Below are 115,343 nucleotides of genomic sequence, written 5' to 3' on the forward strand. Positions count from 1 at the left end.
TCGTGTTATCAGGGGACCGAGATTTGACACAATTAGCGACGGACACTGTCAAAGTAGATATCACTGTTAAAGGAGTTAGCGATATTGAATCATATACGCCTGAGCATATTGCTGAAAAATATGATGGGTTAACGCCTAAGCAAATTATTGATATGAAAGGGTTGGCTGGCGACACGTCGGATAACATTCCAGGTGTAACGAAAATCGGTGAGAAAACCGCGATTAAGCTGTTAAAACAATATGGCTCAGTTGAAGGGGTTTATGAGAATATTGATGAAATGAAAAAAAGCAAAATGAAAGAAAACTTGATTAATGATAAAGAGCAAGCCTTTCTTTCTAAACGTTTAGCGACAATTGAAGTCAATGCACCAGTCGAAGTCAATGTGGAAGAATTGGCATATGAAGGAAAAAACTTAGAAAAATTGGTTCCTTTTTATAAAGAAATGGACTTTAAACAATTTTTAGCTAAGTTGGACATTACAGAAGAACCTGTTGAAATGGAAGATATTTTATTTGAAGTAGTTGAAGATCAGTTAACCAATGAAATGTTTACAGACGATATGGCTCTTTATGTTGAGATGATGGAAGATAACTATCATACGTCACCGATTGTCGGCCTTGCTTGGGGCAATAACAAGAAGATTTATACCACGAATAATTTAGCTGTTTTTGAAAGTCAGCCATTTATCGACTGGTTGATGGATGAGACACGTAAAAAAAATGTCTATGATGCAAAACGGACGTACGTTGCGTTAAATCGCTATGTAGGAAAAATGACAGGCATTGCCTTTGATGTTTTATTGGCTGCTTATTTACTTGATACCAATGATAATAACGCGGATATTGAAGGCGTAGCACAACATTACGGATATGATGCGATTCAATCTGATGAAGCCATTTATGGAAAAGGGGCCAAAAAAGGCTTGCCAGAGGACGAAGAAGTTTTCTTTGGTCACTTAGCACGTAAGATTAAAGCAATTCAATTTTTAACAAGCAAATTAGATAGCGAATTAACAGAAAAGAATCAAGCTGATTTATTCTATAAAATGGAATTACCACTTTCTCGTATTTTAGGTGATATGGAAATAACTGGGATCCGTGTTGATGCCACGCGCTTAAAAGAAATGCAAGTAGAATTTTCAGAACGCTTGAAAGAAATCGAAGAAAAAATCTATGCAGAAGCTGGCGAAGAATTTAATTTAAACTCACCTAAACAATTAGGCGTTATTTTATTTGAAAAAATGGGCTTACCTGTGATCAAAAAGACGAAAACTGGTTATTCAACAGCGGTGGATGTTTTAGAACAACTAAAAGAACAAGCACCAATTGTGGCAGATATTTTAACTTATCGTCAAATTGCCAAAATTCAATCAACCTATGTTGAAGGACTCTTAAAAGTAATTCAGCCAGATAATAAAATTCATACTCGGTATGTACAAACACTGACCCAAACAGGACGGTTAAGCTCAGTAGATCCCAATTTACAAAACATTCCTATCCGTTTAGAAGAAGGCCGAAAAATTAGAGAAGCCTTCGTACCAAGAGAGGATAATTGGTTGATTTTCTCTTCTGATTACTCTCAAATTGAGTTACGTGTGCTCGCACATATTTCTAATGATGAGCATTTAAAAGAAGCGTTTGTGGAAGGACAAGATATCCATGCCAGCACTGCAATGCGAGTTTTCGGTGTTGAAAAAGCAGAAGATGTCACACCTAACATGCGTCGTCAAGCTAAAGCGGTGAATTTTGGAATTGTCTATGGTATCAGTGATTATGGCTTGTCCCAAAACTTAGGCATTACTAGAAAGCAAGCGCAACAATATATTGACACCTATTTTGAAAAATATCCAGGCGTGAAACAGTATATGGAAGAGATTGTCCGCGATGCCAAAGACAAAGGCTATGTGGAAACATTGTATCATCGCCGTCGTTATTTAAGTGATATTAATTCAAGAAACTTTAATCTACGTTCGTTCGCTGAACGTACAGCGATTAATACACCGATTCAGGGAAGTGCCGCAGATATTTTAAAAATTGCGATGATTGAAATGGCGCGTCGTTTAAAAGAAGAAAAATTACAAGCGACAATGTTATTACAAGTGCACGATGAATTAGTTTTTGAAGTACCAGAATCAGAATTAGAACAATTAAATCAACTCGTCAAAGAAGTGATGGAGCACGCAGTTTCCTTACATGTGCCACTTATCACCGATAGCAGTTGGGGAAAAACATGGTATGAAGCAAAATAATAGCTTACCCATTAAGAACGATGAATAAAATAAGGATAAGTAGGATCTGGACGTTGATATCTAAGCGTTCAGACCTCTTTATATAAAGGAGCAAAAATAATGCCAGAATTACCAGAAGTAGAAACAGTGCGAAAAGGACTTGAAAAACTTGTTGTAGGAAAAACCATTCAAGAAGTCATTGTTTTTTGGCCAAGAATTATTGAATCACCAGAAGTTGATGTATTTCAAGGTCAATTAGCTGGTCAAACGATTGAAGGGATTGAGCGAAGAGGAAAATTTCTGATTTTTAAATTGTCTGATAATGATATGATTTCTCACTTACGGATGGAAGGAAAATATGAGTTTCATCAGGCTGATGATGAAATTGCCAAACATACCCATGTAATGTTTACTTTTACAGATGGCACGCAATTACGTTATTTAGATGTACGGAAATTTGGGCGTATGACATTGGTTCCTAAGAATCAAGGTCATCAATATAAAGGGATTTTAGCTTTGGGGCCAGAGCCAACACCAGACGTTTTCCAATTAGCTACTTTTCAACAAGGCTTGAAAAAGCATCATAAAGCAATTAAGCCATTGCTGTTAGATCAAAAGCTAGTGACGGGTTTGGGGAATATTTATGTAGATGAAGCACTTTGGCAAGCGCAAATCCATCCAGAACAACCAGCAGATTCCTTAAAACCTGCGGAAGTTGCTACGTTGTATCAAGCAATCATTGACGTCTTGGCACGCGCTGTTGAAGCAGGTGGAACCACCATCCGAACCTATCTAAACGCGTTAGGAGAAGCAGGGACTTTTCAAGTAGCGTTGAATGTCTATGGGCAAACAGGCTTACCTTGCAATCGTTGTGGTACGCCAATTGTTAAAACAAAAGTGGCACAACGTGGTACGCATTATTGTCCACAATGCCAACAATTGAAAGGTCGTCGATTGAAATGACAAAAGTTTTAGGCATTACAGGAGGGATTGCGACAGGTAAAAGTACGGTTGTTGCTCTTTTTAAAAAAGCGGGTTATCCAATTGTTGACGGCGACATTATCGCCCGCGAAATTGTTGCAAAAGGGCAACCAGCCTTAGCCGCAATCGTTGAAACTTTCGGACCAGAAATAGTATTAACAACTGGTGAATTGGATCGGAAAAAATTAGGACAATTAATTTTCGCTAGTCCTCAAAAAAGAGAGCTGTTAAATGAAACGCTGAAACCTTTTTTAAGAAAAGAAATTTTACGTCAAATTGAAGAAGCTAAAAAGAAAGCCGCCCTGGTTATTGTTGATATTCCTCTGCTTTATGAAGCTCATTATGAGGCGATTATGGATCAAGTTGCTGTGGTATATGTACCAGAAAAGATTCAAAAAGAGCGTCTGATGGCCCGAAACCAATTAACAGAAGAAGAAGCGCAACAACGAATTGCTAGCCAATGGCCGATTGAAATGAAAAAAGAACGAGCAGATATCGTGTTTGATAATCAAGGAACTAGAGAAGAAACGGAACAACAAGTGAAGAAGTGGCTAGAGGAACAAACTGGAAAGAAGTGAATATTTTTTAAATGGCGTAAAATGTTTTGAAAATTTCAGAAAAAACAGTGAAAGTCTTTGTTTTTATTAAAGAATGGCAAAGATTCAACTAAGAACCAGTTCTAAAGACCTAGTAATAGCGCAATTTCATGTTATAATATAGGCAACAAAAATTATACAGAATAGAAGAGGTGAACGTTATGCGTTGTCCAAGATGTCATCATAATAATTCCCGTGTTATTGATAGCCGTCAAGCAGATGATGGACGTGCAATTCGCCGTCGTCGTGAATGTGAAAATTGCAGTTATCGGTTCACTACATTTGAAAGAATTGAAGCGGCGCCATTACTTGTAATCAAGAAAAATGGGGATCGTGAAGAATTTAATCGTGATAAAATTTTGCGTGGGCTCATTCGCTCTGCGGAAAAAAGACCCGTTGCTATGGAACAAATGGTTCAAATTGTCGATAATGTTGAAAATCGAGTGCGTAGTTTAGGGGAAAATGAAGTCTCTACAACGCTTATCGGTGAATATGTGATGGAAGATTTAGTCAATCTAGATGAAATTGCCTACATCCGCTTTGCGAGTGTTTATCGACAATTCAAAGATATGAGCGTGTTTTTGAAAGAGTTACAGGACATTGTCGACAAAGCAAAATCTTCTTCTCCTGACTCAGAAAATTAAAAAGGAGGTCTTTCTTTGAAAGGAAATCGGCAAAGAATCCAACCAAAAAATATTTTTCAAGCGGTTATTGATTCACCGCTTTCTGATCAAGAGAAAGAGGTTTTAACCTTTTTATATCAACCAATTGTCGGCGCCAATGCGTTTAGTTTATATTGGCTTTTGTTATCTGAAACAACAGACTCAGAGGAGAATGGCTCGCTGTTTCATGCAGATTTAATTAGTTTGCTGGACTTGAGTTGTCAACAATTAGAAGAAGCTTGCTACAAATTAGAAGGCATTGGGTTGCTAGAAACGTATAAAAAAACAGATCGGGAATTAGGAGATTGTTATTTATATTATTTAAAAGCACCTGAAACAGCCGCTCGTTTTTTTAAAGATGAAGTGTTAGCTTTAGTGTTATTTAATCGGGTTGGACAACGGAAATTTGATCAATTAGTGCAAAAGTTCCAACCGCATCCTACTAAAACAGAGGGCTATCAAAATGTTTCCGCTAGCTTTCAAGAGGTTTATGCCTTTAAAGAAGAACAAATTGTTTCCGAAGCGAACCGATTGACAACGATTCAAGAAACTTTTTCTCAAAAAGAAAAATCGAAGAAAATTTCTGTATCAACGGATTCTTTTGATTGGCACTATTTTGTGGAAGGTTTGCACCGTTTAGGTTTACAACTGCCTGAAGATGAGGCTAGTTTTCAAGAAGAAGTCTATGTTTTTCATCAATTATATGGCATCAATGAGTTAGATATGGTAGACTTTGCTTCGAAATCATTTGACTATTATACAAGTCGAATTTTGCCTAAGGAATTAGTGCGAACGATTCATCAAGCGTTTGATCCTGATAAAAAACCACAACCAACAAACGTAGTGACAAACAAGCAAGTACAATTGACGGTGGAAGAGCAACAAACGTATCGATATAACGCATTAAAAATGAATGGTTTTTCTGAACTGGATATTCAAATGATTATGGATAGTGAAAAGAATCCGCCTATTCAATATTTAGAAGCTTTAAAAAATAGTCGAGGCGGCTATACGACACCACAAGAACGTTCATTAGTGAAATATTTGGTTGCTAAATCAGGCTTACCGACTAGTGTGATTAATATTTTGATTAACTATGTTTACAACATTCAACAACAACCGACTTTAAAAGCGGAGTATGTGAATCGAATTGCGAATGAATGGGGACAAAGTGGCATTCATTCACCAGAAAAAGCAATTGAACATGTCAGAGAATTGGCAAAACAAAGCCAAACCAAACAAAAACAGCGACAACAAAATTATTCAGGGAAACGCCAAACTGTTCGACAAGAGCGATTGCCAGAATGGGCAGATCAGCCAAACGATGAAACAAAACTTTCCCCAGAAGAACAAGCCGAGTTAGATCGACAAATTCAAGAATTTTTAAACCAAGGAGGTGACCAATGATGGAAGACGTAGGAAAAGAAATGTCAAAAATTATCCAGAAGCGTGACATCAATGAACGATATGAAGAACTGGTTAACGAAGTATTGAAAGATCAAGATGTTCAAGCCTTTATACAAGCAAACCGAGAGCGTTTAACCGATGAAGATATTCGTAAAAGTTATGCTAAGCTGTATGAATTTGTTCAAGAAAAAAAGAAATTTCAATTAAACGATCCGGCAATGATTGCCCCAGGCTATGAGCCAAGATTAATGTTGAATTTTCATTACATTGATGTAACGTATGTCCCAACGGCTGATTTAATCGCCCGTCAGAAGGAAGAAGAAATTCGTAATCGAGTAAGGGCAATGGACATGCCAAAAGATGTCCGAGAAGCAAATTTACGAGATTTCGATCCATCTTCTCAAGGTCGAGCCAAAGCGTTAGCAGAAGCAATGCAATTTTTAAGAGAATATCCTGCGACACCAAAAGAATTTCATAAAGGGCTCTATTTACAAGGCCCCTTCGGTGTAGGAAAATCTTTTTTATTAGGTGCGATGGCTAATGCTTTAGCAGAACGTGGATTTACTACGACAATTGTTCATTTTCCAACATTTACAGTAGAAATGAAGCAAGCCATTGGTCGCGATCAAGTTGGTGAAAAGCTCGATGCAGTAAAAAAATCCCCTATATTAATGATTGATGACATTGGTGCGGAATCCATGACTAGTTGGATTCGTGACGACGTTTTAAGCGTAATCTTGCAATACCGAATGCAAGAACAATTAGTTACTTTTTTCTCTTCCAATCTAGATTTAAAAGCTTTAGAAGAGCATTTAACCGTGACGCAACGAGGAGAACAAGAGCCGCTAAAAGCCAGACGAATTATGGAACGTGTGCGTTATCTGTCAAAAGAGATTACGATGACAGGAAATGATCGACGAAACGGTTAAAGCAATCCTTTTATTTTTATGGATTGCTTTTTTTCTTGCGCTTGAAGAGGTAGCGTAAGTTTCGCAAAAACAAGTACTTTTGTGTACACTGACAATAAAGAAGTGAGGAAAAGAGGCGTAACAATGAAGAGAAAACTTTGGATTTTTATTGGGGTATTCGTGGTGCTTCTGGGAGGATATTTTCTTTTGTTTAGAGAAAAATCCTATAAAGTAGAGGTGGAAAAAGTGAATCCAAAAATTCAACGCTTAATGTCGACAGACAAACAACATTTTTTAACAAAACATGAATTTCACACAAAAGAAACCGCTGAACGCAAAGATTTGTTGAAATTTTTTATTGAAACCCGGCTCAAAACAGACGGCGGTTTTTTAACTAATTATTTACCAGATGCTGAACGCAAAGATGTCGCCACAGGACATGAGTTGCTAAGTGAGTCTTCGGGTCTATATTTGCGTAATTTAGCTTTTGATACGCAGGGACGTTTTGATAATTTTTACAAGCAGACGAAAGACACCTTTTACGACGGCGTCCAATTTAGTTACCGAATTGACGAGCAAGGCAATAAATACAATGTCAATGCCTCGATTGATGATTTACGGATCATTCGTTCATTAATTGAAGCAGGGGGGCATTTTAAAACAGATCAGTACGATCAAGAAATTAAAAAATTAGGCAAGAGTTTTATGGAAACCTCTATGAAAGATAATATTCTAATTGATTTTTACGATAGTAAATCAAAACAACAGTCTTCAGAAACTTCTTTGTTTTATATTGACTTAATTACGCTGGGTTATTTATACAAAGAATTTGGGATTTCAGCAGACTACTTGCAGTATCATTACCAATTAATAGACGATGGCTATATTTCTGATGATTTACCTCTTTATCAAACGAAGTTTAATCATCAAACAAATAAATACGAAAACAACGGAACACTTAATATTATTGAATCTTTATTAACGATTGTCCATTTAAGTGAAGTGGGTATGGCGAAGCAGACTAGTATTGATTTTGTGCGAAAACAAGTTCAGCAAGGAACGCTTTTTAACTCGTATGATTTAAATGGATCGCCCGTGGATAAAAATCAATCTGCAGCTAGTTATGCGATAGCGGCTTTAATTGGTGTTGCCGAAAATGACAAAGAGTTGTATCGTGCGGCAATTACAGTACTTAATAATTTTCAAATTATGGATTCAAGCAGTCCGATTTATGGAGGATTTGGTGATAAAGTTACGAAACAAGTCTATTCCTATAATAACTTAATGGCTCTTTTGGCCTATGATTTCTAGATGAGGTGAAAGCATGGAAAAGATCAAAAAATACATGAACTCGGCTTTTGAATGGTTGAGTCGTTATATTTCTCCAAGTCTTTTGGCCGTTTTAGGGATTGGGTTAGTGACAAGCATTTTGTTATTTGTTTATCCGATTAATGGCTTGGGAGATAATGGCGAGTATTTTCGTGTGTTAAATTCAAATAGTCTTTATCGTGTCAATGGTGATAGCTACGACAATGTGGCCTATTTTGTTAAGGACTTTTCAATTATGCGTTATTTTAATGAAACAACGACGCACTTTGTTTCCACTCAACAATTTTTCATCACCATTGCCATTTGGCTTAATAAACTTTTTTATAGTCAAACACTTTTCGATATTCGTTTCTTAGGTTTCGTTTATCTTAGTTGTTTTTTAGTGTCAATTTATATTCTGGTACGAGGCTTAACCGAAGGCGTGTCTTTGAAAAAAAGTTATCTTATCTCTTTGTTGGTTATTTTCATCTTGGGAGATACCTCCTATACGATTTATTTTAATTCCTTTTATACAGAAGCGACGAGTTTTTTACTTTCTGTGAGTGTCTTAGCATTTTCAGTCTATTTTTATCGGGTGACGAAACCACGAACTTGGCTCAGAAGAATAGTTTTGGTTATCTTGGCACAAGCAGTAGTACTTTTAATAGGGACAACACGCCAAGAATATTTGCTGATTATTGGCGTAATTATTGCTGGATTAGGATTTTTTGTCTACTTGTCACAACGTTACCAACGATTGTCAATGACGGCCTTTTTAATTGCGTTGATTGGTTTTACAACGTTAGCGGCTTTTATCGTTCCTAACGATATCTATGAACGTGATGTCTACCACAGTATGACGCGCGGTGTAATGAAGGATAGTAAGGTTCCAGATAAACGGATGTCAGAGGGCGGAATCAACCCGCAATATGGGTTGCAAAAGGGACGTTCCTACTTTGAAGAATACAGTCCTGTGTCACCAACTTCTGAACAAATGAAAAAAGATTTTTTTGATAAAACGAGTTTTGGATGGGTGTTATTGAATTATTTAAATTATCCATCTGAATTATGGCAAGGACTGAATTCAGCGGTACCAAATGTTTACTTAGTAAAGCCTAATAATGTGGGGAATTTTGAGAAAACGACAGGGCGTGCACCACTGGAACAATCTAAATTTTTTATGGTGTATAACCGTATTAAAGCCAGTTTTTTCCCTAAAAACTTTGCTTTCTATCTATTATTAGGCGTGATTCTGTTTGGTTTATATGGCGTTGGTTTATACAGAGGACTCAAGAGAAACGAACCCAGATTAGTTTTTCGCTTCTTTTTAATGACAGGGATTTATCTTAATTTATTAGTTGTTTTCATTTCAACAATTATTATTGATGGGGATAGTGACTTAGTACGTCATTTGTTTTTAGTCTCAGTATTTTTAGATTTTCTCTTGTTACAAATTGTTTCTGATGTTATTGGTAAACGAATGTGGCAAGATACAACACCACAAGTCATTGGGGAGGTAGAGGGAATTGAAAAATAAACAATATCTTATTGGCTGGGTGGGTTTCTTACTCTTTTTCGTTTTTTGTGGCTTTGCCAAACCGGCGCTGGCTGCACCAAGTAAACATGTCTTACTTGTCTATGACAGCTTGAATATTGCTGGAAAAAAAGAAAATGATGTGGATGCTTTACAACGAGTGTTGACGAGTTTTGGAGTAGAAGTTCAGAGTGTGGCGGTGTCAGATTATGTGCCTGGCGAATTGCTAAATGATGGCTATGACAGTTTGATTTCTATGGTGAATTGGCCTGAACAAGCCGACGTTATTGCCTCTGATTTTCTAGCAGATCGAGTTCATTTTAAAGGTAAACAATTACACATTGGTCGAAACATGCGTGACGATGAAAAACAATATTTTAGCGGTACATGGAAAGAATTAAGTCATCGTCAATATCGGTTAGAAGATGAAAAAAACCGCTTTTCTCAAGTATTGCCTTTTCAAGATCAATCAGTTGTGCTGGAAAATACGCAAGGTCAAACAGTTGGTCGATTAAAAACACAAGAATTAGCACCAGAAGAATATCCATTTGGTGTAATTGAGAATGGGCATGCTTTTCTACCAATGTTTGAACGCAAAGGCGCTGTTTTTTTAGAAAGCTTGGACGTAATTAGTCAATGGCTGGAAAGTGAAAAAATGTCACGGCCGTTTTTGACGATTTCTGATTTTAACCCGTTAAGAGATATGTCTGTGGCAACCTATTTGCAAGAAGAATTAGTTAAAACCACATATCCTTATATTTTATCCAGTACGAGCGTTTCACAAAACAATACGATTTTACCTTATAAACTATTTACGAATGCGTTACGTGCGTTTGCTTCGACGGGGGTTATTTTCTTAGAAACACCGGTCGTTAACAATGTTGATTTAAATGACCAACGTGCCTTGAAACAATTGATGGAGCAGCAGATTAGTTTATTGGTCGACAGACATGTCTATCCAGTAGGCATTTCTGCTCCAGGATACTGGAATCAAGACCTTCAATACCAAGAGGATGGTCTAGCAATTAGTGATACAGTGATTCTAAGAGAAAATCCGCCGATTGAACGCGTTTTTTATCGGAACCAAACGGGAGAATCAATCACTTATAAGAATGCTTTGTTTGATTTACCGTATGATTATTTATCGGGGATTGAATGGACGGATAAAGATAATCCGAATGACTATCGATTTCCAATGCCGACCACCATTAGTTTTTCATTTCCAAATTCTAAAAAAGAAGTGGATCATCTAATTCAAGAAGTCAAGGAAGCACCAATAGTGTTTAGTGTTTCAGAAGCGGATCAACATTTCACTGTTCAAACACAAACGCAGAAAATCGAATTTCGGAATAATCGGTTCTTCTTAAACAATCAAATTGTCAATGGTTTGGCTGATACAGGGGCCTCAACAGTTGAAAAACAACGATTTACAGGCTTATTTTCATTCTTTTTCAGTATTACAAACAATATTTTGATTGGCGTTGTCACGCTGACTTTAATCATCCTGATTATTTTGTTTATGATTGGACGAAAGAATTATCGGTCGAAATATATTAATAAGGAGGAAGACAAATGACCATTGCTGACATTGTAATGTTAACAGCAACTATCATTATTTGGAGTCTACTAATTGTAAATATTCTCTTAGTTATTTTTGGCTATGTTTATTATTTAAAAACAGATCCTGTCGCACCACCACCTGTAGAGGACGAAGACGCGCCGTTTGTTTCAATTATGGTGCCGGCCCATAATGAAGGAATTGTCATTGTACGAACAGTTGAAGCGTTATTGAATTTTAATTATCCGCAAGATCGCTATGAAATTATTGTGATTAATGACAACTCAAGTGATAATAGTGCTGAGCTTTTAGCGAACGTCCAAAAAAAGGCGGTTAATCGAAATTTGCAGATTATTAATACAGACAATATAACAGGTGGGAAAGGTAAGTCTAATGCCTTAAACATTGGTTTCAAGCAAGCCAAGGGGGACGTGATTGCCATTTATGATGCGGACAATACACCTGAACCGAATGCACTCCGTTATTTAGTTGGAGAGTTAATCGCTAGTGAGGAATACGGCGCGGTTATTGGTAAATTTAGAACGAGAAATCGCAATGCAAGCTTGTTGACACGCTTTATTAATATCGAAACACTGGCCTTTCAATGGATGGCACAAGCCGGTCGTTTTCAATTATTTAAGTTATGCACGATTCCTGGCACAAATTTCATTGTTCGTCGTAGTATTATTGAAGCCATTGGCGGCTGGGATGACAAAGCGTTAGCCGAAGATACAGAAATCAGTTTCCGCATCTATATGATGGGCTATAAAATTAAGTTTCAACCAAAAGCAGTGACGTGGGAGCAAGAGCCACAAACTTTGTCAGTTTGGTTCCGACAACGGACGCGATGGGTCAAAGGCAATATTTATGTCATTGTTAAAAATGCTAAATTATTGTTTAATCCTAAAGCGAGTCGGATCCGTTTTGATATTTTATATTTCTTGTCCATTTATTTTCTCTTAATGACATCGCTCGTTTTGTCAGACATCATGTTAGTTTTATCAATGTCTGGTTACTTAACAACGACCCTACAAGGATTTAGCAATTCCTTGTGGTTGTTAGCGATTTTGTTATTTATTTTCAGTACTTTTGTCAGTATTACAACCGAAAAAGGCGAAATGACTTTAGAGAATATCTTAATTATTGCCTTGATGTATATTACATACAGTCAGATGTGGCTAGTAGTCGCCGCTTATGGCATGGTGATGTATATTAAAGAAAATGTTTTTCATAAACAAACACAAACAAAATGGTACAAAACTGAACGATTTAAATAAGGAGGAAACGTGCAATGAAACAAAAAACAGTCACTTTAATAGGAGTGTTCTTTCTGGCAATTCTGATTGGTGTCGCAAGTCCGACCGTATACGCCGAAAATAAAGAACAAGACAACCATACCTTTACACAACCTTTTCAAAATAAAACAATCTCTTTAACAGGTACTTCTGTCCGTAGCACCATGTATTTTACAAAAATTGATTATTGGGACGTAAAAAAAGCATCATTCAATATGACCTACCAAATCACACAATTAAAAAATAATCAGACCTCAGATTTAACTGTGGCAGTGAATGGTGTGAAGTTTTATTCTTGGCGTCCTGAAAATACGACTGGTATTCAACAAAAGACGATTGAAATCCCTTTGGAACTGATTAAAGAGACAAATACATTGACTGTTGAGGGTCAAATTATTAATCAGGCAGGAAACGACATGTATAATTTAATTGAAACACCGGCAAATTGGTTAACGATGTATGAAGGATCTAACGTAAACTTCCAATACGATTTACAATTACCAGAGAATACAATTCATTCTTTTTATAATCATTTTGTGGGAGCAGACACGATTGCGAATAAACACAGTGTTATTTTGACACCAGAAAATGCATCGGAAAAAGAATTAGCTGCAGCGACCCATGCGTTAGCTGGTGCTGCTCGTTTGATTACTACCTCAGAAGAATTGTTGCCAATGGCTTCTTTGAACAAAGAACAGTCAGCACCCTATCAGTTGATTATTGCCAGCTATGATAAATTACCAGATCAGTATAAAAGTCAAATTGATAGCAAACGTGTGGAGGACCAGGCTGTCTTAAAATTTTTCAATCAACCAGATAAGCATGTTTTAGTAGCTACTTCTAAAGATGAGGACTTACTTGTTCGTGCAGGACGTTATTTAGCAAATTATGAATTAATGACCCAAACAGATAAAGAAGAGACAACAGTTGATGAGAATACCGATACGTTTAGTTCAACTTTAGAATTTGATGGAAATTATCCATTAACCTCAACGGGGGATAAACTAGAAGGGGCCTATCACCAAGAACAAACGTACTTTGTCAATTTACCAGTGGATCGAAACAATGCCAATGGAAGTCGCGTGCATTTACATTTTAAATATGCTGAAAACTTAGATTTTGATTCTTCTTTAGTGACGGTTTACGCCAATGATAAACCAATTGGCAGCAAGAAATTAACCGCTGCTCGTGCGAACGGTGATGAATTAAATCTCGAATTTCCAAAGAACTTAGAAATTGCTGATAGTTTTGTTTTAAAAGTTGCTTTTGATTTGAATGTTAAATCACCAGAAGTTTTGCGAAATGGTCAGACTCCATGGGCCTTTATTGAAAATAATTCGAATGCGTTTATTCAAACAGAAGAACTGAATGACATATTATTTAATAACTATCCGAACATTTTTATCAGAAGCCGTTCTTTTGCTGATTTAGCGATTTTATTACCAGAAAAAATGGACGATAACTATTTTAAAGTGTTGACCAATCTATTTAACTTAATTGGTAATTATGCCGAAAGTAATGTCGGTGAGATTACGTATTATAAAAAAGCGCCTAAAAATGCGGCATTAGAAAATCATAACTTGATTATTTTTGGTACGCCTAAGGATAATCCGATGATTCGTAAGTTAAACGATCAGTTATATTTCCATTATGATAAGGACTTCACACGTTTTGTTTCAAACGAGAAACTGAGCATTGAAAAAGATTATGGTAAACAAATCGGTACGGCGCAGTTAATGTTTTCTCCATATAATGCGAAAGCCGCGGCGTTAATCTTAACAGGAGCTAAATCACAAGGTGTCTTTTTAGCCTCTACACAAGTGAATACAGAGAAGAATACTTCTATGTACAAAGGAGATGCCATTGTGGTCGATCCGAACTATCGTCGCTATGATTATCGTTTCAAAAAACGTGTAAGCAACGTTAGCAACGAATCATTAGGTAAACGAATTGTCAATAATCATAAATTAATGATTTATCTATTTGTCTTCTTAATTGGTATGATCATTATTGGATTAAGTGCGTTCTTCATCGTGAAGAAGAATTTGAAAGGTGGGGAATAGAGTGAATCAAAAACGAGTGACCTTACTTTTGGATTTAACTTTGTTGGTAGGAATTGTTTTGGTTGTCGGCACAACCATCTTTATGGCCTTAGGAACGAATGATTTCTTTGTGGACTTAAGTTGTCTATTAATTTCAGTTATCTTAATTATCGTTACCTATTTTGTAGGAATTACAGCGGGGTTAACATTTTCGCTTATATTTATTTTTCTACAATTGACTTATGTTGTATATCAGTATGTCTATCATGATTTGTTTAGCTATGGCTCATTATTTTGGCTAATCATGCCGCCACTCTACTGTTTAACAATCTATGCAGTGACTTATCAAATTCGTATGATTCAAGAAGAAAATATTCGTTTACGTAAAGAAACTTCTCAGTTAAATGCGTTAGATGCAGTAACTAATTTAAGAACAGCAAAAATGTACGAAGAAGGATTTGATTTATTTTCTGATATTTCTACACGTTATGAAGCGCCGTTATATTTAGTCGTGATTCGAGTGGCCTATTGGGAAAGTATTCGTAACTTATTAAGTCCTGAACAAAAGAATGAATTGCTACAAATCGTGACAGCGGCGATTAAAGAGACAACGGATGATCGCTTCTTACCATACTTTATCGACGGCACACCGCCGACTTGGGCGTTATTAATTTTCCGCGATGGGGATGACGGATACACTACTAGAAAAGAATTCAAACAACAAGCTCAAGAGAAATTTGCCCATTCTGAAACCTTAAGGAATATTACTTTGACATTACAAGTTTCCTATACCAAATATGATCCTGCCGAATTTAACAACGCTTCAGAATTTTTAGGGGATGGAATTAATTCTCTTCAATATGATGTTTAAAAAGGAGGCAAACAAATGACTGAAAAACTTGCTGTTTTTACAGGGAAATTAGCAGAGGCTGGTGTGTTAAATGAGACACAGCCATTGTCAATGCGATTACATTTAGAAAATATTCAAGCAGAAAGTGATCCAGAATCTATTGTGCCCTTATTTTCTCATGGGGTAATTTTAAACATACTTGTTGAACAGTTAGAGGAAAGTATCCCACTGTCTCACTTGAAAAAAGGGACCAAAGTCCGTTTCACAGTCGTGGGCTTGCCACCGATGACTATGTCGATTCCACCGCATGTTGGTGGGCAAGCGATTGAATTGATAGAAGAAATCTAAAAAGCTTCTGCATTAGCTATGATTAGTAGCTAATGCAGAAGCTTTTTTATTCAAAGGTCATTCTTTCAATTCGATCGAACGCTTCCTTTAATAAATCTAAACTTTGTGTTGCGGCTAAACGAATGTACTCATCGCCCGTTGTTTCACCAAATGCTTTTCCAGGAATCACTAATACCTGTGTCTCTTTTAAAAGCTTTTCCACAAAAGGAACGGAAGTTAGTCCGGTTTTTTGAATGTTAATGAAGGCGTAAATACTTCCTTTGACTGGATGAAGCGAAAGGAAAGGGATCTTTGCTACTCGTTGGGCCACATACTCTAAACGTGTTTGGAACACTTCAACGATTGGGTCTACAAATTCGTCAAAATGTTGTAACGCATAGATTCCTGCTTGCTGTGACAACGTAGGCGCAGAATACGTAACGCCTTCATTAATTAATTTAGCTACTTCGTTAATATAGTCTGGGGCAATCATATAACCAATACGCCAACCAGTCATTGCAAAGGCTTTTGAAAAGCTACCAAAAGTGATAGTATTTTCTGGAGCAAACGTAGCCATGGGAGTAAACGTTTCTTGGAAACAAAAGGCTTCATAAACTTCATCTGAAAGAATGTATAAGTTGTGTTCAATCGCTACCTGTGCGATTTCTCTGAAAGTTTCTTCAGAGAAAACAGCGCCTGTCGGGTTATTCGGTGAATTTAGAATAATCGCTTTGGTTTTAGGCGTGATTTTTTCTTTCAAAAGAGCTACATCAATTTGGAAACCATCTTCTTCATAGGTTGGTAAAAAGACCGGAACGCCATCTGCTAAAAGGACTTGGTCTTTATAAGGAGAGAAATAAGGTTCATGAATAATCACTTCATCTCCAGGATTTAGAATCACTTGTAAGGCAAGGTACATCCCGTGTAGAGCGCCAACTGTGGCCCGGACTTGATTCGGTTGAAAAGATAATTGATAATGTGACTGATAAAACTGAATGACCGCCTCAATGAATGCCTCGCTACCATCAGAAGCGGTATATTTTGTATGCCCATTTTTGGCATCGTTAGCTGCTTGTTCGATAATCCGCTCATCGGTAATTAAGTCAGGGTCACCAATCGATAAATCGATTAAATTTGGGGTCTTTTTCGCCAATGTTGCAATATCCATGAGTAAATTTTCAGTAGGTTGTTGGTAACGTGTTGCGATATTCTTGCGATCCATACCAGGTGCTCCTTTTTATAAAACTTTTCTTAGAAAATCTTGTGTTCTTGGGTTTTGTGGCGCATCAAAAATTTCTTCAGGTGTGCCTTCTTCTTGAATAATTCCTGCATCCATAAAAATGACACGGTCCGCAACTTCTTTTGCGAAGCCCATTTCGTGGGTAACCACCACCATTGTCATCCCTTCAATAGCTAAATTTTTCATAACGGATAGCACTTCACCCACCATTTCAGGGTCTAAGGCAGAAGTTGGTTCATCGAACAGCATTACGTCAGGGCGCATGGCTAAAGCACGAGCAATCGCTACCCGTTGTTGTTGCCCACCAGAAAGTTGAGCGGGATAATTTTCTTTTTTATCTGATAAACCAACTTGTTCCAGTAAGGAAAGAGCATGTTCTGTGGCTTCGGCAGCGGCTTCTTTTTTTACTTTAACAGGACTAATCGTTAAGTTTTCCAAGACATTTTTATGCGGGAAAAGATTGAAATTTTGGAATACCATTCCCATTTTTTGACGAAGTTGATCAATGTTGGTATTTTTATCTAATAAATTTTTTCCTTCAAATTCAACGCTGCCACCAGTTGGTGTTTCTAATAAGTTCAAGCAACGTAAAAAAGTACTTTTACCACTGCCAGAAGGGCCAATAATTACGACAACTTCACCAGCTTCAATTTCTAAGTCAATTCCTTTAAGTACTTCATTTTTTCCGAATGTTTTCTGTAAGTTTTTAATGTTAATCACTAGTACTCATTCTCCTTTCAGCAACACCTAATAGACGTGAGATAGTAAAGGTTAGGACGAAATAAATTAACGATACAATTAAGTAAGGTAAGAAGGGTTTAAAACTTGCTCCTTGAACGTTGCCAGCTTGGAAAATTAGTTCTGAAACACCAATGACTGAAACAACGGAAGATTCTTTAATTACTGTAACAAATTCATTGCCTAACGCTGGTAAAATATTTTTAATAGCTTGTGGGAAAATGATGTATCGCATTGCTTGGTTTTGATTCATTCCCAAGGAACGAGCAGCTTCCAATTGTCCTTTATTAACTGCCTGAATACCAGCACGAATAATTTCTGCTACATATGCACCACTGTTTAGAGAAAGGGCAATACAACCAGCTGCTACTTTTGATAAGTCTAAACCAAGAACGCCTGTCCCGAAATAGACAATAAAAATTTGAACAAGCAAAGGAGTGCCACGAACATATTCAATATAAGCAATGGCAATGCCACGTAAAATTTTGGAATTGGCTAACTTCATTAAGGCAAGTAATGCCCCTAAAATGGCACCAAACAAAACACCAATGAAAGCTAGGAAAATGGTATAGCCTGCACCGTTAAGGTAGAACTTTCCATACTTTTGTAAAAAGCTTTGATCTTTTTGGAACATTAATTGATTGGCTTCTTTTTTATAACCGTCCATTAATTTTTGATCATTAATTTGTTTAATAGAGGCATTTACTTTCTCCGTCAAAACGGGCGCATCTTTAGGAAAAGCAACGGCAGTATCTTTTGAGCCTTTTTCAAAGGTAACATCAGCAAAAGCTAAATCCTCATTTTGAGAAACATAGGCTTCGCCAACCGGTTCTTCCATAACGACTGCATCTAATTTATTATTTTTTAGATTCATAATTAAATCTGGAATTTTTTGAAGAGAAGTAGGGACAGCACCGGTTAATTCGGTTTTAATTAATTCTTCTTGTGTCGTTTGCTTTTGGGCACCTGCACGAACGCCTTCGAAATCTTTAGTGGAATGAAATTTATCTTTGTCTTCTTTCCGAACAATGACTCTTTGTTGAACGTTCATATATGGTTGAGAAAAAGCTACTTCTTTTAATCGTTCAGGCGTTGGCGACATGCCAGAGATGACCATGTCAATCTTGCCAGTTTTTAAGGCCCCTAACAGAGCATCAAAGCCTAGTTCTTCGATTTTTAATTTAACGCCTAAATCGTCGGCAATTTTTTGAGCAATAGAAATATCAAAACCGACAATTTTATCTTCACCATCTACTTTTGCATGAAATTCATAAGGGGCATAGTCTGCGGATAAGCCGACAACTAGTTCTCCCTTTTGGATGATTTTGTCATAGACTGGATCGTTTTCGGCTGCAAAAGTTTCTTTAATAGGTAATAATGAGAGCAACAAGAATAAAATTGGTAAAATCGTCTGTAGCCATTTTTTACATTTGGTCATTTGCGTAAACTCCTTTTTGTATTATTTTTATAAATATTCAAAAAAAGCGAATAAATGTATAAAAATTTATTGTGTTATGATGTGGTTTATCATATCATAGAATATGTAAAAGGAAAAGTAGTAGAGTTGAAAAAATACAACTTTTTCAAAAAAATTTTCAAAAGTCAAAAATGAAGGGGATTTTCAAGATGGAACAATCATTAATTGTGAGAGGGACACCACAAGAGTATCTTTGCGAAATTGGTTCGTGGGAATTATTAGAAGGACAACTATTATGCAGAAATATTCATCGTGTATTCATTTTACACGGGACTGAGTCATGGCAAGCGGCAAAACCGTATTTTCCGACGTTTCAAAAAGTAACAGCTGTTTTTGAAAACTATGGAGGTGTTTGTACAGATCAACGTGTGCAAGAGTTAGAAGCGCAAGTGCTGGACAATCATTTAGAGGCCATCGTTGCTGTCGGTGGAGGAAAAGTGGCCGACTTGGGCAAAGCCTTAGCACACAAAATGGCGTTACCGGTCATTATTTTACCCACTTTAGCAGCTACTTGTGCGCCGTGCACGCCATTGAGTGTAATGTATCGAGAAGATGGAGCAATGGAACGGTATGACGTTTTTCCGCAAGCAAACGCTTTGGTGTTGGTAGAACCAAGAGTGTTATTGCATTCGCCTCGGTCCTTAATGGTGGCAGGTATTGGGGATACATTAGCTAAATGGTATGAAGCAGATGCGATTATTTCGCAGTTAGACGTCCAAGTGTTACCTATTCAAGTTTCTCATTTTGCCGCGGAAAAATGTCGCGATATTTTGTTAAATGAAAGTATCAATGCTTTAAAAGCGATGGAAGAGCAACAATTAAATCAATCGTTTATTGATGTCATCGAAACAAATTTAATTATTGGTGGAATGGTGGGTGGCTTTGGCGATGATTATGGTCGGACAGCAGGTGCCCATTCCATTCATGATGCACTAACTTTGCTGCCAGCTAGCCATCGACAATTGCATGGAAACAAAGTGGCGTATGGTGTGTTTGTTCAATTATCCATTGAAGAAAAATGGCAAGAAATCGATGAATTGATTCCTTTCTATCACCAACTAGGTTTGCCTATTTCTTTAAAAGAAATGGACATGGACTTAACTGAAGCCGAGTATCAAGAAGTAGCAGAACGTGCTTGTATAGAAGGCGAAACGATTCATTATATGAAACAAAAAATTACCCCTGAAATTGTGAAAACAGCGATGCAAGATTTAGAAAAATATACAGCGACAAAATAAGTGCCAAACAGCAACTAGTTCATTTGAATTATTTGAATTAGTTGCTGTTTTTTAAGGATCCTTTTTTGAAAAAAGAAACCTTGAGAAATCCTTGCAAATTCAATAAAAAAAAAGTATGATGATGGGAGGACAAATTATAGTAGAAAGTAGGGAAATGAATGACGGAACCAGCCATTCGTTATCGTTTAATCAAAAAAGATAAACACACAGGTGCGCGTTTAGGTGAATTAATTACTCCTCACGGCACATTTCCAACACCAATGTTTATGCCGGTAGGTACACTTGCGACAGTTAAAACAATGTCACCAGAAGAATTAAAAGAAATGGGTGCCGGTGTTATTTTAAGTAATACTTACCATTTATGGTTACGCCCAGGTGAAGATTTAGTCGAAGAAGCAGGCGGTTTACACAAATTTATGAACTGGGATCAACCTATTTTAACTGATTCAGGTGGCTTCCAAGTCTTCTCATTAAGTGATATGCGGAAAATCGAAGAAGAAGGTGTGCATTTTAGAAATCATTTAAATGGTTCAAAAATGTTCCTTTCTCCAGAAAAAGCGATCAATATTCAAAATAAATTAGGATCAGATATTATGATGAGCTTTGATGAATGTCCACCATTTGATGAAAGCTATGAGTATGTCAAACGCTCGATTGAACGGACTTCTCGTTGGGCTGAGCGTGGCTTAAAAGCCCATGCGAATCCTGATAGACAGGGATTATTCGGTATTGTTCAAGGTGCAGGATTTGAAGATTTACGTCGTCAAAGTGCCAAAGATTTAGTGAGTATGGATTTTCCTGGCTATTCGATTGGTGGCTTATCTGTTGGTGAGTCTAAGGAAGAAATGAACCGAGTCTTAGACTTTACGACACCGTTAATTCCTGAAAATAAACCACGTTACTTAATGGGTGTGGGTGCCCCTGATTCATTAATTGATGGAGTGATTCGTGGGATTGACATGTTTGATTGTGTGTTACCAACACGTATTGCGCGCAATGGTACTTGTATGACTTCACAAGGTCGCTTGGTTGTTAAAAATGCCCAATATGCAAGAGATTTTCGTCCGCTTGATGAGAAATGTGATTGTTATGTTTGTCGTAATTATACGCGGGCCTATATTCGTCATTTGATTAAATGTGATGAAACATTCGGAATCCGTTTAACATCGTATCATAATTTATACTTCTTGTTAGACTTAATGAAAAATGTCCGTCAAGCAATTATGGACGACAATTTATTAGAATTCCGACAAGCGTTTTTTGAAGAATATGGCTTTAATAAAGCGAATGCAAAAAGTTTCTAAAAATTAGAGGAAAAAACTAGTTCTTCAAGCATTTTTTTGATACAGTTAGTAGTGTGAATAATGCAGAGTGAGGTGAAACAAATGGGTGGCGGATTTACAATGATTTTTACATTAGTCCTTTTAGGAGGAATGATGTTTTTCATGACACGTTCTCAAAAGAAACAACAACAAGAACGTCAAAAACAACTAAACGCAATGAAAACTGGCGATAGTGTTGTCACAATTGGTGGTTTACATGGTGTTTTAAGTGAAATCAACGAAAAAACAGTTTTAATCGATTGCGAAGGTATTGTCTTAGAATTTGACCGTGCAGCAATTCGAACTGTAACATCTGGAACTGCCGTTACAAATGATTCAGCAGTAACTAGTGTACCAGTCACAGAAGTTGAAGAGACAGTCACAGAAGAAGTAACTGAAGTTCCTGAAACATCAGATCCTTCAAAAGAAAAGAAAGACTAAACGAATCAACTGATTTATTTAATGGTTAAAGAGAGCGGAACAGGCTTTTCAAAGGCGAAACTGTGACCAGTAGTCACACGAGAAAGCCAATAAGAAGAGATAATTCCTATTCCGCTCGTGTCGTTTATCTTAAAATGTAGGACTAGGAAGGTAGGTCATTTGGACTTACGTCCTAAGTCCTTTTTAACTATTAAGTTTACAAAAAAGGTTCCTTTTTATAGTGTTGGAAGATAGTTAAAAAGTGAGCAATCTTTCGCTTGGTTGGAAGGAGAAGAGCCCATGACAAAGGAAAAATTAAGTTGGTTACAACAAAAAATGCTCAATAAAAGTATTAAAAAGAAGTGCCAAAATTTTCGTGAACTAGGTTATTCTTCCATCAACGAAGAAGATTTATTGACTTATTTACTCACCTATCGTTGGAAAAAGCAAGCCCGTTTATCTGTCAAAGACTGTCGCAAAGACATTCAGAAGGTTAAGCCGAATGAATTTTTTGACTATCAACAATTATTGGCACAGACATCAAAAAATCCTTTAAGGAACTGGCATGATATTGAAGACTTATTCTAGAAAAAAGAATAGGTCTTTTTTTTTGAGATAAAAAAATTATAAATAGTTGTGAAAAATATCACAAAAACTGTTTACAAGATTCATTTTATGTTGTATGATGTGAATGTGAAATAGTTAACAAAGTTTTTTTTAAAATGAAACTCTTAGGAGGATGAACATGGTTAAAACAGTAAAAAAAGAAAAGACAGAAACAGTTGATGTTTCATCAATGATTGATGAATTAGCAACAAAAGCGAATGTCGCTTTAAAAGCAATGGAAGATTTTACACAAGAACAAGTAGATCACATTGTCCATCAAATGGCGATGGCGGCGTTAGACCAACATATGCCTTTAGCAAAAATGGCTGTCGAAGAAACTGGCCGTGGAATCTATGAAGATAAAGCAATCAAAAATATGTATGCATCTGAATACATTTGGAATAATATTAAACATGATAAAACTGTGGGTGTAATTAAAAAAGACGAACAAACCGGCTTAATGGAAATTGCTGAGCCAGTTGGCGTGGTATGTGGGGTCACACCAACAACGAACCCAACGTCAACAACTATTTTTAAATCACTAATTGCCTTAAAAACAAGAAATCCAATTGTTTTTGCTTTCCATCCTAGCGCACAAAAATGTTCGGCAGAAGCGGCACGTATTGTACGGGATGCGGCGATTGCAGCAGGTGCACCAGAAAATTGTATTCAATGGATTGAACAACCATCGATTGATGCAACTTCTGCTTTGATGAATCATCCAGGGATTGCCATTGTTTTAGCAACTGGTGGCGCAGGCATGGTAAAATCTGCGTACTCAACAGGTAAACCAGCACTAGGCGTTGGTCCTGGGAACGTACCAGCTTATATTGAAAAAACGGCTAAAGTGAAACGTGCGGTTAATGATTTAATTGTTTCAAAATCATTTGATAATGGAATGATTTGTGCTTCTGAGCAAGCGGTCATTGTGGATAAAGAAATTTATGCTTCTGTCAAAGCTGAGTTTGAAGCACACAATGTTTACTTCGTGAAACCGAATGAATTACAAAAACTAGAAGATGCAGTGATGAATGAAGGCAAATACGCAGTAAATCCAGCGATTGTCGGTAACTCTGCAGAAAAAATTGCTGAATTAGCAGGAATTAGCGTACCAAAAGGCACAAAAATTTTAGTCGCTGAATTAGAAGGTGCAGGTCCAGAATATCCATTATCAAGAGAAAAATTATCGCCAGTTTTAGCAATGATGAAATCAAACAATGCAGAGCATGCTTTTGAACTATGTGAAGCGATGTTAAACTTAGGTGGTTTAGGACATACAGCAGTAATTCATACAGAAGATGAAGAGTTACAAGTTGCTTTTGGTTTACGTATGAAAGCTTGTCGTATTTTAGTGAATACTCCATCAGCAGAAGGCGGTATCGGTAACATTTATAACGAAATGATTCCATCCTTAACACTTGGTTGTGGTTCATACGGGAAAAACTCTGTTTCTAAAAACGTATCAGCCATTAACTTAATTAATATTAAAACGGTAGCGAAACGGAGAAATAATATGCAATGGTTTAAATTACCTCCAAAAATTTTCTTTGAAAAAAATTCTTTACAATATCTACAAAAAATGGAAAATGTTGAACGTGTCATGTTAGTTTGTGACCCAGGTATGGTTCAATTTGGCTATGCAGATATCGTACGTAAAGAGCTACAAAAACGTAAAAATGATGTGAAAATCGAAGTATTTTCTGATGTTGAACCAAACCCATCAACAAATACTGTTTATGCAGGTACCAAAATGATGGTTGATTTCCAACCAGATACCGTGATTGCCTTGGGTGGCGGTTCTGCAATGGACGCGGCGAAAGGCATGTGGATGTTCTATGAACACCCAGATACAGAGTTCTTTGGTGCAAAACAAAAATTCTTAGATATCCGCAAACGGACATATAAAATTGCCAAACCAGAAAAAACACAATTTGTTTGTATTCCAACTACTTCAGGAACTGGTTCAGAAGTTACACCATTTGCTGTTATCACTGATAGTGAAACACACGTGAAATATCCGTTAGCAGACTATGCGTTAACACCAGATGTAGCGATTGTTGATCCACAGTTCGTAATGTCTGTGCCAGCTTCAGTCACTGCAGATACAGGTATGGATGTTTTAACACATGCTATTGAATCTTATGTTTCCGTGATGGCTTCAGATTACACACGTGGTTTAAGTTTACAAGCAATCAAGTTAGTTTTCGATCATTTAGAAAATTCAGTGAAACGTCCAGATATGGAATCTCGCGAAAAAATGCATAATGCATCAACCATGGCAGGGATGGCATTTGCCAATGCATTCTTAGGTATTTGTCACTCTATTGCTCATAAAATTGGTGGGGAATATGGCATTCCACATGGTCGTACAAATGCGATTTTATTACCACATATTATTCGTTACAATGCGAAAGATCCATCAAAACACGCAATGTTCCCTAAATATGATTACTTCCGCGCCGATACTGATTATGCAGACATTGCAAAATTCTTAGGCTTAAAAGGAAATACTACCGCAGAATTAGTAGAAGCTTTAGCAACAGCAGTAGCAGACTTAGGTAAATCAGTCGGAATTGACATGAACTTGAAAGCCCAAGGTGTCTCACAAGAAACATTAGACACAACGGTTGATCGTATGGCAGAACTTGCATATGAAGACCAATGTACAACTGCAAATCCGAAAGAACCATTAATTAGTGAACTAAAACAAATTATCTTAGATGCTTATGTAGGATAAAAGAACTCAAATAAAGAGACCAGAACATTAATGTTCTGGTCTCTTTAACGTTTTGCGAAAACAGTGCTGTCGATACCACGGTTATGACACCAATTAACTAAAACTGGATCGAGGACAAGTGCAGTACTCGTCAATTCTTCTGTCGTCTTTTTTCCTAAAAGAGTATAAAGCATTTTCACTTCTTCTTGCCATTGCTGTACAAGGGCTAGGGTATTTTCTAAACCATTTTTACTCATAAGGGAAGCTAAGATAGTCCCAGCAACTCCCATGCTTTTGGCACCTAAAGCGAGTCCTTTGACAATATCAAGAGAGTTACGCACACCGCCAGAACCGAGAATAGTTAGTTTCTTTTGCCAATTTTGTGATTCCAGAAGAGAGATGACCGTTGATTGCCCCCAATCATCTAAGAAAGAAAGTTCTCGTTTCTTCCGCCGGGCATTTTCAATTTGTGTAAAACTCGTTCCGCCTTGGCCGCTCACATCCGCTGCTTGAACGCCGATAGAGGTAAGTTTTTCTAAGGTTTCTTGGCTCATGCCAAAGCCAACCTCTTTGACAATGACAGGCACTTCTACGGCCTGTACGATAGCTTCAATCTTGGTTAGCCAATTAGTGAAATCACGATCTCCTTCAGGCATGACCAATTCTTGGGGCACATTTACATGGATTTGTAAGGCATTCGCTTGAAATAAATCAAGCGCTCGCTTTGCTTCTTCCACACCCAAACCTGCACCAATATTGGCAAAAATGAGTCCATCTGGGTTTTCTTTTCGCATAATTTGATACGTATCCGCTAAACTAGCATCTTTTAACGCTGCCGAGACAGATCCTGTCGCAACTAAAAGGCCAGTTTCTTTGGCAATAATGCCTAATTGCTGATTAATTTCTTTTGCACGCTGACTACCACCTGTCATTGCATTGACATAAAAAGGTTGGGGAAGCTGAAAAGAAAGAAACGAAGTGGAAATATCCACTTCGTTAACAGCGGATTCAGCAAACGATTGGTGAACAAAACGCACACGATCAAAGTCATTACTTTTTTCTTTGTGGAACGCTTTAGCTAATGATAGATGTTCATCTTTTCGATTCATGCTTCTCCTTACACTCCTTTTGACCATAGGTATAGACGTGAAGTGGCAGTGGGGTAATTCCGTCTTTTTCCCAAGCAGTCATTAATGGTAAAATCCCAGATTTTTGGCGGAAAATTACAATCCCACAATCGCCCCCGCCAGCGCCAGAAGATTTCGCAGCTCCTGTATAAGATTCAGCCAAATCACAAAGATTTTTCAAGGCTTCTGTTTCGATTACCACACCAGTCAGTGAAGATAATTCGGCGAGCAATTGGCGATTTTTAGTAATTTGTTTTTGAATAACAGAAATTTTTCCTGTGTTAAAGCCATTAATCATTGTTTCGACACAAAGCCGACTTTTCATTAAGAACTGCTCATAAGCCGCTTGTTTTTCTTCTTTTGATTGATGGACTCGATCAACTAAGTCTGAAGTGGACGCAGGGCTACCTGTCCAACCAATTAGTAAACGTAGTTGTTTCGGTACTTTTAACGGAAAAATCATTAATTCAGGCCAGTCCATTGCTAACAAATCAGTTAATGTTTCAGTGGCTACTTTTTGATTGACCCAATCATGATCGAAGGTTGAAAAGGCAATCCAGCCCCCGTAACAGCTGGCGGCGATATCTCCGCAAGAACCATTTCCTTGAACGGCTAAGTGAGCTAATGCTGATAATTTGAAAATTTCCTCATTTTCCAAACCTAAGTCATAAAAAATATTCAAGGCTTTGACAGTTCCAACGGTTACCGCACCGCTTGAACCAAGACCATATTTTCGTCCATTTGAACTATCTAATTCACTCGTCACTTTTAAATGATAAAATGACAATTCTTTGTTTTGCTCTTGCGCATATTTTTCAGTTAGATGAATCGCCGCTAAAACATAATGAAAAGGATTTTCGCGAATATCTAATACAAGCTCACCATTTCGGCGTGTCCAGCGAATAGGTAAAGAGCTGTATTGTGCAGATTGAATACTGCCTTCATCTGTTGTTTCTTCGACAGTCACAGTTACGAATTGATCCACAGCAACGATAATGGCAGGGTGGCCAGGTTCAACAACGGCATATTCTCCTGCAATAAATAACTTTCCTGGCGTAGTAACTTCAATCATGCTTATTTATCCATTCCTTTCGTTTCAAACAATTCAATTCCGGGACCAGCAAAAGCTGGGACTAACTGCTCTTTTGAAAAATGTTCACTTAAAAATGTTTTTAATGCTTCTAAGTTTTTCTTTTCGACTAAGACCTTGACATTCGGACCTGCATCCATTGTAAAGTAACAAGGAATTCCTTTGGCCCGTGCTTGGCGAACTAAAGCCATCGCTTGTAAACTGCCTGGGGACCAGTAAGTAAATGGAGGGACAGCGCCTAAGGTTGTTCCATGCATCCTTAACCCATTGGCTTCAATGATTTCTCCTAAACGAGGGAAGTCTTTTGTTTTAATTGCTTCATGAACTTGTGATAAATCTTTTTCCACATTGTCCAACCAACCTTGATAAAAGCTAGAAGTTTCTACTGTTCGTTTCATTCCATCACGGCTGGAAACATCTTTTTCGCCATCATTAATTAAGATAAAGAGCATGGCCAATTCGTTTTCCCAATTATTGGCTGGAATATTTTCAGCAAACGACGTTTCATCAGAGTGGCCTTTGTTCCATTGAGCAAAACCACCAAAAATGCTGCGACAAGCAGAACCTGAACCACGTCGCGCTAAACGTGATAAGTCTTTTGCTGAAAGATTTAATCCTAAGGCTACGTTACAGGCCCCTGCTAAAGCAGCTAGACCACTCGCTGAAGAAGCCAAACCAGCTGCAGTAGGCACAAAATTTTGACTTTCTACTTTTGCAAACCAAGTACAATCGGCTTGTTGACGAACAAGGTTCAAAAATTCTTTGACTTTTTTTGTTTGTTTTTCGTTTTGCAAGATACCATCTAAAATAAATACATCTTCTGAATAATGGGCATCAAATGTCACAGTTGTTTCTGTGTAAAAGGCATCTAATGTTAATGATAAACTACTATTCATTGGTAAAATGTATTCTTCATTGGCTTTTCCCCAATATTTAATCAGAGCAATATTTGTATGCGCTCGTGCTTTTCCTGAAAGCATTACTTTTTCACCTCTAATGATTGAATCCATGTAGCAACAGCTCCATTTTCTTCTAAAGTCTGTGCAATGGTTTGTGCGGTCTTTTTATTATCTGTTAAGGCAATCATACAGCCACCGCGACCGCCGCCGGTTAATTTTGCTCCTAGAGCGCCATGTTCTAGAGAGAGAGCCACTAGTCGATCCAGCATATCGTTGCTGACGGTTAATTGCTGGAGTTGCTCTTGCGCTAACGTCATTAGCTGACCTAATTTTTGTTTATCATCTTGTAAAATTGCCTGCTTCGCTTCTTTAGTAAAAGAACCTAATTGTTTCATTGTTTCAGCGATTGCTGTGGGATTATTTTGAGCTAGCTGCGCAATGTCTTTCACTGCTTCACGTGTTTGACCTTTAATTCCCGTATCAGCTACTACTAAGTAGGCATTAGATAAATTCATCGAGAAATGTGTGGGCGGAAATCCTCTAGTAAAAAATAAGGGATCAGCGCCGCTTGTTGCTGCGGCATCGATACCACTAGGATTGCCATGAGCAATTTTCTCACTTAAGGAAACAAGCTCAAACAATTCTTGATATGTATAAGCGTAATCAAAATAATCAAAAAGGCTTCGAACGATGGCCACAGCGGTTGCTGCGCTTGAGCCCATTCCTCGTTCAGCGGGAATCGTACTTGTTAAGGTCAAAGTGCCTTTAAACGTATCTTCCTTTAAAAAATGTAAGGTTTGCTGAACAACTTCCTTGATATTTGCTAGCTCTTGGGGCACGTCTTCAAGCAATCCTGTAAAATATGCACAATCAATCTGCATAGTTTTTGCCGGGGTAAAGACGGCTGTGATTTCTGTCGCTTGAAAAGGAAAGGCGATTGCTGGTTCGCCGTAAACAACGGCGTGTTCCCCCATTAAAATGATTTTTCCCGTCGCTTGACCGAGGCCTTGTTTTTTTATATTCATTCACTGACATTCCTTTTGAGTAGAATCGAGTATAGGACAAAAGACGTTCTTGGATTAGAAGAACGTTTGTCATAATCTCTTCATGATTTATAGGAAATGATTCCAAAAGTTTCTCTTGTTCCAAAAAAAGAGATTGCTTAACCTAAGATAGTTTACCTAAAAATAAGGCACAAGTAAAATGGTTCCGTTGGTTTTTCCAAAAAATTAATAACAATTTAATAAGAAAGAACCGACAGAACCAGTTATTCGGCTATTTTTTTAAAATTTTCTTAGGTAATCACCAAACCAAGGGCACTTGCCAAATAAATGGCTTGTTCAGGGGTGACTTTAAGACCTGATAAATAGTTTGGTGAGAAAGTCAAGCGTTCAAAGGTGTTTTGGGAAAAATCCAATCCTTTTAAAGAAGTATTTAACCAATTACTTTCGGTTAAATCGCAAGCTTCTAGAAGGAGTTTCTTCCAGGTGACCTCGAAAAATTCACTTTCGACTAAACGTGTCTGATTAAAGTGAACAAGATTAAAATTTACAAAACGAAAAGAAGCATAATCGGCTTTGCAATCTTCAAATAGACAATCTTTTAAATAGCTATCTGCAAAATTCGTTCCTGTCAAATTGCAACGAAGGAAAGTCACTCGATGAAAACTACCAGACAGCCATTCGACGTTAGAAAAATCGCAAGCTTCAAAACGCACATTACTACAATCAAAAGAAGCAAACTGGCCATTTGCTAATGAAAGATGATCGAAAACAGCATCCCGAAAGACTAAGTTACGAACTTCTTGATTCGATAAATCAATCTGCTGATACAAATGATTTTCTAAGATTGCCTCATCTTCTAATTGACAGTTCGTTAATAGAGGAAGTTGTTCTGGCAAATTTGGTGGCAAGGGATAAGTTATTTTCATAAAACGCCTCTTTCTTCTTGTTGATTTTCAAAGGTTTCATCAATTGAGTAGGCCCGATTATAGAAACGTAGCGCAGTTGTGAAAACATAAGCGCCGGCAAAACCAAGTAAACTACCTAACACAATCCCGACTAATCGATAGTTTAAAAGATTACTAATGACTTGCTGTCGTGCAAGATTTGATAATAATAAGGACATCGGGGTAATAAAAAAGCTGGCAATCGCATAGTTTTTGTTAATGAATCCTTCAAAAGCTGCATACAGAATACTAATGATACCGATTGTTTGTAAAGGTGTAAAGGGAATCATTAATAAAATTGCAGAAAGCAACAAACCAAGACTCGTACCTAGAATCCGTTGAACATTTCGCTGCATCACAGAATGTAAATTTTCCCCTTGTAAAATGGCTGCGCAAGTAAACGTCATCCAATAGGCGTTGACTAAATGAAGCGATTGGCTTAAATAAGCCGCTAAAAATAAAATGGCCGCATAATGCAAAGCATCTAATAAAGAAGCGGGATCGATATAAAGTCGTTCTTGAAGAGACATCCGTTTTTGAAAAACGTAGGGGCGCTTGTCGATGAAATGAAGCACAATGCCCATGATAATGCCGGTCACTACTCCTAAAAGAACAAAACTGGCCATGATAGGAATCTTATGTAAAGGAAAATTGTTGCTTGTTCCCATTGCGGTTGACATGATAACTAACAAAGCACCAGGCTTCTCAATGCCATACAATCTAAAAAGTAAGCGTGCAAGAAAAGCGACGATGGCAATTGTAATGGGAATCAACCAAGGTACATGGTGACTTAGCATTCCTAAGCTGTTGCCCAGAACAATAAAAAAGCCAACAATATTCAGTCTGCGCAATAATTGGGGCAAAGGAAGCGGCTGATAATAAATAAACGTATAAATGCCCATCGAGCCAAAGGTCCCAATGAGTAAATTATTGGAAAAATAACCAATTAATAATGGAATTGCCATACAAATTGCGACACCAACTAACCGAAATAATTCGTCATTTGCTTTATCAATAGCAAACAAATCCTTTAAAAACGTAGAATTTTTCATATTTTGTCACTCCTTTACTTCCTAATTTACCATAATGTTTAGAAAACTGACAAAAGAATTGCAATAAAAGACAGGAAGAAAAAGAGGGGTTTCTGATAGGAAGAGAAGAAAAATTAAAAAAAGTTAACATTTTGACTTGCAATTTTAATATGAAAAATGTAAGATATATTCCATAGCAATAAATAATTATTAAATTCTGATTTTTCAGAAAATACAGATTGTATTATTTTAGGAGGCAACACTATGAAATTGAAAAAGTCATTAACATTCGGTGTGATTACATTATTTAGCGTAACAACTTTAGCGGCTTGTGGAGGCGGCGGAACGTCAGATAGCTCAAGTGCGTCTGGTGGCGGTAAGGCAAGTGGCGAACAAGTTTTACGTGTCACAGAACAACAAGAAATGCCAACAGCTGATTTATCACTAGCAACAGACAGAATTAGTTTTATTGCATTAAATAATGTATATGAAGGAATTTATCGTTTAGACAAAGATAACAAAGTCCAACCTGCAGGTGCAGCGGAAAAAGCAGAAGTTTCTGAAGATGGACTAACATACAAAATTAAATTAAATAAAGATGCAAAATGGTCAGACGGTAAACCAGTGACTGCTAATGACTATGTTTACGGATGGCAACGAACAGTTGATCCAGCGACAGCTTCTGAATATGCTTATCTGTATGCCTCTGTAAAAAATGGTGATGCCATTGCTAAAGGGGAAAAAGATAAATCAGAATTAGGAATTAAAGCAGTCAGTGATACAGAATTAGAAATCACCTTAGAAAAAGCAACACCATACTTTGATTACTTATTAGCTTTCCCATCATTCTTCCCGCAACGTCAAGATATTGTGGAAAAATATGGTAAAAATTATGCATCAAACAGCGAAAGTGCTGTCTACAATGGGCCATTCGTCTTAGACGGCTTTGATGGTCCTGGTACAGATACAAAATGGTCATTCAAGAAAAACGATCAATATTGGGATAAAGACACAGTGAAACTGGACTCAGTAGATGTGAATGTTGTGAAAGAATCACCAACCGCGTTGAACTTGTTCCAAGATGGACAAACAGACGATGTCGTTCTTTCTGGTGAATTAGCCCAACAAATGGCCAATGACCCAGCTTTTGTTAGTCAAAAAGAAGCATCAACACAATATATGGAACTAAATCAACGTGATGAAAAATCACCATTTAGAAATGCAAACTTACGTAAAGCAATTTCTTACTCAATCGACCGTAAAGCGTTAGTTGAATCAATCTTAGGGGATGGTTCTATCGAGCCGAACGGTTTAGTACCAGCAGATATGGCAAAAGACCCAAGTGGCGGCAAAGACTTTGCTAAAGAAGCAGGTAGTCAAATTGAATATGATACGAAAAAAGCTAAAGAATACTGGGAAAAAGCGAAAAAAGAATTGGGGATTTCAACCTTAACAATGGATATTCTTTCTTCAGATGCAGATTCTTCTAAGAAAACAGTTGAATTTGTTCAAGGGTCAATTCAAGATGCTTTAGATGGTGTGAAGGTAACGGTTAGTCCGGTTCCATTCTCCGTTCGTTTAGATCGTTCAAACAAAGGCGACTTTGATGCAGTAATCGGTGGTTGGAGTGCTGACTATGCTGATCCAAGTAGTTTCTTAGACTTATTTGCTTCAGATAACTCATATAACCGTGGACGTTATAACAATCCAGAGTTTGACAAGTTCGTGAAAGCTGCAAGTAGTGCAGATGCGACAGATCCTGAAAAACGTTGGGATGATATGTTAAATGCAGAGAAAACGATTATGGGAGACATGGGTGTGGTACCATTATTCCAAAAATCAGAAGCGCATTTACGTGCTGAAAAAGTCAAAGATGTCGCAGTTCATCCTGCTGGCGCAACGTATGACTACAAATGGGCATACATTTCAGAATAACCTGACAAAAGATCGATAGCAAACAAAAAAGGACCTTTGCCATGGAATAAAAGGCAACGGTCCTCTTGCTATCTTGTCTTAGACCAAGTAAAATAGTAGAAAGCCTAAAGACAGAATCAGTAAGATGCCCCCAGTTTTTAGCCAGAAAGAGCGATGTGCATCGCCAATGACTGAAAGCGGGATAAACTCTTTCGGTTCATTTTTCTTTTTAAAACGAAACGCGTTTTTCATTGAGCGCTGAAAGTTATCGAAAAAGCCAGAGGACATAATCCATAAAGCAATGCCGATAATTAAAAAGAAAAGCGAAACGATAAAGAAGGTATCTGATAATGAGGAGGTAGTGATAGGTTCTTTACTTATTAATAAGTAAAGAAAAATGCCGATACTGGAAATAACGGCTGTAATAATTGGCCATTTAAAAGTTTTCATGTGTTCACCCTATCTATTATTGTGGTCTATCTAGTCATTACTTTAACGAAAATAACTGAGGAAGTCAAAAAAATCTCGGAGGTGTCATTATTGAATAGTTTTGGAAAATATTTTCTTAAACGGATCTTTTTCATGATTATCACTTTGTGGTTAATCGCAACGATTACGTTTTTCTTAATGCAATTATTACCAGGTACGCCTTATACCAACCAAGAAAAACTTAGTCCAGAAACAATCGCTATGTTGAATAAACAATCTGGCTTAGATAAACCAGTGATTGTTCAATACGGAATTTACTTAAAGAACCTGGTAACAGGAGACTTTGGTATTTCATTCCAATTTAAAAACCAACCTGTTGCTAAGTTATTAGCTGGTCGAATTGGACCATCCCTTCAACTGGGTGGACAAGCGATTATCTTTGGTACGTTAGTCGGTATTTTATTGGGGATTATCGCAGCGATGCGTCAAAATACTTGGGTAGATACGTTGGCAACATTGTTAGCCATTTTAGGTCGTTCTATTCCAAACTTTGTTTTCGCGGTATTATTACAATACATTTTTGCAATGAAATTAAGAATCTTACCAATTGCTATGTGGAATGGTTTTGCATACACAATCTTGCCAACTATTGCCTTGGCAATGAGTCCAATGGCCGATTCGGCTAGGTTTATTCGAACCGAGATGGTAGAGGTCTTGCATAGTGATTATGTCGAATTAGCCAAAGCAAAAGGCTTGAGTCGCTGGCAAGTTGCATTCCGCCACGGGTTAAGAAACAGTTTAATTCCATTGATTACCTTATTAGGACCTTTAGCCGTTGGTTTAATGACAGGTTCTTTAGTAGTAGAAAATATTTTTGCCATCCCTGGAATTGGGGAACAGTTTGTAAAATCAATTATGACAAACGACTATCCAACAATTATGGCAGTAACTATTTTGTATTCAACAATGTTAGTTGTTGTAATTCTGATTGTTGACTTACTTTATGGTTTAATTGATCCAAGAATTCGCGTATCAGGAGGTGCAAAAGGCTAATGGAAACAGTCAATAAAAATAATCTACCACAAGCGATTAAAGATATTCCGGCAGATGAGTTTCAGCCTCTAAACACTTCAACTCTAAAAGAAAGAGAGCGTATTGCCACACCGTCTTTAAGTTTCTTACAAGACTCATGGCGTCGTTTGAAAAAGAATAAAGCTGCAGTTATCTCAATGAGTTTCTTAGCAGTTATTATCTTTATCTCTATTATTACCATTTGGGTTTCACCACATAACCCAACGAAACAAAATGTTTCTTACATTAACTTACCACCACGAATTCCTGGCTTGGAAAGCGTGAATGGTTTAAATGGTAAAACAACAGTTGCTGGTCAATTAGTTGATAAATATGCACAAGCAAACGTTCCAGATAACGTAAACTTTTATCTAGGAACAGATGGTTTAGGTCGTGATGTCCTAAGTCGTTTATTTATGGGAACACGTATTTCCTTATTAATTGCGTTTATCGCGGCGATTCTAGATATTACGATTGGGGTAACGTATGGACTGATTTCCGGGTTAGTCGGCGGTCGTGTCGATACAGTGATGCAACGTATTTTAGAAGTTCTTTCTGGTATTCCTAACTTAGTTGTTATGATCTTGATGCTAACAGTCTTTGATCCAGGGATTGTTTCGATTGTTTTAGCCATGGTTATTACAAACTGGATATCAATGGCCAGGATTGTGCGAGCCCAGACCATGAAACTAAAAGACCAAGAGTTTGTCATGGCAGCAGAAACATTGGGCGAATCTCGTTGGAAAATTGCTATTAAACATATTTTACCGAATATCTCAAGTGTCATTATTGTCCAAATGATGTTCAGTATCCCATCGGCAATTTTCTTTGAAGCGTTCCTAAGTTTTATTGGGTTAGGCTTACGTCCACCAACCGCATCTTTAGGAACCTTGTTAAACGAAGGATACAAAACTTTCCGTTTCCTTCCATATTTAATGTGGATTCCAGCGGCAACACTTTCAGTTATCATGATTTGTTTCAACTTGTTAGCTGATGGTTTACGTGACGCATTTGATCCTAAGATGAAAGAGTAAGAGTGGTGAATGACTATGGAAAAAGTATTAGAAGTTAAAGACTTAAGAATCTCCTTTGATACATTTGCAGGTAAAGTCAACGCCATTCGTGGTGTGAGTTTTGATCTTTATAAAGGTGAAACGTTAGCCATCGTAGGTGAATCAGGGAGTGGTAAATCTGTTACAACTCGCAGTATTATGCGTTTGTTGAGCAGTAATGCCAATATTGATAACGGGGAAATTTTGTTTAAAGGGCAAGATATTGTTCATAAAACAGAAAAACAAATGCAAGCCATTCGTGGCAAAGAAATCGCAATGATTTTCCAAGATCCGATGACCTCATTAGACCCAACGATGCCAATTGGCAAACAAGTGGCGGAATCATTAATCAAACATAATAAAGTCTCAAAAAAAGAAGGCTTAGCGCAAGCATTAGAATTACTAAAATTAGTCGGCATTCCTAATGCTGAAAAACGTTTGAAAAACTATCCGCACCAATTTTCTGGTGGGCAACGTCAACGGATTGTCATTGCAATTGCTTTAATTTGTTATCCCGAAGTTCTAATTGCAGATGAACCAACTACAGCGTTGGATGTAACCATCCAAGCACAAATTTTAGAGTTATTAAAAGACTTACAAGAAAAAATTAGCACTTCGATTATTTTCATTACCCATGATTTAGGGGTAGTAGCGAACGTGGCTGACCGTGTCGCTGTCATGTACGGTGGACGTCTGGTTGAAGTGGGAACAGCAGAAGAAATTTTCTATAATCCACAACATCCATATACTTGGGGACTTTTAGGGTCAATGCCAACGATGGAAGGAACAGAAGACAAACTTTATGCGATTCCAGGTTCACCTCCAGATTTATTAGATCCACCAACTGGAGATGCCTTCTATCCACGGAATGAGTTTGCTTTAAAAATTGATACAGAAAAAGAACCACCTTATTTTGAAGTATCACCAACCCACAAAGCAGCAACGTGGTTATTAGCACCACAAGCACCAAAAGTTACGCCTCCAGCAGAGATTGTTCGTCGTTGGGCAATTTATGCAGAGCGTCAAAAAAATCCAGGAGGTAGTAATTAATGGCAGAAGAGAAAAAAGTCCTATTAGAAGTCACTGGTTTGAAACAGTATTTCAATGTTGGTCGTAAAGACGAAGTAAAAGCCATTGATGACATTAGTTTTCATATTTATGAAGGCGAAACCTTTGGATTAGTTGGCGAATCAGGAAGTGGAAAATCAACAACTGGTCGCAGTGTCATTCGTTTATATGATCCAACTGCTGGTGAAATTCTTTTCGATGGAAAAGACATTAGCAAAATTAAATCAAAAGCGGACATGCAAGCATTCCGCCGCGATGTTCAAATGATCTTCCAAGATCCATATGCTTCATTGAATCCAAGAATGAAAGTCAATGATATTATTGCTGAAGGAATCGATGTCAATGGATTAGCTAAAACACCAAAAGAGCGGGAAGAAAAAGTCAATGAACTTTTAAAAACGGTGGGATTAAATCCAAGTCACAGTACGCGTTATCCTCATGAGTTTTCTGGTGGGCAACGTCAACGGATCGGGATTGCTCGTGCTTTAGCGGTTAATCCACGTTTCATTATCTGTGATGAGCCAATTTCGGCTTTGGATGTGTCGATTCAAGCTCAAGTAGTAAACTTATTACAAGATTTACAAAAAGAACAAGGCTTAACTTACTTGTTTATTGCACATGACTTATCGATGGTAAAACATATCAGTGACCGAATTGGCGTAATGCACAGTGGGAAATTATTGGAAATGGGCACAAGTGATGATGTCTATAATTTCGGCGTTCATCCTTATACAGAAAGTTTACTTTCTGCGATTCCATTACCAGATCCAGACTATGAACGCACACGTAAACGGATCGTTTACCAGCCTGCAGCGGCAGATGGGAAAGATCGTGAGCTCCGTGAAATTCTCAATGGACACTATGTTTATTGTGCTGAAGACGAAGTTGCAATGTACCGTGAAAAAATTGAAGAGAAGAAAAGAAAAGCTGGTTTATAACCAGCTTCTTTTCTAACTATCTTGGTAGGGTGGTTATGAGATGAAGGCTCTGAAAGCTTATAAATACAGACTTTATCCAACCTCAAAACAAGAAGAGTTTATTCAAAAAACATTTTCTTGTGTTCGCTTGGTGTATAATTTAATGTTACAAGACCGGATTGATATCTACAAAGAGATGCGAAAAAATCCTCAACAAACGTTTAAAATGCCAACGCCAGCTAAATATAAGAAACAATACCCTGTCCTCAGAGAAGTTGATAGTTTAGCTTTGGCAAATGCACAAGTTTATTTGGATCGAGCCTTTAAAAATTTTTATCGGGAAAAAGGGATGGGCTTTCCAAAAAAGAAAAAGAAAGAAACGGTGCATTCCTACACTACGAACAATCAACATGGCACGGTCAAAATTTTGGATAATCGTTATTTGAAAGTACCTAAATTGAAATCTTTAATTAAAATGAAGGTACACCGCCAACCGCTGGGGGAGATAAAATCTGTAACTATTTCTATGAGTGCGAGTCACAATTATTATGTTTCCATTTTGTGTGAAGCGCCGGTTGAAACGAAAACAAAGCAACAAAAAATGGTGGGAATTTGTAGCAGTAGGGAAAAATTTGCGCTGCTTTCGAATGGTGAAAGCTTCGAAAAAAGCTATTGTTCAAAGCATTTAAAGCAAAAACTACGTCAAGAAGAACGAAAATTAAACAAGCGTAAAATGATTGCTTTAGAAAAAGGTGTCGATCTTTCACAAGCAAAAAATTATCAAAAACAAAAAATAAAAGTCGCAAAAATTCGCGAAAAAATAGCCAACCAACGAACGGATATTTTAAACAAAATTACAACGGAATTGGTTTCAAGTTACGATGTTATTTGTATTGAAAAAGCCCATCACAGTAATGAGCGGCCGCCAAAACATGATCGTTCTGAACTGGCTTGGTCTTTATTTTTAGCTAAACTGTTGTATAAAGCACAATGGTATGGCAAAGAACTCATTTGTATTGAGTCAGAGGAGATAGAAACAGAGTTGTCTTTTTCTGAAAGTACAGAAAATTCAGAGTATCTTAGAAGCCAAAAAATCTTAGAACGTGGCTTGTCTAAACGAGAAACCTTATAAATAGAAGAACTGTAGGGACTACAGGGATCGCCTAGGGGATAGAAAATGTACACCATGTGTTGAACCATTTGTTTCTAGGAAGTCACATTGGGACAGTCCACTAATTATTAATGATCAAAATACGAGTTCAAACGAATCTAGTGCTAGATTCGTTTTTTTTTTTGAGGAAATATATTGACAACTAGGATAAACTAAGGTAAACTAGTGAAGTTGAGAAATGAAAGCAGAAGCACCCGCTTCTCGCCTTAGTTGAGTATATCGCTGGGCTAGATAAAGTATTCCTTATTTTTTTAAGTAAGGCAGACTGTTGGCGGGTTCTGGATAGGAACCTGTTTTTTTATTGCATTTAGCAAACAAAGCAGACTTCCGTTAGGATTTTCTCTTAAAAATTTTGGAGGTGAATGACCATAGCAAAGGATATGATGGTTAACGACGGCATTCGTGCACGCGAGTTACGTTTGATCGGACAAGATGGTGAACAATTAGGTGTAAAAACCAAAGCAGAAGCATTACAAATCGCTGAATCTGCAAACTTGGATTTAGTACTTGTAGCGCCAGGAGCGAAACCACCAGTTGCGCGAATTATGGATTATGGAAAATTCCGTTTCGAACAACAAAAGAAAGAGCGTGAAGCTCGCAAGAAACAAAAAGTGATCAACGTCAAAGAAGTTCGTTTAAGTCCAACAATTGACGTAAATGACTTCAATACAAAACTTCGTAATGCGCGTAAGTTCTTAGAAAAAGGAGACAAAGTGAAAGCTTCTATCCGTTTCAAAGGCCGTGCCATTACCCATAAAGAGATTGGTCAGAAAGTTCTTGATCGCTTAGCTGAAGAAACTGCGGACATCGCCACAGTGGAACAAAAAGCGAAAATGGACGGACGCAGCATGTTTCTAACGCTGGCACCGAAAAACGACAAGTAAACGAAGAGACCGAGCATTCGGACTTTTGGTAATTTCTACAAGAAGGATATTCGACAGTTGTGACTGTTAGAGTCTTTCACTTGAAGCAAAGATTTTGAGGAGGAAAATTAGTCATGCCAAAACAAAAAACACACCGCGGATTAGCAAAACGTGTAAAACGTACTGGTGGAGGCGGCTTAAAACGTGGCCGTGCCTTTACATCTCACCGTTTCCACGGTAAAACTAAAAAACAACGCCGTCAATTGCGTAAAGCAAGCATGGTTGCAAAAGGCGATTACAAACGTATCCGCCAACAATTAGCAAGAATGAAATAAAACAACTCGGTGACTTTTAGATTACCGTCAAGAGAAACAAGATATTAGGAGGAATTCAACATGGCACGTGTTAAAGGTGGAACAGTAACCCGTAAACGTCGTAAAAAAGTCCTTAAGTTAGCGAAAGGCTACTACGGATCAAAACATACTTTATTTAAATCAGCAAAAGAACAAGTAATGAACTCTTATTACTATGCATTCAGAGACCGTCGTCAAAAGAAACGTGACTTCCGTAAATTATGGATTGCACGTATCAACGCGGCAGCTCGCATGAATGGCTTAAGCTATTCTAAATTAATGCACGGTTTGAAATTGGCAGAGATTGATATCAACCGCAAAATGTTAGCTGACTTAGCCGTTAACGATGCAGCAGCATTTACAGCGTTAGCTGAACAAGCAAAAGACGCTTTAAGCAAATAAGCTTAAATAATCTTTCACACCCTACTCCTTGAGTAGGGTGTTTTTTTATCTTTATTTAAATAGCCAAATATTATCATGCTTAAATATAATTTTAATAAAATTATATAAATAATTAATTATAATTAATGTTTGTTGTTTTTATTTATCGAATAAAAACAACTAGGAGATGTTAATTTTAATCAATAAATATTTTTATTTATTTCAAAGGTTTTATAGCTGATTTTTTAAAGGTTAATTACTATTTCATTGTTTTGAATATTGTGATAATATTTTAAATGATTATATTTCTATTTTTTTAATTTTAGATGATAATGTTTTATTGGAGATGTATGAAGTTTATAACTAATTAGGAGGGATTTGTTGAAACAATTTCTAACGCTTGTTGTTTTAATTTTTGTTTTAGGAATCTGTTGGCTGAAATTTCTAGATGTAGAAAATATAAAGTCAGAATTAAGTGTTAATAAAAGCCAAACTGCTTTTCATAGTAATTCAGATGTGTATGCTCAGTTAGATGTTGAGGGTACAAGTATTCATTATCCTGTAGCACAACATTTAACAGAGGATAGTTATTATCTTACGCATGATGTTGATCATAATGAAACCATTTATGGTGCGGTTTTTACTGAGGGAGTCAATAGGAAAGATTTTAAGGACCCTGTCACGATTATTTATGGACATTCTACGAGAGATGGATCGATGTTTGGAACACTATCGAATTTTGCAGATACAAATTTTTTTGAGACGAATCGTAGAATTACCATTCGAACACAGCAAGAAGTGATTGAGTATGAAGTTTTTGCAGCCTATCGTTTTACAGATGAGCATTTGTTTGAAACGTATCATTTAGGGGATTTAAAGGCTGTGAATGATTACCAGGAAAGGATTGAGGAATATTCAAAACAAGCACAAGGCCATTATCGTAAATCTGTTGCCCAAGCGCACGGGAAACTTTTGATATTGTCGACTTGTGATGAAAAAGATGGGGAGAGAAGGTTTGTTGTTCATGCAAGAGAAAGGGAACGGAACAAAAGTGAAGAGTAGTCTAGGGGAAGGAATAAAGAAATTTTATTTTACTCTGTATGTTGTAGGAGTAATGTTTTATGGAATGGGAAGTTATTTATTTTTAAATGGAATAGTTACTTCTAGGCTAGAAGACTCATTTAATAGAATTATTAGTTATGGGATTGGTGTAACATTAGTAAGTCTAGGCGTAGGCCTTTTCCTGTATTTATTTTATCTATTTTATCGTAAGGTATCTTCAAAGAAAAAAGTACGACGAGCTTTAAAAAATTATTTGTTGGTGATGCTTCTATCAGGAGTTCTTCTAGGGCTATTGGGAGAAATGCTCTACCGTACAACAGAAATTTCCTATGAAGGGACAAAGCGTTTAATTTGGATATTAACGACTTATATACAAGGAAGTGCACGGTTTATTTTTCTTTACTATTGCTTAGAAAACTTTTTAAATGAATCATTTTGTTGGAAAAATCGGTTATTTAGACAATTGTTGTTGGGGGTTTTCTTTTTATTAAGTATATCTATAGGGATACGAATATTTTTACCGAGTATTAGTCCGATAGTCATGTTTCTAACAGATATAGTTATTTCAATTGGAATTGTTTATAAAGAGCTATTTCAATCAAAAAAAAGGGAGTAGGGGTAAAATTGAAAAAAAGGATAGAAAAAATTATTAAGTATGTTGTGTTGGTGCATTTATTAATGGGAAGTATGCCTTTTGCTTATGCAGAAGAGATTCAGGATACTGTTGAACAAAATAAGGCAAAAAATTATTATAAAGAAACGGTAGAGAATGTTCAAGAGTCAGTCGTTCCAGAGCCCCAGAACCAAACAAAGGACACATCGTTCAAAGAAACAGAAACTTCTCCTTCAGAATTAGATGGCAAGAAAAAAATTGACGATGGCAACAAAGAATATGCGCTACACTTGCCCGAGGTTGAAGAGAGGAAGCTTAATAAAGAGGAAGAATCGCTAAAAACAAAATATGGTGAGCCGATTTTAGAAAATGGTCAGGAACAGATTTATAAAGTAGATGACACGCATTTTATCACCTATATTAACAGTGACGTTAAAACATATAAAAATGAAGAAGAAATTGAGGTTCCTATCGATTTAAGTCTGGTGTCGGTGAACGAAGAGGATAAAACTATTTTTAAACCGAGTAGCAGTCCTGTTGCAGTCGTTTTACCAGATAAAATGGATCAAAATCAAGGGGTTCAAGTATCAAAAGGCGAGGATACGTTAGAGTTAATGCCAAAGGATAAGGTTTATAAAAATGTGACAGTTAAAGAAAATGCGCTTCTTTATAACAATGTTGACGAAGGCGATGATGTTCAGTACACGGTGACGGATAAAGGTGTCAAAGAAGAAATTATTTTAGAAAAATGGCGGGAAAAACATCAATTTGTGTATCAGTTTTCTACTGAAAAGTATTCAGCTTTTTTAGAGAGTAATCAAGTCCTAATTCGGAAAAAAGGTCAAAAAGAAGTGCTGTTTGTTTTATCGGCGCCACAAATGATGGATCAAGCTGGTGAAACAAGTGAAGACATTACACTTAGTCTTCAGAAACAAGAAGATCATTATGAATTAACGGTTGACGCCAGTCAAGAATGGTTAGCAGATGAAGCACGTGTTTATCCTGTTCGGATTGATCCAACAGTAACCGTTCCTACCGAAAATTTAATTGATACGGTCACTAGTTCAGTACATGGAACCTATCAAGGGCGCGGCTATGGCTATGTTGGCTATATTACGCAAGAGATGACCGGAATCGGGAATGCAAAAGATGTTGGACGGACAAGGATTTATTCAAAAATTAATTATGACTTTTCGAAAATTCCTAAAGAGGCAAAGATTGATAGTGCTACCTATAATTTGTATCAATACATTCAGTATCCGCAAACCAATGCGACGTTTTCTAGTTATAAACTGACAGAAGACTTTAATATTGATACATTGACATGGGATAATTCAGTCGGCTTATCACAAGAGCCAACAGGCGAAAAAGCAATTAGTAGTGCCAAATATGGGCTGCATCAATTTGATATTCGTGATGCGGTTAATAGTTGGGTACAAGGAACGAGCAAAAATTATGGGATAGTCGTTCAGGCAACCAATGAAAATGATTATGGTGGAGCTTTTTATACGACCTATTCAACAGGTGGTCCAGGACAATTTGATTTTACACCTGATAAACGCCCAAGTTTAACGATTAATTGGTCGATTCCTGATCCAGTTGATATCCATTATCCAATTAAAGATACGACCGTTGCTTTACGATCCATGATGACAGCGGATAAAAAAGGGAAATTGCAGTTTCAAGGTGTTTTTGCAGACGGATTAACAACACCAGGTGCGATTTTGGATTATAGCTTGAGTGATAAAGGCAAAGACTTTGCTGGACAATCGTTTGCTAGTTATTCTTATAAGTATCCTAATTCAAGTCTATTTGACTCTTATTTTCCAAAAGGAACCACGAAATACCGAGATAAACTTTCTAATTGGCAAACAGGGATTCCGTTTACCGCGCCAACCCACAATACGGTTTACACGATTGATGCAGAAAGTAAAAAAGATGGCCGTTCTAGCGGGAAAAAGAGTAGTGAAAAATTTGTCATTTACAAAGTGACGCAATATGATACGTTACCTAAAATCGCTGCTTATTATGGCGTACCATTAGCTCAAATTGTTTATGACAATCGAGTACAAGACATGTTGCTTTTACAAAATAATACACTGTTTATTCGCAATCCCAAGAAAAATGCGAACAAGCCATATAATCCACCGAAGCTTTCAGATGGAACCAAACAAGATATTGATAGCTTATTAATGGGACGTGGTCTGCATTGCGAGTTTGGTTTTGAACCGATTAATTTGAATACAGGCAATTTTTATCTGGATCGGACGGATGTTACGATTCCTAGCTTAACTAGCAATTTTGAAATTACGCGAACGTACAATTCCAAAGGCGCGGACATCAATAGTCTTTTTGGGCGTGGTTGGTCTTTTGCTTTCAATGAACAAGTCACTAGTGATGAAAAAGAAAACCTTTATTATACACGAACAGATGGCAGTATTCTGAAATTTAAAAAAGAAGGTAACGAATACCTTGCGCCAGCAGGTTATGATTTAACGATGACAGTCAAAGAAAAAGAAACGAAAGAAGCCGATTTTGGCAATGGCAAAGAAAAATATAAGGTGAAAGAGTATCAAATCACAGACAATGATAACCAAGAGAAAACCTTTAATTATTTTGGTCTGCTAACTAGCCAAAAAGATGAAAAAGGCAACGTAACGAAATTTGATTACAATAAAAATGCTCAATTAACTGCTATTACTGATCCAACAGGCACCATGTACAACATTACTATGAACGAAGAGGGCTATATCAGCAATATTACGGTACCCAACGGCGCTAAATTAGCCTATGAATACGATAACGAAGGACATTTGATTGGTTTTACTGACGCGATAGGGGTCAAAACACGTTATGAATACAACAAAGAAGGTCTAATGACTGCTTGGTATGACGGCAATGGCAATAAAATTATTGAAAATACCTATGATAAAGAAGCTCGTGTTGTCAAACAAGTTGACGGAACAGGCGCTGTGTCAACGTTGGCGTACAGCGACGGACAAACAATTACAACAGACGGCAATGGTGCGGTCACAACGTATCACTATGACAAACAATACCGCACAACTCAAATCAGTTATCCTGATGACACAAGTGTTGTCAAAGCTTATGATGCCGAGAATCGTCTAATCAGTGAGACGAACGAACTAGGACAAACTTCTAGCTACACCTATGATAAAAAAGGCAATCAGCTGACGGAAACGCGTTTTGACGGCGCTGTTAAAAAAGCTACTTATGATGAGAAAAATCACATCACTAGTGAAGTCGATTTTGATGGAACCAAGACATTATATACGTATGACAAAGCAGGGAATTTACTCTCTAGCCAAATCAATCAGCAAGCCCCAATGACCTTTGCTGTTGATAAACAAGGGCGTATAACGAGTACCACTGATTCTGAGGGGAACCAAACGACTTATAGTTATTCGGGTGCCTTTTTGGACAAAATTATCAATCCTCTAGAGGGTGTGACTAGTATCACCTATAATGCTCACGGACTTCCTGTTAGCATGACAAACCCATTAGGCGGCATCACAACGATGACCTATGATGGTGAAGGACGCAAAACCAGGGAAACGACCCCAGACGGACAAACGACCAGCTATACCTACGATGGCGCTGGTCAAGTAATAGCCCAAACAGACGGTAACGGCTTTACGTCAACATTCACTTATGATGCAGTTGGCAACAAGTTGAGTATGACGAATGCCACTGGTGGTAGCTATACGTATGCTTATGACGGTGTGGGTAATCAAATTAAGATGACCGATCCAGAAGGACAGACGACAACCTATACCTATGATCAACATCAACGCTTACTAAGTGAAACCAATGCGGCTGGCCAAACATTAACCTACCAAAGAGATGCATTAGGCCGTTTGCTAAGTGATACGAATGAAGCGGGAAAAACAACGACTTACACGTATGACGACATTACGAATCAAATCGCCACAATGACCGATCCACTGAAACAAGTGACCAGTAATACTTATGATGACACGGGTAATTTGGTCAAAGCAGAGAAACCTGATGGCACCCAAGTATCAAATGAATACAACGATTTAGGCTGGATTATTAAACGGACAGATGAAGCTGGAATTGTCACCACGTATACCTACGATGAAAATGGTAACAAATTAAGTGAAACAACTAATAACAGAACAACAAACTATACCTATGATTCGTTAGGAAATGTAACAAAAGTCACGTATCCAAATTAAAAAACAAGTACGTACACCTATGACAAAATGGGCAATGTTCTTTCGTTCATTGACGCTCGTGGCAAAGAAACTATTTATAGCTATACAAAAGGTGGCGCCTTAACGACAATTACGGATCCGCTAGGCAATCAAACCAAAATTGCCTATGATGGCAACGGCAACCAAGCTAGTGTAACTGATGCAGCGGGCTATACCACCAGCACCACTTATAATGGTCATAATTTACCAGAAACAGTTACAGACGGCTTAGGCAACCAAACAAAGTATTCCTACAGCCAAATTGAGCAGATAACCAGCGCAACTGATGCTTTAGGTAATAAAAAGGTCTATGCATATAATGAACTAGGCTATCCGACCGCTATTACCGATGAAAATGGCAATGTCTACAAGCTTTCATATACACCGACTGCTCAAACAGAAAAAGTTGAAAATCCTGATGGTTCCACATTAACGAATACCTATGATGAATTAGATCGGTTAGTCAAAGAAACACACTCTAACGGTTTAATCACTGAATACGAATATGATGCAAGTAATCGTGTGGTCCATTTAAAAGACAACCAGGGATTAGATGAAGCCTATACGTATAATGCGTCGGGTGAGAGGCTGACAGAAACAAACAGCTTAGGGGAAGTCACAACCTATGAATATGACGAACAAAACAATGTTACAAAAATTGTTTATGCAGACAAAACCAGCGAAACATTCACGTATGACGTCATGGGCAATCTGCTGACGTCCACGGATGTCGAAGGGAAGAAGTCGACCTATACCTATGACGAAAATGGCAATTTAACCGAAACAACCGATGCAAAAGGACGTAGCACGGCTTATACGTATGATGCAATCAACCAAATTGTTACAGAAACAAATCCAGCTGGCGGGAAGCTGGTTTACACCTATGATATTTTAGGGAATGTCTCGAGTATCACAGATGAAAAGGGCGAAAAAACCAGTTACGGTTACGATGCCAACCAAAACTTGATCCTTTATACCGATGCAAAAAAGAATACAACAGCCTTGAAATACGACCCTCTGAATCGTCTAACTGAAAAAGTTAGTCCCACAGGTGCTGTCCAAAAGTATTCTTATGATCATTTAGGCAACCTTTTAACTGAAACAAGCGGCGAAGAAAATCGTACTAGCTATACCTATGATTCAATGAACCGTGTTGCTAGTATCACGAAACCGACTGGTGGTATCAGTAAATATACCTATGATCAAGCAGGCGGACTTTTATCAGAAACAGATGAAAATGGCCACAAAACAACTTATGAAAATAATCTTTACGGTCAAGCCATCAAACGGACTTTACCAAACGGAGCTAAATACAGTTACGCTTATGATAAACTAGGACGTTTAAGCCAACAATTGGCACCGAAAGGTTTATCGCAAAGCTATACCTATGATGTTGCTGGGAATTTAATCAAACAAGAAGATCAATCAAAACGGGTTACAACTTATGATTATGACAAAGCGGGGCGCTTGCTGAAAACGACCAATCCAGCAGACTTAACGACTACGTTTACCTATGACGAAGCAGGGAATTTAGCGCAAACCGTCAGTCCAAGTGGCATCAAAACCAACTACAGTTATGATGTTTTAGATCAATTAAAAACCGTTGCTACACCAACCGGACGCAAGACTTCTTACGAGTATGATCCAGTCGGTCAGTTGACGACACGAACCATTAACGGTAAACGAAAAGAAACCTACAACTATGATCCAAACGGTAATCTAACCGAAACCATTAACGCATTAGGTCAAAAAAGTTCTAAGACCTATGATACAGGCGATCGCTTAACAAGCGAAACCAATACCGCTGGACAAGTCACGGCTTATCAATATGACCAAGATGACCGCTTAACGAAAATTATTTCAAGTGAAGGGGCTTTCAACGAATTTTCATACGACGGCAATAACAATTTAACTAAAGTTACTTCTGGCGGACAACGAGTGACCACCTACAGCTATGACAAAGCAGATCAACTACTTGAAGCCACTACCGGAACTGGCGCAAAAGCGGCGACAACCAGCTACGCGTATGATTCTGTCGGAAATATTACCGAGATGACCAATGGCAATGGTAAAGTCACCAAATATAAATACGATGAACTATCGAATGTCGTGGAAAAAGTTAATAGCTTAGGTGACACCACAAAATACACCTATGATGCGGACGATCGTTTAGAAAGTGTCAAACAAGCCAATGGCAAAACGATTTCCTATGATTACAACAAGCTGGATCAACTGCTGCAAGTCAATTATTCAGAAAAAGCAGATGGTACCGTGATGTACACTTATGATTCAGAAGGACGTCGAATTTCCATGAATGACTTAACGGGACAAACCCAATACGAATACAACGACGAAGACGAAATAACTGGTGTCCGCCAAGGCGACGGCAGCTTGATTAAGTACACGTATGATGATTATGGCAACATCAAAAAAATGACTTATGCCGACAAGTCTGAAGTCAAGTACAGCTATGATGAATTGGACCGTTTAACCAAAGTCACTGACAAAGAGAACCAAACGACGACTTACGAATATGACGATGCTGGCAACATGACCAAAATCAAGCGCAAAGATGGCACGACTTCAACGCTAACTTATCGTTTGGACAATCGTGTTGAAGAAATTGTGCATCGTAACAAAAAAGGCAAAGAACTGGCATCCTATCGTTATGAATATAATGCCGATACCTTTATTTCAGAAGAAGTCATTACACAAGCTGGCAAAACCGTTGTACAAACTTATGAATACGATAGCTTAGGACAAGTCGTTCAGATGACCGTTTTTGATAAGAAGAAAAAACAGGAACTTGCAACGTATACCTACACTTACGATCAAGCAGGTAATAAATTAACCAGTACGGAAACCATTGCTGGGCAAGAAGTAAAAACCGAGTTCACTTATGACGACAACAATCGCCTGTTGCGTATGAAAAACGATCAGGAGACCATCACTTATGAATACGATGAGAACGGTAATCGTCTGAAACAAAGTGGCACCGATGAAACACTAGACTATATTTATGACACAGAAAATCGCTTACTAGCAGTCAAAGATAATCAAGGCTTACTATTAGCAGCACTTTATGACGGCGAAAATAATCGGGTCTTCACAGCGAGTCGCACAGAAAAAACGACCGCTTATCAACTCTTTAAACGTCAAGAGAAAAAAAGCAAAGTCGCAGCGAAACACGTGCCAGCCGATCGCCGTAAATCCCCAGCGACTAGTCCCAACGGCGAAGAGAATTCTCTTTTCTGGTACGGATTTACAGGCAACGTTCTCCAAGCACTTTCAAGTTTACCAGAAACCGTTGGCGATCTTTGGTTGGAGGCTTTTGATACTATTTCACGTGCCTACCATCAAAAAATCGCGAAAGATCGAGCGAACGAAGAAGGGATTGTAGTCAATCCACCAAGCTTAGGCAAGCGGCCTGGTGAAGGGAAAGTCACTTATTCTTCCGAAGTGAATGACGTGTTAATCCCTTATACAACTAGGGAAGATACGTACAATTACTACGAAGTGCGCAACTATGTCAATGATGTCAATCAAGAAAATACCCAAGTTCTGCAAACGTATGATGATGAAAAGAAAACACGAGAGACGTACACGTACGGCCATGAACGACTCAGTTATACCAATCATCAAACGAACGAAGATTATCAATACTTGACCGATGCCCGTGGCAGTGTCACTGGTTTAGTCCAAGGAGAAAAAATAACCAACACGACTCACTACAGCGTTTTCGGCAGACCAACAGAAAAAGATGACACTGGCAATCCTTATGGGTATACTGGAGAAGCACAGGACATTACAGGTTATCATTACCTCAGAGCTCGTTACTATGACAGCCACAGTGGCACCTTCCTGACCCAAGACAGTTACGAAGGGGAAGAAGATAATCCATTAAGCCAAAACGGCTACACGTATGTCGAAAACAACCCAATCAACTATACCGACCCAACGGGACATAAGAAAAATTGGTTCCAAAACGTGTGGTCAGGCATCAAAAAAACGGCCAGTAAAGTAGTTAATAAAGCAAAACAAGTTGTTAGTAATGTGTATAATACCGCGAAAAAAGTTGTCAGCACTGTTTGGAATGGTGTGAAACAAGTAGCGAGTAGCGTGTGGAACGGTGTCAAATAAGTCGCAAGTTCGGTTTATTCTGGCGTCACCAACTTTGCGAGAACTGCCTATAATACCGTAAGTAATTATTTCTCTGGAGGAGGGACTAACTATTGGCAACCAGCTTCCGCCAATTATAGTGGCTACAGCTACTATAGCGGCTATCCCGTCGCAAGCGGTGCACCAAGTAGCCAAAGTACTCTAAGCTATGCACAAATCCAAGCGATACAAACAGCCCAACGCCAACAACGTTTAACCGCAGACTACCAAAAAGCAACAGGTAGTAAAGGCAAACCGAAGACAAAAGAAGGCAAGAACTTACTGAGAAACTGGGGCCAATCTTTGAAGAATACTTTGACGAAGTTCTGTCAGACGGCGAAAAAAGTAGGAAAACAAGTAGTAGAGAAAGCGAATTCTGGGGTCGCCTTTGGAGCTGGCGTTATTAAACAGTCATTATCCAATAATGGGATAATACTGCCAATCAATTCGAGATTGTCAAGATGGCTAGAACAAGACTGGATTAAGCAGAATCCGGGCTATAATACAGGAATATTTATCGGACAGCTAGCAGGTTTAGCGCGAGCAGCAACAGAATATGTTGGAGCGGGATTAACCTTTGTAGCAGGGACTGCTGGTAGTGGTGTTCTCGATGCTTTTGTAGGAGTTGCCAGCGGAGGGACAGCAGCTGCTGCAATACCAGCTATGGCAGTGGCAGAGATGGCCGCAGTTACCACAGCTACTGCAGCAATTGGAGCGCATGCCAGTAAGGTGCTGCAGAATAATTTTAATTCTAGGAATTATAGTTCGAGTAGTTCAAGTAAGGAGATTAAGACTGGAGACAAAACTCCAAGAGGACATTCTTTTTCGGAACATGGAGCTGAACGAGTTAATGAACGAGGTTTTTCAAAAGAAGTCATTGACTCTATAATTACAAATAATAGAAATAATCGGAAGTCTAAAACAGACGGATTTGGACGGAAAACTTGGGAATATGTAGATAAAAGAGGAAATAAGGTAGTGACAAATGAATCTGGAGGAATTATATCTGTTCGTTCCCCTAAAAAAGGTGGGTATTATATTCCGAAATAGTTTAAGGAGATGTAAATATATGGATTTGAATCAAATTAAAATGTTAAAAAGTGATTTAGACTGTAGTTATGAAATTGGTATTTGGTCCGAAATAGATTCTTTTTTAGAATGTAGGGAAGAGTACATTCTAGAAAAAAAGTCAGCTATTTACAAAAAGAAGAACAATATTTAATTATCGTAAAATTAAAAGACAGTACAGAGCAAAAAGAAAGAATATTTTTTAAAGAATTAGTTGACTTTTTAGAATATGGAAGAGCAACATCATATTTGAAAAGCATTTTAAAAAAACAAACTCGATATTATTTGCTTTCAGAAACAAATGATAAAAAAGGATTTTTCTTAGAATTAAATATCCTATAAAAGGAGACATGGAAATATGAGTTATTGTTGCGAAAATATGAATAATTTTACAAAAGATGATAATGGATTGAATTCTGAATTATATCAAAATCCAGATGTATTGATTGTTTATATTCCGAAATATGATGAATATGGGCTAATAATTCACGATGGTGAAGAATCATCAATAGAAATAAATTATTGTCCTTGGTGTAGTACAAAACTGCCAATTTCAAAAAGAAATTTGTGGTTTGATGAATTAGAAAATTTAGGAGTAGAAGAATTTAGTGAGGAAAACATTCCAAATGATTTTAAGTCGGATAACTGGTGGAAAAGTCTTTAGTTAAGATAGAGGCACTTGTATCCATTGTTGGGCTAAATAGTTAAGTCTAATATTTATAAATGGTATCAGTTTGTTTCGTTACTGATACCGTTTATAGATTAAGGAAAAGAACCGCTAGGTTCCCCTTGCTTAGCTAAGGATACCAACCGCAGATTACCAAGAAGCAACAGGCAGTAAAGGCAAACCGAAGACCAAATAAGACCAGTACTTACTACGTAATTGAGAAAAAACAAGACCTGTAAGGATTTGAACAGAAAGAACATCAATGAAAATTTTTCCAAGACTAGTCGTAGTATTAATTATATTAAATAGGTTGAGTAGACTTCAAATAAATTAATCAAATTAGCAAAAAAAGGAGTTAAAAATGAATAAGAATAAAATAATTGGGTTTAGCTTTATACTAATCATGGCAATTTTAGGAATCATCGCGTTTTTTTTTCGAGTTAACTAGTTTAATTATTGTAATCGTTCCACTAGTCACGTATGTGTATCACTCTTTTTTTGTCGCTCCAAAACAAAAACAATTTCTAAACATAAAAGAAGCAGTCAAGAATTCAACTTTCTCCAATGAGCAACTCTCTGAACGAACAAATATTGAACCTGAAAAAATTAATTTATTACGAATAGAGTGTTTCTTTACAATGGAAGAACTTAAACGTTTATCCACAGCATTAGAACTCCATGAAGATAAATCCGCTCAAAAAATGGAAAAAGAGTACTACTAATTGTCGTGGGTTTCATTTTGACGCTTCTGATTGTCTATTTTGTTTTTGGCGAGAATGCTTAAACAAATGTTAGTATCAAAAATCCAGAGGAAAGTGCTATCTATCAACAAGGTTGGGGCAAAATATCAAGCCTTTATTATTTTCTATGCCTGAGACAAAAAGTCAAAGTGATTTTTATCTCAGGCTCTACTCTTAGTACGTTCCTTTAATAACTCCGTTGGTAACTTTCATCTATAAATGAAAAAACTTGTGAGAGCGGAATTTCTTCAGAAAGACTTAACCAATGCTCTTTATTCATATGATAGGCAGGAAAATAGCCAGGTTGGTTCTTTAATAAGGCAATCAATTCAGGCGCAAGTTTAACGGTTAAAATAGTGAGCTGCTTATTCTCGGTAGCGCCGAGCAGTTGTGCATCCAGTGGCATAATTAAAGCAAACCATTTTGCATTTCTAGGATGACGAAAGACGAGATAGTCTGGGTGTTTTTTTAAAGGAAAATCGGGCGTTATATGATAACGTTCTTGGATATAGGCGCTAATAGTTTCTTGAAAAGTCATAGGTTTCTTCCTTTCGTTAAGGCTAGGCATATCTATTTACATCATAGCAAAAATTACATAAAATTACTTCGTTCAAAGGAATGGGAGGAGGGAGCAGATGACATTAATTTCAACAATTTTAGTAACCTTGGTGGCTGTAGAATTTTTCTACATTATGTATTTAGAAACGATTGTACCAACATCTGAGTCAACAAGCCGTGTTTTTAAGATGGATAAGCAAGAGTTACAAAGAAAATCAGTGACTACATTGTTTAAAAATCAAGGAATCTATAATGGACTAATCGGTGCAGGACTTATTTATAGTGTCTATTTTGCGCAAGCAACGATGGAGATGACAAAATTTTTATTGATTTATATTATTTTAGTGGCGGCGTACGGTAGCTTAACTAGTGATAAAAAAATCATTTTAACACAAGGCGGTTTAGCTATCGTGGCTTTGCTTAGTTTACTCGTTTAGCCATCAGAGTTAATAGAGAGAGACAGTCAAATCGACAGAAAAAACACGGTTGATTTGCCTATTTTTTATGGAATTGAGAGAGACAAAATGTGGTATACTTTGTTTATTAGATAGGGAGGAATTAAAAATGCTGAACCAAAAAGAAGTAAAAAAAACGATTATCCTCAATTAATTTCTCTATGGCGTTCTTCAGTAGAAGCTACCCATTTGTTTTTGAGTCAGGCAGATATTGATAAAATCGAAGTGGTTTTACCTGATTATTTTCAACAAGTTCAATTAAGTATGTGGTTAAATGAAGAACAGAAATGTGTGGGCTTTAGTGGAACAAATCAACAAACGTTGGAAATGTTATTTATTGACCCAGTCTATTTTCGTAAAGGCTATGGTGGAGAAATTATCAAAAAGTTAATAGAGCAAGAATCAATTATCTTTGTTGATGCTAATAAACAAAATGAAGGGGCAGTGAAGTTCTATCAATCTCAAGGGTTTCAAGTAATTGGTGAATCAAAGGAAGATCCTCAAGGAAATCCGTTTCCTATTTTACATATGAAACGGATATAGAAAAGAAGGGAGAAGCCATGCGAGTAATCGTTACAGAATACCAACCAGCCTGGGTGGAACAGTTTGAAGAAGAAGCCCAAGCGTTGAAACAGATTCTAAAGGAAAATTGTCTTAAAGTTGAACATATCGGTAGCACATCTGTGCCTAATTTAGCAGCCAAACCAATTATTGATTTTTTGGTCATTGTTGAAGAAATTGAAAAAGTAGACCTGTTACAATGGGAATTTGAAAGAATCGGTTATGAATATATGGGGGAATTTGGGCTATCAGGACGTCGTTATTTACGAAAAGGCCCGATAAAAAGAACACATCATGTGCATATTTATCAGTTTGACAATACGCAAGAAATTTTGCGCCATCTTGCTTTTCGAAATTATTTACGAGAAAATCCGGCAATTGCTACAACCTATGGTACATTAAAAAAGCAATTGGCCCAAGCACACCCCGATAGCATTGATAAATATATGGATGGCAAAGATGCGTTCATTAAGAAAATAGAAAAAGAAGCGTTGAAGAAATATTGGGAAAAATAAAAAAAGTTGCTAAAGCTAGCAACTTTTTTTTGGTTCTTTTTTGAAAAAATGATAAAGAAGACCACTTAAAAGAACACCTAGAATAATTCCAATCGCTAAATTATGCGTATAGACGATCACACCCACTGTCACGAGTAAAATAACAATTTCAGTAATTTCAAAAGTTCGGAAAAGCTGCAAACTTTCCCAATCAAAGGTGTCGACTGCCACTGTCATCATGATCCCAATCAATGCAGCTGTAGGAATGGCTACCATCACGGATTTAAAAACAAAAATGAATAGAAGGAGGGTAATACCTGAAATCAAAGTAGAAAGCCGTTTTCGTCCTCCAGATTTAACATTAATGACCGCTTGGCCAATCATCGCACAGCCAGCTTGGCCACCAAAAAAGCCGGTAATTATATTAGCGAATCCTTGTGCTTTAACTTCTCGTTGGCTATCACTTTGGCTCGCTGTCATTTTGTCCACAATGGGGATCGTCAATAAAGATTCAATTAACCCGACCATTGCTAAGGCAACAGAGCTAGGTAAAATAATCCGCAACGTTTCTAAGTTGACGGTTACATTAGGCCAACGGATCGCTGGATGAAACTGACTCATTTCACCAAGATCACCTACCGTTTGCAAATGACCTTTTAAAAAATAGGACAGGATAGTCATGAATAAAATAACAATTAAAGCAGGAGGCACAATTGTAATAAACTTAGGTAATAGATAAATAAGTAAGATACTACAGATAATCATACCGTAGGACCACAGTGTTTGATGAGGTAATTGTTGTACTTGCGCCATGAAAATTAAAATGGCTAACGCATTGACGAATCCGTACATCACTGTCTTGGGAATAAAGCGCATCAATTTGTGGATACCTAAATAACCTAAAATAAATTGTAGAAAGCCTGTTAAAATAGTCGCAGCAAGCATGTATGACAAACCATGTGCTTGAATTAAGCCTGCAAGGACTAAGGCCATTGAACCAGCAGACGCCGAGACCATTGCCGGACGGCCGCCCGTAAAAGTAATCACAAGTAAAGTAACTGCTGAAGCAAACACTGCAGAAAGCGGGTGAACACCAGCAATAATCGCAAACCCGATTACTTCTGGTAAAATGGCGACAGAAGAAACGAGACCGGCAAATAGATCATTTCGTTCATTGCCTAACCATTCGTTTTTTTTAAAACTAAATAACATCGAAAAACTCCTTTAAGTTAATAAAACCTTATTCATAATAGCATGAATAAGCTGAAATGAGCGTGGGACAAAAATCACTTTGGATTTTTGCTCCACGCTCAAAAACTGATAAACGGCGGGAACAAAAGCAACTCCTTCGGAAATAAGCCGGAATTCTCCAAAAATTACAGAACAATTTTCGGAAATTCCTTCTTATTTCTCGGAGTTAAACGCTTCTGTCCCGACCTCATTAGAACTGTAGCAGTGCCAACAACAAAATAGCTAGGACGACTTGAACAGTTCCTACTGATAAACCATAGATTAAGAAACGTTTGCCTTCTTGGAAAAACTTTTTAAAATCGAGTCGTAACCCGATTGCTGCCAAGGCAGTAATTTCAAACCAAGAACTAAAGAAATGAGCAGTATCACTGATCACGACGGGGAAATGAATCAAACTATTAAAGACACAGGCAATGAAAAAGCCAACTACATACCAAGGTAGGGCGCTGCTTTTTTTGGTGACTTTTACCAACTCAGCTTCTGATTCTGCCGTCTTACTTTGCTTGAAACGTCCAAATAAATAGACAACTGCTACGAGTAGGACAATTCGCATAATTTTAAAGAGCATCGCAAGTTGAACTGCGTTCTCATTGACCATATTGGCACTGGCGACAACCTGACCAACTGATTGTAAAGTCCCTCCGATTAGTGCGCTACGAGCCAACAAATTGGTACCATAGAGAATCCCACTTAAAATGGGTAAGGTCAACATTAAAACGGTTCCTAATAAGTTTACTAAAGTAATGATTTGGCCTTTTTCTTCCTCATCTGCTTGAATTGCTGGAGCAATCGAAGCAATGGCAGAGGATCCACAAACGGCATTACCACCAGCCATCAATAAAGACATATTATCAGAAAAAGCCAGTTTTTTACCGATCAAATAGGCAAAAATAATGGTCAGCGACATTTGAATGAGAATAAATGCGACACCTTGTAAGCCAATTTGGGCAATCGTTTGAAAGGTCACAGTGGTTCCCAATAAAACAACAGAAAATTCTAGTAATTTACTTTCGGCTACTTTGGTTCCGCGATTTAAATTGGCACCGCGAACAAAGGTATTTCCCAAAAAGATTCCTAGTAAAATAGCTATCGTTGCGGCGCCTAAGCTAGGTAACCAGATGGCAAGGAACTTGCTAAGGCAGGCGACAAGGAAAGCTGTTAGCAAGCCGGGAAGAATTTGGAATAAAGATTGGATATAATCATTTTCTGAATTTTTCATTGAAAAAATCTCTCTTTCTTGTTCATTACTTCCAGTATAACGAAATTTTTTACATTTGAGAAATAAATAGTTAAAATAATATTTATAATAGAAAGTTATCGAAAGGATACTTATGTTTAAATTATTAAAGACTTTTCAAATTGTGTATGAGCAAATGAACTTTTCCAAAGCAGCTACCTACTTATATATCTCACAACCAGCCGTTTCTAATCAAATCAAACAATTAGAAGAAGAATTAGGCTGTTCATTGTTTTTAAGAAATGGTCGACAAGATGTAGTCCCTACTAGGCAAGCAGAAGTCTTGTATAATCGTTTGCTAAATTTAGCTGATGATTGGCAAGAAACATTAACAGCTCTTCATCAGGCGAGATTACCTAAAGAAACTTGCCGAATTGCTGCGTCTAATACTTTTGCAGTTTATTATTTGCCGCAACTGATGCAGCATTTACAGACACAGTATGCAACGATCAATTTTGTTTTAGAAATGAACAATTCAGAAGAAGTAGTGGAAAAAGTTGAAAAACATCAAGTTGATTTTGGCTTTATCGAAAAACCATTAATTACGAAAGGCGCCTCTCGTGAAGAAATTATTCAGGATCAATTGGTTTTAGCTGGGAACCCTGCCAATCAGAATTGGTTGGTACGTGAAAAGGATTCTGGGGTCTTTCATTATACCCAACAGTATTTAGAAGAAAGTAATCAAAGCCCAACACTCATGACGGTTAAAAATAATGAAATGATTGTTAAAATGTTGGAATTGGGCATGGGGCAATCGTTGCTTTCAAGAAAGGCGATTACTGAAAAAATCCCCTTCCAAACGTTAGGTGAAAAGTACTGGCGTTCCTTTTATTTTTTGACACGGGGACATTTAAAATCCTCCTTGCTTCAAGAAGTAAAACAAGCAATTTATCGATTCTATCAGACGGAAATGAATAAATACTAAAACGTTCTCTTTGTTTATTTATCAATCTTTGACTACACTAAAGAAAACGAAGGAGGGAACCACAATGCCTAAATTTTCACCTTGTTTATGGTTTGACACACAAGCGGAAGAAGCTGCTAACTTCTATACAACAATCTTTGAAAAAGGTGCAATTCTAAGTAAAACGAACTACGTTAATGAGGAGCACCAACCTCAAGGAACATCATTAATGACCATTGAATTTACCTTGGCGAACCAAACAATCATTGGTTTAAATGGTGGACCAGAATTTTCCTTTACGCCAGCTAGTTCATTTTTTGTTGAATGTAAAACATTATCACAAACAGAAACGTTGTGGAAAAATTTAACAACAGATGGACAGATATTGATGCCTTTTGGGGAATATCCTTTTAGTCCTTTATATGGTTGGGTAGTGGACAAATTTGGTGTCTCTTGGCAAGTGTCTTTTTCAGGAAAAGAACAAACAATTGTACCAACCTTTATGTTTGCTAATGAAAAATATGGCGAAGCAGCCAAAGCTCTATCAGAATGGTTGGCGATTTTCGGTCCAGGCGAAATAATTGAAAAAGTTGAATATGAAGATGGGAACATTGCTCAAGCACTTTTCACATTACAGGAGCAACCGTTTCGAGTAATGGATGCACGAGATAAACATGATTTTGATTTTACCATGGCCTTCTCCATTTATATTGATTGTGAAAATCAGGAGGAAATAGATCGGCTATGGCAACAAGTGACTGCTAAAGGGAAAGAATGGCCGTGTGGCTGGATGGAAGATCAATTTGGAGTCAGTTGGCAAACAGGCAATCCTGAACTGAAACGTTATTTATCTGACTCAAATCCAGCTAGAGCAAATGAAGTGACCAAAAAATTGTACCAAATGAAAAAAATAGATTTAAACCAGTTAAAAGAAGTGTATGACAAATATAATCATTAGAAAAACTGAGGTTGTCTGATCGACTACACTTCGTTACGTTGGTATCAATTCCAATACATGGAACATACTAGAGTTGAAGGACTTGTCTTTTAAGGATTGAGACCTTCAACTCTTAAAAAAGGCTCGATTCTTGCGAGTTCCAAAGAGGCTGCTTCTATTCTGTTGTTTATCTTAAGGGTTAGGACTCTGCCGATTTTTTTATAAGATTATGCTATAATTAAGAGTAGTAAATTATTGAAGGAAAAATGAAAAGTCCGAAATAGGAAGTGGTAAAATGATTGAGTTAATTGTGTTGTTAACAGTTTTTACTTATGGAACGAACTTTGTTTTATATCTTATTTTGAAAAATAAAAAGTCCATGCCAATTGTCGAAAAAGCTTCTATTATATTAGGAATTAATATGTCTGTGTTATTATTAGATGGTATTTTTGCTTTCGTTGGCAAATTCATCATGTTATCAGAATGGGAATTATTAGCGCCTATTTTTGAAATAGTGTAAAAATCATCATAAAGTCCTATATCCAAAAAGAATGAAGTTTGTTAGGATAAGAAAGATGAAAATTTAGAAATAAAAGAGGTGGGATTGCATGGCTAAAATCATGATTGTCGAAGATGAAACAACCATTCGAGAATTAATTAGCGAGGAATTACAAAAATGGCAATTTGAAACGATTGGAACAACCGATTTTAATGATGTATTGGATGATTTTCAAGAGGAGAATCCCCAATTAGTCTTGATGGATATTAATTTACCTGTGTACGATGGGTACTATTGGTGTCAAAAAATTCGTGAAGTTTCTAAAGTACCAATTATTTTTATTTCGAGTCGTAGTACCAATATGGATATGATTATGGCGATGAACATGGGCGCGGATGATTTTGTTACAAAACCGTTCCAGATAGATGTTTTAATTGCTAAAATCAATGCTTTGTTGCGCCGCTCTTATAACTATTCCGATACGGATAGTGAAGTGCTTTCACATAATGGCATTACTTTAAATGTGGACAATGGACGGATGGAAATCAAAGGCGAAATGATCGATTTAAGTAAAAATGAATACCGATTACTATATCTTTTAATGAAAAAGCACGGAAAAATTTTAACACGTGAAAAACTATTGCGCGCTTTATGGGACGATGAACGTTTTGTGGATGACAATACGTTGACGGTAAATATCAATCGTTTACGAAAAAAAATTGAGCAAGCGGGGATTGCTGGCTATATTGAAACCAAAGTGGGCGTCGGTTATATGGTGCCCTAGATAGGAGTAGACAATGACCATTCTAAAGTATTTAAAAGATCGCTGGTTATTACTAATTGGTTGGTTATTTTTTATGTTCTTAACTTGTTTTATTTTATGGTTGGCTCCTAATGTCCGCTTAGATTGGACAGTGGTTGGCTATATCTTTTTACTGCAAAGTGTTTTTTTATCGCTATTTTTAACAATTGATTATTATTTAAAACGTAAGTGGTGGCTTTCGTTGGCAACGGAAAAAGAGCCGCCTTCTTTACAAGAATATTTGAATACAGCAGAAAAAGAAGAAGAACTACTTGTCCAAACGTATATTAACGGTTTATTGCAAGAGCACCAACAAACCATGCAGCAAGCAATTAACAACCAACAGGACCAAAAAGATTACATTGACTCTTGGGTTCATGAAATCAAAGTCCCCCTAGCGGCTATCACGTTACTGGTACAATCTGTCGAAGATGATATTCCAGAGAAAAAATATTATCTATTGGAAAATGAGTTAGGAAAAATTGATGAATATGTCGAGCAAGTCCTATATTATGCTAGACTGGACAGCTTTTCTCGAGATTATTTACTCCAAGAATATTCTTTAAAAGAAATTGTGCAATCTGTTGTTCGTACGCAAGCAAATTATTTCATCCAAAAAAGATTGCAATTCTCAATTGAAGGGGAAGATGAAGCGGTTTTAACCGACCGAAAATGGGTCATTTTTATTTTCTGCCAATTATTAAGTAATGCAGTCAAGTATACGCCAGAAGGCGGCACGATTACGGTCCTAATTTCCAAAAATAAACAAGGTATTTATTTATCTTTAAAAGATTCTGGGATTGGCATTCCGATGCAAGATCAACGACGCATTTTCGATAAAGGATTTACTGGTGAAAACGGGCGGAAAAGTGAACAGCATTCGACTGGTCTTGGCCTGTATTTGGCCCATAGCTTAGCGAAAAAGTTAGGTCATGATTTAACAGTCGAATCGACAGAAGGGCAAGGTACGACGATGACATTATTTTTCCCTTCCCTCAGTTATTATAATGAAGTGAAATAAAAAGTAGGTCTATCAGCAAACTAAAGAGGTGATAGGCCTTTTTTTATTTATTAAAACTTTCTTGCTAACTTCTCTTACTCTTCTTAGTTGTTTAGAAAACGTTTTTATTGTTAGAATGAAATGAAATAAATTTGTTAGGAGAATATTATGAGTTTACTTATCGCTTTAGTGCCCATGATTGCGTGGGGCAGTATTGGTTTAGTCAGCGGTAAAATTGGTGGAAGCGCCAATCAACAAACGTTAGGTATGACAATCGGCGCATTACTATTTTCAATTGTTGTCTTTTTTGTCATCCAGCCTACGTTGACGACAGCCACATTAATTGTTGGATTTATATCTGGTTTATTCTGGAGTTTGGGACAGAATCAACAATTTCATAGCATGAAATATATGGGCGTTTCAGTTGGCTTACCAATTTCAACTGGGATGCAGTTAGTTGTTAATACCGTTGCAGGGGCTGTTTTTTTCCATGAATGGACAAAAACAAAAGATTTTGTTGTGGGCTTTATCGCTTTAGCCTTTTTAGTTTTTGGGGTGTATTTAACAGCTCGACAAGATGATGATAGTCAACCGAAAACCTCAAACAGTATGTTAGATTTTAATAAAGGGATTCGGGCGTTGATTTTCTCAACAGTTGGGTATGGTGTCTATACCATCATTATTAATGCCACTGGTTTAGATCCGTGGGGAATTATTTTGCCACAAAGTATTGGTATGTTAGTGGGGGCTAGTTTCTTTGCCTTCAAAAAAGTCAAAGTTGATCGTTTTGTTTGGATGAATATGACGACGGGTCTGCTTTGGGGCTTAGGAAATATTTGTATGTTATTAACCATGCGTGAAATTGGCTTAGCTATTAGCTTCTCTTTATCACAAATGGGGATTATTATTTCGACTCTTGGGGGCATCTTCCTTTTAGGGGAAAGAAAATCAAAAAAAGAAATGTTTTATGTTATTTTTGGTTGCATTTTTGTTATTCTAGGTGGTATTCTTTTAGGGTATATGAAAGCGTAAATAGTTTATTTACGCTTATTTTTTTTACGGGGGTAAACACATGTCTATTTTCAGAAAAAAAGAAATCACTGTGCCTGTCAATGACAGTGGTGGGATGAAAAAAAATCTTAAGACGATGGACTTAATTTTTCTAGGAATTGGGGCTGTAGTAGGAACAGGGATTTTTGTTGTGACAGGTGTCGCAGCGGAACGCTATGCAGGTCCAGGGCTCGTCTTATCATTTCTGGTAGCAGCAGCCGCGATTATTTTATCTGGTTTATGCTATGCAGAATTTGCATCACGTATTCCGGTCATTGGCGGGCCGTATGCCTACATGTATGTGGTCTTTGGAGAAATTGTGGCTTGGATGACTGGTTGGATGATTATTTGTGAGTTTTTCTTGGCGGTTTCATCCGTTGCTTCAGGTTGGTCAGGCTATGTCCATGGCTTTTTGGATAGCTTAGGTTTTTCTTTGCCGCAAGCGTTAAGTGGCGCTTATAATCCAACAAATGGTACATATATTGATTTGATTGCCATGTTGGTCGTTGTAGCTGTAACTTTTTGGGTATCCTTAGAAGCGAAAACAGCGTTACGTTTAAATAACTTAATGGTTTTCGTGAAGTTTGGGATTATTTTATTATTTGTTCTCGTGGGAATCTTTTATGTGAAACCAACGAACTGGCAACCATTTATTCCTTATGGTTTTTCAGGCGTTTTCAGTGGTGCTGCTTTAGTTTTCTTTGCCTTTCTAGGGTTTGATGCGGTCAGCATGGCCGCGGAGGAAGTGAAGAATCCGAAAAAAGATATTCCAAAAGGGATTATTGGTTCCATTATTATTTCAACATTGTTATATATTGTTGTTACGTTAGTTTTAACTGGGATTGTTCCATTTACGGATTTAGGGGTCAAGGATCCGGTGGCTTTTGCGATGCGCTTCATTAATCATGGCGCAATTGCGACAATCATTTCAGTTGGTGCTATTTTAACCTTATTAACAGTGACGATTGCGATGATGTACAGTTTAGCCCGTGTGATTTATGCGATTAGTAAAGATGGATTATTGCCGCAGTTTATGAGCAAAATCGATGAGAAGCGGCACACACCTAAGAATGCAACCTATGTAGCTGGATTTTTAGCAATGGTTTTTGCTGGGATTGTTCCAATGGAGATGTTGGCTGAACTTACAAATATCGTGACACTCTTTTATCTGATGTTTCTCGCTTTAGGAATTATCAAATTACGGACAATGAAAGGAGAACCGCAAGCAGGTGAATTTAAAGTGCCTCTTGTGCCGGTTCTACCATTAATTTCAATCGTGGTTTGTGCGGCTCTGATGTTCCAATTGTCTTTAGCTACTTGGCAAGTATTTGGCATAGCCGTAGTGATTGGTTTGGCTATTTATTTCTTTTATGGACGACACCATAGTATCGTTCGTTTCGAGACAAAAGAATAAAAATGAACAAAAAAAGAGAGGAATACTTGTCAATTAGACAGGTCTTTCTCTCTTTTCTTTCTGGCATTTTCTTCATTTTCAAGAGAAAACCGACAAGAAATATAGTTTAATAATGTCTAATTATGGTATACTGTTTAGGAGTAAATCCTGAGGGTTTAGGAAAATGACTAAAGGAGGTTTTTTCTGTATGTCACAGAAAGAAACATTTTATATTACCACCCCAATTTATTACCCAAGTGGGAAGTTACATATTGGGAATTCATATACAACAATCGCCTGCGATGCAATGGCCCGTTACAAGCGTTTAATGGGTTTTGATGTATTTTATTTAACAGGTGTGGATGAACATGGCCAAAAAATTGAAAAAAAAGCTGCTGAGTTAAATGTGACACCAAAAGAGTACGTTGATAAAATGGCAGCAGATGTTCAAAAATTATGGAAAACATTAGATATCAGCTATGATAAATTTATTCGGACAACGGATGATTATCACATGGCAGCCGTGCAACAAATTTTTGATCGTTTAGTAGAACAAGGAGATATCTACCTTGGAGAATATGAAGGTTGGTATTCAGTTTCTGATGAAGAATTTTTCACTGAAACACAATTAGCTGAAGTATATCGTGACGACGAAGGCAATGTCATTGGTGGGAAAGCACCAAGTGGTCACGAAGTCGAATTAGTTAAAGAAGAATCCTATTTCTTCCGCATGAGTAAATATGCGGATCGCTTGGTACAATATTACGAAGAACATCCAGAATTTATTCAACCAGAATCTCGTAAAAATGAGATGCTAAATAACTTCATCAAACCAGGATTAGAAGATTTAGCCGTTTCAAGAACGACTTTCTCTTGGGGAATTCCATTAAAAAATGATCCAAAACATGTGGTTTACGTATGGATTGATGCGTTATCAAACTATATTACAGCACTAGGTTATGGTTCAGAAGATGATTCATTATTCCAAAAATATTGGCCTGCGAACGTGCAAATGGTTGGGAAAGAAATCGTGCGTTTCCATACGATTTATTGGCCAATTATGTTAATGGCCTTGGATTTACCATTACCGAAAAAAGTCTTTGGACATGGTTGGTTATTGATGAAAGACGGAAAAATGTCTAAATCTAAAGGAAATGTTGTTTACCCTGAAATGTTAGTAGAACGCTACGGTCTAGATGCGTTACGTTATTATTTATTACGAGCAATTCCATTTGGTAGTGATGGCGTCTTTACACCAGAAGATTTCGTTTCTCGCTTAAATTATGATTTAGCTAATGACTTAGGAAACTTGTTGAATCGAACAATTGCGATGATTAATAAATATTGTGATGGCAAAGTACCAGCCTATGCTTCAAAAGTTACCCCATTTGATAGTGAACTATCGACAACTGCGGCGAATGTTATTGGAAAATATCATGAAGCAATGGAAAAAATGGAATTTAATACGGCCATTGCAGAAATCTGGACGCTAGTTTCTCGTGCAAATAAATATATTGATGAAACAGCGCCTTGGGTATTGGCTAAAGAAGAAGAGAAACGCAACGAATTAGAAAGTGTCATGATCCATTTAGCGGAAAGCTTACGAATTGTGGCAATCTTATTGCAACCAGTCATGACAGAAACACCAGGGAAAATTTTCGAACAATTAGGCTTAGATCCAGAAACAATGAACATGGAAAATATTCATTTTGGTGAGTTTCCAACAGATGTAACAGTAACAAGTAAAGGAACACCTATTTTCCCACGTTTAGAAATTGAAACAGAAGTAACGTATATTCAAAAGAAAATGTCCCAAAGCGAAAGTGCTACAGAAGAGGATATTAAATGGAATCCAGAAGAAACAACGTTGGTTTCAACGAAAGAAAAACAAATTAAGTACGATGATTTCGATAAAGTGGAATTAAAAGTTGCCGAAGTTATTGACTGTAAAAAAGTCAAAGGAGCAGATAAATTATTGCAATTTCGTTTAGATGCTGGAGATGAAAACCATCGTCAAATTCTTTCAGGTATTGCTGAATTTTATCCAGATCCAGCTGCGCTAATTGGCAAAAAAGTAGTCATTGTGGCTAACTTAAAACCAAGAAAAATGCGTGGTCAAATTAGCCAAGGAATGATTCTTTCAGCTGAATCACCAGAAGGTAAACTTCAAATTGTTGAAGCACCAAAAGAAATGCCAAATGGTGCAGGAATCGCATAAAAGCATAAGTAGTAAAGATAAAAGGTGAATTGTAACCTTTTATCTTTACTACTTTTTTTGTATACTAGAAGAAAAGTGATTTGATGTGGGGGAAGTTTGATGGCTTATCATACTTATGAATTTTTAAAAAGACGTAAAAATGATCCAAAATGGAGAAAGGCCTATACATCTGCTAGGAATAAACGTATTATTGGTGCTTTAGTTACGATAAATATAATTATTTGGGGCTTTGTTTTGTGGAAAAAAATAGAAAGTGGCGATATAGAAGTAAATAATATTATCGACGTCCTAAAATCGAAAATCAACGAATTTTTAAATTAAAAGAATCGAAGAAAAGCCTAGAAAAAATCATTTGCGATTTTTCCTAGGCTTTTCTATTTTAGAGTTTCACTTTTTTAGGTATTCGTTTTTTACCAAAACGGCCTTTCGTTAGGCGACTTGGTAAAATGATCAGTAAGAGTGAAAAAGGGACACTAATAATTTGCCACGTGAGTAAACGGCCTAAGCTATTATTTTTATAGAGCCACTCTAATATAAAATGCAGCCCTAAAATACTTAACAAAGCCAAGCCTGTCAGGAAATAAGGCGTTGATACCCAGTCGGTCGTTTTCAAGAGACTAAAACCTAAAGGAATTAGATAAAAGTAAGCGCTTGTTAAAGTAATACGCCAACTTTTCATAACGGTGCCTAAATTAATTATAAAAAAAAGTAAAGATAGGACTAAAGCAAAAGGTGGAAACAAAGCCACTAACGCCGAATAGATGGTTCCCCAGACGAGCATTAAGGGGCCTTTAACAATAGCGGCAATAAGTGTAAACAAGCCAATTAGGAGTAACTGCTGTGTCAGTGAGCCAAAGGTTAGCAAGCCAAATAAAATAAGCAGTAGCCAGTGCCAAATGGTTTGGTTTTGTTGTTTTCGCTCAATAGTTACATTTTTTTGGATAGAGGTTTTTAAAAAGTTTTCTAAATCAGGTGATTGTTTCACCTTATCACGCTCCTCTCAACTTAAGAGACAACAAACGAGTAGGTCTGCTAATTAAAAAGCAGTGCCTACTCGTCTATTATAAGTGGTTTTTCTAAAAATAAAATCCGCCTTAAGTCTCAGTTACTGGGCTGCCAAGTAAGGTGTAAACCATTCGGAAAGTGTGCCGGTATAAGGTAAAACGACCCGTTTCATTCCACGAGAAATAGCAGTATACAGGATTTTTTTATCTCGTTTATTGTCGGAATAACGATTAACATTTGGGTTATGAAGAATTACATTATCAAATTCTAGACCTTTTGCCATATCAATTGATAAAACTTGCAGTGACGGATGCTCTTCCAATGAAAGAGAAGCACTAAGTTCTTTTGTTAATTGTTCTTTTTCTGCAAAAGTTTTAGTAATAATGGCGGTGCTTTCTTTCGGATCAAAAGTTGTAATGGAAGTGACGATTGCTTTAAGATAGTCAGACGCAGAGTCACAAGGAATAAATGTCGGTTTTTCTCCATCATGCCGGATGGGCACAATGGTTAATTGCTCTGGTTGAGTGCCTAATGTTTGGAAGAGTCGTGTAATTTCTTTACTTGAACGGTAACTGTTTAATAATTGATACGTTCCAACAGAACGGCTGGTTTCGTTAACCAATAAATCATGAGCTTCAGAAAATTCAATGGCTGTATTAAAAATGGCTTGATTTTCATCACCAGCTAAAGTAAAACTAGCTTTAGGGAAAAGTGTCAGCAGTAATAATAATTGGGCTTCTGTATAATCTTGGACTTCATCGACTAGGATAAAAGCCATTTGCTGGTTGGCGAGGTTTTCAATAAATGCATGTTTCATCAAAATAAGGGCCACAATTTCATCGGCTGTGAAAACAGCTGTCTCTTTTTGATACGATTTTCCAGTGAATAAAGAATAAAACGTTTCAAAAAAGGCCCATTGATCTAGCCAAGCATCATTTTTGATAGCAGCAGTGATGGAGCGATATTTTTTCTTCAAACGTTTTAAAGCAAAATCAGCCAGATGTTTTTCATTATCTTCGGTAATCACTGTGCCAAAATAACGAACTTGTTCAGCTTCTGTTAAATCTTGGAATTGATCCAACATTTTTTTAGAATGGGCTTGTTTTAATAAGTACCGTGTCCAAAGACTGGTTAATTTTTCTTTTGTGGCTGAAATTCGTTGGCGAATACTCAAGTCAGCTGGTGTTTCTTGATAAAGTTTAAAAATTGTTTCTGAAGTAAATAAGGTCTGCTTTTTAAAAGTTAAAGGACGGAAAAAATGTGGCTGCACAACCGCTTTTTCAGGATTGCTTAAAAGAAACGTTGCAAATTCTTTTGAACGAATAACGTGCTCTTGCTCCGTTGCCTCAGAGCGAGTAATGCGTTCGAAATAGTCCGTTTCTTCTTCCATTGGCCATGATTCTTTGGTAGTGAAGCGCAAAAATTGTAAAAGAGTCAAATTCAAGGGATTTCGTTCGCCTAAATTCGGTAAAACTTGAGAAATATAATCAATAAATGTTGAATTTGGTGAAAGTAATAAAATATTATCCGCTGTAATTTCTGCTCGATGTTGATAAAGTAAATAAGCAATCCGTTGCATAATCGCAGACGTTTTCCCACTACCAGCAATCCCGTTGACTAGTAGGAGTGGCTGCGTTTCGTCACGAATTATTTGATTTTGTTCTTGTTGGATGGTTGTCGTAATGTCCTTCATATAAGGAGAAGCATCTTCTTCTAAAGAATGCAATAACACATCATCTTGAATCGCAATGGTTGTGTCAAAATAGTTGATTAATTGATCTTTTTCAATAATTAACTGTCTTTTCAAATCAAGTTGTACAGGAATGGTTTGTTGATGTGCCGTGTAGGCTGTTTTCCCTAAAACATTGTCATAAAATAACGAAGCAATCGGTGAGCGCCAATCGTGAATGCGCGTTTCTTCTTCTAAAGAAGTAAAATCGTTTACGCCAATATAAAAGTTTTCTGGCTCTTCAGGGCTGTTTTCAAAAGTCACGCCAATTTTGCCAAAATAAGGAACTTGTAATAGGCGTTTCACTTTGTCTAAATTTTTAGCCGTTGCTTCATTTTTTAAGTTCCACTGATCAATTTCACGGTTCTTCATTTCCAACATGGCAAACGTTTCTAGATTATCGGCATAACTATCAAAATTCAGCTTAGAATCGCGACCAAATTCCTCTAGCATATGTTTGCCATCTTTCATTGTGTTCGCCAATTGCTCTTCGTAAACTTTTTTAGCCGCTTGCAGCTCATGATAAACCGTTGTTAAATGCTGTTGTTCATAAATTTTTTCATCGGTCATGGAGATTCCTCCTTTTAATAACATGACTGAATAGTATACGTTACTTTTAGCATAAATGCAAGCGCTGTTTATGAGGAAATGGCGAATCTTGTCGCCTAGTCATTCAGATTTTTCAAGAAATATGATAAAGTAGAGAGGAGATAAAGGAGGCAATCATAATGATTTTTGATACACATACACATTTGAATGCAGAACAATTTAATGATGATATTCCAGAAACGATTGCACATGCCCAAGAATTGGGTGTTACAGAGATGGCCGTGGTCGGTTTTGATGAACCAATGATTGAAAAATCTCTTTTACTTAGTCAGGAATATGCCAATATTTATAGTATCATTGGTTGGCATCCAACAGAAGCGGGTAGCTATACGCCAGAGGTTGAACGACGATTACAAGAACAATTAACGTTGCCAAAAATTGTCGCATTAGGTGAAATCGGTCTTGATTATTACTGGATGGAGGATCCTAAAGAGGTGCAAGAAAAAGTCTTTCGCCGTCAAATTGCGATTGCTCGGGAAATGAATTTACCGTTTAGTGTGCATACGAGAGAGGCACTAGAAGATACCTATCGAATTTTAAAAGATGAAAAAATTTCAGATATTGGTGGAATCATGCATAGTTTCAGTGGTGATGCCGAGTGGATGAAGAAATTTTTAGATTTAGGTCTGCATATTTCTTTTAGTGGAGTCGTGACGTTTAAAAAAGCGTTGGATGTTCAAGAAGCGGCGATGGCGGTACCACTCGAACGAATGTTGGTGGAAACAGATGCACCCTATTTAGCTCCCGTTCCTTATCGTGGTAAACGGAATGAACCAGGCTATACACGATACGTAGTGGAAAAAATTGCTGAATTACGACAACTAACCTTTGAAGAAGTGGCAGAACAAACGAGAGTCAACGCTCATCGCTTGTTTCGGATAGATAAATGAAAGAAAAAATGAAAGTTGCAGAAATCATTGTCGTTGAAGGAAAAGACGACACACGCCGCATTCAAGAGGTAGTTGCAGCGGATACGATTGAAACGATTGGTTCTGCTATCAATGATGAAATTTTGACACAAATTGAACACGCACAAGAAACGAGAGGCGTGATTATTTTTACAGATCCAGACTATTCGGGCGAAAAAATTCGTAAAACAATAATGGAAGTCGTTCCTGATGCAAAGCATGCTTTTTTATCAAGAAAAGTTGCAGTGCCTAAAAAAAATGGCGGTAGCCTAGGGGTTGAACATGCTAGTGATGAAGCAATTATTGAAGCCTTAAAAAAAGTCGTAACACCTGTTCAAGCTGGTGAAGACTATCAAGAAATTCCTAGACAAACACTAGTTGAATATGGTTTAATAGCGGGAGCAAATGCAAAAAAATACCGTGAATTATTAGGAGATGACCTAAGAATTGGCTATACAAATAGCAAACAGTTAGTCAAACGGTTAAGCATGTTTCGGATTACAGAAGCAGAATTGAAAGAAAGCATGACACGTATTTTAAAAGAACTTGCAAACGAAGAATAACTACATGGAGGAACAAGCGTGACGGACTATAAAGAAATTGCCACACCATCCAGAACCAAAGAAATATTAAAAAAGCATGGATTTTCATTTAAAAAGAGTTTAGGTCAAAATTTTTTGACAGAGCCTAATATTTTAAGAAAAATTGTAGAAACAGCGGGAATCAATCAGCAGACAAATGTTGTCGAAGTCGGGCCTGGAATTGGTGCATTAACAGAGCAATTAGCGATGAACGCGGCACAAGTTGTGGCTTTTGAGATTGATGATCGCTTGATTCCTGTCTTAGCAGATACCTTAAGTCGCTATGATAATGTAACAGTGGTGCATCAGGATGTTTTAAAAGCTGATTTGGTCGAGACAACCAACCAAGTTTTTCAAGAGAAGTATCCGATTAAAGTGGTGGCTAACCTACCTTACTATATTACTACGCCAATTATGATGCATTTTTTAGAATCTTCTTTAGATGTAGCTGAAATGGTTGTGATGATGCAAAAAGAGGTCGCTGATCGAATTGCTGCTAAACCAGGAACGAAAGCTTATGGCTCATTATCAATTGCTGTTCAATATTTTATGGAAGCAAGTGTCGCCTTTATTGTGCCAAAAACGGTTTTTGTGCCGCAGCCCAATGTTGACTCGGCGATTATTAAATTGACGCGCCGTGCTACATCAGCAGTGACAGTGACCAATGAAAAAGAATTTTTCAAATTAACCAAAGCCAGTTTCCAATTAAGACGTAAAACATTGTGGAATAACTTAACGCATTTTTATGGGAAAGATGAACAAACGGTGGCTTGGCTAAAAGAAAGCCTGGCTGAAGCAGAAATCGATCCTTCTAGACGTGGTGAAACATTGTCTTTAGAAGAATTCGCTCGTTTAAGTAATGCTTTAGAAAAAAATAAACCAGTATAAAAAAGAACTTTCTGTTATTTATGAGAAATAACAGAAAGTTCTTTTATGTGTCTTGACACATTGCGGCTGTTCAGCTACACTTGAGAAAAACAAAAGGTGTCATGACACCTTTAGGAGGCAGTTTTAATGAAAACAAACTCAGTAAAACGTTTAACAATTTCAGCACTTTTAATTGCAATGGGGATTATCATTCCAATGGTTATGCCAAGAATTACCATTGGTCCAGCCAGTTTTACGTTAGCAAGTCACGTCCCAGTTTTTATTGCCATGTTTATTTCTCCAGTGGTGGCAATTGCGGTTAGTCTAGGAACAGGTTTTGGTTTTTTCTTATCCGCAACACCGATTATTGCTTTGCGGGCCTTATCTCATTTGATTTTTGCAGTCATTGGCGCAGTGATTTTACAAAAGCATCCAGAAATTTTAATCAATAAAGAGGGGAAATTCACTTTATTAAATGGAAAATTACAGTTGTTTAACGTGGGAATTGGAGTGATTCATTCCGCTGCCGAGCTAGTGGTTGTTTCTGTATTTTACACAATGGGCAACTTGCCAGGAACTTATTATACAGCCGGCTTCATGTATTCTATTTTTCTTTTGATGGGCGTTGGTGGATTAATTCATAGTTTGGTGGATTTCAGTATTGCCTACTTTTTAGCAAGTACCTTAAGTAAACATGTAGATATTCCAACTTTTACAGAAGCGAAACAACCCAAAGTGATAAAGAAGAAGGTTAAATTAGCATAAAGAGAAACAATCGAGGCATCCGTCATTGTGACGGATGCCTCGAGATTTTTTATTTAATGACTTCTTCTGTTTGAGGGTCGAAGAAATGTCCTTTGTTAATATCAAAAGCTAAGTCAATCATTTCACCAGGATGGTGGAAGTCACGAGCATCTACTTTTGAGATAAACTCTGTATCACCAATTTTTGTATAAAGCATGGATTCAGCCCCTAATAATTCAGAAACAACGACTTCAGATTTAATCACTGCATCTTTCATTGCCGTTAAAGCCACTTGTTCGCTATGAATATCTTCTGGACGAATACCGAAAATTAATTCTTTGCCTTCATAACCATGTTCAACAAGCTCTTTGTTTCTTCCTTCAGGAATTGCTAGTTTTAAGCCATGTTGGTTAGAAATAACCCCATTGTTTAAGGTAACTTTGAAGAAATTCATGGCAGGTGAGCCGATGAACCCAGCTACGAACATATTTTTTGGTGTATTGTAAACTTCTTTTGGTGAACCAATTTGTTGAATAAAGCCATCTTTCATAATTACGATTCGGTCAGCCATGGTCATCGCTTCGGTTTGGTCATGTGTCACATAAATTGTCGTAGTTTCTAAACGTTGGTGTAGTTTAGCGATTTCAGCACGCATGGCTACACGTAATTTTGCATCCAAGTTTGATAAAGGTTCATCCATTAAAAAGACTTTGGCATCACGGACAATTGCCCGGCCAAGTGCAACACGTTGGCGTTGTCCACCAGAAAGCGCCGCAGGTTTACGTTGTAAGTACTCTGTTAAGCCCAGAATATCCGCAGCATTTTCCACCCGTTTTTTAATTTCAGCTTTATCATATTTTCTTAGTTTTAAACCAAAAGCCATGTTATCAAAAACAGTCATATGCGGGTAAAGCGCATAGTTTTGGAAAACCATGGCAATATCACGATCTTTCGGTGCAACGTCATTCATGACTTTGTCCCCAATTGATAATTCACCTTCAGTAATATCTTCTAAGCCAGCAATCATGCGCAATGTTGTTGATTTACCGCAACCAGAAGGTCCGACAAAGACGATAAATTCACGGTCTGTAATTTCTAAGTTAAAATCTGTAACAGAATAATGTTCTGCATTGTCATATTTTTTATACACATTTCTAAGCGCCATTTCCACCATTTGATACGTCACTCTTTTCTTTTTGATTTGTTACTCATAGTTTAAATGAAAACGCTATCTTTCGGCAAGGGAGAGTTGCACAAGAAAAAGAAGACTTTTTCGTCAAGGTGACAAAGGGCAAACACTCTCAGCGGATTTATCGATAAACTTTTGTTATAATATAACAAAGACAGGAGTTGGATAACATGAAAATCGCTTTAATCGCTCATGATCGTAAAAAAACATTAATGATCAAACTAGCAACCGCTTATAAACATATTTTAGAAAAACATGAATTGTATGCAACAGGAACGACAGGCATGAAAGTGATGGAAGCAACTGGCTTACCCGTGCATTGCTTTAAATCGGGGCCATTAGGTGGGGATCAACAGATTGGCGCAATGATATCAGAAGACAACATTGATTTAGTTATTTTTTTAAGAGATCCTCTTTCCGCGCAACCGCATGAACCAGATGTGACAGCTTTGATTCGTCTAAGTGATGTCTATGAAATTCCTTTAGCAACCAATATCGGCAGTGCTGAAATTCTTTTGAGAGGTGTCGAGGCGGGGTTTGCGGACTTCCGTGAGGTTATCCATGAAGGGGATCGTCGACCGTTAGCTTTTTAGAGAACCTTAATGGTTATTTTGACTATTTTGTGGTATATTTTATGAGGACTTTTGTCCAAATAAAATAACAGAGTAGGAGACAAAGCGTTAAGTGCTAAAAGGATGGGATGTTGCCTTTTGGACGAAGAACATAAACAGTGTGTTGCTAGAAAGCAAAGGTTCTTACTTTGCTTATCATCAGAACAACACGTTCAGCTTTTTAATGTTCGCGGTTTTGTTTTCGCATTCGCTGCATGGTTCGTCATGTAGCAGCTCTTAGAGGAGATGCTAAAAATGACAAAGAAAAAATTTGGCACAAAATCCATTGCGTTAATGGGCGTACTCATTGCGGTGGTCGTTGTCTTTTCACGCTTTTTTGCGTATGAAACAACGTTTTTAAAAATCAGTTTCACGTTTATTCCAGAATCATTGATTGGAATGATTTTCGGACCTTTTTGGGCTGGAATCGGCACGGCGGTGGCTGATGTGGTAGGAATGCTGCTTTTTCCAAAGGCAGGCTATTTTCCTGGGTTTACTTTAAATGCCTTTTTGGCTGGTGCTATTTATGGTTATTTCTATTATAAGAAAGAAATGACATGGCAACGAGTGATTTTGGCGACATTGTTGGTCACCGTTTTAATTAATATCATTTTAACGCCTTTGTGGTTAAGTTTAATGTATGGAGTCAATCTAGCAAATTTTGCTTGGTGGGTGCCACGCTTAATTAAAACAGTTATTTTCTTTCCTATTCAAGTAATTGCCACTTATTATTTAGGCAATAAAATTCCCTTTAAACGTTTATTTGGAAAACCATTATCTGAATTAGATCAATAAATTTAAAATTAAAAGAGTCACTTTTCATCATCCCAGAAAAGTGACTCTTTTTTATTGTGCTTTTTGATTAAACTGTGCTTCGTAAAGGTCACGATAATAACCCTGTTCTTTTTGCAATAATTCGTCATGGGTGCCAATTTCAACCACTTGACCATTATCCATAACTAGAATTTTTTCAGCACTTTTGATTGTTGCTAAGCGATGGGCAATAACAAAACTGGTCCGGCCAGTCATCATTTGTAAAAAAGCATCCTGAATTTTTTGCTCGGTCAATGTATCAACTGAACTGGTCGCTTCATCTAAAATAAGCATCGGCGGATTACTAATCATCGTGCGTGCAATAGTCATTAATTGTCGTTGTCCTTCAGAAATTTTAACGCCTTGAGAACCAATCTCGGTATCTAGTCCTTGAGGTAAACGCATGACGAAATCAAAAATATGGGCTTTTTTCATGGCTTCTATAATTTCTTCGTCAGAGGCTTCAGGATTTCCGTACGTTAAATTTTCCCGAATGGAACTATCGAATAGCCAAGTATCTTGGAGAACCATACCAAAACTTTTTCGTAAGCTGTCCCGAGTAATTTGAGTAATGTCGTGAGTATCAACCGTAATTTGGCCACGGTCGACCTCGTAAAAGCGCATTAACAAATTCACTAATGTTGATTTACCCGCACCAGTTCGTCCAACAATGGCAATTGTTTCTCCTGGTTCAGCAATTAAATTAAAGTTTTCGATTAAAGGTCGCGTCGGCGTGTAAGAAAAATCAACGTCTTTAAATTCAACACGGCCTCGCGCTTCTTTCAAAACAATTGCGTTCGGGGCATCAGGACGTTCAACTGGTTGATCCATCATATCAAAGGTACGTTCCAATCCAGCTAAGGCTGCTTGGATTTGGTTGGTGATTCCTGAGAGTTCAATAAAAGGTTTAGAAAATTGACTAGAGTAAATGGTGAAACTGGAAATAACACCAACTGTGACTAAAGGATTGCCACTTAAAACTAACAAGCCACCGACTAATCCAATCGATAAATAAGATAAATGGTCGATAAATCGAGAAAGTGGGTTGGTTAAGGAGGAAGAAAACTGAGCCTTCTGTCCTTTTTCATACAACGTTTGATTCAATGCTTCAAATGTTTCTTGCGTAGCTTGTTCTTGTTGAAAGGCTTTAACAATTTTTTGGTTGCCAACCATTTCTGAAACGAAGCCGGAAATTTCACCAACAATCGTTTGTTGTGCAGCAAAGTTTTTTTGTGAAGCTTTTGCAACAAGCCAGTTTACAATAAAAATAATCGGCGTACTGATAAGAACCACTAATGTGAGCAGGGGACTTAGCCGAATCATAAAGAGCAAAGCAACAACGACGGTGGCCATGCCAGAAAATAATTGGTTGAAGACAGCCGAGCAAGCCATTGAAATATTGTCAATATCGTTGGTAAAGCGACTGACGATATTTCCGTGTGATGTTTGGTCATAATAACTTAACGGTAATTGATTTAAATGGGCAAAGGCATCTTTTCTCAGCTGTGTGGTCGATAAATAAGACACGCGATTACCGAGACGTTGAATCAGCCATTGACTTAGAACGGTTACGAGTAAAATCCCTGCTAATAAACCTAAAATTTTGATGAGTTGCGCAGCATTGACTTGTCCTTTACCAACCATTGTATCAACGGATTTACCTATATAATAAGTCATGAGGACAGTCGAAAAACCACTGAGAATTCCTAGGATTAAGGCGCCGATAATTTCTTTTGGATAGCGTAGTAAATACGGCTTAAAACGTGAGAAGGCGCCAAAATGAATTTTTTTAGTTTGCATGGGTATCCTCCTCCTGTGACGCAACGATTTCTTGATACTCTTTAGAAGAAGTAAGTAATTCTTCGTGGGTGCCAAGGCCAGCGACTTTTCCACTATCTAGGACTAAAATTTGATTCGCCGTTGCAATCGAACTCACGCGTTGCGAAATTAAAATAACGGTTGTCTCTGCTCGTTCTTTTTGTAAAGCGCGGCGCAGATTCAAATCTGTTTGATAGTCGAGGGCACTCAAGGAATCATCTAAAATAAGTAAATGCGGTTTCCTAATCAAGGCACGGGCAATGGTCAACCGTTGTCTTTGTCCACCAGAAAAGTTTTTTCCGCCTTCGTTAACAGGCGTGTCTAACCCTTGGTCTAATTGTTCAACAAATTCTTTACATTGGGCGATAGCTAATGCTTCCCAACAGTCTTCATCAGTTGCATTTGGTTTGCCCCATTGTAAGTTTTCTCGAATAGTCCCTGTAAATAAGACGGCAGTTTGTGGGACACTTGCCACTTGTTGACGTAAAGTAAAGAGCGGCCAATCGCGCACATTTATACCATTAATAAAAAGGTTTCCTGCACTCACATCATAAAATCTGGGAATGAGTTGGGTTAAGGTACTTTTCCCGCTGCCGGTAGGTCCCGTGATGCCGAGAATTGAGCCTTTAGGAATCGTAAAATTGATATTTTCCAAAGCCAAACCGGCCTCTGGTTCATAGCGAAAATCTACATGGTCAAAGGTAATATCACCAAATTGTGGAGATGTTTTTGCTGATTCTGGTGTATCTGTTAACTGACTTTCTACAGTTAAAACCTCATTGACACGGTTTGCGGAAGCGGCAGCTCGCGTAAAAATTACCACGAGATTAGAAGCAACAATTAAAGCGAGCATCATTTGATTCATATAATTGATCAATGCTAAAACTTCCCCTTGTTGCAAGGAACCAAAAGAAACTTTTAAGCCACTAAAATAAAGTAAAAATAAAATTCCAACATTCATAATCAAAGTGGTTAAAGGCGTTAATAAAGCAGAGACATTCGATACGCGAATGTAAATATCGCCTAAATCATCGGAAGCTTTATCAACATGTCGTTGCTCTGTTTCCTTTCTAGCAAACGCACGGATCACACGGACACCGCTTAAATTTTGACTAATTTGACGGTTTAACCGATCCAAATATTCTTGGACTTTTTGATATAAAGGCACAGTCACTTTAATGATAATAAAGAGAATAAGGCTAAAAATTGGTAAAAGTAATAGGAAAAGAAAGCCCATCTGCACGTCAATGTAAAAAGCCATGACCACAGAACCGATACTTAAAAAAGGTGTCCGAATGACCAACCGAATAAACATCGCTAAAGCCAATTGAAGCTGATTGATATCGTTTGTGATCCGGGTGATGAGGGTATCTGTACCAAAACTATTCAATTCTTTGTGTGAAAGCTGATTAATTTTCTTCATTAATTGATTTCTTAGCTCCGTCCCAAAACCTTGCGAAGCGACTGAAGCATAATATTGACAAATCATGACAAAAAATAAACCAACTAACGACATAACAAGCATCCAGAGGGCCATTTCTATGACAGTCTGTCGGTCGTTTTGACGAATACCGACATCGACTAAGTGAGCCATGAATAAGGGCAAGACTAACTCGAAACAAGCTTCTAAAAATTTGAAGACTGGACCGAGGATAATTTGTTTTCGATAATTTTTTGCGTATTTCAATAAACCAAACATAAGATTCCTCCCTTTGCTGCTCTCATTGTAGCCTAATCTTTCAATGAAAGAAAGTTGTTCGCTACATTTTCTCAACTTCTGTTAAAATAGAAGAAAAGCGCAAAGAAGTGGAGTGTGACAGAAACGTGGAAAAAATGAGTCAGGTTATTTTGTTATTTTTTATTTATTCCTTTATCGGCTGGTTATGGGAAACGGTGTATTGTTCATTAAAAGCCAAAAAATTTGTTTATCGAGGATTTTTGGTAGGGCCTTATTGTCCTATTTATGGATTTGGGGTCTTAAGCGTTCTCTATTTTGTGGAACCCTTTGAGAACAATCTCTTGGTATTGTATGTCGGATCGGCTGTTTTAGTGACGATTTTAGAATATGTCACTAGTTATGGCTTGGAAAAACTGTTCCATGCCTCTTGGTGGGATTATCATGATGTACCTTTTAATTTAAACGGTCGTGTGGCTTTACCAGTTTCTCTTTTTTGGGGATTGGGTTGTGTCTTGATTGTCAAAGTTATTCAACCAGAAATCGCCAAAGTTGTCAGCTTTTTACAAGCAACCTTTGGCAACTACTTAGCCCTTTGCATAGTGATTGTAATGGGGCTTGACTTAATTTATACGTTGCTGAACATGCAAGGTTTCAAAAAACTTATTACCGAGATGGGCCAAACGTTGGAAACGAACCAACAAGAATTTAAGCAACGGTTGAACACAAAAATGGAAATCGCTACAGCTGATTGGCAGAAGTTAAAAGAACGAACCAAAAAAGAGCATTTCCAAAATCGATTAAATTTCCAACAACGTCGTTTTATTAACAATTACCCAAAACTAACTTTAAAAAACATTAAAAATTCCAAAGAAGTGCGGCATCTCTTAGAAGATTTGAAGAAAAAAGGCCAATAATTAACAAAAAATATTACAAAATATTTCAATCAATGGTCTAATGGGATGAAAAAAAGAAAAATCGTCAAAAGCTAGTTTTTAAGGCGTCTTAAGAAATTCTTAAAGAATTGAGATAGAAATGGACTAATGAATAAACGCAGGATAAAAAAAGAGTTGCATTTAAATTGTAACAAATTGTAACACGATTGAAATAAAACAAGCCCTCCTGACTAGTATAATGAGTAGGTGTTTTAGATAAGTTAGGAAAGGTGTTGGATTTAGTGAAGGTTAAAAAGTTGATACCATTTTTAACAACAATGATGCTTATCAATTTTGGACTTCCAGTCGCTGCGGCAGCAGAATCACTTGATTCGTTGCAAGAAAAAGAAGCGCAAGCGAAACAATCTGGGGAGTTAATTAGTAAAGAAATCAATTCAGCCTTAGACGATGTAAATGCTAAATATGCGGAAATCGAACGTTTAAAAACGCAAATTTCGAAAGCGGAAGATACGTTGAAAACTTCGAAAGAGGAAATAGAAAAAACAGAAAAAAATATTTCTCGTCGTAAAGAAGCTGTTGGCGATCGTATGAAGGATATTCAATTAAATGGCGACCAACGTACTTGGCAAGCCTTATTAGATGCAGAAAATTTATCAGATTTCTTTAATCGGGCCTACGCCATGACCGTTTTACAAAACTTTGAACGGGAAAAGATTGAAAGCTTAACTAGCGAAAAAGAAAAGTTAGCTGCATTACAAGAAAAAGTTGAAAATACGCAAACAACTTTAAAACAAAATGAAGAGAAATTACAAGTTGAAGCTTCTTCAATGAATAATAAAGTCTCTGAGTTAAAAGAAAAAATGGCGAATAATGAAGAATTATTGGCTCAAATTTCGACAGACAAACAGAAAGAGCAACAACGCTTAGTCAGCGAAAAAGCAGCAGCTGAGGCACAGAAAAAACGTGCGGCAGAAACTGCCAAAGCAGAAGCAGCGAAGAAACAAGCAGCTGCCGACAAACAAGCGCAAGCAGATGCGGCGGCTAAACTAGAAGCCGAAGCTGCTGAAGAGTCAAGCAGTCAAGCATCAAGCTCTTCTACAAGTACGGAAAGCAGTAGCACTGAATCTTCAAGTTCAGCTAGTTCATCCGAATCGTCATCAACGACAGAATCATCGACAGGCGAATCATCAACACCAGGAACTGGCTCTGGTCGTGTGCTTCAGATGGAATCAACTGCTTATTCTTGGCGCGAAGCTGGTGCAAGTAATCTAAGTGCTACTGGTATTGACTTAAGTAAAGAAAGCAATGTAGTTGCAGTCGATCCAAGTGTAATTCCTCTAGGTTCATTAGTGAAAGTCTCTGGTTATGGCTTTGCTATTGCTGGGGATACAGGTGGCGCTATTCAAGGAAATATTATTGATGTTCATTTTGATTCAGTAGACCAATGCCGTCTTTGGGGACGACGTCAGGTTACAGTAGAAATTCAATAATAAATTTGTTATACTAAAGACAAGATAAAAGGAATTGGCTAAGTCAGTAATGATAGTAGCCAGTTCTTTTTTAGTTAAATGTAAAGGAGAATTACAATGATTCGCTCGGCAACAAAAGAAGACGGTCAAGCGATTGCTCGGCTGGTCTTAGTTATTTTAAAAGATATGGAGTTACCAATTTTAGAAGAAGTCTCAGAAGAACAAATGATTGACCTATTAGCAGAGGCAACGGCGTATCCAACCTATCGCTATGGCTATCAACGAATTTTAGTTTATGAACATGCAGGTGAAGTTGCAGGGATTGCTGTCGGCTATCCTGCGGAAGATGAAAAGATTATTGATGAACCTTTAAGAGAAGTCTTTAAAAAACATGGCTTAGCAGAAGATGTTCGGCTATTTATTGAAGAAGAAACCTTGCCTAATGAATGGTATTTAGACACGATTTCTGTGGATGAACGTTTCCGTGGAATGGGAATTGGTTCTAAGTTATTAGATGCTTTACCTGAAGTAGCCAAAGCTAGCGGGAAGCAAGCCTTGGGTCTAAATGTTGATTTTGACAATCCAGGGGCGAGAAAGTTATACGCAAGCAAAGGCTTTAAAGATGTCACAACAATGACTATTAGTGGTCACTTATACAATCATATGCAAAAAGAAGTGTAAAAATAACGAAGCTAAAGTCAATCACTTTAGCTTCGTTATTTTTCATTAATCCGTTAAAGGATCAAAATCTAATCCAAAATCATCGGAAGTTTTTTGTTTTTTCTTATTATATAACCAGTAGTCAAGGACAGCTGCTATACAGATGCACAACGGTGCGTCCTCATCATTGGCAACAGTTAAAACAAAATAGTCGCCTGTACAAAGCATGGTTTTATCCATTGACATAATTTTTTTATGGACTTGATAAATTGAATATTGATGCGCTTTGATATCACCAACAACTGCCCAGTGAAGGCCTTGAACATAATAGAAATCAGCATTCAAATTGAACAGTTTTCGTAGAGTACCCACTTTTTCAAAACGCTGATATAACTCAAATCGTGTACCAAAAGTCCAAGAAACTTGTTTAATACTGGCTAAAATTTCTCCGTTCATTGCATATAAAGAAAGCGCATCTCCTCGTGTGCCCCAGCGCCCCACCAATAGAAAAAGTGAACGGCCTGCTTGGTCTTTCACGATGGTTCGCGTAACTTTTCCTAACTGTTGTTCTTGAATAAAAAATTCAGACACGACACGATCTCCTTTCTATATATAAATGAGTGCTGTAACTGGTAGTGCTTATTACAAATCTTCTCTTATTGCACGCAGGATGGCTTCGCCAACACCATTTTCTAAATTAGTGGCTGTTTCATATTTAGCATATTCTTTTAATTCCAGTTCGGCATTGCCCATTGCAAAACTTACCCCAGCCCATTGAATCATGCTGACGTCATTTAAATTATCACCAATAGTCATGACTTGTTCAGCGGGAATCCCACGTTCTTTAGCGACGCGCGCAACCGCAATCCCTTTTTGTGCTAGGCGGTGGTTAATTTCAATATTATTAAGCGCAGAAGAGGTGACAACCAAATCATCTAGTTCTTCTACTTCCATCCCAGCAGGACCTAATACTTTCGGCCCATCCATACTGAAGCCAATAATTTTAAGGACTTCAATCGAATCATCTTTTAAAATGTCGTCTAAACGATCAACATAGGTAATATGCAATAAAGATAGGTGTGCTGAAGCCATGGCAATCGCCACTTTATAAGTTAAATGGGGCATGGATTCTGCAATATGAGCGGCAAAGTTTTCAATTCTTTTTTCTTGATGTTCAGAAAAAATACCTTTATTTGTAGAGATTTCATAGTAAACATTGTGTTGACTCAAAATAGTTAGTACTTCTGTTACTGTTTCTTTTTCGATCCCAGCCGTGAAAAGTGAGTGTCCATCTTTGTCGAACACTTGGGCGCCGTTTAAAGTAATCATGGCGCAGTCAATTCCAGCTTCTTCTAACGCGGGTTTCGCTTCGGTATATGCGCGGCCAGTAGCAACCATAAATTCGATTCCTAAACGTTCCGCTTCGCGAATTGCTGAAGCGTTATCATTTGTGATGCTCATTTTTGCATCTAAAAGTGTTCCATCCATATCTGAAGCAATTAATTTAATCATCGATTCTCTACACCTCATTATCTATTTAAAGCTTACCTATAGTTTACCACGTTTTTCCAAGAGAAAGTACCCAGAAATTTCTTGTCAGGTTTGGAGAAATTCGTTATGCTTAGAGAGCGAAGGAGTGAGCATTATGAAAGAAATTATTCACAATAGTTGGCAAACTGTTTTATCTGCTGAATTTGAAAAACCGTATTATCAAGAATTGCGGGAATTTTTGAAAAAAGAATATCAGACACAAACGATTTATCCAGATATGTATCATTTATTTTCAGCGTTAGAACTAACCCCTTTTGAAAAAGTAAAAGTAGTAATTTTGGGACAAGACCCATATCATGGACCCAATCAAGCACACGGACTAAGTTTCTCTGTCCAGCCGGGTGTGAAAGTGCCGCCATCTCTTGCGAATATTTACAAAGAATTACAAGCTGATTTAGGGTACCAACCCGTCAACCATGGCTTTTTAGAAAGCTGGGCCAAACAAGGCGTGTTATTATTAAATACTGTGTTGACCGTTCGGGCAGGTCAAGCCTATTCCCATCGAGGTAAAGGGTGGGAGCAACTGACAGATGTCATTATCGAAAAGTTGAATGAGCGTGAAAAACCTGTTGTTTTCATTTTATGGGGACGTCCTGCTCAAGAAAAAATTAAAATGATTGATACGACTCGGCATGTGATTATCAAATCGCCACACCCAAGTCCATTGTCAGCACATCGTGGTTTTTTTGGCTCACGTCCGTTTTCTCAAGCGAATGCCGCTCTAGAACGTTTAGGGGAAACGCCGATTGATTGGCAACTTCCTGAAACAGTGTAGTGTAACAGTGTATGCTGTTATAGTGTAGAAGAGTTAGTTTGTGAAAAGTTTATCGGATTATTGGTTTTTTTTGACTAATACAGCTAGAAAAAACTGTTATTTTCTTTGAGAATAGTGTATGATGGATTTTGTAAATATAAAACTGGAGGGTTTATCGTGGAATTATTCGATAGCTTAAAATTTAAAGTCGTACGCCGTAATATCAAAATTGTTTTCCCTGAAGCAACAGATCCTAGAATCTTAGGTGCTGCTGCCCGCTTAAAATCTGATGAATTAGTAGAACCAATCTTAATTGGTGATCCAACAGATATCGCAAATGCTGCTATGGCTCGTGGAATCAACACATCAAACTTTATTATTATCAACCCCAATGATTATGAAAAATGGGATGAAATGGTCGAAGCATTTGTTGAACGCCGTAATGGAAAAGCTACTAAAGAAGATGCTGAAAAAATCTTAAAAGATGTCAACTATTTCGGTACTATGTTAACTTATATGGGTATTGCTGATGGTATGGTTAGTGGTGCTATCCACTCAACAGGTGATACAGTTCGCCCTGCGTTACAAATCATTAAAACAAAACCAGGCGTGAGCCGTACAAGTGGTGCTTTCTTAATGATTCGTGGTCGTGACCAAGAAAGATATTTATTCTCAGACTGCGCGATTAACGTGAACCCAACTGCACAAGAATTAGCTGAAATTGCTGTTGATAGTGCCAAAACAGCTGAATTATTTGACATTGAACCAAAAGTTTCATTGTTAAGTTTTTCAACAAAAGGTTCTGCAAAAGCACCAGAAGTAACAAAAGTTGCTGAAGCTACAAAAATTGCGCAAGAATTAGCACCTGAATATGCGATTGATGGTGAATTACAATTTGATGCTTCTTATGTATCTTCTGTTGCACAATTAAAAGCGCCCAACTCAAAAGTTGCTGGAGAAGCAACAGTCTTTGTATTCCCAGATTTACAATCAGGAAATATTGGCTACAAAATTGCTCAACGTTTAGGTAACTTTGAAGCAATTGGCCCAATCTTACAAGGATTGAACAAACCAGTTTCTGACTTATCACGTGGTGCAAACGAAGAAGATGTTTATAAATTATCAATCATTACAGCTGCTCAAACATTAATGAACGACTAATTAACTATGTCGAAGCATGATAAATAAGCAAAGTAGAAGTTGAGGTTCCCAGGACACTTGGGCCTCAACTTTATTTTTTTGAAGCTGCCACTAGTCAACTTATTGAATTTTCGGTATACTTTCATACATAGATTCTTGCAGATGGGAGGCAAAAAAATGAACATTGTCCTGAACAATCCATTGGAAACAGAAGCAATTGCTAAAATCATTGGACAAAAGGCACAAGCTGGTGATGTAATTGTCCTGACTGGTGATTTAGGGGCCGGTAAGACGACAATGACGAAAGGGATTGCTTTAGGATTAGGCATTTCCCAAATGATTAAAAGTCCCACCTATACGATTATCCGCGAATATCCACAAGGACGACTTCCGTTATACCATATGGATGTTTACCGTGTTGAAGAGGGTGCGGATGAATTAGGGTTAGATGAGTATTTTGAAGGAGATGGGCTATCCGTTGTAGAATGGGGCAGCTTGATTGAAGAAGAATTGCCAGAAGATTATTTAGAAATTATTTTAAATAAAGATTCTCAAGAAGTGGACAAGAGAGTTCTTGAATTCCGCGGAACTGGTCCATTGGCAGAAGAAAGAATAGCAGAGATTCTGAAAACGTGGGAGGCTCGCGAATATGACTGAACAAACATTTTCTATTCGAGAAGCAGTGCCTACTGATGCGGATCAATTACTATCTGTGATGTCAAAAATTGGGAGTGAAACGCCCTATTTGGTAATGGATGAGCGAGGAATGGCCATGTCGACAACAGAATTGGCTGAAAATCTAGCAACACTCTATGAATCACCAAATAATGTTTTATTGGTGGCATTAGCGGGAGAAGCGATCATTGGAACCGCTTCTGTGTCTGCTTCTTCTAAAAAGCGGATGGAGCATATTGGTGAAATCGGCATTAGTATTTTAAAACAGTACTGGGGCTATGGACTGGGCAGTATCCTGATGGAAGAACTTATTCGCTGGGCGCATGAAAGTCATGTTATTCGTCGCTTGGAATTAACGGTACAGGATCGTAATCAACGAGCGATTCATGTCTATAAAAAATTAGGGTTTGAAACAGAAGCAATTATGCCTCGGGGCGCCAAAACAGACCAAGGTGAATTTTTAGATGTTCATTTAATGCGTTTGCTGATTGATTAATTATTGGTTAATAATTTTAATTTCTTAAATAATCGAACGATAATTGCATGAAAAAACAAAATTTTCGCAATTATCGTTTGTTTCATATTTATTTTTCTGATATTTTTGTTATAATTATAGAAGAATTTAACGAAAAAATGAAAATTTATTTTGGGAAGGAATGTAAGAAATGGCGAAGGCAACGAAAATGAATGTTAACTATCGAGAGTCGATCTTGGATCGTGCGTATCGTTTAGAGCTAATAAAAAAAGATGAGTATGCAAAACATCAAGAAAAATTATCATTATTAAATGAAAAATTGTCTGACGGGGAACCAGCTCAATTTGATGCAAAAGAAGAAACGTTTTGGAAAAAAATTTCGCAAAAAGTTATTTTATAAAAGTAATACATACGAATAAGAGCGTACACATAGAAAGAAGCGTAAGCAGTGTTAAACTGCTTACGCTTCTTTTTTAATGAATAGGAATAACTGTTTCACGCTTAATTAATTTGTGAGGAATAACGAGACGGACACCATTCGTCAATTCTTCGTGGATTAATTCATATAATTTTTTCATCGCCATTCGACCTAATTCTGACGTGTCGATGTCAATACTTGTTAGATAAGGATGTGTCAATGTTGAAAAGATTGAGTTGTTAAAACTAATAATGGATAACGTTTCAGGAACTTGATAACCATAGATTTGCGCAAGTTGCATCGTCCGCAAAGCAAAGATATCATCAATCACCACCAACGCCGTGGCATTATTTTGATGAAGAATGTCATCAAAAGCCATGTAATCTTCAGGTTTTTCTAACGCAACGCTTGGTAAAACAGTTAATCCTTGCATCATCATTGCTTTTTGATAACCAAAGTAACGTTCAAAGTACAAACTTTCATGCGTTGTATTGGTCACAAATAAAATATTTTTATGGCCGTTTTCAATTAAAAATTCCGTCGCTTGTTTCCCTAATAATTGATTATCATTATCCACGTAAACTATTTCCGTTTCATGTTGGTAAGGTTGACCAATTAAAGTAAAGGGAATGTTGTTTTCGTATAAGTAATCAATGACGGGGTCCTTACTATCTGAATACACAAGAATAAAACCGTCCACTTGTTTTTGAAGATGCATTCTTTTAACGTTTTCCAATAGTACATCAAAACTTTTGGCAGTTGCAATAGCAGTAGTCATATCGTAAAGACGGGCTTCCTCGTTGATGGCTTCCATAATTTCTAAATAAAATGGATTCCCTAACCGTTCTTTCGAATCTAAAGGAGGTAAAATTACGCCAATGGCACTTGAAATTCGTTTACCCAAATTCCGTGCCGTCATATTTGGCACATAGCCTAAGTCATCCATGACTTTTCGCACTTTCTTTTTTGTCGATTCAGAAATACTTGGATGATCGTTAATGACACGCGAAACGGTTGAGGTTGCAACCCCCGCTTTCTTAGCGACATCTTTTACTGTAATTGCCATTTTTGCCACGCCTTTCTTAGTGATTATAGAAGGTTAAATTGATAAACCGTTTGGTAGGTTTGCTTTTTATTAGCTGGTAATAAAATAGAGCCCCACTGAGGATGATGAACAATGTCTGGATACTCTTGTGGTTCAATTGCTAAGCCATAGTTTGAATGCATCGCTTGTCCATTAATAGAAAATGGAGCCTCAAAACCAGTCGTAGAAAATAATACCATACTTTGGTTCGTTGTTGCTATCGTCATTTTTCTTCCAGAAGTAGGTTCTTGTAAGCATAATTGTGGCTGTCTTAAGTCAGAGCCAACTAAGGGGAAAACATCATCTAACCCAGTTGGATAGCGTTGGAGGATTGTTTCGATAGGTGTCAGTTCATTAAAACGTATGGATAGTTCAGAAGCTGGTAAAATCCGTCCAGTAGGCAGCTTATTATCGTCTAATTCTAACATACCTTGATAGTTCAAAGATAGCAAATGTGACAGAATGTCTAACTTTCCATCGCCAGATAAATTAAAGTAGGCGTGGTTCGTAGGATTGAAAAGTGTTTCCTGTTTACTCCGTCCAGTACTGATCATTCGTAAATGATTATCCTCTAGCTGGTAGGTGATGGTGGCCTCAATTGGTCCGGGATAGCCAGAGATGGTGTCGATTAAATGAAAGGAAACGCCGATGATATCCTTTTTTTCAAAGGGCTCGACTGTCCAATATTGAAAAGACCACCCCTTTGAGCCACCATGGATATGATGACCGTCGCTATTTTGTTCTAATATTCCATTTTGCCAATGGCCATTACGAATGCGTCCAGCAACTGGTCCAACAGTGGCGCCAAAAAAGCTTTGATCCTTTAATACATCTTGATACGAATCATACGATAAAAGGATATTTTCCCAGTGATTATTTTTGTTTGGCATCAAAAGTTGATGGAGGCGCGCGCCATAATTGAGAAGAACGACTTCTAAAAAGTCGTTCTTCAAAGTAATTTTTTTTAAGTTTGTGTTTGGAATATCGGTTACGGTGATACGATTATCCTTCATGATCAAGCCACACTTTTTTTAAGTAATCAAACGTTAAAGCGCTCGTCTCTGGCACGATGGGCAACCCTTCGCCTAACTCTTCTTTGCGGCCAACGCCAACAGGTTGCGCTCCGCTAGCAAGAATCGCTTGAATCCCAGCTTTGGCATCTTCAATGCCAAGACATTCTGCTGGTGTCAAATCAATTTCTTTCGCAGCTAAAATGAAAATATCTGGAGCGGGTTTGCCTGCCTGAACGTCTGCTGGATTAGCAATGGCATCAAAAAGGGGCGTCAATTGCATTTTTTCTAAAAGGAAAGGCCCATTTTTACTTGCAGAAGCCAAGGCGATTTTAATATTGGCTTCACGTAATTCCGTTAATAAAGAAAGAATTCCTGGATAGACATCTTCAGGCGTAATTGCTTGGATCATTTCCAAGTAATAATCGTTTTTCCGTTGCGCTAACTGGGCAAATTCTTCAGAAGAAAACGTGCCTTCTTTTTTTCCGTATTTTAACAGTAACTGCAGAGAATCTTCACGGCTTACACCTTTCAATTGTTCGTTGAAAACACGGTCAATGGAAATTCCAATTTCGTTCCCTAATTTTTTCCAAGCGTGGTAATGAAATTCTGCTGTATCAGTAATAACGCCATCTAAATCAAACAAAACGCCTTTAAACATGAACTTCTTCCTTTCTAATCGGTAAAACTAATCGATCTTTTAATGTGTATTTTTGATCGTAAACAGTTAATGGAATTGCAGGGCCGTCGAGTAAAGTGAAGGCCACTTGGTCTGCTGCAACTTCAACAAATAGTAAACGATTCCGATAATTAATGTGGAATGAGTAGGCTGTCCATGTCGCTGGTAAAAAGGGTGCAAATTTTAGTTGTTGATGGTCCGTTTTCATTTGGGCAAAACCTTGCACAATCGCTAGCCAACTACCAGTCATTGAGGTAATGTGTAAGCCATCTTCTGTATCATTATTGTAATTATCTAAGTCAAGGCGCGCTGTTCGTTGATACATTTCCACTGCTTTTTCTTCCATGCCTAATTCAGCAGCTAACACAGCATGAATGCTTGGTGAAAGAGAAGATTCATGGACAGTCATTGGTTCGTAAAAGTTAAAGTTCCGGCGTTTTTCTTCTAAAGAAAAGGCATCATTGAAGAAATAAATTCCTTGAAGAACATCGGCTTGTTTAATGAAACAAGACCGTAAAATTTTATCCCATGACCAATGTTGATTTAAAGGCAGCTCACTAAGTGGTAAATCAGAAACAGGCATTAAATCTTTATCTAAGAAAGTGTCATGTTGTACAAAAATGCCTAATTCGTTATCCACTGGGAAGTACATATTTTCTACAATGTCTGCCCATTTAGCTAATTCGTCGTCTGCAATTTTGAGCGTTGTTTCTTCTTGGAATTTTAAATAAGACTCACGGGTGTAACGTAGAACCCACGCAGCGATTGTATTGGTATACCAGTTATTGTTGATATTATTTTCATATTCATTTGGCCCCGTTACGCCATGAATCATATATTGGTTATGACGTTGGGAGAAGTGGACCCGATCCGCCCAAAAACGAGCAATTGCCACAAGCACTTCTAGACCAGCATCTTTGAGATAGTCTTCGTCTCCTGTATAGTTGACATAATTATAAATCGCATAAGCAATCGCACCATTTCTGTGAATCTCTTCAAAAGTGATTTCCCACTCATTATGACATTCGACACCAGTAAAAGTAACCATTGGGTAAAGCGCACCCTTTAACCCTTGTTGTTGGGCATTATGAATGGCTTGAGGCAATTGATTGTGGCGATATTTCAGTAGATTTTTAGTAACTTCGGGCTTAGCCAACGCCAAGTAAAGTGGGACAGCATATGCTTCGGTATCCCAGTATGTGGCACCGCCATATTTTTCGCCAGTAAAGCCTTTTGGTCCGATATTTAAACGATCGTCTTCACCATAGTAGGTTGAGAAAAGTTGGAACAGATTAAAACGGATGCCTTGTTGGGCTTCGTCATCTCCTTCAATAACAACATCAGCTAATTGCCAACGTTTTGCCCAAGCGGCAGCTTGCCCAGCTTTTGCTTCAGGGTACAAGGTAGTCATTTCTGCAAATAATTCGTTTACTCGTGTGATTTGTTGCGTTTCTGGCACATCACGACTGGTAACGACAAGCACTTCTTTTGTGATGGCGGTCGTTTCGCCTTCGTTTAAAGACACTGTCAATTCTGCGGTTAAAGCCAAGGGCTGTTGTGTATATGTAGGCACAACAGAGGCTCCATCGATGAAATGGCGCATGCCTGCAGTCACTGTAAAACGCTCTATTTCAAAGTTGTTAGGAATGGTCTTAGTCGTAACAAAGCCAAGTGTTTCTTGTGTTTCAATAGCCATTTCTTCCCAAAAATGTTCTTCATAATTGCTGTCTTCATTTTGAACATCGCCATCCAATTTTGAGTGAAGAGTGATTGTGCCTGTACCTTCCAACATTTCAATTGTTAAGTGGATGTAAGCTGCTTCTTTTTTTTCTAAGCTTAAAAAACGTTCAAAAGAGAAGCGCACTTTGTTCTTCGGTGTTTGGATGGTGAATTGCCGAGAAAGGACCCCATTTTGCATGTCTAATTCTAAAGAAAAATCTTCGTAAGGTGTAGTGGCTAAATCAATTGTTTGTCCATCAATTTGTAAGTCCATTGCGATGAAATTAATTGCGTTAATCACTTTGCCAAAATATTCAGGATAACCATTTTTCCACCAACCAACACGTGTTTTGTCTGGATACCAAACACCTGCTAAATAGGTTCCTTGATGATGGTCGCCAGAATAGTGTTCTTCAAAATTTCCCCGCATCCCCATATAGCCGTTGCCAATGCTTGTTAATGATTCTTGTAACCGTAAATTTTCTTTATCTAAGTGTGTAGTACGGATTTTCCAAGGATCAATTTGGAATAAACGTTTGATTTGTTTCATGAGAATCCCCCTCAGTGATTTTATTGATAGGTCTATCATAAACGCAACCGATTGCATTAGTCAATAGTCAATGCTTAAAAAGTGTAATCTTATGAATAAAAACTGAAACAAAGGTAGGATAGAAGGAACTTTATTTGCTTTATTAAAAGACAAAATAAAAAAAGATTAAGTAGTAGGGAGTTGTTTTCCACAATATTTTTGAAATTAAAGCATTTACAAAAAGGAAACAGGAGTATATAATGGCAACATAACGAAACCGATTGCGTAAGGAGTGGCAGGAATGAAAAAAATGTTTAGTTTTGAGTTTTGGCAAAAATTCGGGAAAGCTTTAATGGTCGTTGTGGCAGTAATGCCCGCAGCGGGTTTAATGATTAGTATTGGGAAATCGCTTCCCTTAATCGATCCTAATTTAGGCTTGTTAGTAACAACAGGCGGAGTTCTGGAGAGTATCGGTTGGGCAATTATTGGCAACTTACATTTACTATTTGCGTTAGCAATAGGTGGCAGTTGGGCCAAAGATCGTGCAGGTGGCGCATTTGCAGCGGGGATTTCTTTTGTTTTAATCAACCGTATTACTGGAGCCATTTTTGGTGTAACAAATGAAATGTTGGCAGATGAACAAGCTTTCACGCATACCTTATTTGGCACCAAGATTATGGTGAAGGGATTCTTTACAAGTGTCTTAGAAGCTCCGGCATTAAATATGGGTGTCTTTGTAGGGATTATTGCTGGTTTTGTCGGTGCGATGGCTTACAACAAGTATTACAATTATCGGAAATTACCAGATGCGCTATCATTTTTTAATGGTAAACGGTTTGTCCCATTTGTCGTTATTTTGTGGTCAACAATCGTCTCAATTGCATTAGCACTTATTTGGCCAAATATTCAAGCGGGAATTAATAATTTTGGGTTATGGATTGCGCAATCTCAAGACAGTGCACCTATTTTAGCGCCATTCTTATATGGAACGTTGGAACGTTTGTTATTACCTTTTGGGTTACATCATATGTTGACGATTCCAATCAACTATACACAATTAGGTGGAACGTATGAAATTTTATCTGGCGCACAAGCTGGAACCCAAGTCTTTGGTCAAGATCCTTTATGGTTGGCTTGGGCAACAGACTTAGTGAATCTTAAAGGCGCTGGTGATATGAGCAAGTATCAGTTTGTCTTAGAAAATTGGACACCAGCTCGATTCAAAGTAGGCCAAATGATTGGTTCTTCAGGTATTTTAATGGGGATGGCTTTGGCGATGTATCGTAATGTCGATGCAGATAAAAAAGCTAAATATAAATCAATGTATTTTTCTGCTGCTTTAGCTGTTTTCTTAACTGGTGTGACAGAGCCGTTAGAATTCATGTTTATGTTTGCTGCAGTGCCGCTTTATGTGATTTATGCCGTGATCCAAGGTGCTGCTTTTGCAATGGCTGATATTTTACCATTGCGTGTGCATTCGTTTGGAAATATTGAATTGTTAACAAGAACACCGCTAGCAATAAAAGCTGGTTTAGGTGGCGATTTAATCAATTTTGTTTTAATAGTCATCATTTTTGGTGTTGTCACTTATTTCTTAGCCAATTTCTTAATTAAAAAATTTAATTACGCAACACCTGGAAGAAATGGAAACTACGACAATGATAACGGCGAAGAAATCGCATCTGGCGCGGCTGGTTCAGGTGTCGTCGATCAGCAAATCGCGCAAATTGTCTACTTACTTGGTGGTAAACAAAATATCAAAGAAGTTGATGCGTGTATGACACGCTTACGTGTCAGTGTAAAGGATCGAGAAAAAGTCGGTTCGGAAGAGGCGTGGAAACGGGCAGGCGCAATGGGCTTGATTGTGAAAGATAATGGCGTTCAAGCCGTTTATGGACCAAAAGCCGATGTTTTAAAATCCGATATTGAAGATTTACTAGCTTCCGGCGTTGACATTCCAGAACCAGTTATAGCAGAAAGTACAACAGGAGTGCCAACAACGAATTTCTTAGGCAAGAAAAAAGATTTCGTGGCTGTGGCGACAGGGGAAGTTATTCCAATGGCGCAAGTCAATGATCCTGTCTTTTCACAAAAAATGATGGGGGATGGATTTGCAGTTAAGCCTCTAGAAGGAGAGGTGGTGGCACCAATTTCGGGGAAAGTCCTAAGTGTTTTCCCAAGCAAACATGCGATTGGGCTACAAACAGAAGAAGGTATTGAAGTACTTGTCCATATGGGAATTGATACAGTTGAAATGGCAACACCTGCTTTTGAATCTTTTGTTAAAGAAGGACAATCATTGAAAGCTGGGACGAAACTAGCTAAAATGAATTTGGATGTGATTGAACAAGCTGGCAAAGAAACAACGATTATTGTCGCCTTTACAAACAGCGACAAAGTGGAACAAGTAGTTATTAATCAACTAGGAACCACCACTGCGGGGACTGTGATTGGACAGATTGAAATTTAAATGATTAGGTATGAGGTCGGGACAGAACCGTTTAACTCCGAGAAATAAGAAGGAATTTCCGGAAATTGCTTTTTAATTTTTGGATAATTTCGGTTTATTTCCGAAGGAGTTGGTTCTGTTCCCGCCGTTTATCAGGTTTTGCGCGTGAAGCAAAAATCCAAAGTGATTTTTGTCCCACTCACAGACCTAATCACATGTAAGGGAAGGTGAAAAGATGAATCTTTTAACAATCAATACTCATAGCTGGTTAGAAGAAGAACCATTAAAAAAATTAGAGGAGATTGCCAAGGTGATTTTATCTTCTGAAAGTGAAATAATTGCCTTACAAGAAGTGAATCAGAAAGTCGCTTCCAAGAAAGTGCCGTTAGAACAGTTAACTACTTTTTGTCCCATAGCGACCCAAACGCCGATCCATGAAGATAATTTTGCATATCTAATCGTTCAATATCTAGCTGAAAAAGGCCAACACTATTATTGGAGTTGGGAAATGAGCCACATTGGTTATGCTATTTATGAAGAAGGGAACGCACTACTTTCGAAATGTCCGTTGACTAGTGAAGTTCTCCTTATTTCAGAAAGCCAAGAACCAACGAATTATCGAACAAGAAAAATCTTAGTAGCGGAGACAGAGAGTTCAAAAGGTACGCTTACTGTTGTCTCTGGTCACTTTTCTTGGTGGGAAACACCCTGTACAGGTTTTGCCTATGAATGGCTACAATTAGAGAAATACTTAGCGATGGGGCAACAACCGTTAGTCATTTTAGGCGATTTAAACAACCCAGCTGGTACAACTGGCTATCAATTAGTGGAAAATAGTTACTTGCCGATTCAAGATGCATTTGTTGTAGCGGAAGAGACAAGCGGTGAAGCGACAGTAGAGAAAAAAATAGATGGCTGGGAAGAAAATGAAGCAGCCTTGCGGATTGACTACGCATTTGTTCCAAAACAGTGGCACGTACGAAAATATGAAGTAATTTTTGATGGTAGGAAAACACCGATAGTCAGTGATCATTTTGGCTTACTCATTCAACTAAAATAAGAAAAAGCGCTGAATTTTCAGCGCTTTTTCTTATTTACTCCCTCATGTAACTATTCTTCTCAGTCTTGTTTGGCTAATTCTTGATCCCGAAGGATGGTGGCCTCAATCCCTTTGATGACTGTTGAAATAAACGCATTGTTTTCTAATTCGACAATTCCAGCAACCGTGGTTCCACCAGGAGAACTGACTTGGTCGATTAAAGTCCAAGGATTCTCTGTGCTATTTGCCAAAGTTTGAGCGCTGCCTAGTACAGCTTGTGTGGCAATTTCTAAGGCCAACTCTTTGTTCATACCATTTTTAACGGCTGCTCGGGCAATCGAATCAATAAATAAGAAAGCATACGCAGGAGTGCTACCTGCAATAGCAGTAAAAATTGAAAAATACTGTTCCTCTAATTCCCAGGCTTGGCCAACTGCTCGAAACAACGATAAAACAGTCTGGATGTCTTCAGGGGATGCAAAAGCGTTACCACAGACAGCTGCTGCACCTGCGCCAATTAATGCATTCATATTGGGCATCACACGAACAAGACGAAGCGGTTGGGTAGTCTCAAACAGTTGATACAATTCTGCAATAGTCGTACCTGCTGCAATGGAAACAATTAACGGTTGCTTGTCTAAAATTGCTTCTTTTGCTTCAAGTAAAGCCGATTGAACGAATTGCGGTTTCACCGCTAAAATAACTAAGTCAGCTACTGCAATGGCTTCTTGTGGTGAAGCAACCGCGTGTGCACCAATTTCTTGTGCAAAAGCGGCGGTTTTTTCGACTTGAATATCATAAAAATAAAGGTTTTCTGCGGCAATAAATTGCTTTTTTAGCGCACCTTTGGCAATAGCGGATGCCATATTTCCAGCACCGATAAAACTAATTTTCATAAAAAATTCCTCCTAAAAACTGTTGAATCTCTTTTTTCGTGTTACCATGTATCTAGTATAGAAGGAAACGCCAAAGAAAAAAATAGAGGGAGTAAAGTAAAAAGTGTTGGATTATGAGGTGATTAATTGGCAAGCAAAGAAGAGCAATATGCAGCATTTTATCAGTTTTTAGAGACCTTAGATTGTTATTTAACCACTACCAATGCTCTTGAGAATGAAGTAGCGCAATTTAAGGAAAATCCGCATCGAGAAATTGCGGGCTTTATGTTGGCATCTTCGGAAACAATTGACGTTCCGAAAGGATTTATTCGGATGCTCTATTGTTTAGAGCAAGATGGCAATGCTTATTTGGATCAACAAAGGTGTTCGTTTTCGGCTGGCCAAGTCATGATTGTCAATGAGGCCACCTCGGTTAGCTATCAGGGGCAAGGAATGTCTATGATTATATTTTATTTTAAAAAGCACTATTTTCTTGATACGCTCTTAAATCAGCTGGCGGAAGAACCAGTCATGTATCGTTTTTTTACAGAAATTGCTAGCAGTGAATTTGAAAACATTCCTCGATATTTCGTTTTTGCCAGCCAGCCAAATTCGGATGTCCACGTCTATTCGCTATTATTACTGAAACAAATTGTGAAAATGGCCTATTTTAATAATAAAGTGACCAAAGCGGCCTTTGTTTTGCTAGTGGTGGAACTAGGTCAACTGCCTAGAGAAGCTTTAAAGATGCAAGATAATTATTTGTCGAATCATCAACGTGTTGAGGTGATTTTAGCGTATATTGAGCAACAGATTGCGCATGTCACTTTAGCAGAAGTCGCCGCTAAATTTCATTTTCATCCGAATTACTTATCGAATTTTTTAAAAGACAAAACAAACAAAACGTTTACGGAAATTGTCTTAGCCTACCGAATCCAATTGGCGAAAAACTACTTGAAGCAAACAGATTTATCGATTCAAACGATTGTTGAACGAATCGGCTATCAAGACAAAGCCTTTTTTTATAAACGTTTTAAAGAAGAAATGGGCATGACCCCAAAACAATATCGACAGAAAGAGGGAATGGCAGATGTACGAAGAAGTCTTTGAAGAATTTCAGTTAACTGTAGTAGAATTACCAATCGAATTCGTTGATGATTTGCCTGTCTATCGCGGACACTTAAAAGAATTAACGTTTCTTTCAGCGGAAGCCTCTTCACGAAAAAAACTCTACCAACAGCTTTTACAGGCTTATTTGTTGTATAGAGAAGAGAATCAAGCAGTTGTTGAAGAGGAAGAAATAACCTCCTCATTATTGTCTACAGAGCAGTTATTAAAATACTATGATGGTGAAACGTTCGATGGGTTTCAGTTGCCATCAAATGAATAAGAAAGCAGGGGAACAGATGGATACAATGGCAAAAATTAATCAATTTCGTGATGAAAGAAATTGGCGCCCCCACCATAATGAAAAAGATTTGGCGCTCTCAATTTGTTTAGAAGCAGCAGAATTGTTAGAACTTTTTCAATGGAAAACAGCAGAAGAAGGCATCAAACAAGAAGAACGAATCAAAGAAGAATTGGCTGATGTTCTCATTTACTCCTACATGATGGCTGATAATTTAGGGTTTGATTTGGACGAAATTATCGAAGAAAAGTTGAAGAAAAATGCGGTGAAATATCCAGTGCCACACTAAGAAGCTTGTATTTTGATTACACGCCCCAAAGTTTAGAAAAATATCAGTTTGGGGCGTATCAAAATTGATGCTTTTTTAGTTTCAACTAGTTGTATTTTATTTGATTTAATCTATTGTCTCGAATAAGTAGATGAATCTTATCTGCGAAGTGGGTGTCGTTTATATTCCTAGTCTTAGCCAACGTTTATTATTTACCCTTGCAATAGCCAGCGCGATGATTGTTAGAACTATAATATACAAGATAATCAATAAATTGTGGTCAAAACTAATTGAGTTTTCTGAGCCTTCTAAAAAATTCTGGACGTTTAGATATAATTCGTTTGAAGCATCAAATATTGCAAAAAAACGTAAAAATCCACCAACTGCAACAAAAAGTACTGTTGTAATCCAATAGAGTATGCTAAAACCGATAGATAAAAGAACGTTAGCAGATAAAAAACTGATCAACGCAACAATTAAAATATACTGAATTGAAATCATCGATAATAAAAAAAACATTTGTAGAATTACAGAAAAATCCATAAAAATAAAGGAAACGATAAATAACAGAACTAGAATACTGCCTAGGGTCTCTACCGTAAGTGTCAAAACTTTTTTTATATAAAAAGTAAGGCTATTGGTATTCATCATACGATAAAATAAAATTGTTTTTCCTGAGTACTCTTTATTAATAAAGAAAGAGACTAGAAACGAAAACATTAGAAAGCCAAATTGTGTAAATACAGTATATGTACTAAATAAGTATTCTCGGTAACTTAACCTAGTTACTTTATCGATGCCAATAGGTAGAATCCATCCCATTGCAAAGATTGCAACGATAATTGCAATTAAAATAATCATTATTTTGTTGGAAATCGTTTTTTTTAATTCCAAAATTTCACCCCTCAATATACTTCTGAATAACTTCAGTTTGATTAGTAAAACGAATCATTTTGAAATCTTCAATTAAGTAATAGTTGCCTTTTAAATTTTTTAAATCTGATAAATTGTGTGTGATGTTTAGAATAATTTTTTTAGGATGATTTTTTATATATGCAAGTAGAAATAGATAGATTTCATTAATTGTCTGTTTATCTAAGGCGTTGGTAATTTCATCTAATACAATAATTGATTTATCTTCCAGAAAAAAAGAAAGTAATTTTAGTTTTTGTTTTTGTCCATCACTTAATTGTCCAATTAAGGAAGTTTTAGAAATATTTGTAGCGTGCAAAGAATGAGCCAAGTGTGCGACTGAATCTAAACCAAATCTTTTCTCTAGAAGAATAAATAATTCGCAGACTTTTAAATCGTTAGAGACATTAGAAAAGCTTGAAATAATCGTAACATTTTTACTTATTTCAGAAGGGATTAAACCACTTCGGTTTAACAATAAATCCTTAGCAAATTGTGATTTCCCTACACCGTTTTTCCCTAAGATATGATTAATCACCCCTTTTCTAAATGAAACTTTTGTATGTTCTAAAAGTAATTTATTATTTATTTTCAATGTGTAATCATTTAGTTCTAACAACTTAGTCACCTCACACAAACCAACTAATGACTGTTTCAATGACCAATAACAAACTAATTGCTTGTATTAGCTTTACAATCAAGTGATTTTTTCTTTTATTTTCTAATTCATCTACACTGAATAACGTGATTAAAACTTTATAACCATCAGAGTTTAACACAGGAACTAGATTCCATAACAACGCATATGAAAAAAATGAATGAACTGTCGAGTATTTTATTTTTTAAAAATAAGAGATTGATGACCTGAATAAAGTTAATGGTTAGATGATTTCATTTCGATTGCCTTTTAGTAAATTAAAGATTATAAAACTCTAATTTTAAGAAGGTATACTAATCGTATCAACTGTTTTGGTAAATGTAAAGGAGATTTTTAGAAAATAACAAGAGAAAGATCACGGGAATATCCAAATAAAATAGAAATGTATGAATAGAAACTTTTTCATTGACTTTCACATGGTGTCAAGGTTTATGATAAGAATATCAATTGAATGAAAAGGAGACTCTATGTATCAAATTGGGCAATTTGCCAAGTTAATGGATATTTCCCCGCGGATGCTGCGTCATTATGAAAAAGCAGGAATTTTTGTTCCAAATGAAATTGATAAAAAAACAGGATATCGCTATTATAGCGCACATCAAATTCCTTTATTGAAACAAATTTTACTGTTAAGAGATTCAGGGTTTAAAGTTGAAGAGATGGCAGAAACTTAAGGATGCTTCTTTTTTGGAAACTATTTTGTTAAGAAAACGAGATCAATCGCGACATTTAATTCAAATGGAGGAGCAAAAGATTAAAAAAATTAATCAACAGTTAGTAGCTTTGAAGGAGGAAAAACAAATGATTAAAGGGACAGAAATCGATTTTATTGTTAGTGATAGCCTTAAGGCGCTTGCCTTATATAAAAAGGTGTTTGAAATAGAGGTAGTGGAAGCAACCGAATACCCTATCGGAATGAATGAAGCGGTTTTTCAACTTTATGGCACGAGGTTTCACATGTTAGATGCCAATGAAGAATATGGTTTAAAATCACCAACCCAAGAACATCCCAATACTATCTGGTTTAATATAACAGTAGAAAATATTGAAGAGACACATCAACTGGCAATGGAAAACGGTTGTCAAGAAGTACAGCCTATTACTGAAATGATGGAAGGAGCGCTCAAAAATTCATTGTTTATTGATCCGTATGGGTACATGTGGATGCTCCACCAAATCTATCAAGAGTTGAGTTTTGATGAGCGGATTGAGATTTTAGAAAACGAGCTGTAAAAATCAATATTCTTGTGTTTGTTTAACTAGTTATCTGAAAAGAACGTAACGCTTATCAACTAAGCGTTACGTTCTTTTTTTGCGTGTTAACAGAAGTTTAGTTAAAAAGATAAAGATTTGAACGTCTATATTCGGTATACTAACTATTAAGAAAATAAATTTTTAATACAAAAAAATTTATTTAGCTCTGTGGAAAATCAGAGCTAGAATATTCGGTAGGAGTGGAAGGGAGAAAAAATCAGTGTATGGGAAAAATAAAGTAGGGATAAAATTACAAATGAGCGTGGGGGAGTATCGAAAAACAAAAGTAAAAAGTATTATAATGAAGAATTTAGTTTATCTAGCTGTTCTTTTAATAGGGATCTATTTGGGAATGAGTTTCTTAAAACGATTTGAAAGGACTTATTCAGCTCCAACAGACGATGTCGTAGTAAAAATTAATCAAAATCATCTTTTTGTTTCAGATAATGCACAAATTTTGAACGAAGAAGTCATTAATAATGTACAAAAAATTAATCAAGAACTTAGTAAGACGGAAACGAAACCACAACTAATGGTTATCACAGTTGAGCAAGTTCCTGAAAACGAAACGATTGAAAGCTTTACTAATCAAATAGGTAATAAATTAGGTATCGGAAATAAACTTTATAATAATGGAGTGATTTACTTAGTATCTGTCAAAGACAGGCAAGCAAGACTTGAAGTAGGCTATGGGCTTGAAGAGATAATCCCAGATAGTTTAACCGATGAAATAACAGATAGTACCGTGAAAGATTTTTATAAATTAAAGGATTTTAATGCAGGAATACATATTGTCACCACTCGGATTAAGGAACTACTTACTACTGATACTATGTCTAAAACGACCTCGCTACCTAAGATTAGTTTTTTGCAGAAAATTTGGTTATATTTATTAGGAATAGGAAGGTCGTTAAAGCCTTGGCTAATTATAGTTTTTATTATTGTTATGTTGTATTTTTTATGGGAATTACGTAATGCGTGGAAAGAACTTAGTGCCCGCTTGGCTCTAGTTGACATGGCAAATCGCTATAAGGAAGATGTAGCTATGTTTTATAATGGCGGTATTTCCTCTAAGGCAATTGTTTTAGGAGAACAATCAGTTGAATTTAAAGCTGCCAAGGCGCGTTTGGAGAAAAATATTTTATATCCTGAAAATTCGAAAAAAGAGATAATAATTCCCGCATACTATGATATGGATTTTGCATTTGGCGAGGTGACACCAAAAAAATTTATTTATAATTATGTTGCACAGTGGAAAGATTTAAGAAGCTCTTCTATGTGTGCTTGTTTTTGGAAGGTGAATCAACCATGGATCTACTTACCGCGTTTTTGGATAGGTGAAGTGTGTTGGGAAAAAGTTCCAGAAACGAAACTGCCTGCGTGTCGGATTAGTGGAATTAATGATAACTTAATACCTGCTTACCTAAAAATTATTTTGTTTCCTCTTTCGATTTTATTAAAACATCCTTTTTTGGTATCGGTTACTCTGATTATTTATGTTCAAGTTAGTTTATCAGAGCAGTCGTTTCCTTCGACAGTTTTCACACTAATCACAGAGATTCTGACATTTTTAGAAGACGAAGACTCTTTAGTACCCATGGTTAGTCTGGTCTATTTTTTGATTCCGGTCTTTTTCTTATTTGGTTATATAAAATCAATAAGTGTTGGCTTACAAAATAGATTGCACCTGGATTCTATGATCCGTAGGTTTTTAAAAGATATCCAGCAAGTAAGTTCAGAAAAATCAAAATCATTAAAACAATTAGCAAACGATTTAGACAACCAGCACTATAAAATTGAAAAAAATTATTGCGGAAAAAAATTAGAGAGAAAAAGATTACCAACAAAAAAGCTTCAAACTCCTTCTATCCGATAAGATTTATTAAAACTACGTATCCTGAATACTATGATATGCGTTTTGCTTATGGAAATGTGTCTATTGCTAAATTTCTAGCAAGTTCACGTTCTGACAGGCAACTAAAAAAGACCAGTATGTATGTGAATCGTCATGATTGGTGGGTTACAAGCAACAAGGGTTCTTCTGATGATGGCTCCGGTGACAGTTTCGGAGGTGGTAGTTTTGGCGGAGGTGGAGGTACTTCAAGTTGGTAGAAAGTTAAACTAGTTTAGGATGAACTTGGGATAACAAAAGCGCCTCTTAGAAACAAGGGTTTCTAAGAGGCGCTTTTGTTATCGTTACGTCACAGGAGGGATTCGAACCCCCGACCGTCCGCTTAGAAGGCGGATGCTCTATCCTGCTGAGCTACTATGACAATAGTTGTAACACAACAAAGCTAATTATAATGGAAGTAGTGTTAGAAAGTCAATCGGAAATTTAAATAACAGAAGAAGTTTTTTTGGAGAGAGAAAGTGAAGAAAATAGAGAGTTTATATTGACGAGGTTTTCTGGTTCTGTTATTATAGTTAGTGTTGTAATTGTGGTCTCCACAGCTACAACCGCACAGAACAAGTTTTTAAGCATGAGTAATCATCACTTGGGATGGCGAGTCTAAGTCTAGAAGAAGGAGGTGCTGTATAGCATGTACGCAATTATCAAAACTGGTGGTAAACAAGTGAAAGTTGAAGTAGGTCAAGCAATCTACGTTGAAAAATTAAACGTTGAGGCTGGCGAGAAAGTTGTTTTTGACGAAGTTATCTTAGTAGGTGGCGAATCTACAAAAGTTGGTGCGCCAACTGTTGCAGGCGCAACTGTTGAAGGAACTGTTGAAAAACACGGCAAACAAAAGAAAGTCGTGACTTTCCAATACAAACCTAAAAAACACTCTCACCGTAAACAAGGTCACCGTCAACCGTATACAAAAGTTATGATCGAAGCAATCAACGCTTAATCTCTCTTGTTGACAGGAAAGAAGGCCTATCAATGATTAAAGGTTCTTTTAAACGAACAGGCTCCGGCCGAATCGTTTCATTCGAATTAACCGGGCATGCTGAAGCAGGTCCTTATGGCAGCGATGTGGTTTGCGCGGCAGTTTCTGCCTTAGCAATTAGCACAGTCAATGGGATTGATGCCTTAGCAGGTTTTGAACCGATTGTCGAAGTTGATGATGTAGAAGGTGGCTACCTTTATGTCGAGATGTTAACAACTGTCAATCAGGAACAAAAAAATATTGCCCAAATTCTATTAGAAAATCTTTTATTAGGTTTACAATCAATAGAGAACGAAAATACTGAATTTATTCAAATAAAAACAATCACTGAGAAATAGGAGGTGCAGACTATGTTATTGACTATGAATTTACAATTATTTGCCCATAAAAAAGGTGGCGGTTCTACATCAAACGGCCGTGACTCTGAATCTAAACGATTAGGCGCTAAAAGTGCTGATGGCCAAACAGTTACAGGTGGTTCAATTTTATACCGTCAACGCGGAACTAAAATTTATCCAGGTGTGAACGTTGGAATCGGTGGCGACGATACGTTATTTGCAAAAGTTGACGGTGTGGTACGTTTCGAACGTAAAGGCCGCGACAAAAAACAAGTATCAGTTTATCCAGTAGCTAACTAATACGATTAAAAAGCTGAATCTCCGGATTCAGCTTTTTTTGTCTTGCATAAAGGGTTAGCCGGAAAATAAAGAAACATCTCAAAATAAAAAAAATCTCACATTGGGTTTAACTGCTTGTCTGACAAGGTTAATTGATGATATATTTAATGTAATAACAAGCATGTTATAAAATAATTGAGTCAAAAGAAAGAAGGGTATTATGCAGAAGAATTTTAGTGTAGTAAAGAAGTACGTGAATTTGATTTTGGATATTGTATTAGGGATTTTAGGAGTTTTCTTATTAGTATTTATGGCTAGTTATTTAGTTGACCTCGCTACATATCTCATGAAGCCAATGACGCCGGATAATTTTTCAGTTATCATGCAAGAAATTATTTCATTCTTTATGTTATTTGAGTTTATTATGATGATTCTTCGCTATATTCAAGAAGGACACCATATTCCGATTCGTTATTTGATTTTAATTTGTTTAACCGCAATTTTACGTCAATTAATGGTTGCACATGGCGATGGCTTGCAGACTTTATTGTTATCTTTATCAATTCTTTTACTAGTGGTTGTGCTATTTATTCTCGGGTTAAATGGCAGCAAATTTTATACGCTAGGAAAAGCGAAAGTAGAAGAAGATCACGAGCAAGATTTTCATCATTAATCGAACATAATCAAAGACCGTCCAACGTGAGAATTTTTCTCTAACGTGGGGCGGTCTTTTTAATGCATAGTTAAATAGTTAACTCAATCAGTTCAATTGTTGGTAAGACACCAAAGCGTGCGCTGATTTTAGTGGTTCCGATTCCTGGGTGAACAATTAGCGGCGTTTCATCTTCTAAATGATAAAGCCCATGTGTATATTTTTTGGCAAGCTGATTTTTGTAAGTGAAAAAAGGCAAGCGAATCTGTCCGCCGTGACTATGTCCTGCTAAAATGAGGTCAATGTTTTTATTGACTGCTGAGTCTGCGACATCTGGCTCATGGGTTAATAGCAGAGTGGGCGTTCCAGTAGGACGGTTGACTAAAGCCGCAGCTAAGTCGGTTTGTCCATATAACGAATCTTCTAAACCAGCGACGTACAAGGAGATACGGTGTGAGACAGGCAGTAATTTGCCCGTGTTTTTTAGTACGGTAAAGTCGGCAGCTTCTAAGATTGTTTCGTAAAAATTGGTATCTAACCCGCTATACTCGTGGTTGCCATAAATAGCGAATTTGCCATAAGGGGCGTTAATTTTACGGAAAAGCTGACTCACTTCATCCTGAATTTCGATACCGAAACGGGCATAATCATCAAATAAGTCTCCTGTAAAAACGACTATGTCTGGTTGTAATGTATTTGTTTTTTCAACAATCTGTTTTAAGGCCTTCACAGAATAATTCTTTTTTAAATGAATATCAGAGAGTTGAACAATCCGTAAGGTTTTCCCTGATTCTGTTACTTTAATTTGATTTTTGTGTATGACTAAGCAGTTAGGTTCAATAAAAAAACTATAGCTTAAAATGCCGATAATAATGAAAAATAGTGCCAGAAATAAATAAACGTTCATAATTTCCTCCTTGAAGTCGCTAAATTAGTTTACTACAAAAGTGTTAAGCAAAAAATAAGGAAAGGTAAAATTTTCAGTAAACTTTCTCGATGAAGTTTTTTGGTGATTCATGCTTTTCTGAAGCAAATTTGCTATAATGAAAAATGAGAAAAAAGAAAGAAGGTCGAACCAATGATGGCAAGAGTCGAAAAGTTACGGGAGTTAATGAAAGAAAATAATTTACAAGGATTTTTAGTGACAAGTCCGTATAATTTACGTTATTTAACCAATTTTACTGGGACAACAGGCTTGGCAATGATTACATTAGATAAAGCTTTTTTTGTAACGGATTTTCGTTATACGGAACAAGCTGCGGAACAAGCAACTGGTTTTACTATCGTTAAAAACACAGGACATATTTTTGACGAAGTAGCAGATTTAGCTGAACGTTTGCAATTAGATAATTTAGCTTTTGAAGAAACGCAAGTTAGTTTCGCTGATTATAGCTTATTGGAAGAAATTTTACCATGTGAATTAGTTCCTGTAATGGGTTTGATTGAAGAATTAAGAGAAGTGAAAGATGAAGAAGAAGTAGCGATTATTGAAAAAGCGTGTGCCATCGCGGATCAAGGATTTGCCTTTGTCTTAGAGATGATTAAACCTGGAATGACAGAGATTGAAGTGGCTAATCAATTAGATTTCTTCATGCGTTCAAAAGGAGCCAGTGGTGTTTCTTTTGAGACAATTGTGGCCAGCGGTCTACGTTCAGCGATGCCACATGGCGTTGCTAGCCATAAAGTCATCGAAAAAGGTGAGTTAATCACTTTAGATTTCGGTTGTTATTATGAAGGCTATGTTTCTGATATGACACGGACATTCGCTATTGGTAGTATTCAGCCAAAACTAAAAGAAATTTATGATATTGTTTTAGAAGCACAATTAAAAGTGTTAGCAGAAGCTAAACCTGGGTTGACGGGCATTCAATTAGATGCGATTGCACGGGATCATATTGCTTCCTATGGCTATGGCGATGCGTTTGGCCACAGTACTGGTCATGGCATTGGATTAGAAATTCATGAAGGGCCAAATGTTTCATTCCGAGCAGATAAACAGTTTGTACCAGGGAATGTGATTACGGACGAACCTGGAATTTATTTGCCAGGAATTGGTGGCGTGCGTATTGAGGACGATTTATTGATTACTGCTGAAGGTAATCGTGTATTGACACACGCGCCAAAAGAATTAATCATTTTATAAAGGTTGGGAGAACATGGATATTCAAGAGTATCAGCGGTTTATTAGCGCGTTTTATAAAAAACGTAACTGGTATCAATATGATCCGTTTATTCGTTCCAACTTTTTAACAGAAGAAGTCGGCGAAGTTTGTCGGGCCATTCGGACAATTGAAATTGGCCGTGATCGACCGGATGAAACAGTTTTGGCAGATGAAGAGAATCTGGAAAATTTAACGGAAGAGTTAGGCGATGTGTTGGATAATTTATTTATTTTAGCGGATAAATATGACATCTCTTTAGAAATGATTATGCAAAAGCATCGGACGAAACTAATGGAACGTTATCCTGAAGAATAAAGACGTAAAAATAAGAAAGCCAAAATTACTTGGTCTTTCTTATTTTTACGTCTAAAGCCTTGAATTAGAAATTTATGACAAGAAATTATCTGTTCTTTTAGTCAGAACTTAGCTTTTCTGGTAGCGAAATAGGCTAATTAATGATAAACTAAGAACGAGTATTGATAAGCAAAATTTGGACGTTCTTTCACAACTAACTGAAGAAACCAGTGTTGTTTTAATTTTTAAGAATCATCCGTTGCTTAAAAGAGAATCCTTAAGAGACTTAGTGATTCATCAAATAAATCGTTTATTTAACGATTTTGTGCGTAATAGATAAGGAGGACAACCAAATGTCAGAAGAAAAAAATCTTGTAATCAATGCAAACGATTCTTTAGGAGAAATCGTGATCGCTCCTGAAGTCATTGAAGTAATTATCGGAATCGCTGCTTCAAAAGTAGAGGGCGTTTATGGGATGCGTGGCACGTTTGCCAATAATGTGAATGAATTATTAGGCCGTGCAGCACACGGCAAAGGTGTATATTTACGGACAGAAGAAGAAGGCTTAAAAGTCGATATCTATTGTTACTTGAACTACGGTGTTTCTGTACCAAAAGTTGCGTTAGAAATGCAAGACCGTGTGAAACAACAAGTCTTATTTATGACAGATATTGATTTAGTTGAAGTGAATATTCATGTTGTAGCGGTAGTACCTGAAAAAATCCCTCAACCAGACTTAAATGAATTATTCCCAGAAGATGAAGATGGAGAAGAGAATGAGTAAAACAGAATTAACCCGTCACGAGATTCGTGAAAAAGCGCTCCAAGCCCTTTTTCCTTTAGATTTTAATGCTGATTTAACCAAACAAGATGCCATTGATTATGCATTGGCTTATGATAATCGGGAAATCGTCAGTGAAGATGGCGAAGACCTAGTCCCTACGTATTTAGATTTACTTGTCGGCGGTGTGTGTAGCCGCAAAGCAGAACTAGACGAAGTGATTACGAACCATTTAGGTAATAACTGGTCTATGCAACGCTTAGCAAAAATAGATATTGTTATTTTACGTTTAGCTATTTTTGAAATGCTATACGTTTCAGATGTGCCAAACATTGTGGCATTAAATGAAGCCGTTGAGTTAAGTAAAAAATACAGCGACGACCGTTCACGTAAATTTGTTAATGGTGTGTTATCAAATGTAATGAAAGAAATTGATTCAGAGGCGTAAGCTCTGAATCTTTTTTTACTATCTAACTGGTGTTAAGATACTGGGTTATATGCTAAAATAAATACTATTAAAGAAGTAAAGAAACAATAGAGGGAGCGAAGGAATGAGTACAGTAATTAACGGTCGTGAATTAGCAGATCAAATGCAAGCAGAGATTCAAAAAGATGTAGAAAAGATGACACAACAAGGCATCCAACCAGGATTAGTTGTTTTATTAGTTGGGGAAAATCCTGCCAGCCAAACGTATGTGAGAAATAAAGAACGTGCAGCAGCCAAAATTGGCATTCTGTCAAAGGTCGAAAAACTGCCAGAAACTATTTCAGAAGAAGAATTATTGGCTGAGATTGACAAATATAATCAAGATTCACGCTTTCATGGCATTCTTGTACAACTACCTTTGCCAAAACATATTGATGAAGAAAAGATTTTATTAGCGATTGATCCCAAAAAAGATGTAGATGGGTTCCATCCAATGAATTTAGGCCGTTTGTTTGTAGGCAAACCTGAAATGATTCCTTGCACGCCGTATGGAATTATGAAGATGTTTGAAGCCTATGATATTGATTTAACAGGTAAACGTGCGGTGGTTATTGGTCGAAGTAATATTGTTGGCAAGCCAATAGCACAATTATTGTTAATGAAAAATGCGACCGTGACGATTGCCCATTCTAAAACTGAACATTTAGCAGAAGTTGCAAAAGAAGCGGATATTTTAGTTGTATCAATTGGACGCGGGCATTTTGTCACCAAAGAGTTCGTGAAACCAGGTGCGGTAGTGATTGATGTGGGTATGAATCGCAATCAAGAAGGAAAACTGATTGGTGATGTAGCATTCGATGAAGTTTCTGAAATTGCAAGCTATATCACACCAGTTCCCAAAGGTGTTGGCCCAATGACGATTACCATGTTAATGTATCAAACAGTCGAGGCAGCAAAAAAACAAAAGTAAGGTGAAAAAATGACGCAACAGTATTTAACAGTAACAGCCTTAACGAAGTATTTAAAACGTAAATTTGATGCAGACCCTTACTTAGGACGTGTCTATTTAACAGGTGAAATTTCGAACTTTCGCTTCCGAGCGAACGCGCATCAGTACTTCAGTTTAAAAGATGATCATGCGAAGATTTCTGCAATTATGTTTAAATCAGCCTTTCAAAAATTGAAGTTTCAACCAAAAGAAGGCATGAAAGTCATGGTGGTGGGGCGGATTTCGCTTTATGAAAACAGCGGCTCCTATCAAATTTATATTGAACATATGGAACCAGATGGTGTAGGTGCACTTTATCAAGCATTGGCAGAATTAAGAGAAAAACTAGGAAAAGAAGGACTTTTTGAAGGGCCTAAACAACAGTTGCCTCGTTATCCCAAACGAATCGCTGTGGTTACAAGTCCTAGTGGTGCTGTCATTCGGGATATCATTACGACAGTTAAAAGACGGTATCCGATTGCACAACTGGTCCTTTTTCCAACCTTGGTCCAAGGCGAGCAGGCGGCGGATGACATTGTGCGGAACATTCAGCGAGCCGATGCGCAAGGCGATTTTGATACGATGATCATCGGCCGTGGCGGTGGTTCAATCGAGGATTTATGGCCATTTAATGAAGAAAAGGTAGCTCGAGCCATTCATGCTGCTACCACACCGATTATTTCATCGGTTGGGCACGAAACAGATGTGACAATTGCCGATATGGTAGCAGATGTTCGTGCACCAACGCCAACGGCAGCAGCGGAACTAGCGGTACCAGTTTTAAATGAAGAACTATTAAGAATTAGTGAACGGCGTAGTCGTTTAGAACAAAGCTTTTTATATCTCTTACAACAACGAACAGAACGTTTCCAACGACTACAAAACTCTTATGTGTTTAAGCAACCTGAGCGACTTTATGAAGGTCAAACGATTAAATTAGATCGAATGACGCAACGTCTTTTCCAAGCAATGACAACAATTCATCACCAAAAACAACGTCAAGCCCAAGGAATTATCGCTCAATTGCAACAACAGACACCAAAGGGACAATTAAGAGAAAGTCAGCAACAATTGGCATTTTTACAACGAAACTTGCAAACACAAATGACACAATTGTTCCTAAACAAACAAAAGCAATTCACGTCTGCTGTTCAACAATTAGACTTACTCAGCCCACTCAAAATTATGGGTCGAGGATATAGTTATACTACAAAAGAGGACCGTGTCGTTAAAACTGTTACCGAGTTACAGCCAGCAGATCAATTAACGATTCATTATGCTGACGGTACAGTTCAAGCAAACGTCGAAACAATAACAGCGAAAAAAGAGGAGTTTTAACATGCCAGCAAAAGAAAAAACGTTTGAAGAATCATTAAATGCCTTAGAAGAAATCGTTCAGCGCTTAGAACGAGGAGATGTTCCTTTGGAAGAAGCCTTAGCTGCCTTTCAAGAGGGCATGGCATTAAGTAAACAATGTCAAGATACATTGGAAAAAGCGGAAAAAACTTTAACGAAAATGATGACAGAAAACAATGAAGAAATTGTTTTTGAAGAGAGCGAGGAAGCGTAATGACGAATTTTAGTCAACAGCATTTACCGTTGGTTGAAAAAGTCATGGTCGATTTTATCGCAGAATATACTGAAAATGAGCGTTTGAAAGAAGCAATGCTCTACTCAATACACGCAGGTGGCAAACGATTACGCCCGCTATTAGTGTTAACAACAGTGGCCGCTTTTCAAAAAGAGATGGAAACGCAAGACTATCAAGTGGCTGCCTCTTTAGAGATGATTCATACGTATTCATTAATTCATGATGATTTACCAGCAATGGATGATGATGATTTACGTCGTGGCAAACCAACCAATCATAAAGTGTTTGGTGAAGCGACTGCCATTTTAGCAGGGGACGGCTTATTAACAGGCGCGTTTCAGTTACTTTCTTTGAGTCAATTAGGCTTAAGTGAAAAAGTTTTACTGATGCAACAACTGGCAAAGGCAGCGGGGAATCAAGGCATGGTTGCCGGCCAAATGGGTGATATTGAAGGAGAAAAAGTCAGCTTGACTTTAGAAGAGTTAGCGGCTGTTCATGAAAAGAAAACTGGAGCGCTAATTGAATTCGCCTTAATTGCTGGGGGCGTATTAGCCAATCAAACAGAAGAAGTCATTGGTTTACTGACACAGTTTGCGCATCACTATGGCTTGGCTTTTCAAATTCGTGATGACTTATTAGATGCCACAAGTACAGAAGCAGATTTAGGTAAAAAAGTAGGCCGAGATGAAGCGTTGAATAAAAGTACGTATCCAGCTCTTCTAGGGATTGCTGGCGCGAAAGATGCGCTAACACATCAATTAGCAGAAGGCAGCGCTGTTTTAGAAAAAATCAAAGCAAATGTTCCCAACTTTTCAGAAGAACATTTAGCAAACTTGTTAACTCAGTTACAATTGAGATAGAAAGAAGGCACTTATGAAAAAAGAACGCGTCGATGTCTTGGCGTTTAATCAAGGACTATTTGAAACACGAGAAAAAGCCAAACGCAGCGTGATGGCTGGTTTGGTTTACAATGATAAAAATGAACGTTTAGATAAACCAGGGGAAAAAATTTCTGTGGAGACACCCTTACATACTAAGGGCCAAGTAATGCCTTATGTTTCTCGTGGGGGCTTAAAACTAGAGAAGGCACTAAATGTTTTTGCAATCAACGTTCAAGGTAAAACAATGCTAGATATTGGTTCCTCCACAGGTGGTTTTACCGATGTTGCTTTACAAAATGGGGCTCGTTTGAGTTACGCTTTAGATGTTGGCTATAACCAACTAGCATGGAAAATTCGGCAAGATGAACGCGTGGTGGTAATGGAACGTACCAATTTTCGCTATAGTAAACCTGAAGATTTCACCGAAGGGGTGCCGGATATTGCAACGATTGATGTTTCCTTTATTTCATTACGCTTAATTTTGCCACCTCTCCATGATATTTTGAAAAAAGGTGGTAGTGTGGTGGCGTTAATTAAGCCACAATTCGAAGCTGGCAAAGAGTTTGTTGGGAAAAAAGGAATCGTGCGTGATCCAGAAACCCATCAAATGGTTGTGGAGGAAATCACGCGCTTTGCCATGAATAATGGTTATGATGTGAAAAACTTGGATTTTTCACCAATCACTGGTGGCGAAGGAAACATTGAATTTTTGGCACATTTAGTTTCTGTTGAGGGAGAAGGATCCTATCAAGCAACAGAATCTATTGAAGAAGTTGTCGCGCATGCGCATCAAAAATTAGCGGAATGATGAGAAAAGTTAGAAGAAAGAAGTGGACGCCTATAGGTGAAAGCTTCTTTTTTGTATAAATCTAGTAATTCATCTTTTAAAATGCATAAAAATAAGCTATGATGAGGGCAAGAGTAAACTGAAAAGGAGAGCGGCGCCATGAGAAAGCAAGATAGACACCGTTTAATTACACGTTTATTGACTGAAAAAAATATTCAAAAGCAAGAAGATTTTGTCAACTACTTACAAGAAAAGGGCGTAGCTGTAACACAAGCAACAATTTCTCGCGACATTAAAGATATGAAACTGATCAAAGTTCCATCTGCAGAAGGGGGTTATCGATATAGCCTTCCATTAGAAACACAAGCTAATACGAGTGCTAAACTTGCAAAGCTTTTAAAAGATGCCTTTGTAGCTGCAGAACAAATGGAAAAATATGTCGTATTACGAACCATTCCTGGCAATGCGGCGGCGTGTGGTAGTTTAATCGAAAAGAATTACCAAGAGAAACTTTTTGCCGTCATCAACGATGATGATAGTGTCCTCATGATTGCACGAACTGAGGAAGCAGCAGAAAAACTTCATAAAGAGCTGTTAAGCTATCTATAAAGAATGAGGTGAACAAGATGTTACAAGAACTTTCCGTGAAAAATTTTGCGATTATCTCTTCGTTACAATTAGAGTTTCAAATGGGTATGACCGTTTTAACGGGAGAAACGGGTGCGGGGAAATCCATCATTATTGATGCAATGGGATTACTCACAGGCGGACGCGGCTCCAGTGACTATATTCGTCAAGGAGCAAATAAATGCACCTTAGAAGGACTTTTTTCAATGCCGAAAAGTCAAGAATTAAATCAATTATTAGAAGAATTAGGTATTGAAACAGAAGAAGATTCTTTAGTGATTCAACGAGATATTTCCGCTTCTGGTAAAAATGTTTGCCGTGTCAACGGACGAATTGTCAACATTACTAATTTAAAAAGAATTGGGGAATATTTAGTAGATATTCATGGCCAAAATGAACATCAAGAATTGATGCAAAGTGAACGCCATATTGATATGTTAGATGAATTTGGTGGGAAAAAGCTTTTAGCAGTCAAAGAAAAATATACACAGGCGTATCAAGAGTATCGCGCACTCGAAGCCAAAGTCAGAAAGCGACAAAAAAATGAAAAAGAATTTGCCCAAAGAATGGACATGCTTCATTTTCAAAGTGATGAAATTGCTAGTGCACAGTTAGTCGCTGGCGAAGAAGAACAATTGTTAGAAGAACGCAATAAACTGAACAATTTTCAAAAGATTGCTGATGCACTGACGATTAGTTATGCCGCGCTAAACGGTGAAGACGATAGTAGTTTGGATAAAATCGGAACAAGTATGAATGAACTCGCCTCGATTGAATCCCTTGATCCAGAATATAAAACATTGTCAGATACTGTTCAAAATGCTTACTACTTACTACAAGAAGCCAGTGGAGATCTTTCTAGGTTAATTGATGGCTTAGAACTAGACGAAGGTCGCTTGAATGAAGTAGAAAATCGTTTGGAATTAATCCGTCAAATGAAACGTAAATATGGCGATTCAATCGAAACGATTTTATCTTACTATGAAGAAATCACCAAAGAGTTAGCAGAGGCTGATTTTTTGGAAGGTGGTACAGGTGACTTAGAAGCGTTGCTTGCAGAGAAACAACAAGCGGCTCATCAACAAGCGTTAGCTTTACGAAAAGAACGAAAGCGCCTAGCCAAAGAGCTCGAACAACAAATTTTAACCGAATTAAAAGAACTATATTTGGAGCGAACTGAATTTGAAGTCCGCTTTACAGAACTTGAGCATTTACAAGAAAATGGCTTAGACGGAGTAGAATTTTATATTACTACTAACCCAGGGGAACCATTAAAACCGTTAGTTCGGGTGGCTTCTGGCGGAGAACTTTCGCGAGTGATGCTGGCTATGAAAACAATCTTTTCTCAAACGCAAGGGATCACTAGTATTGTTTTTGATGAAGTAGATACAGGAGTCAGTGGCCGAGTAGCACAGGCGATTGCCGATAAAATTTATCAAATTTCAGAAAATTCGCAGGTGTTGTGTATCACGCACTTGCCACAAGTGGCGGCCGTTGCCGATGA

The 115,343-nt window shown here is 37.4% G+C and carries 110 protein-coding genes, 1 tRNA gene, 1 pseudogene, 1 riboswitch and 2 other annotated features (2 of these 115 only partly in view); of the genes and pseudogenes, 82 read left to right on the forward strand and 30 right to left on the reverse strand.

Features of this window, described 5'->3' with window-relative positions:
* The 13 genes from polA to IGM04_RS03090 all read left to right on the forward strand — a co-directional run.
* On the forward strand, positions 1-2,249 hold the 3' portion of the coding sequence (gene polA, locus IGM04_RS03030) for a DNA polymerase I (protein ID WP_033595118.1). Its footprint begins 400 nt before the window's first position; the window shows 2,249 of its 2,649 coding nt (coding positions 401-2,649); its start codon lies beyond the left edge, outside the window; the stop codon is at positions 2,247-2,249.
* A gap of 99 nt (positions 2,250-2,348) precedes the next feature.
* On the forward strand, positions 2,349-3,191 hold the full coding sequence (mutM, locus tag IGM04_RS03035; protein ID WP_002355756.1) for a DNA-formamidopyrimidine glycosylase: 843 nt from the start codon (positions 2,349-2,351) through the stop codon (positions 3,189-3,191).
* On the forward strand, positions 3,188-3,787 hold the full coding sequence (gene coaE / locus IGM04_RS03040) for a dephospho-CoA kinase (RefSeq protein WP_002385031.1): 600 nt from the start codon (positions 3,188-3,190) through the stop codon (positions 3,785-3,787). Before mutM ends, coaE begins: the two co-directional genes overlap by 4 nt.
* A 179-nt stretch (positions 3,788-3,966) precedes the next feature.
* Positions 3,967-4,449, forward strand: a complete 483-nt coding sequence (nrdR, locus tag IGM04_RS03045) for a transcriptional regulator NrdR (RefSeq protein ID WP_002381296.1) — start codon at positions 3,967-3,969, stop codon at positions 4,447-4,449.
* Positions 4,450-4,464: 15 nt separating this feature from the next.
* Positions 4,465-5,874 carry a replication initiation and membrane attachment family protein gene (locus tag IGM04_RS03050; RefSeq protein ID WP_002409023.1) on the forward strand — a complete coding sequence of 470 codons (1,410 nt, stop codon included), beginning with the start codon at positions 4,465-4,467 and terminating at the stop codon, positions 5,872-5,874.
* A complete protein-coding gene (gene dnaI / locus IGM04_RS03055; RefSeq protein WP_002355760.1) occupies positions 5,874-6,803 on the forward strand; it encodes a primosomal protein DnaI in 930 nt (309 codons plus the stop codon). The genes IGM04_RS03050 and dnaI overlap by 1 nt, the downstream gene beginning before the upstream one ends.
* 81 nt (positions 6,804-6,884) lie before the next feature.
* Positions 6,885-8,093 (forward strand): hypothetical protein, encoded by a 1,209-nt coding sequence (locus IGM04_RS03060; protein ID WP_002390400.1) that lies wholly within the window; start codon positions 6,885-6,887, stop codon positions 8,091-8,093.
* 13 nt (positions 8,094-8,106) lie between these two features.
* On the forward strand, positions 8,107-9,627 hold the full coding sequence (wsfD, locus tag IGM04_RS03065) for a glycan biosynthesis hexose transferase WsfD (RefSeq protein WP_002385037.1): 1,521 nt from the start codon (positions 8,107-8,109) through the stop codon (positions 9,625-9,627).
* The gene (locus IGM04_RS03070; RefSeq protein ID WP_086317689.1) at positions 9,617-11,200 is read left to right on the forward strand and encodes a hypothetical protein; all 1,584 of its coding nucleotides are present in this window, start codon (positions 9,617-9,619) and stop codon (positions 11,198-11,200) included. The genes wsfD and IGM04_RS03070 overlap by 11 nt, the downstream gene beginning before the upstream one ends.
* A complete protein-coding gene (locus IGM04_RS03075) occupies positions 11,197-12,459 on the forward strand; it encodes a glycosyltransferase (protein ID WP_002355764.1) in 1,263 nt (420 codons plus the stop codon). Before IGM04_RS03070 ends, IGM04_RS03075 begins: the two co-directional genes overlap by 4 nt.
* A gap of 14 nt (positions 12,460-12,473) precedes the next feature.
* A complete protein-coding gene (locus IGM04_RS03080; RefSeq protein WP_086317690.1) occupies positions 12,474-14,540 on the forward strand; it encodes a cellulose biosynthesis cyclic di-GMP-binding regulatory protein BcsB in 2,067 nt (688 codons plus the stop codon).
* Positions 14,530-15,390 (forward strand): hypothetical protein, encoded by an 861-nt coding sequence (locus tag IGM04_RS03085; protein ID WP_048736942.1) that lies wholly within the window; start codon positions 14,530-14,532, stop codon positions 15,388-15,390. The genes IGM04_RS03080 and IGM04_RS03085 overlap by 11 nt, the downstream gene beginning before the upstream one ends.
* A 15-nt stretch (positions 15,391-15,405) precedes the next feature.
* On the forward strand, positions 15,406-15,717 hold the full coding sequence (locus IGM04_RS03090) for a hypothetical protein (RefSeq protein ID WP_002355767.1): 312 nt from the start codon (positions 15,406-15,408) through the stop codon (positions 15,715-15,717).
* A gap of 46 nt (positions 15,718-15,763) precedes the next feature.
* On the opposite strand, the gene IGM04_RS03095 is transcribed toward IGM04_RS03090, so the two are convergent.
* From IGM04_RS03095 to IGM04_RS03105, 3 genes are read right to left on the reverse strand one after another with little or no spacing between them, the layout of a single operon-like run.
* Positions 15,764-16,918: a pyridoxal phosphate-dependent aminotransferase gene (locus IGM04_RS03095; RefSeq protein WP_086317691.1), complete on the reverse strand. Its 1,155-nt coding sequence runs from the start codon at positions 16,916-16,918 to the stop codon at positions 15,764-15,766.
* A 15-nt stretch (positions 16,919-16,933) separates the two neighbouring features.
* Positions 16,934-17,656: an amino acid ABC transporter ATP-binding protein gene (locus tag IGM04_RS03100; RefSeq protein ID WP_002355769.1), complete on the reverse strand. Its 723-nt coding sequence runs from the start codon at positions 17,654-17,656 to the stop codon at positions 16,934-16,936.
* The gene (locus IGM04_RS03105) at positions 17,649-19,112 is read right to left on the reverse strand and encodes an ABC transporter substrate-binding protein/permease (RefSeq protein ID WP_002355770.1); all 1,464 of its coding nucleotides are present in this window, start codon (positions 19,110-19,112) and stop codon (positions 17,649-17,651) included. Before IGM04_RS03105 ends, IGM04_RS03100 begins: the two co-directional genes overlap by 8 nt.
* Before the next feature lie 170 nt (positions 19,113-19,282).
* On the opposite strand from IGM04_RS03105, the gene IGM04_RS03110 reads away from it, so the two are divergent.
* From IGM04_RS03110 to adhE, 5 genes are all read left to right on the forward strand, one after another.
* Positions 19,283-20,389 carry an iron-containing alcohol dehydrogenase family protein gene (locus IGM04_RS03110; protein ID WP_179189097.1) on the forward strand — a complete coding sequence of 369 codons (1,107 nt, stop codon included), beginning with the start codon at positions 19,283-19,285 and terminating at the stop codon, positions 20,387-20,389.
* Between the two features lie 158 nt (positions 20,390-20,547).
* Entirely contained in the window at positions 20,548-21,693 is a 1,146-nt protein-coding gene (gene tgt, locus IGM04_RS03115) for a tRNA guanosine(34) transglycosylase Tgt (RefSeq protein ID WP_002355772.1), read from the forward strand.
* Between the two features lie 60 nt (positions 21,694-21,753).
* Positions 21,754-22,152 carry a preprotein translocase subunit YajC gene (yajC, locus tag IGM04_RS03120; protein WP_179189098.1) on the forward strand — a complete coding sequence of 133 codons (399 nt, stop codon included), beginning with the start codon at positions 21,754-21,756 and terminating at the stop codon, positions 22,150-22,152.
* Positions 22,153-22,413: 261 nt separating this feature from the next.
* The gene (locus IGM04_RS03125) at positions 22,414-22,719 is read left to right on the forward strand and encodes a post-transcriptional regulator (protein WP_179189099.1); all 306 of its coding nucleotides are present in this window, start codon (positions 22,414-22,416) and stop codon (positions 22,717-22,719) included.
* A gap of 157 nt (positions 22,720-22,876) precedes the next feature.
* Complete coding sequence (gene adhE, locus IGM04_RS03130) at positions 22,877-25,474, forward strand: bifunctional acetaldehyde-CoA/alcohol dehydrogenase (protein WP_086317695.1); 2,598 nt, start codon at positions 22,877-22,879, stop codon at positions 25,472-25,474.
* A gap of 44 nt (positions 25,475-25,518) precedes the next feature.
* Here adhE and fni read toward each other — a convergent pair whose 3' ends face one another.
* From fni to IGM04_RS03160, 6 genes are all read right to left on the reverse strand, one after another.
* Entirely contained in the window at positions 25,519-26,562 is a 1,044-nt protein-coding gene (fni, locus tag IGM04_RS03135) for a type 2 isopentenyl-diphosphate Delta-isomerase (RefSeq protein WP_002399734.1), read from the reverse strand.
* Complete coding sequence (locus IGM04_RS03140; RefSeq protein ID WP_002355777.1) at positions 26,546-27,652, reverse strand: phosphomevalonate kinase; 1,107 nt, start codon at positions 27,650-27,652, stop codon at positions 26,546-26,548. Before IGM04_RS03140 ends, fni begins: the two co-directional genes overlap by 17 nt.
* 2 nt (positions 27,653-27,654) lie before the next feature.
* Positions 27,655-28,650, reverse strand: coding sequence for a diphosphomevalonate decarboxylase (gene mvaD / locus IGM04_RS03145; protein ID WP_002355778.1), 996 nt, complete (start codon positions 28,648-28,650; stop codon positions 27,655-27,657).
* Positions 28,650-29,594, reverse strand: a complete 945-nt coding sequence (mvk, locus tag IGM04_RS03150; protein WP_002355780.1) for a mevalonate kinase — start codon at positions 29,592-29,594, stop codon at positions 28,650-28,652. Before mvk ends, mvaD begins: the two co-directional genes overlap by 1 nt.
* 269 nt (positions 29,595-29,863) lie before the next feature.
* Positions 29,864-30,499 carry a pentapeptide repeat-containing protein gene (locus IGM04_RS03155; protein ID WP_086317696.1) on the reverse strand — a complete coding sequence of 212 codons (636 nt, stop codon included), beginning with the start codon at positions 30,497-30,499 and terminating at the stop codon, positions 29,864-29,866.
* Positions 30,496-31,569, reverse strand: coding sequence for an FUSC family protein (locus IGM04_RS03160; protein ID WP_010820716.1), 1,074 nt, complete (start codon positions 31,567-31,569; stop codon positions 30,496-30,498). Before IGM04_RS03160 ends, IGM04_RS03155 begins: the two co-directional genes overlap by 4 nt.
* Positions 31,570-31,812: 243 nt before the next feature.
* Here IGM04_RS03160 and opp1A point away from each other — a divergent pair, with 243 nt between their 5' ends.
* Positions 31,813-33,483 (forward strand): oligopeptide ABC transporter substrate-binding protein Opp1A, encoded by a 1,671-nt coding sequence (opp1A, locus tag IGM04_RS03165; protein WP_002381303.1) that lies wholly within the window; start codon positions 31,813-31,815, stop codon positions 33,481-33,483.
* Positions 33,484-33,561: 78 nt separating this feature from the next.
* Here opp1A and IGM04_RS03170 read toward each other — a convergent pair whose 3' ends face one another.
* Positions 33,562-33,912 carry a DUF3899 domain-containing protein gene (locus tag IGM04_RS03170; protein WP_002355784.1) on the reverse strand — a complete coding sequence of 117 codons (351 nt, stop codon included), beginning with the start codon at positions 33,910-33,912 and terminating at the stop codon, positions 33,562-33,564.
* Between the two features lie 90 nt (positions 33,913-34,002).
* Between IGM04_RS03170 and opp1B the strand changes: the two genes are divergently transcribed.
* From opp1B to IGM04_RS03240, 14 genes are all read left to right on the forward strand, one after another.
* Positions 34,003-34,944: an oligopeptide ABC transporter permease Opp1B gene (gene opp1B / locus IGM04_RS03175; protein WP_002381304.1), complete on the forward strand. Its 942-nt coding sequence runs from the start codon at positions 34,003-34,005 to the stop codon at positions 34,942-34,944.
* The gene (gene opp1C, locus IGM04_RS03180; RefSeq protein WP_002355787.1) at positions 34,944-35,996 is read left to right on the forward strand and encodes an oligopeptide ABC transporter permease Opp1C; all 1,053 of its coding nucleotides are present in this window, start codon (positions 34,944-34,946) and stop codon (positions 35,994-35,996) included. Before opp1B ends, opp1C begins: the two co-directional genes overlap by 1 nt.
* A gap of 9 nt (positions 35,997-36,005) precedes the next feature.
* Positions 36,006-37,064 (forward strand): oligopeptide ABC transporter ATP-binding protein Opp1D, encoded by a 1,059-nt coding sequence (gene opp1D, locus IGM04_RS03185; RefSeq protein ID WP_002355794.1) that lies wholly within the window; start codon positions 36,006-36,008, stop codon positions 37,062-37,064.
* Entirely contained in the window at positions 37,064-38,020 is a 957-nt protein-coding gene (gene opp1F, locus IGM04_RS03190) for an oligopeptide ABC transporter ATP-binding protein Opp1F (protein ID WP_002355795.1), read from the forward strand. Before opp1D ends, opp1F begins: the two co-directional genes overlap by 1 nt.
* 40 nt (positions 38,021-38,060) lie before the next feature.
* Positions 38,061-39,131: an RNA-guided endonuclease TnpB family protein gene (locus tag IGM04_RS03195; RefSeq protein ID WP_002413564.1), complete on the forward strand. Its 1,071-nt coding sequence runs from the start codon at positions 38,061-38,063 to the stop codon at positions 39,129-39,131.
* Between the two features lie 215 nt (positions 39,132-39,346).
* Positions 39,347-39,478 (forward strand) — a sequence feature (ribosomal protein L20 leader region).
* 54 nt (positions 39,479-39,532) lie between these two features.
* Positions 39,533-40,054 (forward strand): translation initiation factor IF-3, encoded by a 522-nt coding sequence (gene infC / locus IGM04_RS03200; protein WP_002355797.1) that lies wholly within the window; start codon positions 39,533-39,535, stop codon positions 40,052-40,054.
* Positions 40,055-40,167: 113 nt separating this feature from the next.
* The gene (gene rpmI, locus IGM04_RS03205; protein WP_002355798.1) at positions 40,168-40,368 is read left to right on the forward strand and encodes a 50S ribosomal protein L35; all 201 of its coding nucleotides are present in this window, start codon (positions 40,168-40,170) and stop codon (positions 40,366-40,368) included.
* Positions 40,369-40,428: 60 nt separating this feature from the next.
* Positions 40,429-40,788, forward strand: coding sequence for a 50S ribosomal protein L20 (gene rplT, locus IGM04_RS03210; protein WP_002355799.1), 360 nt, complete (start codon positions 40,429-40,431; stop codon positions 40,786-40,788).
* Between the two features lie 360 nt (positions 40,789-41,148).
* A complete protein-coding gene (locus IGM04_RS03215) occupies positions 41,149-41,829 on the forward strand; it encodes a class B sortase (RefSeq protein ID WP_010819806.1) in 681 nt (226 codons plus the stop codon).
* On the forward strand, positions 41,792-42,445 hold the full coding sequence (locus tag IGM04_RS03220) for a hypothetical protein (protein ID WP_010824460.1): 654 nt from the start codon (positions 41,792-41,794) through the stop codon (positions 42,443-42,445). Before IGM04_RS03215 ends, IGM04_RS03220 begins: the two co-directional genes overlap by 38 nt.
* 8 nt (positions 42,446-42,453) lie before the next feature.
* Positions 42,454-46,662 (forward strand): DNRLRE domain-containing protein, encoded by a 4,209-nt coding sequence (locus tag IGM04_RS03225; protein WP_256924892.1) that lies wholly within the window; start codon positions 42,454-42,456, stop codon positions 46,660-46,662.
* A 27-nt stretch (positions 46,663-46,689) separates the two neighbouring features.
* A complete protein-coding gene (locus tag IGM04_RS03230; RefSeq protein WP_256924893.1) occupies positions 46,690-50,820 on the forward strand; it encodes an RHS repeat-associated core domain-containing protein in 4,131 nt (1,376 codons plus the stop codon).
* A 333-nt stretch (positions 50,821-51,153) separates the two neighbouring features.
* Entirely contained in the window at positions 51,154-51,888 is a 735-nt protein-coding gene (locus IGM04_RS03235) for a hypothetical protein (protein WP_143345907.1), read from the forward strand.
* A gap of 376 nt (positions 51,889-52,264) precedes the next feature.
* Positions 52,265-52,570 carry a DUF6980 family protein gene (locus IGM04_RS03240; RefSeq protein ID WP_086317698.1) on the forward strand — a complete coding sequence of 102 codons (306 nt, stop codon included), beginning with the start codon at positions 52,265-52,267 and terminating at the stop codon, positions 52,568-52,570.
* Positions 52,571-53,500: 930 nt separating this feature from the next.
* Here IGM04_RS03240 and IGM04_RS03245 read toward each other — a convergent pair.
* A complete protein-coding gene (locus IGM04_RS03245; RefSeq protein ID WP_179189100.1) occupies positions 53,501-53,881 on the reverse strand; it encodes an MmcQ/YjbR family DNA-binding protein in 381 nt (126 codons plus the stop codon).
* Between the two features lie 67 nt (positions 53,882-53,948).
* Between IGM04_RS03245 and IGM04_RS03250 the strand changes: the two genes are divergently transcribed.
* From IGM04_RS03250 to IGM04_RS03260, 3 genes and pseudogenes are all read left to right on the forward strand, one after another.
* Positions 53,949-54,308, forward strand: a complete 360-nt coding sequence (locus IGM04_RS03250) for a DUF1304 domain-containing protein (RefSeq protein ID WP_002388939.1) — start codon at positions 53,949-53,951, stop codon at positions 54,306-54,308.
* Positions 54,309-54,375: 67 nt separating this feature from the next.
* A pseudogene (locus IGM04_RS03255) lies at positions 54,376-54,869 on the forward strand (GNAT family N-acetyltransferase).
* A gap of 17 nt (positions 54,870-54,886) precedes the next feature.
* Positions 54,887-55,402 carry a GrpB family protein gene (locus tag IGM04_RS03260; RefSeq protein WP_002379186.1) on the forward strand — a complete coding sequence of 172 codons (516 nt, stop codon included), beginning with the start codon at positions 54,887-54,889 and terminating at the stop codon, positions 55,400-55,402.
* Positions 55,403-55,417: 15 nt separating this feature from the next.
* Here IGM04_RS03260 and IGM04_RS03265 read toward each other — a convergent pair whose 3' ends face one another.
* Positions 55,418-56,593 carry a SulP family inorganic anion transporter gene (locus IGM04_RS03265; RefSeq protein ID WP_086317700.1) on the reverse strand — a complete coding sequence of 392 codons (1,176 nt, stop codon included), beginning with the start codon at positions 56,591-56,593 and terminating at the stop codon, positions 55,418-55,420.
* Positions 56,594-56,822: 229 nt separating this feature from the next.
* Positions 56,823-57,851: a YeiH family protein gene (locus IGM04_RS03270; protein WP_002394325.1), complete on the reverse strand. Its 1,029-nt coding sequence runs from the start codon at positions 57,849-57,851 to the stop codon at positions 56,823-56,825.
* A gap of 112 nt (positions 57,852-57,963) precedes the next feature.
* On the opposite strand from IGM04_RS03270, the gene IGM04_RS03275 reads away from it, so the two are divergent.
* The 9 genes from IGM04_RS03275 (at position 57,964) to IGM04_RS03315 (ending at position 66,993) form a co-directional block, all read left to right on the forward strand.
* Entirely contained in the window at positions 57,964-58,794 is an 831-nt protein-coding gene (locus IGM04_RS03275; protein ID WP_086317701.1) for a LysR family transcriptional regulator, read from the forward strand.
* A gap of 64 nt (positions 58,795-58,858) precedes the next feature.
* Positions 58,859-59,731, forward strand: a complete 873-nt coding sequence (locus tag IGM04_RS03280) for a VOC family protein (protein WP_010713823.1) — start codon at positions 58,859-58,861, stop codon at positions 59,729-59,731.
* 274 nt (positions 59,732-60,005) lie between these two features.
* Positions 60,006-60,230 (forward strand): hypothetical protein, encoded by a 225-nt coding sequence (locus IGM04_RS03285; protein ID WP_002368169.1) that lies wholly within the window; start codon positions 60,006-60,008, stop codon positions 60,228-60,230.
* Positions 60,231-60,318: 88 nt separating this feature from the next.
* Positions 60,319-60,993 (forward strand): two-component system response regulator SapR, encoded by a 675-nt coding sequence (gene sapR / locus IGM04_RS03290; protein WP_002355809.1) that lies wholly within the window; start codon positions 60,319-60,321, stop codon positions 60,991-60,993.
* Between the two features lie 13 nt (positions 60,994-61,006).
* Positions 61,007-62,032, forward strand: coding sequence for a two-component system sensor histidine kinase SapS (gene sapS / locus IGM04_RS03295; RefSeq protein WP_086317702.1), 1,026 nt, complete (start codon positions 61,007-61,009; stop codon positions 62,030-62,032).
* A 147-nt stretch (positions 62,033-62,179) separates the two neighbouring features.
* On the forward strand, positions 62,180-63,043 hold the full coding sequence (locus IGM04_RS03300; RefSeq protein WP_002355811.1) for a GRP family sugar transporter: 864 nt from the start codon (positions 62,180-62,182) through the stop codon (positions 63,041-63,043).
* 40 nt (positions 63,044-63,083) lie between these two features.
* A complete protein-coding gene (locus IGM04_RS03305; RefSeq protein ID WP_002355812.1) occupies positions 63,084-64,475 on the forward strand; it encodes an amino acid permease in 1,392 nt (463 codons plus the stop codon).
* 187 nt (positions 64,476-64,662) lie between these two features.
* Positions 64,663-66,672, forward strand: a complete 2,010-nt coding sequence (gene metG / locus IGM04_RS03310; RefSeq protein WP_002355813.1) for a methionine--tRNA ligase — start codon at positions 64,663-64,665, stop codon at positions 66,670-66,672.
* A gap of 99 nt (positions 66,673-66,771) precedes the next feature.
* Positions 66,772-66,993, forward strand: a complete 222-nt coding sequence (locus IGM04_RS03315) for a hypothetical protein (RefSeq protein WP_002366304.1) — start codon at positions 66,772-66,774, stop codon at positions 66,991-66,993.
* A gap of 58 nt (positions 66,994-67,051) precedes the next feature.
* On the opposite strand, the gene IGM04_RS03320 is transcribed toward IGM04_RS03315, so the two are convergent.
* Positions 67,052-67,657 (reverse strand): hypothetical protein, encoded by a 606-nt coding sequence (locus IGM04_RS03320; RefSeq protein ID WP_002383359.1) that lies wholly within the window; start codon positions 67,655-67,657, stop codon positions 67,052-67,054.
* A gap of 120 nt (positions 67,658-67,777) precedes the next feature.
* On the reverse strand, positions 67,778-70,000 hold the full coding sequence (locus tag IGM04_RS03325) for a HelD family protein (protein WP_179189101.1): 2,223 nt from the start codon (positions 69,998-70,000) through the stop codon (positions 67,778-67,780).
* A gap of 134 nt (positions 70,001-70,134) precedes the next feature.
* On the opposite strand from IGM04_RS03325, the gene IGM04_RS03330 reads away from it, so the two are divergent.
* From IGM04_RS03330 to IGM04_RS03345, 4 genes are all read left to right on the forward strand, one after another.
* Positions 70,135-70,905, forward strand: a complete 771-nt coding sequence (locus IGM04_RS03330) for a TatD family hydrolase (protein ID WP_086317704.1) — start codon at positions 70,135-70,137, stop codon at positions 70,903-70,905.
* The gene (gene rnmV, locus IGM04_RS03335) at positions 70,902-71,486 is read left to right on the forward strand and encodes a ribonuclease M5 (RefSeq protein WP_002368172.1); all 585 of its coding nucleotides are present in this window, start codon (positions 70,902-70,904) and stop codon (positions 71,484-71,486) included. Before IGM04_RS03330 ends, rnmV begins: the two co-directional genes overlap by 4 nt.
* Before the next feature lie 18 nt (positions 71,487-71,504).
* Positions 71,505-72,392, forward strand: a complete 888-nt coding sequence (rsmA, locus tag IGM04_RS03340) for a 16S rRNA (adenine(1518)-N(6)/adenine(1519)-N(6))-dimethyltransferase RsmA (protein ID WP_086317705.1) — start codon at positions 71,505-71,507, stop codon at positions 72,390-72,392.
* Between the two features lie 126 nt (positions 72,393-72,518).
* Positions 72,519-73,136, forward strand: a complete 618-nt coding sequence (locus IGM04_RS03345) for a hypothetical protein (protein WP_002355821.1) — start codon at positions 72,519-72,521, stop codon at positions 73,134-73,136.
* A gap of 49 nt (positions 73,137-73,185) precedes the next feature.
* Here IGM04_RS03345 and IGM04_RS03350 read toward each other — a convergent pair whose 3' ends face one another.
* The gene (locus IGM04_RS03350; protein WP_002355822.1) at positions 73,186-74,289 is read right to left on the reverse strand and encodes an ABC transporter ATP-binding protein; all 1,104 of its coding nucleotides are present in this window, start codon (positions 74,287-74,289) and stop codon (positions 73,186-73,188) included.
* Between the two features lie 185 nt (positions 74,290-74,474).
* On the opposite strand from IGM04_RS03350, the gene mgsA reads away from it, so the two are divergent.
* Entirely contained in the window at positions 74,475-74,897 is a 423-nt protein-coding gene (mgsA, locus tag IGM04_RS03355; RefSeq protein ID WP_002355823.1) for a methylglyoxal synthase, read from the forward strand.
* Between the two features lie 66 nt (positions 74,898-74,963).
* Positions 74,964-75,131, forward strand: a riboswitch (THF riboswitch).
* Positions 75,132-75,161: 30 nt separating this feature from the next.
* A complete protein-coding gene (locus IGM04_RS03360) occupies positions 75,162-75,710 on the forward strand; it encodes a folate family ECF transporter S component (RefSeq protein WP_002385065.1) in 549 nt (182 codons plus the stop codon).
* 51 nt (positions 75,711-75,761) lie between these two features.
* Here IGM04_RS03360 and IGM04_RS03365 read toward each other — a convergent pair whose 3' ends face one another.
* The gene (locus IGM04_RS03365) at positions 75,762-77,528 is read right to left on the reverse strand and encodes an ABC transporter ATP-binding protein (protein WP_002355825.1); all 1,767 of its coding nucleotides are present in this window, start codon (positions 77,526-77,528) and stop codon (positions 75,762-75,764) included.
* On the reverse strand, positions 77,518-79,245 hold the full coding sequence (locus IGM04_RS03370) for an ABC transporter ATP-binding protein (RefSeq protein WP_002363303.1): 1,728 nt from the start codon (positions 79,243-79,245) through the stop codon (positions 77,518-77,520). Before IGM04_RS03370 ends, IGM04_RS03365 begins: the two co-directional genes overlap by 11 nt.
* Positions 79,246-79,370: 125 nt before the next feature.
* Between IGM04_RS03370 and IGM04_RS03375 the strand changes: the two genes are divergently transcribed.
* The 3 genes from IGM04_RS03375 to IGM04_RS03385 all read left to right on the forward strand — a co-directional run bounded on the left by IGM04_RS03375 (position 79,371) and on the right by IGM04_RS03385 (position 82,267).
* Positions 79,371-80,138 (forward strand): putative ABC transporter permease, encoded by a 768-nt coding sequence (locus IGM04_RS03375; RefSeq protein ID WP_002387023.1) that lies wholly within the window; start codon positions 79,371-79,373, stop codon positions 80,136-80,138.
* Positions 80,139-80,386: 248 nt separating this feature from the next.
* On the forward strand, positions 80,387-81,607 hold the full coding sequence (locus IGM04_RS03380) for a 3D domain-containing protein (RefSeq protein WP_002386187.1): 1,221 nt from the start codon (positions 80,387-80,389) through the stop codon (positions 81,605-81,607).
* A 96-nt stretch (positions 81,608-81,703) separates the two neighbouring features.
* Positions 81,704-82,267, forward strand: coding sequence for a GNAT family N-acetyltransferase (locus tag IGM04_RS03385; RefSeq protein WP_002355832.1), 564 nt, complete (start codon positions 81,704-81,706; stop codon positions 82,265-82,267).
* A 45-nt stretch (positions 82,268-82,312) separates the two neighbouring features.
* On the opposite strand, the gene IGM04_RS03390 is transcribed toward IGM04_RS03385, so the two are convergent.
* Together IGM04_RS03390 and IGM04_RS03395 are read right to left on the reverse strand one after the other, a co-directional pair.
* Positions 82,313-82,837 carry an LURP-one-related/scramblase family protein gene (locus IGM04_RS03390; protein WP_002355833.1) on the reverse strand — a complete coding sequence of 175 codons (525 nt, stop codon included), beginning with the start codon at positions 82,835-82,837 and terminating at the stop codon, positions 82,313-82,315.
* A gap of 51 nt (positions 82,838-82,888) precedes the next feature.
* Positions 82,889-83,758, reverse strand: a complete 870-nt coding sequence (locus tag IGM04_RS03395) for a Cof-type HAD-IIB family hydrolase (RefSeq protein WP_002383369.1) — start codon at positions 83,756-83,758, stop codon at positions 82,889-82,891.
* A 133-nt stretch (positions 83,759-83,891) separates the two neighbouring features.
* Here IGM04_RS03395 and IGM04_RS03400 point away from each other — a divergent pair, with 133 nt between their 5' ends.
* The 5 genes from IGM04_RS03400 (at position 83,892) to IGM04_RS03420 (ending at position 87,241) form a co-directional block, all read left to right on the forward strand.
* Entirely contained in the window at positions 83,892-84,572 is a 681-nt protein-coding gene (locus IGM04_RS03400; RefSeq protein ID WP_086317706.1) for a uracil-DNA glycosylase, read from the forward strand.
* A gap of 156 nt (positions 84,573-84,728) precedes the next feature.
* Positions 84,729-85,712 (forward strand): phosphate acetyltransferase, encoded by a 984-nt coding sequence (gene pta, locus IGM04_RS03405; protein WP_002355836.1) that lies wholly within the window; start codon positions 84,729-84,731, stop codon positions 85,710-85,712.
* A 141-nt stretch (positions 85,713-85,853) separates the two neighbouring features.
* Entirely contained in the window at positions 85,854-86,348 is a 495-nt protein-coding gene (gene tsaE, locus IGM04_RS03410) for a tRNA (adenosine(37)-N6)-threonylcarbamoyltransferase complex ATPase subunit type 1 TsaE (protein WP_025188875.1), read from the forward strand.
* Complete coding sequence (locus tag IGM04_RS03415) at positions 86,341-86,862, forward strand: GNAT family N-acetyltransferase (RefSeq protein ID WP_002396468.1); 522 nt, start codon at positions 86,341-86,343, stop codon at positions 86,860-86,862. Before tsaE ends, IGM04_RS03415 begins: the two co-directional genes overlap by 8 nt.
* Before the next feature lie 169 nt (positions 86,863-87,031).
* Entirely contained in the window at positions 87,032-87,241 is a 210-nt protein-coding gene (locus tag IGM04_RS03420; protein WP_002355840.1) for a hypothetical protein, read from the forward strand.
* A gap of 73 nt (positions 87,242-87,314) precedes the next feature.
* Here IGM04_RS03420 and bopD read toward each other — a convergent pair whose 3' ends face one another.
* Genes bopD through IGM04_RS03440 form a run of 4 tightly spaced genes read right to left on the reverse strand, consistent with a single transcriptional unit; the run spans position 87,315 to position 92,301 of the window.
* Positions 87,315-88,325: a LacI family transcriptional regulator BopD gene (bopD, locus tag IGM04_RS03425; RefSeq protein WP_002358859.1), complete on the reverse strand. Its 1,011-nt coding sequence runs from the start codon at positions 88,323-88,325 to the stop codon at positions 87,315-87,317.
* A gap of 23 nt (positions 88,326-88,348) precedes the next feature.
* On the reverse strand, positions 88,349-89,356 hold the full coding sequence (locus IGM04_RS03430; RefSeq protein WP_086317707.1) for an aldose epimerase family protein: 1,008 nt from the start codon (positions 89,354-89,356) through the stop codon (positions 88,349-88,351).
* Positions 89,346-90,014 carry a beta-phosphoglucomutase gene (pgmB, locus tag IGM04_RS03435; protein ID WP_002355844.1) on the reverse strand — a complete coding sequence of 223 codons (669 nt, stop codon included), beginning with the start codon at positions 90,012-90,014 and terminating at the stop codon, positions 89,346-89,348. The genes IGM04_RS03430 and pgmB overlap by 11 nt, the downstream gene beginning before the upstream one ends.
* On the reverse strand, positions 90,007-92,301 hold the full coding sequence (locus IGM04_RS03440) for a glycoside hydrolase family 65 protein (protein ID WP_033595158.1): 2,295 nt from the start codon (positions 92,299-92,301) through the stop codon (positions 90,007-90,009). Before IGM04_RS03440 ends, pgmB begins: the two co-directional genes overlap by 8 nt.
* A 280-nt stretch (positions 92,302-92,581) precedes the next feature.
* Here IGM04_RS03440 and IGM04_RS03445 point away from each other — a divergent pair, with 280 nt between their 5' ends.
* Positions 92,582-94,750: a PTS transporter subunit IIBC gene (locus IGM04_RS03445; protein ID WP_086317708.1), complete on the forward strand. Its 2,169-nt coding sequence runs from the start codon at positions 92,582-92,584 to the stop codon at positions 94,748-94,750.
* A 214-nt stretch (positions 94,751-94,964) separates the two neighbouring features.
* Complete coding sequence (gene mapP / locus IGM04_RS03450; RefSeq protein WP_086317709.1) at positions 94,965-95,789, forward strand: maltose 6'-phosphate phosphatase; 825 nt, start codon at positions 94,965-94,967, stop codon at positions 95,787-95,789.
* Positions 95,790-95,848: 59 nt separating this feature from the next.
* Here mapP and proC read toward each other — a convergent pair whose 3' ends face one another.
* A complete protein-coding gene (gene proC, locus IGM04_RS03455) occupies positions 95,849-96,664 on the reverse strand; it encodes a pyrroline-5-carboxylate reductase (RefSeq protein WP_016614015.1) in 816 nt (271 codons plus the stop codon).
* A 126-nt stretch (positions 96,665-96,790) separates the two neighbouring features.
* Here proC and IGM04_RS03460 point away from each other — a divergent pair, with 126 nt between their 5' ends.
* The 3 genes from IGM04_RS03460 to IGM04_RS03470 are packed head-to-tail and all read left to right on the forward strand — an operon-like array spanning position 96,791 to position 98,340.
* Entirely contained in the window at positions 96,791-97,753 is a 963-nt protein-coding gene (locus IGM04_RS03460; protein WP_010828632.1) for a helix-turn-helix domain-containing protein, read from the forward strand.
* A complete protein-coding gene (locus IGM04_RS03465; protein WP_002358867.1) occupies positions 97,734-98,033 on the forward strand; it encodes a hypothetical protein in 300 nt (99 codons plus the stop codon). Before IGM04_RS03460 ends, IGM04_RS03465 begins: the two co-directional genes overlap by 20 nt.
* A complete protein-coding gene (locus IGM04_RS03470; RefSeq protein WP_002363321.1) occupies positions 98,026-98,340 on the forward strand; it encodes a nucleotide pyrophosphohydrolase in 315 nt (104 codons plus the stop codon). Before IGM04_RS03465 ends, IGM04_RS03470 begins: the two co-directional genes overlap by 8 nt.
* Before the next feature lie 159 nt (positions 98,341-98,499).
* Here the strand turns inward: IGM04_RS03470 and IGM04_RS03475 are convergent, their stop codons facing one another.
* The 3 genes from IGM04_RS03475 to IGM04_RS03485 are packed head-to-tail and all read right to left on the reverse strand — an operon-like array spanning position 98,500 to position 100,010.
* Positions 98,500-99,180: a peptide ABC transporter permease gene (locus IGM04_RS03475; RefSeq protein WP_002390384.1), complete on the reverse strand. Its 681-nt coding sequence runs from the start codon at positions 99,178-99,180 to the stop codon at positions 98,500-98,502.
* 37 nt (positions 99,181-99,217) lie between these two features.
* Positions 99,218-99,859, reverse strand: coding sequence for an ATP-binding cassette domain-containing protein (locus tag IGM04_RS03480; RefSeq protein ID WP_086317710.1), 642 nt, complete (start codon positions 99,857-99,859; stop codon positions 99,218-99,220).
* A 1-nt stretch (position 99,860) separates the two neighbouring features.
* Complete coding sequence (locus IGM04_RS03485; RefSeq protein WP_002383384.1) at positions 99,861-100,010, reverse strand: hypothetical protein; 150 nt, start codon at positions 100,008-100,010, stop codon at positions 99,861-99,863.
* A 346-nt stretch (positions 100,011-100,356) separates the two neighbouring features.
* On the opposite strand from IGM04_RS03485, the gene IGM04_RS03490 reads away from it, so the two are divergent.
* The 3 genes from IGM04_RS03490 to IGM04_RS03500 all read left to right on the forward strand — a co-directional run bounded on the left by IGM04_RS03490 (position 100,357) and on the right by IGM04_RS03500 (position 103,019).
* Positions 100,357-100,563: a MerR family transcriptional regulator gene (locus IGM04_RS03490; RefSeq protein WP_086317711.1), complete on the forward strand. Its 207-nt coding sequence runs from the start codon at positions 100,357-100,359 to the stop codon at positions 100,561-100,563.
* A 127-nt stretch (positions 100,564-100,690) separates the two neighbouring features.
* On the forward strand, positions 100,691-101,122 hold the full coding sequence (locus IGM04_RS03495; protein WP_002370677.1) for a VOC family protein: 432 nt from the start codon (positions 100,691-100,693) through the stop codon (positions 101,120-101,122).
* A gap of 241 nt (positions 101,123-101,363) precedes the next feature.
* Positions 101,364-103,019, forward strand: a complete 1,656-nt coding sequence (locus tag IGM04_RS03500) for a TPM domain-containing protein (RefSeq protein WP_256924895.1) — start codon at positions 101,364-101,366, stop codon at positions 103,017-103,019.
* Between the two features lie 323 nt (positions 103,020-103,342).
* On the opposite strand, the gene IGM04_RS03505 is transcribed toward IGM04_RS03500, so the two are convergent.
* A tRNA-Arg gene (locus tag IGM04_RS03505) sits at positions 103,343-103,416 on the reverse strand.
* A 172-nt stretch (positions 103,417-103,588) separates the two neighbouring features.
* Positions 103,589-103,664, forward strand: a sequence feature (ribosomal protein L21 leader region).
* Positions 103,665-103,683: 19 nt separating this feature from the next.
* Here IGM04_RS03505 and rplU point away from each other — a divergent pair.
* From rplU to psiE, 4 genes are all read left to right on the forward strand, one after another.
* Complete coding sequence (gene rplU, locus IGM04_RS03510; RefSeq protein WP_002355866.1) at positions 103,684-103,992, forward strand: 50S ribosomal protein L21; 309 nt, start codon at positions 103,684-103,686, stop codon at positions 103,990-103,992.
* 32 nt (positions 103,993-104,024) lie between these two features.
* Complete coding sequence (locus tag IGM04_RS03515) at positions 104,025-104,369, forward strand: ribosomal-processing cysteine protease Prp (RefSeq protein ID WP_002355867.1); 345 nt, start codon at positions 104,025-104,027, stop codon at positions 104,367-104,369.
* Positions 104,370-104,381: 12 nt separating this feature from the next.
* Positions 104,382-104,669: a 50S ribosomal protein L27 gene (gene rpmA, locus IGM04_RS03520; protein WP_002355868.1), complete on the forward strand. Its 288-nt coding sequence runs from the start codon at positions 104,382-104,384 to the stop codon at positions 104,667-104,669.
* 199 nt (positions 104,670-104,868) lie between these two features.
* Positions 104,869-105,321, forward strand: coding sequence for a phosphate-starvation-inducible protein PsiE (psiE, locus tag IGM04_RS03525; RefSeq protein ID WP_002355869.1), 453 nt, complete (start codon positions 104,869-104,871; stop codon positions 105,319-105,321).
* A 70-nt stretch (positions 105,322-105,391) separates the two neighbouring features.
* On the opposite strand, the gene IGM04_RS03530 is transcribed toward psiE, so the two are convergent.
* Positions 105,392-106,207, reverse strand: coding sequence for a metallophosphoesterase (locus IGM04_RS03530; protein WP_002355870.1), 816 nt, complete (start codon positions 106,205-106,207; stop codon positions 105,392-105,394).
* Between the two features lie 171 nt (positions 106,208-106,378).
* Between IGM04_RS03530 and IGM04_RS03535 the strand changes: the two genes are divergently transcribed.
* From IGM04_RS03535 to recN, 11 genes are all read left to right on the forward strand, one after another.
* Positions 106,379-107,443 carry a M24 family metallopeptidase gene (locus IGM04_RS03535; RefSeq protein WP_002391500.1) on the forward strand — a complete coding sequence of 355 codons (1,065 nt, stop codon included), beginning with the start codon at positions 106,379-106,381 and terminating at the stop codon, positions 107,441-107,443.
* 13 nt (positions 107,444-107,456) lie between these two features.
* The gene (locus tag IGM04_RS03540; protein ID WP_002355872.1) at positions 107,457-107,777 is read left to right on the forward strand and encodes a MazG nucleotide pyrophosphohydrolase domain-containing protein; all 321 of its coding nucleotides are present in this window, start codon (positions 107,457-107,459) and stop codon (positions 107,775-107,777) included.
* 332 nt (positions 107,778-108,109) lie between these two features.
* Positions 108,110-108,541, forward strand: coding sequence for an Asp23/Gls24 family envelope stress response protein (locus tag IGM04_RS03545; protein ID WP_002355874.1), 432 nt, complete (start codon positions 108,110-108,112; stop codon positions 108,539-108,541).
* A complete protein-coding gene (gene nusB / locus IGM04_RS03550; protein WP_002355875.1) occupies positions 108,534-108,986 on the forward strand; it encodes a transcription antitermination factor NusB in 453 nt (150 codons plus the stop codon). The genes IGM04_RS03545 and nusB overlap by 8 nt, the downstream gene beginning before the upstream one ends.
* A gap of 103 nt (positions 108,987-109,089) precedes the next feature.
* A complete protein-coding gene (locus IGM04_RS03555; protein WP_086317712.1) occupies positions 109,090-109,935 on the forward strand; it encodes a bifunctional methylenetetrahydrofolate dehydrogenase/methenyltetrahydrofolate cyclohydrolase in 846 nt (281 codons plus the stop codon).
* A gap of 9 nt (positions 109,936-109,944) precedes the next feature.
* Positions 109,945-111,291, forward strand: a complete 1,347-nt coding sequence (xseA, locus tag IGM04_RS03560) for an exodeoxyribonuclease VII large subunit (RefSeq protein ID WP_086317713.1) — start codon at positions 109,945-109,947, stop codon at positions 111,289-111,291.
* A gap of 1 nt (position 111,292) precedes the next feature.
* Entirely contained in the window at positions 111,293-111,523 is a 231-nt protein-coding gene (locus IGM04_RS03565; RefSeq protein ID WP_002355878.1) for an exodeoxyribonuclease VII small subunit, read from the forward strand.
* Positions 111,523-112,404, forward strand: a complete 882-nt coding sequence (locus IGM04_RS03570) for a polyprenyl synthetase family protein (protein ID WP_002355879.1) — start codon at positions 111,523-111,525, stop codon at positions 112,402-112,404. Before IGM04_RS03565 ends, IGM04_RS03570 begins: the two co-directional genes overlap by 1 nt.
* Before the next feature lie 13 nt (positions 112,405-112,417).
* Positions 112,418-113,233: a TlyA family RNA methyltransferase gene (locus tag IGM04_RS03575; RefSeq protein WP_002355880.1), complete on the forward strand. Its 816-nt coding sequence runs from the start codon at positions 112,418-112,420 to the stop codon at positions 113,231-113,233.
* Positions 113,234-113,371: 138 nt separating this feature from the next.
* Positions 113,372-113,821 (forward strand): arginine repressor, encoded by a 450-nt coding sequence (locus tag IGM04_RS03580; RefSeq protein ID WP_002358881.1) that lies wholly within the window; start codon positions 113,372-113,374, stop codon positions 113,819-113,821.
* Between the two features lie 17 nt (positions 113,822-113,838).
* A protein-coding gene (recN, locus tag IGM04_RS03585) for a DNA repair protein RecN (protein ID WP_086317714.1) crosses the window boundary here: on the forward strand, positions 113,839-115,343 show its 5' portion. It continues 169 nt past the right edge of the window; the window shows 1,505 of its 1,674 coding nt (coding positions 1-1,505); the start codon lies at positions 113,839-113,841; the stop codon falls past the right edge of the window.

Source organism: Enterococcus sp. DIV2385 (genome assembly GCF_051711925.1).
In the GTDB taxonomy this organism is placed as follows: domain Bacteria; phylum Bacillota; class Bacilli; order Lactobacillales; family Enterococcaceae; genus Enterococcus; species Enterococcus faecalis.

Excerpts from the sequence above, each read along its gene's own strand:
- mutM (WP_002355756.1), top strand. The coding sequence starts at position 2,349 with ATGCCAGAATTACCAGAAGTAGAAACAGTGCGAAAAGGACTTGAAAAA.
- coaE (WP_002385031.1), top strand. The coding sequence starts at position 3,188 with ATGACAAAAGTTTTAGGCATTACAGGAGGGATTGCGACAGGTAAAAGT.
- nrdR (WP_002381296.1), top strand. The coding sequence starts at position 3,967 with ATGCGTTGTCCAAGATGTCATCATAATAATTCCCGTGTTATTGATAGC.
- dnaI (WP_002355760.1), top strand. The coding sequence starts at position 5,874 with ATGGAAGACGTAGGAAAAGAAATGTCAAAAATTATCCAGAAGCGTGAC.
- wsfD (WP_002385037.1), top strand. The coding sequence starts at position 8,107 with ATGGAAAAGATCAAAAAATACATGAACTCGGCTTTTGAATGGTTGAGT.
- IGM04_RS03075 (WP_002355764.1), top strand. The coding sequence starts at position 11,197 with ATGACCATTGCTGACATTGTAATGTTAACAGCAACTATCATTATTTGG.
- IGM04_RS03080 (WP_086317690.1), top strand. The coding sequence starts at position 12,474 with ATGAAACAAAAAACAGTCACTTTAATAGGAGTGTTCTTTCTGGCAATT.
- IGM04_RS03090 (WP_002355767.1), top strand. The coding sequence starts at position 15,406 with ATGACTGAAAAACTTGCTGTTTTTACAGGGAAATTAGCAGAGGCTGGT.
- IGM04_RS03095 (WP_086317691.1), bottom strand. The coding sequence starts at position 16,918 with ATGGATCGCAAGAATATCGCAACACGTTACCAACAACCTACTGAAAAT.
- IGM04_RS03105 (WP_002355770.1), bottom strand. The coding sequence starts at position 19,112 with ATGACCAAATGTAAAAAATGGCTACAGACGATTTTACCAATTTTATTC.
- IGM04_RS03110 (WP_179189097.1), top strand. The coding sequence starts at position 19,283 with ATGAAGGGGATTTTCAAGATGGAACAATCATTAATTGTGAGAGGGACA.
- tgt (WP_002355772.1), top strand. The coding sequence starts at position 20,548 with ATGACGGAACCAGCCATTCGTTATCGTTTAATCAAAAAAGATAAACAC.
- yajC (WP_179189098.1), top strand. The coding sequence starts at position 21,754 with ATGCAGAGTGAGGTGAAACAAATGGGTGGCGGATTTACAATGATTTTT.
- adhE (WP_086317695.1), top strand. The coding sequence starts at position 22,877 with ATGGTTAAAACAGTAAAAAAAGAAAAGACAGAAACAGTTGATGTTTCA.
- fni (WP_002399734.1), bottom strand. The coding sequence starts at position 26,562 with ATGAATCGAAAAGATGAACATCTATCATTAGCTAAAGCGTTCCACAAA.
- IGM04_RS03140 (WP_002355777.1), bottom strand. The coding sequence starts at position 27,652 with ATGATTGAAGTTACTACGCCAGGAAAGTTATTTATTGCAGGAGAATAT.
- mvaD (WP_002355778.1), bottom strand. The coding sequence starts at position 28,650 with ATGCTTTCAGGAAAAGCACGAGCGCATACAAATATTGCTCTGATTAAA.
- mvk (WP_002355780.1), bottom strand. The coding sequence starts at position 29,594 with ATGAATATAAAAAAACAAGGCCTCGGTCAAGCGACGGGAAAAATCATT.
- IGM04_RS03155 (WP_086317696.1), bottom strand. The coding sequence starts at position 30,499 with ATGAAAATAACTTATCCCTTGCCACCAAATTTGCCAGAACAACTTCCT.
- IGM04_RS03160 (WP_010820716.1), bottom strand. The coding sequence starts at position 31,569 with ATGAAAAATTCTACGTTTTTAAAGGATTTGTTTGCTATTGATAAAGCA.
- opp1A (WP_002381303.1), top strand. The coding sequence starts at position 31,813 with ATGAAATTGAAAAAGTCATTAACATTCGGTGTGATTACATTATTTAGC.
- IGM04_RS03170 (WP_002355784.1), bottom strand. The coding sequence starts at position 33,912 with ATGAAAACTTTTAAATGGCCAATTATTACAGCCGTTATTTCCAGTATC.
- opp1C (WP_002355787.1), top strand. The coding sequence starts at position 34,944 with ATGGAAACAGTCAATAAAAATAATCTACCACAAGCGATTAAAGATATT.
- opp1D (WP_002355794.1), top strand. The coding sequence starts at position 36,006 with ATGACTATGGAAAAAGTATTAGAAGTTAAAGACTTAAGAATCTCCTTT.
- opp1F (WP_002355795.1), top strand. The coding sequence starts at position 37,064 with ATGGCAGAAGAGAAAAAAGTCCTATTAGAAGTCACTGGTTTGAAACAG.
- IGM04_RS03195 (WP_002413564.1), top strand. The coding sequence starts at position 38,061 with ATGAAGGCTCTGAAAGCTTATAAATACAGACTTTATCCAACCTCAAAA.
- infC (WP_002355797.1), top strand. The coding sequence starts at position 39,533 with ATGACCATAGCAAAGGATATGATGGTTAACGACGGCATTCGTGCACGC.
- rpmI (WP_002355798.1), top strand. The coding sequence starts at position 40,168 with ATGCCAAAACAAAAAACACACCGCGGATTAGCAAAACGTGTAAAACGT.
- rplT (WP_002355799.1), top strand. The coding sequence starts at position 40,429 with ATGGCACGTGTTAAAGGTGGAACAGTAACCCGTAAACGTCGTAAAAAA.
- IGM04_RS03220 (WP_010824460.1), top strand. The coding sequence starts at position 41,792 with ATGCAAGAGAAAGGGAACGGAACAAAAGTGAAGAGTAGTCTAGGGGAA.
- IGM04_RS03230 (WP_256924893.1), top strand. The coding sequence starts at position 46,690 with ATGGGCAATGTTCTTTCGTTCATTGACGCTCGTGGCAAAGAAACTATT.
- IGM04_RS03240 (WP_086317698.1), top strand. The coding sequence starts at position 52,265 with ATGAGTTATTGTTGCGAAAATATGAATAATTTTACAAAAGATGATAAT.
- IGM04_RS03245 (WP_179189100.1), bottom strand. The coding sequence starts at position 53,881 with ATGCCTAGCCTTAACGAAAGGAAGAAACCTATGACTTTTCAAGAAACT.
- IGM04_RS03250 (WP_002388939.1), top strand. The coding sequence starts at position 53,949 with ATGACATTAATTTCAACAATTTTAGTAACCTTGGTGGCTGTAGAATTT.
- IGM04_RS03260 (WP_002379186.1), top strand. The coding sequence starts at position 54,887 with ATGCGAGTAATCGTTACAGAATACCAACCAGCCTGGGTGGAACAGTTT.
- IGM04_RS03265 (WP_086317700.1), bottom strand. The coding sequence starts at position 56,593 with ATGTTATTTAGTTTTAAAAAAAACGAATGGTTAGGCAATGAACGAAAT.
- IGM04_RS03270 (WP_002394325.1), bottom strand. The coding sequence starts at position 57,851 with ATGAAAAATTCAGAAAATGATTATATCCAATCTTTATTCCAAATTCTT.
- IGM04_RS03275 (WP_086317701.1), top strand. The coding sequence starts at position 57,964 with ATGTTTAAATTATTAAAGACTTTTCAAATTGTGTATGAGCAAATGAAC.
- IGM04_RS03280 (WP_010713823.1), top strand. The coding sequence starts at position 58,859 with ATGCCTAAATTTTCACCTTGTTTATGGTTTGACACACAAGCGGAAGAA.
- IGM04_RS03285 (WP_002368169.1), top strand. The coding sequence starts at position 60,006 with ATGATTGAGTTAATTGTGTTGTTAACAGTTTTTACTTATGGAACGAAC.
- sapR (WP_002355809.1), top strand. The coding sequence starts at position 60,319 with ATGGCTAAAATCATGATTGTCGAAGATGAAACAACCATTCGAGAATTA.
- sapS (WP_086317702.1), top strand. The coding sequence starts at position 61,007 with ATGACCATTCTAAAGTATTTAAAAGATCGCTGGTTATTACTAATTGGT.
- IGM04_RS03300 (WP_002355811.1), top strand. The coding sequence starts at position 62,180 with ATGAGTTTACTTATCGCTTTAGTGCCCATGATTGCGTGGGGCAGTATT.
- IGM04_RS03305 (WP_002355812.1), top strand. The coding sequence starts at position 63,084 with ATGTCTATTTTCAGAAAAAAAGAAATCACTGTGCCTGTCAATGACAGT.
- metG (WP_002355813.1), top strand. The coding sequence starts at position 64,663 with ATGTCACAGAAAGAAACATTTTATATTACCACCCCAATTTATTACCCA.
- IGM04_RS03315 (WP_002366304.1), top strand. The coding sequence starts at position 66,772 with ATGGCTTATCATACTTATGAATTTTTAAAAAGACGTAAAAATGATCCA.
- IGM04_RS03325 (WP_179189101.1), bottom strand. The coding sequence starts at position 70,000 with ATGTTATTAAAAGGAGGAATCTCCATGACCGATGAAAAAATTTATGAA.
- IGM04_RS03330 (WP_086317704.1), top strand. The coding sequence starts at position 70,135 with ATGATTTTTGATACACATACACATTTGAATGCAGAACAATTTAATGAT.
- rnmV (WP_002368172.1), top strand. The coding sequence starts at position 70,902 with ATGAAAGAAAAAATGAAAGTTGCAGAAATCATTGTCGTTGAAGGAAAA.
- IGM04_RS03345 (WP_002355821.1), top strand. The coding sequence starts at position 72,519 with ATGAAAACAAACTCAGTAAAACGTTTAACAATTTCAGCACTTTTAATT.
- IGM04_RS03350 (WP_002355822.1), bottom strand. The coding sequence starts at position 74,289 with ATGGTGGAAATGGCGCTTAGAAATGTGTATAAAAAATATGACAATGCA.
- mgsA (WP_002355823.1), top strand. The coding sequence starts at position 74,475 with ATGAAAATCGCTTTAATCGCTCATGATCGTAAAAAAACATTAATGATC.
- IGM04_RS03360 (WP_002385065.1), top strand. The coding sequence starts at position 75,162 with ATGCTAAAAATGACAAAGAAAAAATTTGGCACAAAATCCATTGCGTTA.
- IGM04_RS03365 (WP_002355825.1), bottom strand. The coding sequence starts at position 77,528 with ATGCAAACTAAAAAAATTCATTTTGGCGCCTTCTCACGTTTTAAGCCG.
- IGM04_RS03370 (WP_002363303.1), bottom strand. The coding sequence starts at position 79,245 with ATGTTTGGTTTATTGAAATACGCAAAAAATTATCGAAAACAAATTATC.
- IGM04_RS03385 (WP_002355832.1), top strand. The coding sequence starts at position 81,704 with ATGATTCGCTCGGCAACAAAAGAAGACGGTCAAGCGATTGCTCGGCTG.
- IGM04_RS03395 (WP_002383369.1), bottom strand. The coding sequence starts at position 83,758 with ATGATTAAATTAATTGCTTCAGATATGGATGGAACACTTTTAGATGCA.
- IGM04_RS03400 (WP_086317706.1), top strand. The coding sequence starts at position 83,892 with ATGAAAGAAATTATTCACAATAGTTGGCAAACTGTTTTATCTGCTGAA.
- tsaE (WP_025188875.1), top strand. The coding sequence starts at position 85,854 with ATGGGAGGCAAAAAAATGAACATTGTCCTGAACAATCCATTGGAAACA.
- IGM04_RS03415 (WP_002396468.1), top strand. The coding sequence starts at position 86,341 with ATGACTGAACAAACATTTTCTATTCGAGAAGCAGTGCCTACTGATGCG.
- IGM04_RS03420 (WP_002355840.1), top strand. The coding sequence starts at position 87,032 with ATGGCGAAGGCAACGAAAATGAATGTTAACTATCGAGAGTCGATCTTG.
- bopD (WP_002358859.1), bottom strand. The coding sequence starts at position 88,325 with ATGGCAATTACAGTAAAAGATGTCGCTAAGAAAGCGGGGGTTGCAACC.
- IGM04_RS03430 (WP_086317707.1), bottom strand. The coding sequence starts at position 89,356 with ATGAAGGATAATCGTATCACCGTAACCGATATTCCAAACACAAACTTA.
- pgmB (WP_002355844.1), bottom strand. The coding sequence starts at position 90,014 with ATGTTTAAAGGCGTTTTGTTTGATTTAGATGGCGTTATTACTGATACA.
- IGM04_RS03440 (WP_033595158.1), bottom strand. The coding sequence starts at position 92,301 with ATGAAACAAATCAAACGTTTATTCCAAATTGATCCTTGGAAAATCCGT.
- IGM04_RS03445 (WP_086317708.1), top strand. The coding sequence starts at position 92,582 with ATGAAAAAAATGTTTAGTTTTGAGTTTTGGCAAAAATTCGGGAAAGCT.
- mapP (WP_086317709.1), top strand. The coding sequence starts at position 94,965 with ATGAATCTTTTAACAATCAATACTCATAGCTGGTTAGAAGAAGAACCA.
- proC (WP_016614015.1), bottom strand. The coding sequence starts at position 96,664 with ATGAAAATTAGTTTTATCGGTGCTGGAAATATGGCATCCGCTATTGCC.
- IGM04_RS03465 (WP_002358867.1), top strand. The coding sequence starts at position 97,734 with ATGTACGAAGAAGTCTTTGAAGAATTTCAGTTAACTGTAGTAGAATTA.
- IGM04_RS03470 (WP_002363321.1), top strand. The coding sequence starts at position 98,026 with ATGAATAAGAAAGCAGGGGAACAGATGGATACAATGGCAAAAATTAAT.
- IGM04_RS03475 (WP_002390384.1), bottom strand. The coding sequence starts at position 99,180 with ATGATTATTTTAATTGCAATTATCGTTGCAATCTTTGCAATGGGATGG.
- IGM04_RS03490 (WP_086317711.1), top strand. The coding sequence starts at position 100,357 with ATGTATCAAATTGGGCAATTTGCCAAGTTAATGGATATTTCCCCGCGG.
- IGM04_RS03495 (WP_002370677.1), top strand. The coding sequence starts at position 100,691 with ATGATTAAAGGGACAGAAATCGATTTTATTGTTAGTGATAGCCTTAAG.
- rplU (WP_002355866.1), top strand. The coding sequence starts at position 103,684 with ATGTACGCAATTATCAAAACTGGTGGTAAACAAGTGAAAGTTGAAGTA.
- IGM04_RS03515 (WP_002355867.1), top strand. The coding sequence starts at position 104,025 with ATGATTAAAGGTTCTTTTAAACGAACAGGCTCCGGCCGAATCGTTTCA.
- rpmA (WP_002355868.1), top strand. The coding sequence starts at position 104,382 with ATGTTATTGACTATGAATTTACAATTATTTGCCCATAAAAAAGGTGGC.
- psiE (WP_002355869.1), top strand. The coding sequence starts at position 104,869 with ATGCAGAAGAATTTTAGTGTAGTAAAGAAGTACGTGAATTTGATTTTG.
- IGM04_RS03530 (WP_002355870.1), bottom strand. The coding sequence starts at position 106,207 with ATGAACGTTTATTTATTTCTGGCACTATTTTTCATTATTATCGGCATT.
- IGM04_RS03535 (WP_002391500.1), top strand. The coding sequence starts at position 106,379 with ATGATGGCAAGAGTCGAAAAGTTACGGGAGTTAATGAAAGAAAATAAT.
- IGM04_RS03540 (WP_002355872.1), top strand. The coding sequence starts at position 107,457 with ATGGATATTCAAGAGTATCAGCGGTTTATTAGCGCGTTTTATAAAAAA.
- IGM04_RS03545 (WP_002355874.1), top strand. The coding sequence starts at position 108,110 with ATGTCAGAAGAAAAAAATCTTGTAATCAATGCAAACGATTCTTTAGGA.
- nusB (WP_002355875.1), top strand. The coding sequence starts at position 108,534 with ATGAGTAAAACAGAATTAACCCGTCACGAGATTCGTGAAAAAGCGCTC.
- IGM04_RS03555 (WP_086317712.1), top strand. The coding sequence starts at position 109,090 with ATGAGTACAGTAATTAACGGTCGTGAATTAGCAGATCAAATGCAAGCA.
- xseA (WP_086317713.1), top strand. The coding sequence starts at position 109,945 with ATGACGCAACAGTATTTAACAGTAACAGCCTTAACGAAGTATTTAAAA.
- IGM04_RS03565 (WP_002355878.1), top strand. The coding sequence starts at position 111,293 with ATGCCAGCAAAAGAAAAAACGTTTGAAGAATCATTAAATGCCTTAGAA.
- IGM04_RS03570 (WP_002355879.1), top strand. The coding sequence starts at position 111,523 with ATGACGAATTTTAGTCAACAGCATTTACCGTTGGTTGAAAAAGTCATG.
- IGM04_RS03575 (WP_002355880.1), top strand. The coding sequence starts at position 112,418 with ATGAAAAAAGAACGCGTCGATGTCTTGGCGTTTAATCAAGGACTATTT.
- IGM04_RS03580 (WP_002358881.1), top strand. The coding sequence starts at position 113,372 with ATGAGAAAGCAAGATAGACACCGTTTAATTACACGTTTATTGACTGAA.